This window comes from Bradyrhizobium sp. FW305-F6, from assembly GCF_058782905.1.
Genome location: NZ_JBYSYD010000007.1, coordinates 109,868 through 223,895, shown reverse-complemented (window position 1 = coordinate 223,895; position 114,028 = coordinate 109,868). Strand labels below are relative to the sequence as shown.

Annotated in this window: 99 protein-coding genes, 1 tRNA gene and 1 pseudogene (1 of these 101 only partly in view); 56 read left to right on the top strand and 45 right to left on the bottom strand. The window is 64.5% G+C overall.

Features of this window, described 5'->3' with window-relative positions; translation table 11 throughout:
• Positions 1–192: 192 nt before the first annotated feature.
• The 4 genes from AC3WLX_RS32745 to AC3WLX_RS32730 all read left to right on the top strand — a co-directional run bounded on the left by AC3WLX_RS32745 (position 193) and on the right by AC3WLX_RS32730 (position 5,224).
• Complete coding sequence (locus tag AC3WLX_RS32745; protein ID WP_492339048.1) at positions 193–678, top strand: (2Fe-2S)-binding protein; 486 nt, start codon at positions 193–195, stop codon at positions 676–678.
• An 84-nt stretch (positions 679–762) separates the two neighbouring features.
• The gene (locus tag AC3WLX_RS32740; RefSeq protein WP_492339047.1) at positions 763–3,105 is read left to right on the top strand and encodes a xanthine dehydrogenase family protein molybdopterin-binding subunit; all 2,343 of its coding nucleotides are present in this window, start codon (positions 763–765) and stop codon (positions 3,103–3,105) included.
• Between the two features lie 13 nt (positions 3,106–3,118).
• The gene (locus tag AC3WLX_RS32735; protein ID WP_492339046.1) at positions 3,119–3,922 is read left to right on the top strand and encodes an FAD binding domain-containing protein; all 804 of its coding nucleotides are present in this window, start codon (positions 3,119–3,121) and stop codon (positions 3,920–3,922) included.
• A 195-nt stretch (positions 3,923–4,117) separates the two neighbouring features.
• Positions 4,118–5,224, top strand: a complete 1,107-nt coding sequence (locus AC3WLX_RS32730) for a CaiB/BaiF CoA transferase family protein (protein WP_492339045.1) — start codon at positions 4,118–4,120, stop codon at positions 5,222–5,224.
• 98 nt (positions 5,225–5,322) lie between these two features.
• Here the strand turns inward: AC3WLX_RS32730 and hppD are convergent, their stop codons facing one another.
• Positions 5,323–6,438 carry a 4-hydroxyphenylpyruvate dioxygenase gene (gene hppD / locus AC3WLX_RS32725; protein ID WP_492339044.1) on the bottom strand — a complete coding sequence of 372 codons (1,116 nt, stop codon included), beginning with the start codon at positions 6,436–6,438 and terminating at the stop codon, positions 5,323–5,325.
• 121 nt (positions 6,439–6,559) lie between these two features.
• On the opposite strand from hppD, the gene AC3WLX_RS32720 reads away from it, so the two are divergent.
• Together AC3WLX_RS32720 and AC3WLX_RS32715 are read left to right on the top strand one after the other, a co-directional pair.
• Positions 6,560–7,039 carry an Lrp/AsnC family transcriptional regulator gene (locus AC3WLX_RS32720; protein WP_492339043.1) on the top strand — a complete coding sequence of 160 codons (480 nt, stop codon included), beginning with the start codon at positions 6,560–6,562 and terminating at the stop codon, positions 7,037–7,039.
• A gap of 74 nt (positions 7,040–7,113) precedes the next feature.
• Positions 7,114–7,425: a DUF1272 domain-containing protein gene (locus AC3WLX_RS32715; protein WP_291625588.1), complete on the top strand. Its 312-nt coding sequence runs from the start codon at positions 7,114–7,116 to the stop codon at positions 7,423–7,425.
• 116 nt (positions 7,426–7,541) lie between these two features.
• On the opposite strand, the gene fahA is transcribed toward AC3WLX_RS32715, so the two are convergent.
• The 5 genes from fahA to AC3WLX_RS32690 form a co-directional block, all read right to left on the bottom strand.
• Positions 7,542–8,813 (bottom strand): fumarylacetoacetase, encoded by a 1,272-nt coding sequence (fahA, locus tag AC3WLX_RS32710; protein WP_492339042.1) that lies wholly within the window; start codon positions 8,811–8,813, stop codon positions 7,542–7,544.
• Positions 8,814–9,007: 194 nt separating this feature from the next.
• On the bottom strand, positions 9,008–10,354 hold the full coding sequence (gene hmgA / locus AC3WLX_RS32705; RefSeq protein ID WP_492339041.1) for a homogentisate 1,2-dioxygenase: 1,347 nt from the start codon (positions 10,352–10,354) through the stop codon (positions 9,008–9,010).
• A gap of 2 nt (positions 10,355–10,356) precedes the next feature.
• The gene (locus tag AC3WLX_RS32700) at positions 10,357–11,313 is read right to left on the bottom strand and encodes an MBL fold metallo-hydrolase (RefSeq protein ID WP_492339040.1); all 957 of its coding nucleotides are present in this window, start codon (positions 11,311–11,313) and stop codon (positions 10,357–10,359) included.
• 24 nt (positions 11,314–11,337) lie between these two features.
• Positions 11,338–11,562, bottom strand: a complete 225-nt coding sequence (locus AC3WLX_RS32695; RefSeq protein ID WP_291625579.1) for a DUF2783 domain-containing protein — start codon at positions 11,560–11,562, stop codon at positions 11,338–11,340.
• A gap of 8 nt (positions 11,563–11,570) precedes the next feature.
• Positions 11,571–13,208 carry an FAD-dependent oxidoreductase gene (locus AC3WLX_RS32690; protein ID WP_291625577.1) on the bottom strand — a complete coding sequence of 546 codons (1,638 nt, stop codon included), beginning with the start codon at positions 13,206–13,208 and terminating at the stop codon, positions 11,571–11,573.
• Between the two features lie 111 nt (positions 13,209–13,319).
• On the opposite strand from AC3WLX_RS32690, the gene AC3WLX_RS32685 reads away from it, so the two are divergent.
• Positions 13,320–13,862, top strand: a complete 543-nt coding sequence (locus AC3WLX_RS32685; protein WP_291625575.1) for a MarR family winged helix-turn-helix transcriptional regulator — start codon at positions 13,320–13,322, stop codon at positions 13,860–13,862.
• Between the two features lie 136 nt (positions 13,863–13,998).
• Here the strand turns inward: AC3WLX_RS32685 and AC3WLX_RS32680 are convergent, their stop codons facing one another.
• Positions 13,999–14,805 carry an N-acyl homoserine lactonase family protein gene (locus tag AC3WLX_RS32680; RefSeq protein WP_291625573.1) on the bottom strand — a complete coding sequence of 269 codons (807 nt, stop codon included), beginning with the start codon at positions 14,803–14,805 and terminating at the stop codon, positions 13,999–14,001.
• A gap of 358 nt (positions 14,806–15,163) precedes the next feature.
• Between AC3WLX_RS32680 and AC3WLX_RS32675 the strand changes: the two genes are divergently transcribed.
• From AC3WLX_RS32675 to AC3WLX_RS32660, 4 genes are all read left to right on the top strand, one after another.
• Positions 15,164–16,690, top strand: a complete 1,527-nt coding sequence (locus AC3WLX_RS32675; RefSeq protein WP_492339039.1) for a caspase family protein — start codon at positions 15,164–15,166, stop codon at positions 16,688–16,690.
• 147 nt (positions 16,691–16,837) lie between these two features.
• Complete coding sequence (locus AC3WLX_RS32670) at positions 16,838–17,509, top strand: OmpA family protein (RefSeq protein WP_291628219.1); 672 nt, start codon at positions 16,838–16,840, stop codon at positions 17,507–17,509.
• A 153-nt stretch (positions 17,510–17,662) separates the two neighbouring features.
• Entirely contained in the window at positions 17,663–18,592 is a 930-nt protein-coding gene (locus tag AC3WLX_RS32665; protein ID WP_492339038.1) for an efflux RND transporter periplasmic adaptor subunit, read from the top strand.
• Positions 18,592–21,741 carry an efflux RND transporter permease subunit gene (locus AC3WLX_RS32660; RefSeq protein WP_492339037.1) on the top strand — a complete coding sequence of 1,050 codons (3,150 nt, stop codon included), beginning with the start codon at positions 18,592–18,594 and terminating at the stop codon, positions 21,739–21,741. The genes AC3WLX_RS32665 and AC3WLX_RS32660 overlap by 1 nt, the downstream gene beginning before the upstream one ends.
• Before the next feature lie 96 nt (positions 21,742–21,837).
• Here the strand turns inward: AC3WLX_RS32660 and AC3WLX_RS32655 are convergent, their stop codons facing one another.
• Entirely contained in the window at positions 21,838–22,512 is a 675-nt protein-coding gene (locus AC3WLX_RS32655) for a Crp/Fnr family transcriptional regulator (RefSeq protein ID WP_291628214.1), read from the bottom strand.
• Between the two features lie 236 nt (positions 22,513–22,748).
• Here AC3WLX_RS32655 and AC3WLX_RS32650 point away from each other — a divergent pair, with 236 nt between their 5' ends.
• A complete protein-coding gene (locus AC3WLX_RS32650) occupies positions 22,749–24,815 on the top strand; it encodes an AsmA family protein (protein WP_492339036.1) in 2,067 nt (688 codons plus the stop codon).
• A 212-nt stretch (positions 24,816–25,027) separates the two neighbouring features.
• Complete coding sequence (locus AC3WLX_RS32645) at positions 25,028–27,475, top strand: adenylate/guanylate cyclase domain-containing protein (protein WP_492339035.1); 2,448 nt, start codon at positions 25,028–25,030, stop codon at positions 27,473–27,475.
• A 371-nt stretch (positions 27,476–27,846) separates the two neighbouring features.
• Here the strand turns inward: AC3WLX_RS32645 and AC3WLX_RS32640 are convergent, their stop codons facing one another.
• Genes AC3WLX_RS32640 through AC3WLX_RS32620 form a run of 5 tightly spaced genes read right to left on the bottom strand, consistent with a single transcriptional unit; the run spans position 27,847 to position 34,243 of the window.
• Positions 27,847–29,301: a type I restriction-modification system subunit M gene (locus tag AC3WLX_RS32640; protein ID WP_492339034.1), complete on the bottom strand. Its 1,455-nt coding sequence runs from the start codon at positions 29,299–29,301 to the stop codon at positions 27,847–27,849.
• Positions 29,298–29,702 carry a PIN domain-containing protein gene (locus AC3WLX_RS32635; RefSeq protein WP_492339033.1) on the bottom strand — a complete coding sequence of 135 codons (405 nt, stop codon included), beginning with the start codon at positions 29,700–29,702 and terminating at the stop codon, positions 29,298–29,300. Before AC3WLX_RS32635 ends, AC3WLX_RS32640 begins: the two co-directional genes overlap by 4 nt.
• Entirely contained in the window at positions 29,699–29,932 is a 234-nt protein-coding gene (locus AC3WLX_RS32630; protein ID WP_271501794.1) for an AbrB/MazE/SpoVT family DNA-binding domain-containing protein, read from the bottom strand. Before AC3WLX_RS32630 ends, AC3WLX_RS32635 begins: the two co-directional genes overlap by 4 nt.
• Before the next feature lie 52 nt (positions 29,933–29,984).
• Positions 29,985–31,505 (bottom strand): restriction endonuclease subunit S, encoded by a 1,521-nt coding sequence (locus AC3WLX_RS32625; protein WP_492339032.1) that lies wholly within the window; start codon positions 31,503–31,505, stop codon positions 29,985–29,987.
• Positions 31,505–34,243 (bottom strand): type I restriction endonuclease subunit R, encoded by a 2,739-nt coding sequence (locus AC3WLX_RS32620; RefSeq protein WP_492339031.1) that lies wholly within the window; start codon positions 34,241–34,243, stop codon positions 31,505–31,507. Before AC3WLX_RS32620 ends, AC3WLX_RS32625 begins: the two co-directional genes overlap by 1 nt.
• Positions 34,244–34,402: 159 nt before the next feature.
• Between AC3WLX_RS32620 and AC3WLX_RS32615 the strand changes: the two genes are divergently transcribed.
• The 9 genes from AC3WLX_RS32615 (at position 34,403) to AC3WLX_RS32575 (ending at position 42,118) form a co-directional block, all read left to right on the top strand.
• On the top strand, positions 34,403–35,269 hold the full coding sequence (locus AC3WLX_RS32615; protein WP_492339030.1) for a hypothetical protein: 867 nt from the start codon (positions 34,403–34,405) through the stop codon (positions 35,267–35,269).
• A 110-nt stretch (positions 35,270–35,379) separates the two neighbouring features.
• Complete coding sequence (locus AC3WLX_RS32610; RefSeq protein ID WP_492339029.1) at positions 35,380–36,108, top strand: GntR family transcriptional regulator; 729 nt, start codon at positions 35,380–35,382, stop codon at positions 36,106–36,108.
• Between the two features lie 46 nt (positions 36,109–36,154).
• Positions 36,155–37,117: an ABC transporter substrate-binding protein gene (locus AC3WLX_RS32605; RefSeq protein ID WP_492339028.1), complete on the top strand. Its 963-nt coding sequence runs from the start codon at positions 36,155–36,157 to the stop codon at positions 37,115–37,117.
• Positions 37,118–37,122: 5 nt separating this feature from the next.
• Positions 37,123–37,878, top strand: coding sequence for an ABC transporter permease (locus tag AC3WLX_RS32600; protein ID WP_492339027.1), 756 nt, complete (start codon positions 37,123–37,125; stop codon positions 37,876–37,878).
• Complete coding sequence (locus AC3WLX_RS32595) at positions 37,857–38,663, top strand: ABC transporter ATP-binding protein (RefSeq protein WP_492339026.1); 807 nt, start codon at positions 37,857–37,859, stop codon at positions 38,661–38,663. The genes AC3WLX_RS32600 and AC3WLX_RS32595 overlap by 22 nt, the downstream gene beginning before the upstream one ends.
• Positions 38,664–38,670: 7 nt before the next feature.
• The gene (locus AC3WLX_RS32590; RefSeq protein ID WP_492339025.1) at positions 38,671–39,480 is read left to right on the top strand and encodes an ABC transporter permease; all 810 of its coding nucleotides are present in this window, start codon (positions 38,671–38,673) and stop codon (positions 39,478–39,480) included.
• Positions 39,481–39,489: 9 nt separating this feature from the next.
• Complete coding sequence (locus tag AC3WLX_RS32585) at positions 39,490–40,149, top strand: polysaccharide deacetylase family protein (RefSeq protein WP_492339024.1); 660 nt, start codon at positions 39,490–39,492, stop codon at positions 40,147–40,149.
• A 3-nt stretch (positions 40,150–40,152) separates the two neighbouring features.
• Positions 40,153–41,022 carry a fumarylacetoacetate hydrolase family protein gene (locus AC3WLX_RS32580; protein ID WP_492339023.1) on the top strand — a complete coding sequence of 290 codons (870 nt, stop codon included), beginning with the start codon at positions 40,153–40,155 and terminating at the stop codon, positions 41,020–41,022.
• Positions 41,023–41,074: 52 nt separating this feature from the next.
• Positions 41,075–42,118: a 5-methyltetrahydropteroyltriglutamate--homocysteine methyltransferase gene (locus AC3WLX_RS32575; RefSeq protein WP_492339022.1), complete on the top strand. Its 1,044-nt coding sequence runs from the start codon at positions 41,075–41,077 to the stop codon at positions 42,116–42,118.
• A 132-nt stretch (positions 42,119–42,250) separates the two neighbouring features.
• Here AC3WLX_RS32575 and AC3WLX_RS32570 read toward each other — a convergent pair whose 3' ends face one another.
• The 3 genes from AC3WLX_RS32570 to AC3WLX_RS32560 all read right to left on the bottom strand — a co-directional run bounded on the left by AC3WLX_RS32570 (position 42,251) and on the right by AC3WLX_RS32560 (position 46,158).
• Positions 42,251–43,525 carry a Spy/CpxP family protein refolding chaperone gene (locus AC3WLX_RS32570; protein ID WP_492339053.1) on the bottom strand — a complete coding sequence of 425 codons (1,275 nt, stop codon included), beginning with the start codon at positions 43,523–43,525 and terminating at the stop codon, positions 42,251–42,253.
• A 156-nt stretch (positions 43,526–43,681) separates the two neighbouring features.
• Positions 43,682–44,743 (bottom strand): LysM peptidoglycan-binding domain-containing protein, encoded by a 1,062-nt coding sequence (locus AC3WLX_RS32565; protein ID WP_291625440.1) that lies wholly within the window; start codon positions 44,741–44,743, stop codon positions 43,682–43,684.
• Positions 44,744–45,111: 368 nt separating this feature from the next.
• The gene (locus tag AC3WLX_RS32560) at positions 45,112–46,158 is read right to left on the bottom strand and encodes a class I SAM-dependent methyltransferase (RefSeq protein WP_492339021.1); all 1,047 of its coding nucleotides are present in this window, start codon (positions 46,156–46,158) and stop codon (positions 45,112–45,114) included.
• Positions 46,159–46,298: 140 nt separating this feature from the next.
• On the opposite strand from AC3WLX_RS32560, the gene AC3WLX_RS32555 reads away from it, so the two are divergent.
• Positions 46,299–47,345: a GlxA family transcriptional regulator gene (locus AC3WLX_RS32555; RefSeq protein ID WP_492339020.1), complete on the top strand. Its 1,047-nt coding sequence runs from the start codon at positions 46,299–46,301 to the stop codon at positions 47,343–47,345.
• Between the two features lie 40 nt (positions 47,346–47,385).
• Here the strand turns inward: AC3WLX_RS32555 and AC3WLX_RS32550 are convergent, their stop codons facing one another.
• From AC3WLX_RS32550 to AC3WLX_RS32540, 3 genes are all read right to left on the bottom strand, one after another.
• The gene (locus AC3WLX_RS32550; protein WP_492339019.1) at positions 47,386–47,508 is read right to left on the bottom strand and encodes a hypothetical protein; all 123 of its coding nucleotides are present in this window, start codon (positions 47,506–47,508) and stop codon (positions 47,386–47,388) included.
• 101 nt (positions 47,509–47,609) lie between these two features.
• Complete coding sequence (locus AC3WLX_RS32545) at positions 47,610–47,786, bottom strand: hypothetical protein (protein ID WP_291625446.1); 177 nt, start codon at positions 47,784–47,786, stop codon at positions 47,610–47,612.
• On the bottom strand, positions 47,776–48,051 hold the full coding sequence (locus AC3WLX_RS32540) for a hypothetical protein (RefSeq protein WP_492339018.1): 276 nt from the start codon (positions 48,049–48,051) through the stop codon (positions 47,776–47,778). Before AC3WLX_RS32540 ends, AC3WLX_RS32545 begins: the two co-directional genes overlap by 11 nt.
• Before the next feature lie 290 nt (positions 48,052–48,341).
• Here AC3WLX_RS32540 and AC3WLX_RS32535 point away from each other — a divergent pair, with 290 nt between their 5' ends.
• On the top strand, positions 48,342–49,235 hold the full coding sequence (locus AC3WLX_RS32535; protein WP_492339017.1) for an efflux RND transporter periplasmic adaptor subunit: 894 nt from the start codon (positions 48,342–48,344) through the stop codon (positions 49,233–49,235).
• 187 nt (positions 49,236–49,422) lie between these two features.
• Here AC3WLX_RS32535 and AC3WLX_RS32530 read toward each other — a convergent pair whose 3' ends face one another.
• Positions 49,423–50,271 (bottom strand): caspase family protein, encoded by an 849-nt coding sequence (locus AC3WLX_RS32530; RefSeq protein WP_492339016.1) that lies wholly within the window; start codon positions 50,269–50,271, stop codon positions 49,423–49,425.
• A gap of 419 nt (positions 50,272–50,690) precedes the next feature.
• Here AC3WLX_RS32530 and AC3WLX_RS32525 point away from each other — a divergent pair, with 419 nt between their 5' ends.
• The 3 genes from AC3WLX_RS32525 (at position 50,691) to AC3WLX_RS32515 (ending at position 54,593) form a co-directional block, all read left to right on the top strand.
• Complete coding sequence (locus tag AC3WLX_RS32525; protein ID WP_492339015.1) at positions 50,691–52,418, top strand: hypothetical protein; 1,728 nt, start codon at positions 50,691–50,693, stop codon at positions 52,416–52,418.
• 159 nt (positions 52,419–52,577) lie between these two features.
• Positions 52,578–53,303: a thermonuclease family protein gene (locus AC3WLX_RS32520; protein ID WP_291622884.1), complete on the top strand. Its 726-nt coding sequence runs from the start codon at positions 52,578–52,580 to the stop codon at positions 53,301–53,303.
• 102 nt (positions 53,304–53,405) lie between these two features.
• Positions 53,406–54,593, top strand: coding sequence for a pyridoxal-phosphate-dependent aminotransferase family protein (locus AC3WLX_RS32515; protein ID WP_492339014.1), 1,188 nt, complete (start codon positions 53,406–53,408; stop codon positions 54,591–54,593).
• A 134-nt stretch (positions 54,594–54,727) separates the two neighbouring features.
• Here the strand turns inward: AC3WLX_RS32515 and AC3WLX_RS32510 are convergent, their stop codons facing one another.
• Positions 54,728–55,846 carry a hypothetical protein gene (locus tag AC3WLX_RS32510; RefSeq protein ID WP_492339013.1) on the bottom strand — a complete coding sequence of 373 codons (1,119 nt, stop codon included), beginning with the start codon at positions 55,844–55,846 and terminating at the stop codon, positions 54,728–54,730.
• Complete coding sequence (locus AC3WLX_RS32505; RefSeq protein WP_492339012.1) at positions 55,846–57,282, bottom strand: MBOAT family O-acyltransferase; 1,437 nt, start codon at positions 57,280–57,282, stop codon at positions 55,846–55,848. The genes AC3WLX_RS32510 and AC3WLX_RS32505 overlap by 1 nt, the downstream gene beginning before the upstream one ends.
• Positions 57,283–57,530: 248 nt before the next feature.
• Between AC3WLX_RS32505 and AC3WLX_RS32500 the strand changes: the two genes are divergently transcribed.
• The gene (locus AC3WLX_RS32500) at positions 57,531–59,645 is read left to right on the top strand and encodes a S9 family peptidase (RefSeq protein ID WP_492339052.1); all 2,115 of its coding nucleotides are present in this window, start codon (positions 57,531–57,533) and stop codon (positions 59,643–59,645) included.
• A 209-nt stretch (positions 59,646–59,854) separates the two neighbouring features.
• On the opposite strand, the pseudogene AC3WLX_RS32495 reads toward AC3WLX_RS32500, so the two are convergent.
• Both AC3WLX_RS32495 and araD read right to left on the bottom strand, forming a co-directional pair.
• Positions 59,855–60,574: pseudogene (locus AC3WLX_RS32495) on the bottom strand (ribonuclease activity regulator RraA).
• Between the two features lie 126 nt (positions 60,575–60,700).
• Entirely contained in the window at positions 60,701–62,440 is a 1,740-nt protein-coding gene (araD, locus tag AC3WLX_RS32490; RefSeq protein WP_492339011.1) for an L-arabinonate dehydratase, read from the bottom strand.
• A 262-nt stretch (positions 62,441–62,702) separates the two neighbouring features.
• Here araD and AC3WLX_RS32485 point away from each other — a divergent pair, with 262 nt between their 5' ends.
• On the top strand, positions 62,703–63,122 hold the full coding sequence (locus tag AC3WLX_RS32485; protein ID WP_291622896.1) for a response regulator: 420 nt from the start codon (positions 62,703–62,705) through the stop codon (positions 63,120–63,122).
• Positions 63,100–66,696, top strand: a complete 3,597-nt coding sequence (locus AC3WLX_RS32480; protein ID WP_492339010.1) for a PAS domain S-box protein — start codon at positions 63,100–63,102, stop codon at positions 66,694–66,696. Before AC3WLX_RS32485 ends, AC3WLX_RS32480 begins: the two co-directional genes overlap by 23 nt.
• A 131-nt stretch (positions 66,697–66,827) precedes the next feature.
• On the opposite strand, the gene AC3WLX_RS32475 is transcribed toward AC3WLX_RS32480, so the two are convergent.
• On the bottom strand, positions 66,828–67,463 hold the full coding sequence (locus AC3WLX_RS32475) for a response regulator transcription factor (RefSeq protein ID WP_291631115.1): 636 nt from the start codon (positions 67,461–67,463) through the stop codon (positions 66,828–66,830).
• A gap of 149 nt (positions 67,464–67,612) precedes the next feature.
• Here AC3WLX_RS32475 and AC3WLX_RS32470 point away from each other — a divergent pair, with 149 nt between their 5' ends.
• Positions 67,613–67,912: a hypothetical protein gene (locus tag AC3WLX_RS32470; RefSeq protein WP_291631117.1), complete on the top strand. Its 300-nt coding sequence runs from the start codon at positions 67,613–67,615 to the stop codon at positions 67,910–67,912.
• Positions 67,913–68,031: 119 nt separating this feature from the next.
• On the opposite strand, the gene AC3WLX_RS32465 is transcribed toward AC3WLX_RS32470, so the two are convergent.
• From AC3WLX_RS32465 to AC3WLX_RS32435, 7 genes are all read right to left on the bottom strand, one after another.
• Positions 68,032–68,535 (bottom strand): response regulator, encoded by a 504-nt coding sequence (locus tag AC3WLX_RS32465; RefSeq protein WP_291631119.1) that lies wholly within the window; start codon positions 68,533–68,535, stop codon positions 68,032–68,034.
• A gap of 141 nt (positions 68,536–68,676) precedes the next feature.
• A complete protein-coding gene (locus tag AC3WLX_RS32460; protein WP_011083221.1) occupies positions 68,677–68,994 on the bottom strand; it encodes a hypothetical protein in 318 nt (105 codons plus the stop codon).
• 2 nt (positions 68,995–68,996) lie between these two features.
• Positions 68,997–69,875: a CheR family methyltransferase gene (locus tag AC3WLX_RS32455; RefSeq protein WP_492339009.1), complete on the bottom strand. Its 879-nt coding sequence runs from the start codon at positions 69,873–69,875 to the stop codon at positions 68,997–68,999.
• A 30-nt stretch (positions 69,876–69,905) separates the two neighbouring features.
• Positions 69,906–70,295 carry a response regulator gene (locus AC3WLX_RS32450; RefSeq protein WP_024343010.1) on the bottom strand — a complete coding sequence of 130 codons (390 nt, stop codon included), beginning with the start codon at positions 70,293–70,295 and terminating at the stop codon, positions 69,906–69,908.
• Between the two features lie 34 nt (positions 70,296–70,329).
• Positions 70,330–70,803 (bottom strand): chemotaxis protein CheW, encoded by a 474-nt coding sequence (locus tag AC3WLX_RS32445; protein ID WP_492339008.1) that lies wholly within the window; start codon positions 70,801–70,803, stop codon positions 70,330–70,332.
• Between the two features lie 26 nt (positions 70,804–70,829).
• Positions 70,830–73,607 carry a hybrid sensor histidine kinase/response regulator gene (locus AC3WLX_RS32440; protein ID WP_492339007.1) on the bottom strand — a complete coding sequence of 926 codons (2,778 nt, stop codon included), beginning with the start codon at positions 73,605–73,607 and terminating at the stop codon, positions 70,830–70,832.
• Positions 73,608–74,030: 423 nt separating this feature from the next.
• Positions 74,031–74,468, bottom strand: a complete 438-nt coding sequence (locus AC3WLX_RS32435) for a response regulator (RefSeq protein WP_492339006.1) — start codon at positions 74,466–74,468, stop codon at positions 74,031–74,033.
• Positions 74,469–75,214: 746 nt separating this feature from the next.
• Between AC3WLX_RS32435 and AC3WLX_RS32430 the strand changes: the two genes are divergently transcribed.
• The 3 genes from AC3WLX_RS32430 (at position 75,215) to AC3WLX_RS32420 (ending at position 76,851) form a co-directional block, all read left to right on the top strand.
• Complete coding sequence (locus AC3WLX_RS32430) at positions 75,215–75,922, top strand: Crp/Fnr family transcriptional regulator (RefSeq protein ID WP_492339005.1); 708 nt, start codon at positions 75,215–75,217, stop codon at positions 75,920–75,922.
• Positions 75,923–76,077: 155 nt separating this feature from the next.
• The gene (locus AC3WLX_RS32425; protein WP_291630264.1) at positions 76,078–76,455 is read left to right on the top strand and encodes an Hpt domain-containing protein; all 378 of its coding nucleotides are present in this window, start codon (positions 76,078–76,080) and stop codon (positions 76,453–76,455) included.
• A gap of 147 nt (positions 76,456–76,602) precedes the next feature.
• On the top strand, positions 76,603–76,851 hold the full coding sequence (locus AC3WLX_RS32420) for a hypothetical protein (RefSeq protein ID WP_291630262.1): 249 nt from the start codon (positions 76,603–76,605) through the stop codon (positions 76,849–76,851).
• A gap of 77 nt (positions 76,852–76,928) precedes the next feature.
• Here AC3WLX_RS32420 and AC3WLX_RS32415 read toward each other — a convergent pair whose 3' ends face one another.
• A complete protein-coding gene (locus tag AC3WLX_RS32415) occupies positions 76,929–77,546 on the bottom strand; it encodes a helix-turn-helix transcriptional regulator (RefSeq protein WP_492339004.1) in 618 nt (205 codons plus the stop codon).
• A gap of 321 nt (positions 77,547–77,867) precedes the next feature.
• On the opposite strand from AC3WLX_RS32415, the gene AC3WLX_RS32410 reads away from it, so the two are divergent.
• Both AC3WLX_RS32410 and AC3WLX_RS32405 read left to right on the top strand, forming a co-directional pair.
• Entirely contained in the window at positions 77,868–79,031 is a 1,164-nt protein-coding gene (locus tag AC3WLX_RS32410) for a hypothetical protein (RefSeq protein WP_492339003.1), read from the top strand.
• Between the two features lie 361 nt (positions 79,032–79,392).
• Positions 79,393–80,607 carry an EAL domain-containing protein gene (locus AC3WLX_RS32405; protein WP_492339002.1) on the top strand — a complete coding sequence of 405 codons (1,215 nt, stop codon included), beginning with the start codon at positions 79,393–79,395 and terminating at the stop codon, positions 80,605–80,607.
• Between the two features lie 22 nt (positions 80,608–80,629).
• Here the strand turns inward: AC3WLX_RS32405 and AC3WLX_RS32400 are convergent, their stop codons facing one another.
• A complete protein-coding gene (locus AC3WLX_RS32400; protein WP_492339001.1) occupies positions 80,630–81,490 on the bottom strand; it encodes a DMT family transporter in 861 nt (286 codons plus the stop codon).
• A gap of 821 nt (positions 81,491–82,311) precedes the next feature.
• Here AC3WLX_RS32400 and AC3WLX_RS32395 point away from each other — a divergent pair.
• The 3 genes from AC3WLX_RS32395 to AC3WLX_RS32385 all read left to right on the top strand — a co-directional run bounded on the left by AC3WLX_RS32395 (position 82,312) and on the right by AC3WLX_RS32385 (position 86,065).
• Complete coding sequence (locus AC3WLX_RS32395; protein ID WP_492339000.1) at positions 82,312–82,716, top strand: very short patch repair endonuclease; 405 nt, start codon at positions 82,312–82,314, stop codon at positions 82,714–82,716.
• Between the two features lie 71 nt (positions 82,717–82,787).
• Complete coding sequence (locus tag AC3WLX_RS32390; protein WP_492338999.1) at positions 82,788–85,154, top strand: ATP-binding protein; 2,367 nt, start codon at positions 82,788–82,790, stop codon at positions 85,152–85,154.
• Complete coding sequence (locus AC3WLX_RS32385; protein WP_492338998.1) at positions 85,151–86,065, top strand: hypothetical protein; 915 nt, start codon at positions 85,151–85,153, stop codon at positions 86,063–86,065. Before AC3WLX_RS32390 ends, AC3WLX_RS32385 begins: the two co-directional genes overlap by 4 nt.
• Here the strand turns inward: AC3WLX_RS32385 and AC3WLX_RS32380 are convergent.
• The 5 genes from AC3WLX_RS32380 to AC3WLX_RS32360 all read right to left on the bottom strand — a co-directional run bounded on the left by AC3WLX_RS32380 (position 85,974) and on the right by AC3WLX_RS32360 (position 91,640).
• Complete coding sequence (locus AC3WLX_RS32380) at positions 85,974–87,353, bottom strand: DNA cytosine methyltransferase (protein ID WP_492338997.1); 1,380 nt, start codon at positions 87,351–87,353, stop codon at positions 85,974–85,976. The genes AC3WLX_RS32385 and AC3WLX_RS32380 overlap by 92 nt on opposite strands.
• Positions 87,354–87,542: 189 nt before the next feature.
• Positions 87,543–88,157 (bottom strand): GDYXXLXY domain-containing protein, encoded by a 615-nt coding sequence (locus AC3WLX_RS32375; RefSeq protein ID WP_492338996.1) that lies wholly within the window; start codon positions 88,155–88,157, stop codon positions 87,543–87,545.
• Positions 88,154–89,425 (bottom strand): DUF2157 domain-containing protein, encoded by a 1,272-nt coding sequence (locus AC3WLX_RS32370; RefSeq protein WP_492338995.1) that lies wholly within the window; start codon positions 89,423–89,425, stop codon positions 88,154–88,156. The genes AC3WLX_RS32375 and AC3WLX_RS32370 overlap by 4 nt, the downstream gene beginning before the upstream one ends.
• Before the next feature lie 518 nt (positions 89,426–89,943).
• Positions 89,944–90,459 carry a nuclear transport factor 2 family protein gene (locus AC3WLX_RS32365; RefSeq protein ID WP_492338994.1) on the bottom strand — a complete coding sequence of 172 codons (516 nt, stop codon included), beginning with the start codon at positions 90,457–90,459 and terminating at the stop codon, positions 89,944–89,946.
• Positions 90,460–90,578: 119 nt separating this feature from the next.
• A complete protein-coding gene (locus AC3WLX_RS32360; RefSeq protein WP_492338993.1) occupies positions 90,579–91,640 on the bottom strand; it encodes an aldo/keto reductase in 1,062 nt (353 codons plus the stop codon).
• A 92-nt stretch (positions 91,641–91,732) separates the two neighbouring features.
• Between AC3WLX_RS32360 and AC3WLX_RS32355 the strand changes: the two genes are divergently transcribed.
• Positions 91,733–92,635, top strand: a complete 903-nt coding sequence (locus AC3WLX_RS32355) for a LysR family transcriptional regulator (RefSeq protein WP_492338992.1) — start codon at positions 91,733–91,735, stop codon at positions 92,633–92,635.
• Between the two features lie 7 nt (positions 92,636–92,642).
• Here AC3WLX_RS32355 and AC3WLX_RS32350 read toward each other — a convergent pair.
• Positions 92,643–92,732: transfer RNA gene (locus AC3WLX_RS32350), tRNA-Ser, on the bottom strand.
• A 465-nt stretch (positions 92,733–93,197) separates the two neighbouring features.
• Positions 93,198–94,337 (bottom strand): ROK family protein, encoded by a 1,140-nt coding sequence (locus tag AC3WLX_RS32345; RefSeq protein ID WP_492338991.1) that lies wholly within the window; start codon positions 94,335–94,337, stop codon positions 93,198–93,200.
• 331 nt (positions 94,338–94,668) lie between these two features.
• Here AC3WLX_RS32345 and rplU point away from each other — a divergent pair, with 331 nt between their 5' ends.
• From rplU to AC3WLX_RS32330, 3 genes are all read left to right on the top strand, one after another.
• Positions 94,669–95,055, top strand: coding sequence for a 50S ribosomal protein L21 (rplU, locus tag AC3WLX_RS32340; RefSeq protein ID WP_291626893.1), 387 nt, complete (start codon positions 94,669–94,671; stop codon positions 95,053–95,055).
• Positions 95,056–95,158: 103 nt separating this feature from the next.
• Positions 95,159–95,428 (top strand): 50S ribosomal protein L27, encoded by a 270-nt coding sequence (rpmA, locus tag AC3WLX_RS32335; RefSeq protein ID WP_008538809.1) that lies wholly within the window; start codon positions 95,159–95,161, stop codon positions 95,426–95,428.
• Between the two features lie 163 nt (positions 95,429–95,591).
• On the top strand, positions 95,592–96,185 hold the full coding sequence (locus tag AC3WLX_RS32330) for a GNAT family N-acetyltransferase (RefSeq protein WP_492338990.1): 594 nt from the start codon (positions 95,592–95,594) through the stop codon (positions 96,183–96,185).
• A 173-nt stretch (positions 96,186–96,358) separates the two neighbouring features.
• On the opposite strand, the gene AC3WLX_RS32325 is transcribed toward AC3WLX_RS32330, so the two are convergent.
• Complete coding sequence (locus tag AC3WLX_RS32325; RefSeq protein ID WP_492338989.1) at positions 96,359–97,273, bottom strand: DMT family transporter; 915 nt, start codon at positions 97,271–97,273, stop codon at positions 96,359–96,361.
• A 268-nt stretch (positions 97,274–97,541) separates the two neighbouring features.
• Between AC3WLX_RS32325 and AC3WLX_RS32320 the strand changes: the two genes are divergently transcribed.
• The 3 genes from AC3WLX_RS32320 to AC3WLX_RS32310 all read left to right on the top strand — a co-directional run bounded on the left by AC3WLX_RS32320 (position 97,542) and on the right by AC3WLX_RS32310 (position 101,033).
• Positions 97,542–98,024 carry a MaoC family dehydratase gene (locus tag AC3WLX_RS32320; RefSeq protein WP_492338988.1) on the top strand — a complete coding sequence of 161 codons (483 nt, stop codon included), beginning with the start codon at positions 97,542–97,544 and terminating at the stop codon, positions 98,022–98,024.
• An 84-nt stretch (positions 98,025–98,108) separates the two neighbouring features.
• Positions 98,109–99,149: a GTPase ObgE gene (obgE, locus tag AC3WLX_RS32315; RefSeq protein ID WP_492338987.1), complete on the top strand. Its 1,041-nt coding sequence runs from the start codon at positions 98,109–98,111 to the stop codon at positions 99,147–99,149.
• A 249-nt stretch (positions 99,150–99,398) separates the two neighbouring features.
• The gene (locus tag AC3WLX_RS32310; RefSeq protein ID WP_492338986.1) at positions 99,399–101,033 is read left to right on the top strand and encodes an alkaline phosphatase family protein; all 1,635 of its coding nucleotides are present in this window, start codon (positions 99,399–99,401) and stop codon (positions 101,031–101,033) included.
• Between the two features lie 259 nt (positions 101,034–101,292).
• Here the strand turns inward: AC3WLX_RS32310 and AC3WLX_RS32305 are convergent, their stop codons facing one another.
• Entirely contained in the window at positions 101,293–102,258 is a 966-nt protein-coding gene (locus tag AC3WLX_RS32305; RefSeq protein ID WP_492338985.1) for a Bug family tripartite tricarboxylate transporter substrate binding protein, read from the bottom strand.
• Positions 102,259–102,446: 188 nt separating this feature from the next.
• On the opposite strand from AC3WLX_RS32305, the gene proB reads away from it, so the two are divergent.
• The 10 genes from proB (at position 102,447) to AC3WLX_RS32255 (ending at position 112,232) form a co-directional block, all read left to right on the top strand.
• Entirely contained in the window at positions 102,447–103,568 is a 1,122-nt protein-coding gene (gene proB, locus AC3WLX_RS32300) for a glutamate 5-kinase (protein ID WP_492338984.1), read from the top strand.
• 220 nt (positions 103,569–103,788) lie between these two features.
• Positions 103,789–105,084: a glutamate-5-semialdehyde dehydrogenase gene (locus AC3WLX_RS32295; protein WP_492338983.1), complete on the top strand. Its 1,296-nt coding sequence runs from the start codon at positions 103,789–103,791 to the stop codon at positions 105,082–105,084.
• A gap of 20 nt (positions 105,085–105,104) precedes the next feature.
• Positions 105,105–105,749 (top strand): nicotinate-nucleotide adenylyltransferase, encoded by a 645-nt coding sequence (locus tag AC3WLX_RS32290; RefSeq protein ID WP_291628511.1) that lies wholly within the window; start codon positions 105,105–105,107, stop codon positions 105,747–105,749.
• A gap of 238 nt (positions 105,750–105,987) precedes the next feature.
• On the top strand, positions 105,988–106,359 hold the full coding sequence (gene rsfS / locus AC3WLX_RS32285) for a ribosome silencing factor (RefSeq protein WP_291628508.1): 372 nt from the start codon (positions 105,988–105,990) through the stop codon (positions 106,357–106,359).
• A gap of 110 nt (positions 106,360–106,469) precedes the next feature.
• A complete protein-coding gene (gene rlmH, locus AC3WLX_RS32280) occupies positions 106,470–106,952 on the top strand; it encodes a 23S rRNA (pseudouridine(1915)-N(3))-methyltransferase RlmH (protein WP_291628506.1) in 483 nt (160 codons plus the stop codon).
• A gap of 29 nt (positions 106,953–106,981) precedes the next feature.
• The gene (locus tag AC3WLX_RS32275) at positions 106,982–108,331 is read left to right on the top strand and encodes a murein hydrolase activator EnvC family protein (RefSeq protein WP_492338982.1); all 1,350 of its coding nucleotides are present in this window, start codon (positions 106,982–106,984) and stop codon (positions 108,329–108,331) included.
• Entirely contained in the window at positions 108,328–109,689 is a 1,362-nt protein-coding gene (locus AC3WLX_RS32270; RefSeq protein WP_492338981.1) for a S41 family peptidase, read from the top strand. The genes AC3WLX_RS32275 and AC3WLX_RS32270 overlap by 4 nt, the downstream gene beginning before the upstream one ends.
• A 141-nt stretch (positions 109,690–109,830) precedes the next feature.
• Positions 109,831–111,045, top strand: a complete 1,215-nt coding sequence (locus AC3WLX_RS32265) for a divergent polysaccharide deacetylase family protein (protein ID WP_492338980.1) — start codon at positions 109,831–109,833, stop codon at positions 111,043–111,045.
• A gap of 76 nt (positions 111,046–111,121) precedes the next feature.
• Positions 111,122–111,625 (top strand): RNA pyrophosphohydrolase, encoded by a 504-nt coding sequence (locus tag AC3WLX_RS32260; protein WP_291628912.1) that lies wholly within the window; start codon positions 111,122–111,124, stop codon positions 111,623–111,625.
• A 106-nt stretch (positions 111,626–111,731) separates the two neighbouring features.
• Positions 111,732–112,232 carry an RNA pyrophosphohydrolase gene (locus AC3WLX_RS32255; RefSeq protein WP_492338979.1) on the top strand — a complete coding sequence of 167 codons (501 nt, stop codon included), beginning with the start codon at positions 111,732–111,734 and terminating at the stop codon, positions 112,230–112,232.
• A gap of 170 nt (positions 112,233–112,402) precedes the next feature.
• Here AC3WLX_RS32255 and AC3WLX_RS32250 read toward each other — a convergent pair whose 3' ends face one another.
• Both AC3WLX_RS32250 and atpD read right to left on the bottom strand, forming a co-directional pair.
• Positions 112,403–112,810 carry a F0F1 ATP synthase subunit epsilon gene (locus tag AC3WLX_RS32250; protein ID WP_291628908.1) on the bottom strand — a complete coding sequence of 136 codons (408 nt, stop codon included), beginning with the start codon at positions 112,808–112,810 and terminating at the stop codon, positions 112,403–112,405.
• 115 nt (positions 112,811–112,925) lie between these two features.
• A protein-coding gene (gene atpD / locus AC3WLX_RS32245; RefSeq protein ID WP_291628905.1) for a F0F1 ATP synthase subunit beta crosses the window boundary here: on the bottom strand, positions 112,926–114,028 show its 3' portion. Its footprint extends 331 nt past the window's final position; only the last 1,103 of its 1,434 coding nucleotides appear in the window; its start codon lies off the right edge, out of view; its stop codon occupies positions 112,926–112,928.

The following is a 114,028-nucleotide window of genomic DNA, read 5'->3' as shown; positions in this document are numbered from 1 at the left end:
AGGCCGATCGGCCCGGCACAAGACGCTGGCATCCCACTTTCTCCGGCCCGCACCCCACGGCACGAGCGCAAATCGTCGCGCTGGGGCGATCAATGACTTTTCGATGACGGCGGCGACCAAAATCCTAGTTGCAAAGTTCCGGGTCGCTGTCTCTAATTAGAAACAATCAAAATCATCCCGGGAGGACTTCACGTGTCTACAGTCAAACTGACGGTCAACGGCAAGGCCGTTGCTGTCGACGTCGAGGACCGCACGCTGCTGGTCCAGCTCCTGCGCGATCACCTCAACCTCACGGGAACGCATGTCGGCTGCGACACCAGCCAGTGCGGCGCCTGCGTCGTGCACATGGACGGCAAGGCCGTGAAATCCTGCACCATGCTGGCGGGACAGGCCGATGGGGCCAGCATCACCACGATCGAGGGCATCGCCAAGGGCGACGAGCTGCACCCGATGCAGGCCGCCTTCCGCGACAATCACGGCCTGCAATGCGGCTATTGCACGCCGGGGATGATAATGTCGGCGATCGACATCGTGAACCGTCACGGCGGCCAGCTCGACGAGGCGACCGTCCGCACGGAGCTCGAAGGCAATATCTGCCGCTGCACCGGCTATCACAACATCGTCAAGGCCGTGCTGGATGCGGCCGGCCGCATGAAGGTCTCGCAGGCGGCCGAGTAAGCGGCGCGCCTCGAAGCAAGAACAATCGCCGCAGCCGTCGATGGACGGCGCGGTCAAGGAAATTTCCGGTCGGGAGGACCAGTCATGGGTGTTGAAGGTATCGGCGCACGCGTCGTGCGCAAAGAAGACAAGCGTTTCATTACCGGCAAGGGCCGCTACGTCGACGACATCAAGCTGATGGGCATGACCCATGCCTATTTCATCCGCAGCCCGCACGCGCACGCCAAGGTCAAGAAGATCGATTCGTCCGCCGCTCTGGAGATGCCGGGCGTGGTCGCGGTGCTCACCGGCCAGCAGCTGGTCGACGACAAGGTCGGCAACCTGATCTGCGGCTGGGCCATCACGTCGAAGGACGGCAGCCCGATGAAGATGGGCGCATGGCCGGCGATGGCGCCGGAGACGGTGCGCTTCGTCGGCCAGGCCATCGCGGTCGTGATTGCCGAGAGCAAGAATCTGGCGCGCGACGCGGCGGAAGCCGTCGTCGTCGACTACGAGGAGCTTCCCGCGGTCGCCGACATGAAGGCCGCGATCAAGACCGGCGCACCGCAGCTTCACCCTGAAGCGCCCGGCAACCAGGTCTATGACTGGGTGATCGGCGACGAGGGCGCCACCGATGCCGCCTTCGCCAAGGCCGCCAACGTCGTGAAGCTCGACGTCACCAACAACCGCCTCGCTCCGAACGCGATGGAGCCACGGGCGGCGATCGGCGACTACGACGCCGCCGAGGAGCACTTCACGCTCTATACGACCTCACAGAATCCGCATGTCGCCCGCCTCGTGCTGTCGGCGTTCTACAACATCGCCCCCGAGCACAAGCTGCGTGTGATCGCGCCAGACGTCGGCGGCGGCTTCGGCTCCAAGATCTTCATCTATCCCGAGGAGATGGTGGCGCTGTGGGCCTCCAAAAAGGTCGGCCGTCCCGTCAAATGGACCGGCGACCGCACCGAGGCCTTCCTCACCGACGCGCACGGCCGCGACCACATCACCCATGCCGAGATGGCGTTCGACGCCAACAACAAGATCATCGGGTTGAAGGTGAAGACCTACGCCAATTTCGGCGCCTATATGTCGCTGTTCTCGTCCTCGGTGCCGACCTATCTCTACGCGACGCTGCTGTCGGGCCAGTACAACATCCCGGCGATCCATGCCGAGGTGATCGGCGTCTACACCAACACCACGCCGGTCGACGCCTATCGCGGCGCGGGCCGCCCGGAGGCGAGCTACCTGGTCGAACGTCTGATGGAAACGGCGGCGCGGCAGCTCAACGTCGATCCGGCCCAGCTGCGCCGGACCAACTTCATCACGCAGTTTCCGCACCAGACGCCTGTGATCATGGCCTACGACACCGGCGACTTCAACGCGTCGCTCGACGCCGCGATGAAGGCGATCGACTATGCAGGCTTCCCCGCCCGCAAGGCCAAGGCGAAGGCCGATGGCAAGCTGCGCGGCATCGGCGTGTCCTGCTACATCGAGGCCTGCGGCATCGCGCCGTCGAAGGCGGTCGGCAGCCTCGGCGCTGGCGTCGGCCTGTGGGAATCGGCCGAGGTCCGCGTCAACCCGGTCGGCACCATCGAGATCCTCACGGGATCGCACAGCCACGGCCAGGGTCACGAGACCACATTCTGCCAGCTCGTCGCGGAACGGCTGGGCATTCCGATCAGCCAGGTCTCGATCGTCCATGGCGACACCGACAAGGTGCAGTTCGGCATGGGCACCTACGGCTCGCGCTCGGCGGCCGTCGGCCTCACCGCGATCCTGAAAGCCATGGAGAAGATGGAATCCAAGGCCAAGAAGATCGCGGCGCACGCGCTGGAAGCTTCGGAAGCCGACATCGTCATCGAGAACGGCGAGTTCAAGGTGACAGGCACCGACAAGGCGATCGCCCTGCCGATGGTCGCGCTCGCGGCCTACACCGCGCACAATCTGCCTGACGGGATGGAGCCGGGGTTGAAGGAGAGCGCCTTCTACGACCCGACCAACTTCACCTTCCCGGCCGGCGCCTATATCTGCGAGCTCGAGGTCGATCCCGGCACCGGTAAGACCTCCTTCGTCAACTTCGTCGCGGCGGACGATTTCGGCCGGCTGATCAATCCGATGATCGTCGAGGGCCAGGTCCATGGCGGCCTTGTGCAGGGCATCGGTCAGGCATTGCTCGAGCATGCGATCTACGATGCCAACGGCCAGCCGATCACTGCCTCGTTCATGGATTACGCCATGCCGCGTGCCGACGACGTGCCGTCGTTCAACCTGTCCCACACCACGACGCTGTGCCCGGGCAATCCGCTCGGCATCAAGGGTTGCGGCGAGGCCGGCGCGATCGGGGCGTCGGCGGCCGTGATCAACGCGATCACGGATGCGATCGGCAAGAACAATCTGGAAATGCCCGCAACCCCCGACCGGGTGTGGCGCACGATCCACGCGGCTTGAGGGAGGACCGAAGATGTACCAGACCACTTATCATCGTGCCTCCTCGGTCGACGAGGCCGCCAGCCTGTTCGCAAAAGGTAGCGAGTCGAAGTTCCTGGCAGGCGGTCAGACGCTGCTGCCGGTCATGAAGCAGCGCCTCGCAGGTCCCTCCGACGTCATCGACCTCGGCAGGATCAAGGAGCTGCAGGGCGTCGAGCTGTCGGGCGATACGCTGACCATCAAGGCCGGCACGATCTATTACGACATCATGACGAATGCCGACGTGAAGAAGGCGATCCCTGCGATCTCCTATCTCACCTCCGTGCTCGGCGATCCCGCCGTGCGCTACCGTGGCACGATCGGCGGCTCGATCGCCAACAACGATCCTGCCGCGGATTTCCCGGCCGCGCTGCTCGCGCTCGGCGCCACCGTGAAGACCAACAAGCGGTCGATCGCGGCGGATGATTTCTTCAAGGGCCTGTTCACCACGGCGCTGGAAGACGGCGAGATCATCACCGCCGTGTCATTCCCGGTGCCAGCGAAGGCGGGCTACGAGAAGATGCGGCACCCGGCCTCGCGTTTCGCACTGACCGGCGTGTTCGTCGCGCAGACCAAGTCAGGCGAGGTTCGGGTCGCCGCGACCGGCGCCTCCCAGAATGGAGTGATGCGGGTGCCTGCGATCGAGGCCGCGCTGAAGGCGAACTGGTCGCCGGCGGCGATCGACGGCGTGAGCATCTCGGCGAGCGGATTGCTGGCTGACATCCACGGCACGGCGGAGTACCGCGCCAATCTGATCAAGGTGATGGCGCAGCGCGCGGTGGCAGCTGCACGCGGATAGCGTCTCCACGCAATTTTTCCGCGGCGCGCACTTCGGTGCGCGCCGTTTTATTTTGGCCATGCGGCATGAAAACCGCTTGCCTCGTTGGCGTGAAGGCGGGAAAAGTTAATCGGCCGATTAACTCGCCCCATAGAAGAATGTCGGAGACGATGCCGGGCTACCGGCATGCGCTCGCGCCCCCGAGGAAACAACAACGTGCTCGATAAATCAGCCCCCACCTCATCCGTCCGCACCTCCGGCCCGCTGTCGGGCTTCCGCATCGTCGAATTCGCCGGCATCGGGCCGGGTCCGTTTGCCTGCATGATGCTGGCCGACATGGGCGCCGACGTCGTCACTCTCGACCGCGTCGGCGCGAAGAAGAGCATGAAGTCGGTCGCAGGCCGCGGCCGCAAGGTGATCGAGCTCGACCTCAAGGACAAGGCGGCGATCGCGCAAGTGCTCGACCTGCTCGCCAGCGCCGATGCTCTGGTCGAAGGCTTTCGCCCCGGCGTGATGGAACGGCTCGGCCTCGGGCCGGATGTGGTGCTCGCACGCAATCCAAAACTGGTCTATGGCCGCATGACCGGCTGGGGCCAGGAGGGCCCGCTCGCCAATGCCGCCGGCCATGACATCAACTACATCTCCATCACCGGCGCGCTCGCCGCGATCGGCACGAAGGAGGCGCCGGTGCCGCCGCTCAATCTCGTTGGCGATTTTGGCGGCGGCGCGCTCTATCTCGTCGTCGGCGTGCTCGCAGCGCTCCTGGAGGCGCAGAAATCCGGCAAGGGCCAGGTGGTCGACGCCGCCATGTGCGACGGCGCGGCCTCGCTGATGTCGTTCTTCTTCGACATGGCCACGATGGGTCGCTGGACCGAAGAGCGCAACCAGAACTTCCTCGACGGCGGCGCGCATTTCTACGGCGTCTACGAATGCGCCTGCGGGCACTTCGTCTCGATCGGCTCGATCGAGCCGCAATTCTACGCGCTGCTGCGCGAGCACGCCGGCCTCACCGACGCCGATTTCGACGCCCAGATGGATCGCAAGGCCTGGCCGGCGCTGAAGGAGAAGCTGAAGGCCGTGTTCAAGAGCAAGACGCGCGAGGACTGGTGCAAGATCATGGAAGGCACCGACATCTGCTTCGCACCGGTGCTGACCATGTCGGAGGCGACACAACATCCGCACATGGTCGCCCGCAACGTCTTCATCGAGCGTCACGGCGTGAAGCAGCCTGCACCGGCACCGCGCTTCTCGCGCACGCCGTCGGCGGCACGCGAGCCGGAGGCGGCGGAGATCGGCGCGGTGATGACGGCGTGGAAGGGCTGACGTCATTCCGGGGCGCTCGCGTCGCGAGCGAACCCGGAATCTGGAGATAATCACATCGAGATTCCGGGTTCGCGCTGACGCGCGCCCCGGAATGACGGTCAGGCCGCGTCCACCTTCAGCACCCCGCGCCGGATCTGATCCTCCTCGATCGATTCGAACAGGGCCTTGAAATTGCCCTCGCCGAAACCGTCGTCGCCCTTGCGCTGGATGAACTCGAAGAAGATCGGGCCGATCGCGTTGGCCGAGAAGATCTGCAGCAGCACCTTGGTCTGGCCGCCCTCGACCACGCCCTCGCCGTCGATCAAGATGCCGTTCTTCTTCAGCCGCGCCAGATCCTCGCCATGCTTGGGCAGGCGCGAGTCGACCTTCTCGAAATAGGTGTCGGGCGGCGACGGCATGAACGGCAGGCCGGCCTCACGCAGGTCTTCGATGGTGCGGTAGATGTCGCGGCAACCGCAGGCGATGTGCTGGATGCCTTCGCCGCGATAGGTCTTGAGATATTCCTCGATTTGGCCGGACTCGCCGGCATCCTCGTTGATGGGAATGCGGATCTTGCCGTCGGGGCTGGTCAGCGCGCGCGAGAACAGGCCAGAGGCGCGGCCCTCGATGTCGAAGAAGCGGATCTGGCGGAAGTTGAACAGCTTCTCGTAGAAGCCGGCCCAGACGTTCATGCGGCCGCGATGGACGTTATGGGTGAGATGGTCGAGATAGAACAGGCCGGCGCCAACCGGCTTGGGATCGCGCGCGCCCAGCCATTCGAACTCGCCATCATAGGCCGAGCCTTTGGCGCCGTAGCGGTCGACCAGATAAAGCAGGCTGCCGCCGATGCCCTTGATGGCGGGCACGTCCAGCGTCTTCTGTGCGGATGAGGCATTGGCCGGCTCGGCGCCGAGCGCAATCGCGCGGTCATAGGCCGCCTTGGCATCGACGACGCGGAACGCCATCGACGGCGCGCAGGGGCCGTGGGCGGCGACGAACTCGTAGCCGTGAGTGCCGGGCTCCTCGTTGACGAGATAGTTGATGTCGCCCTGGCGATAGACCGTGATCTTCTTGGTCCTGTGGCGCGCGACCGGCGCATAGCCCATCAGCTTGAACAGCGCGTGCAGCTGTTCGGGGTCGGGGTGCGCATATTCGACGAACTCGAACCCGTCGGTGCCCATCGGATTGTCGGCGCTGATCGTGGCCGGCGGTGCATCGTGCGGAAACGGTCCCATGATATTCTCCCGAATGGCTGCTGACAGGAACTATCCTTCATGGGCCATGCAATGAGCGTGCAAACGAGACGGCGTTTGGCTATCGTATGCACGATCCGTGCATGAAATGGATGAATGACGCATGATATCTGTTGATGCCTTCGACCTCAGGATCCTCAGCGCGCTCCAGGACGACGGCCGCCTCACCAACCAGGAGCTGGCCGAGCTCGCCGGCCTCTCGGCCTCGCAATGCTCACGGCGCCGGATGCGACTGGAGGAGGATAAGGTGATATCAGGCTATCATGCCGACCTCTCCAGCGAGGCGCTGGGCTTCGGCGTGATCGCCTTCATCCAGGTGGGGCTAGCGACCCACTCCCCGGACAATTCCAAGCGTTTTCGCACGCTGGTGAACCGGATCGACGAGATCCAGGAGGCGTATTCGCTGACGGGCGACGCCGACTATGTGCTGAAAGCCGTTCTGCGCGATCTCAAGGGCCTCTCCAACCTCGTCAACGACGTCCTGATGCCGCATCAAAGCGTGGCGCATGTGCGCTCGTCGATCGTGCTGGACCGGCTGAAAGAGAGCTCGAAGCTGCCACTCAAGGAATTAAAGCCCGGCTGAAATCGAGGGAACTACGGCATTCGCGCCGGCTGCGCGATCTGCGATGATCCCAGTCCCATGTCCGGAGATTCAACATGGCGCTCCAGCTGCGACCGAACTGCGAATATTGCGACCGCGACCTGCCGCCCGCCGCAACCGATGCGCGGATCTGCTCCTATGAATGCACGTTCTGTGCGGACTGCGTCGAGACCAGGCTGTTCAATGTCTGCCCGAACTGCGGCGGCGGCTTCGCCCCGCGCCCGATCAGGCCGGCGCAGGAATGGCGGCCGGGCGTGTGCACGACGAAGCAGGCGCCGTCCGACAAGCGGGTGCATCTGAAGTACAGCGTGGAAGACGTTGCGGCGCATTGCGCGCGGATCAAGGACGTACCCCCGGAGAGGCGGTAGGTTCGAGGCCGTCGTTCCGGGGCGCGCAAAGCGCGAACCCGGAACCTCGAGATTCTCAGGTGCGCAATTGCGCACCGTAGTTCGATGCTTCGCATCGCCCCGGAATGACAGTGGCCTTACTTCGCCGGCAGAACCGTCCCCTCGACCTCGCCAAAGCCGACGCGGTAGCCGTTCCCCTGGCACCAGCCGCGCATGACGAGGCTGTCGCCGTCCTCCAGGAACGAGCGCCTAGCGCCGCCGGGCAGCTCGACCGGCTCGGTGCCGTTCCAGCTGATCTCGAGCAGACTGCCGCGCTGGTTCTTCTCCGGGCCGGAGATGGTGCCGGACCCTAAGAGATCGCCGACATTCATGGCGCAGCCGCTGGAAGCGTGGTGCATCAATTGCTGCACCGAGGACCAGTACATGTACTTGAAATTGGTGCGGCTGATGCTGGCGGGCGCATTGGCGCTGGCCGCGCGCAACGAGACGTCGAGTTCGACATCGTAGTTCTGCGGCCTGGTCTGCTTGAGATAGTCGAGCGGTACCGGTTGCTGCTCCGGCCCGTTCAGGCGGAACGGCTCCAGCGCCTCACGCGTCACCACCCAGGGGCTGATCGAGGTCGCGAAGACCTTTGCGAGAAACGGGCCGAGCGGCACATATTCCCATTGCTGGATGTCGCGCGCGCTCCAGTCGTTGAGCAGGACGAAACCGAAGATCATCTCCTCGGCCTGGCTCTCGGTGAGCATGCCGCCCATCGGCGACGGCTGGCCGATCACGACGCCCATCTCCAGCTCGAAATCGAGCCGCTTGCACGGCGCGAAGCTCGGCAGGTCCACGTTCGGCGGCTTCAGCTGCCCACGCGGCCGCTTCACTTGGGTGCCGGAGACCACGACCGTAGAGGCACGGCCGTTATAGGCGATCGGCATGTGCAGCCAGTTCGGCTGCAGCGCGTTGTCCTTGCCGCGGAACATGACGCCGACATTGGTGGCGTGCTCCTTCGACGAATAGAAGTCGGTGTAGCCGGAGACGGCGAACGGCAGATGCAGCTTGGCGTCGCGCATGGGAACGAGCGCGCGCTTGCGCAGCTCCTCGTTGTCGCGCAGCTCCGGATGATCCGCGCGCAGGAGTTCGCTGATGCGCGCGCGGGTCTTGCTCCAGACTTTAGGCCCGAGCGCCATGAACGGATTGAGCGAGGGTCCCGAGAACACGCCGAGCGGGCCGACGTCGAGCCGGCAATCCTGCTCGAGCTCCCAGAGATCGAGCACGTAATCGCCGATCGCGACACCGACGCGCGGGGTCGGATTGGCCGCCGTCGAGAACATGCCATAAGGCAGGTTCTGGATCGGAAAGTCGGAGGAAGTTTCGACCTCGATGAAGGAGCGGAGGCTGGGGTCGTTGGGGTGGGGCATTGGTTTCCCGTGAGCGCAGCGGTGACGGTGTCACCCTCCCCTGGAGGGGGAGGGTCGGTTCGCATGAAGCGAAGCGTAATGCGAAGCGGGGTGGGGTGATCTCTCCACTCGGCACCGCCTCAATGGAGGGACTGTCACCCCACCCCGCTCGCTGACGCGAGTGACCCTCCCCCTCCAGGGGAGGGTAAGAGACCTCACAGCCTATTCGGATCGAAGCGCTTCTCCAACCCCTTCCAACAATCCGCGTAGTCGGCCTGGAGCGTGGCGGCGTTTGCGGCATGCGCGGTGACACGCTGCGGGTAGCGGGTCTCGAACATGAAGGCCATGGTGCCGGTCAGCTTCACCGGCTTCAATTCGCCGTTGCTGGCGTGCTCGAAGGCGTCGCGGTCGGGACCGTGCGGCAGCATGCAATTGTGCAGGCTCATGCCGCCGGGGACGAAGCCCTGCGGCTTGGCGTCGTAGACGCCGTAGATCAGGCCCATGAACTCGCTCATGATGTTCATGTGATACCAGGGCGGTCTGAAGGTGTTGTCGGCCACCATCCAGCGCTCGGGGAAAATCACGAAGTCAATATTCGCCGTGCCAGCCGTCTCCGACGGCGAGGTCAGCACCGTGAAGATCGAGGGATCGGGATGGTCGAAGCCGATCGCGCCGACCGGCGAGAAGGTGCGCAGATCGTATTTGTACGGCGCATAATTGCCGTGCCAGGCGACGACGTCGATCGGCGAATGCGGCAACGTCGTCTTGAACAGGGAGCCGCCCCATTTCACGTAGAGCTCGGTCGGCGTGTCCTTGTCCTCGTAATGCGCAACGGGGGTGAGGAAGTCGCGCGCATTGGCCAGGCAGTTGGCACCGATCGGCCCGCGCTCCGGCAGCGTGAAGGCGCCGCCATAGTTCTCGCAGAGATAGCCGCGCGCCGGACCGTTCGGAATCTCGACGCGGAACTTGACGCCGCGCGGGATCACCACGATCTCGCCGGGCTCGGCATCGATGCGGCCGAATTCGGTGACGAGGCGCAGATTGCCCTGCTGCAGCACGAACATCAGCTCGCCGTCGGCATCGTAGAAATGCTGGTCCACCATGGACTTGGTGATCACGTAGACATGCGCGGCCATGCCCGCTTGCGTGTTCACGTCACCGGCGGTGGTCATGGTCTGCACGCCCTGGACGAAGGTGACCTCCTCCTTCGGCAGCGGCGTCGGATCCCAGCGCAGCTGCGCGATCGGGAGGTCGTATTCATGGCACGGCGCGGAGCGCCACAGCCCGGCCTCGGCCTTCTCGAAACGGCCGGAATGCTTCACCGAAGGGCGGATGCGATAGAGCCAGGAACGCTCATTGCTGCCGCGCGGCGCGGTGAAGGGCGAGCCGGACAATTGCTCGGCATAGAGCCCGTAGGCGCAGCGCTGCGGCGAGTTGCGTCCGATCGGCAGCGCGCCCGGCAGCGCCTCGGTCTCGAAAGAGTTGCCGAAGCCGGACATGTAGCCCGGCGTCACCTGGGCCGAGCTGCGGATGATCTGGTCCGGCGAGGTATTGATGTTCATGACTATCCTCCTCCTTGCAGGGCGGCCCACATTTCCTGGTCGCGCTTGTCGGTCCAGATCACGGGGTCGTCGATCCCGGACGCCTCGTCGTAGGCGCGCGACACGTTGAACGGCAGGCAGTGCTCGTAGATGGCGAAGCTGGAGAACTTCGGATCCATCACCTCGCGCGTCGCCGCCATGGATTCTTTCAGCGTCCGTCCCTTGGCGACCGAAATTTCAGCGGCGCCATAGAGCGAGGTGACGAAGTCGCGCGTCATCGCGATGGCTTCGCGCACCGTCGCCGTTCCCTTCAGCGCGTCACCGCGGCCCGGCGCGATCGCCTTCGGATTGAAGTTGCGTATCTCGTTCAGCGTCATCGGCCATTCCCGCAAATGGGCATCGCCGCAATAGCAGGCGGAGTGATATTCGATCAGGTCGCCGGAGAACATCGCCTCCGCATCCGGCACCCAGGCGACGATGTCGCCGGAGGTATGGCCGGCGCCCAGCTGCATCAGGCGCACCTCGCGCTTGCCGAGATAGATCGTCATCTCACCTTCGAAGGTCAGCGTCGGCCAGGTCAGGCCGGGGATGCTGGCGGCGTCCTGGAACAGCCGCGGGAAGCGGCCGTATTCGGAATCCCAATCCTGCTGGCCGCGCTCGGCGATTAACCGGTGCGTCTCCTGCGAAGCGACGATGCCCTGCGCCTTGTAGGCGGAGGCCCCGAGCACGCGCACGGCGTGATAGTGCGACAGCACGACATATTTGATCGGCTTGTCGGTGACGGCGCGGACGCGCTCGATCACCTTGTTCGCCATCGCCGGCGTTGCCTGCGCGTCGAACACGAGGCAGCCATCGTCACCGACGATGACCGCCGTGTTGGGATCGCCCTCGGCGGTGAAGGCATAGAGATCGGTCCCGATCTCGGAGAAGGTGATCTTTTTCTCGGAGAGATCGCCGGTGGATGCGAAGTTCTTCGCCATCAATTCGTCCTTCAGGTGACAGGGTTATTGCTGTTGTTGTTGCTGCTGCTGGCCGTCGATCATGCGGCGCTTGGCCAGGGCGATCGCCTCGCGCAGCACGTCGATGTCGCCGATATGGTTGGCGAGAATCAGCACCAGCGCCGCGTCGAAATCGGCGCTCTGCTCCTCGGTCAGATCACGATGCGCCTCGACGACGGCGCGGAAGGCATCGTCGGGACGTAAAAAGTTTGAGGTGGTGGAGAGCGGCATGCGAGACCTCAATACAGACCTTCGGCCCGCGCCAGTGCCGCCGAGATCGCCGAACGGGTCGGATGGCGGAAGCGAGCCGCAACATAACCGTCGGGCCTCAGCAGATAGGCGGCACCCTGCTCGGCGCCATAGCGCTTCGCGACCAGACCCAAGGGATCCGCAAATCCACCCTCGGCCCCAATGCGGATACCCTTGATACTGTCGGGCGCATCAATCGGCCCGCCATTGCTGAACGACAGCAAGGTGAAGTCCGTGCCACCCCTGCGGAAGGCATCCGTCAGATAGAACTGTTCACCGCCACGCGTTGCGACAGGCGCGTCGAGCATCGAACAGCCGGGCGAGGGCCCGCCGCGCCACGTCTCCGCATCGAGCGAGGACAGCGGCGAATCGTAGCTGCACGGCACCGACAGCCGGCCACCATTGACCATGCGCTTGCCGAACTCTGTCTCCTTGGCGAGCGACAGCACCGCCTTACGCAGCCGCGCCTCCTGATGCGAGTTCGGCGCCATGAAATCGGTCGAGCGCGTGGATTCGCGGATGTTCTCGTCCGCCGCCATGCTGCGCTCGAGGTGGTAGCTCTCGAGCAGGCTCGCGGGCGATTTGCCGCGCAGCACGCGGTCGAGCTTCCAGGACAAATTCTCCGCATCTTCGAGCCCGGAATTGGCGCCGCGCGCGCCGAAGGGCGAGACCTGGTGCGCGGAATCGCCGGCGAAGATCACCCGGCCGTGGATGAAGCGCTCCATCCGCCGGCACTGGAACTTGTAGAGCGATATCCACTCGAACTCGAACTTGTCGTGGCCGAGCATGCGCGCGATGCGCGGCCGCACGTTCTCCGGTCTCTTCTCGACGACAGGATCGGCATAGCGGTTGAGCTGGAGGTCGATGCGCCAGACGTCGTCGGGCTGCCGATGCAAGAGCGCCGAACGCCCGGCATGGAACGGCGGATCGAACCAGAACCAGCGCTCGGTCGGAAATTCCGCGGTCATCTTGACGTCCGCGATCAGGAACTGATCCTCGAACACCTGGCCGGCGAATTCCGCACCGACCATCTGCCGCAGCGAGGAGCGCGCGCCGTCGCAGGCGATGACGTACTGCGCATTGAGGCGATAGGCACCCTCCGGCGTCTCGATCGTCAGCACGGCGGAATCGTTGCGTTGCTCGAGTGCCGTCACCTTGTTGCGCCAGCGCAGGTCGATCTCAGGCAGTTCGTTGATGCGATCGACCAGATAGGCCTCGGCGTAATATTGCTGGAGGTTGATGAAGGCCGGCCGCTTGTGACCGTCCTCCGGCAGCAGGTTGAATTGGTAGAGCTGTGATTCGCCGTGGAAGATGCGGCCGACGCTCCACACCACGCCCTTCTCGACCATGCGGTCGCCGACGCCGAGCCGGTCCCAATATTCCAGCGAGCGTTTCGAGAAGCAGATCGCGCGCGAGCCTTCGCCGATGCGGTCGGCATCATCCAGCAGCACGACGCGCTGGCCGCGCTGGGCGAGATCGATCGCCAGCGACAGGCCGACAGGGCCGGCGCCGACGATCACGACCGGATGCTCCGCGGGGCTCGGGCGGCCCTGATCCGGGTGACGGCGATAGCCGAACTGGGTCTTGGCTTGAGCGGTCTTGGCGTGAGGGGTATTGGCCGGCGCCATACACGAACCTCGGCTCTGGTCAGAAGAGGACTGATCTGCTAGATAGTCTCACGTGCAACTATTTTGGACCGGAGCCGGCCGGCCGTCAACCGGGAATTCGGAGCGCTCTCCTTGGCGAGGACATCCAGCGACATCGCGTTGAAGACCCGTGAGGCCGACGAGGCTTCAGTTCGGCCAAAGCCGCGACTCGACCTGTTCAAGTTCGTGCCGTTCCGCCTCAACCGGCTTGCAGCGGAGGTCAGTTCCGCGCTTGCGGTCGAATATCAGGAACGGCACGGCCTCGACATTCCGGCCTGGCGGGTGATCGCCACGCTCGGCTTCCGCGTTGATGCCTGTAGCGCGCAGTACATTGCGCAATGCACGCGGACGCACAAATCCACCATCAGCCGCGCGGTGACAATGCTGCTCGACGAGCGCCTGATCGAGCGGGTCGAGAACCGGGCCGACCGCCGCGAATTCCGCCTGCAACTGACCAGGAAGGGCCGCGCGCTGTACGAGGAGCTGTTTCCGCAATTGCTGCGGCGCGAGGACGAAATCCTCGCCTGCCTCTCCGCGCAGGAGCGCAAGCAGCTCTCGACTCTCCTCGACAAGATCGAGCAAAGCCTCGACCTGATCCAGACCAGCGAAGAAGCGGATGCCAAGCAGGCGTATTAGCTCCTCCGTCATTCCGGGGCGCCGCGAAGCGGAGAGCTATGGTGCGCAATTGCGCACCTGAGAATCCATTGCGCCGCAGGTTACGAGGATAGATGGATTCCGGGTTCGCGCTACGCGCGCCCCGGAATGATGGCTGCTATTTCGCAAACGACCGCGACGGCGGCAGATGCAGTGCGAAGGCATCGACCTTGTCGCTGGCGCGCGGATAGATCTCCGTCACGATCGGATCATGACCGGGAATGAACCTGTCGGGATGACCGGCGAGGCGCTCGATCGTCTCCCAGCCCATCGCCATGTCGCCGACATTGTAGACGATCGGAAATGGGCTCCTGCGCTGCAGATTGGCGTAATAATGCGCGGCATCGGAGGCCAGCACCACCGGGCCGCGCGCGGTCTCGACCTTGACCACCTGCAAGCCGTCGGAATGGCCGCCGACGCGGTGCACGGTCACGCCCGGGGCGACCTCGCCGTCGCCGGAATGGAAGGTGACACGCTCGCCATAGACGTGGCGCACCATCTGGGTGACATGCTCCACCGAGAATGGGTGACGCAACAGGCCATTGCACATGCAGCGCCCGGTCGCGTAAGCCATCTCACGCTCCTGGAGATGGAAGCGCGCATTGGGGAAGCGGTCGAGATTGCCGGCGTGGTCGTAATGCAGATGCGTCACGATGACGTCGCGAATTGCTGTTGCTGCGACGCCGAAACGCTCCAGCGCGTCGACGGGATTGAGCGTGAGCTTGCGCGCCCGCGCGCTCGCCTCCTCGGCATTGAAGCCGGTATCGACCAGGATGTCGCGGCCCTGCCCTCGGATCAGCCAGACGAAATAGTCGAGATCCTGCGCCGCACTGTCATGCGGGTCGGGCAGGAGGAAGTTCATATGGGGGGTGCGGGGCGACATTGTCGCATAGCGCAGGGCGTAGATTTCGTAGGCGTTTCCCATGGAGTTGCTTTTCTGAGTTGGATCTTGCGGGACGATCGTCCACACCAAGCCATCGCCGGCAGCAAAGGTCAAACGCCGGGCGTTGCGGCGAAGGCAGGTTGCAATGTGAGACCAATCACATCCTCATTGCCAGGGTTGCCCTAACGTCGCGCCGATAGATCGAGATCACGAGGACTGTCATGACGACCCCTCCGTTCCGCTCACAGCACACCCCTGGGTGGCGGTCCGTCGACACGATAATGCCGAATCTCCAAGCGGTTGACGCCCCCCGTCTCCGGTTTGATAATGAGATAAGCGTAAGTTAAGGTCGCCGCGGCGCAAGCTGGAACGGCGCCTTTTTGGCTGGACCGCGCTGATTATGAAAATTCGCTTCTTTTTCCTTCTGTCCTTGCTCGTCTCGCTTGTCCCGACTGCCCCGTCGCTTGCAGCCGGCGAGCGCTTCGCGCTCGTCATCGGCAACGCCAAATATCCGGATGCGGATGCTCCGCTCAAGGAACCGATCAATGATGCCCGCGCCGTCGCGGATGAACTGAAGCGCGACGGCTTTTCGGTCGAGATCGGCGAGAACCTGACCGGCGACGGCATGCGCCGCGCCTTCGACAAGCTTTACGGCAAGATCAAGCCGGGATCGGTGGCGCTGGTGTTCTTCAGCGGTTTCGGCATCCAGTCGGCGCGCCAGAGTTACCTGCTGCCGGTCGATGCGCAGATCTGGACCGAATCCGACGTGCGCCGCGATGGTTTCAGCCTCGAGACCGTGCTTGGCGAGCTCAACACCCGCGGCGCCGGCGTCAAGATCGCGCTGATCGACGCCTCCCGGCGCAATCCGTTCGAGCGCCGGTTCCGCAGCTTCTCGGCCGGCCTGACTCCGGTCATCGCACCGAACGGCACGCTGGTGATGTACTCGGCGGCGCTGGCCTCGGTGGTCTCGGACGCCGGCGGCGACCGCAGCCTGTTCGTCCAGGAGCTGCTGAAGGAAATCCGCGTCCCCGACCTGATGGCCGAGGAGACTCTGAACCGGACCAAGATGGGCGTCACCCGGGCCTCGCGTGGCGAGCAGGTGCCGTGGATTTCCTCGTCCTTGGCCGAAGATTTCTCGTTCATTCCGGGCCCGGGCGGATCGCGCCCCTCGACGCCGCCGCCTGCGCCTCCCGCTGCGCCGCCCGTCGCCGTCAACAATCCGCCGCCCGCGCCTCCGGCAACGCCGCCTGCGCCGAAGCCGGCCGAGACGGTTGCCGCACCCGCTCCCGCTGCGCCGGCACCTGCCCCCGCGCCGAAGCCGCAGATCGAGGCGGCCCTTCCCCCGCCGCCACCGCCCCCGCCGGTGAAGCCGGCCGATCCTGCTCTTGTCGCACCGAGCACGGACGGCGGGCCCAGCGCCGCCGTCCTGGCCGACGATCCCACGATCAAAGGCCTGACCGCGAAGATTGCCGCCAATCCTGATGACGTGAACGCGCTGTACCGGCGCGGCCAGGTCTATGCCAGCAAGGGCGCCTACAACCTCGCGATCAAGGATTTCGACGACACCCTCCGGATCAACGCGAAGGACGTCGAGGCCCTGAACAACCGCTGCTGGACCCGCACGGTCGTCGGCGACCTCCAGGGCGCCTTGAAGGATTGCAACGAGGCGCTGCGGCTGCGACCGAACTTCGTCGACGCGCTGGACAGCCGCGGCCTCGTCAACCTGAAGTCGGGCGCGGTGAAGAATGCCATCGCCGATTTCGACGCCGCCCTGAAGATCAACCCGCGCCTGACCTCCTCGCTCTATGGACGCGGCCTTGCCAAGCAACGCAACGGCTCGGCCCAGGAAGGCGCGCTGGACATCGCCAATGCCAAGGCGATGGATCCGAACATCGTTCAGGAGTTCGCAAGCTACGGAGTGCGCTAGTATTTCTTTGAATTGAGGCGGTCCAGGGCTCGAACCTTGAACAGCCCTGGAAAGACCAATCTGGCGGATGCCGCAACACGCCTCTTCGGGTGCTTGTTGCCGGAATTTTTAGAAGCACGCGAGCTGGCTGCGCAGGAGGGACTGGCTATGAGATCGGCTGCAAAAGGGCTTACCGCGATTCTGTCCATCATCACCGTCGGCGCCATGCTGTCATTGCCGACCTCGGCCGCCTATGCGGGCGATGACGGCAACAGCAAGAATGTCACCGAGGACGAGATCGTCCGTGCGCTGGCGCCGGCGCCAAAGAAGCCGCTGACCCGCGGCCTCTCGATCGGCCCGCAGACCGAATCCGCGCCGAATGCGGCCGAGACCAAGCTGCTGCAGTCCGTTCGCGGCCGCTCGACGCGCTCGCTGTCGTCGACCGAGCGCGAGGAGATCGCTTCGGTCGCCAAGGACAAGCCGAACATCGACCTCGAAATCACGTTCGACTACAACTCCGCCAATATCAGCACCAAGTCGCTGCCGGCGGTGCAGGCGCTCGGCCGCGCGCTGACCAGTCCCGACCTGAAGGGCTCCACCTTCGTGGTCGCCGGCCACACCGACGCGGCCGGCGGCGAAGCCTACAACCAGGAGCTTTCGGAACGTCGCGCCGATTCGATCAAGCGCTACCTCGTCGACAAGTACAGCATCTCCGCGACCGACCTCGTCACCGTCGGCTACGGCAAGAGCAAGCTCAAGGATCCGGGCCAGCCGCTGGCGGAGGCCAACCGCCGCGTGCAGGTGGTCAATATGGAAAACAAGACCACCGCATCGAAGTGAGCGCGACGCCATCCTTTTGCAGTGACCAGTCGTGATGTGGTGTAAGGTCTCGCTTCCGAAGCGCGTCCCGCAGCCTTGCGGGACGCCGCTTTGTTTCAGGGAAACGCTCCGTTTGAGCCTCGCGGCCGTGAGCCAGGTCAGGATGATCCGGCGATGAATTTGACTGAGTATCTCAAGCCGGCCGGAACAGTGGCGTTCGTCGTCGCGGTCGGCGTCGGCTATTATCTGTTCGAGCATCGCAAGCGCCCCGAGCCGAAGGAGACGCCGAGCGAGGCGCTCGTCATCGTGACGAAGTCAACCAATGCCTGTTTCTCCGATCTGGTGCGCGTGACGGGCTTCTTCGTGCCGCGGCGCGAAGCGGTGGTCGTTGCCGACCAGGAAGGCTCCAGGGTCACCGACCTGCTCGTCAGCGAGGGCACCATCGTCACCGACAACCAGGAACTGGCGCGCCTGACGCCGCCGCCGCAGATCCCGGGCCAGCCTCAGCGCCCCGGCCCGCAGGGCCCGATCTCGCTGAGAGCGCCGGCGCCGGGTCTCATCACCGAGGTCCGCACCATCGTCGGCGCGCCCGCCTCGCCGCAGGCCGGCCCGATGTTCCGCATCGCCGTCAACAACGAGATCGAGCTCGACGCCCAGGTTCCGGCGGTGCACATGTCCAAGCTCACGGCCGGCGCGACCGTGCGCATCGGCCGCGACGACGCGCCGGACTTGATCGGCCGGGTCCGGCTGGTAGCGCCCGAGATCGACCGTGCCACGCAGCTCGGCCGCGTCCGCATCAGCGTCGCCAACAATCCCTCGCTGAAGGTCGGCGTGTTCGCCCGTGCCTCGATCGACGCCAAGCGAAGCTGCGGCGTCTCGATTCCGAAGACCGCGATCGACCATCTCACCATCCAGGTCGTCAAGGGCAACACCATCGAGACACGCAAAGTGCGGGTCGGATTGTCGTCCGACACCGCGACGGAAATCCTGGAAGGTCTCGACGTCGGCGAGATCGTCGTGGCCGACGCCGGCTCGTCGCTCCATGACGGTGACCAGATCAAGACCATGTTCGCCGATGAACTCGATCGCACGCGGGTACGCTGATGGCTCTCAATATTTCGGCTTGGTCGATCCGCAATCCGCTGCCGTCGGTCGTCTTCTCCATCATCCTTCTGGTCCTTGGCTGGGTGTCCTTCACCAAGCTCGCGATCACGCGGCTGCCCTCGGCCGACATTCCCGTGATCTCGGTCGCGGTCTCGCAATTCGGCGCCGCACCGGCCGAGCTGGAATCCCAGGTCACCAAGACGGTTGAAGACGCCGTCTCCGGCGTCGAAGGTGTGCGCCACATCACCTCCTCGATCACCGACGGCCTGTCGGTCACCACGATCCAGTTCGCGCTGGAGACCAACACCGACCGCGCGCTCAACGACGTCAAGGACGCGGTGACGCGCGTGCGTTCCAACCTGCCGCAGAACGTCACAGAGCCGCTGATCCAGCGCGTCGACGTCATCGGCCTGCCGATCGTGACCTATGCCGCGATCTCGCCCGGCAAGACGCCGGAGCAGCTCTCCTATTTCGTCGACGACGTGGTCAAGCGCGCGCTGCAGGGCGTGCGCGGCGTCGCCCAGGTCGAGCGCATCGGCGGCGTCGAGCGCGAGATTCTCGTGTCGCTCGATCCCGACCGCTTGCAGGCGATGGGGCTGACCGCGGTCAATGTCAGCCAGAGTCTGCGCGGCACCAATGTCGACGTCGCCGGCGGCCGCGCCGAGATCGGCAAGAACGACCAGGCGATCCGCACGCTCGCCGGCGCCAAGACGCTGGGCGATCTCGCCGGCACCATGATCCCGCTGTTCGGCGGCGGCGAGGTCCGGCTCGACGATCTCGGCACCGTCACCGACACCATCGCCGACCGCCGCACCTTCGCCCGCTTCAACGGCGAGCCGGTGGTCGCGCTCGGCATCAAGCGTTCCAAAGGCGCCAGCGACGTCAAGGTGGCCGAGGCCGTGCAGAAGCGCATCGACGCGCTGAAGGCCGCCTATCCCGACGTCGACCTGAAGGTGATCGACACCTCGGTCGAATACACCAACGGCAATTACCACGCCGCGATCTCGACCTTGTTCGAAGGCGCCATCCTCGCCGTCGTCATCGTGCTGTTGTTCCTGCGCGACCTGCGCGCCACCATCATCGCCGCGATCTCGCTGCCGCTGTCGATCTTCCCCGCGTTCTGGGCGATGGACCTGCTCGGCTTCTCCCTGAATCTGGTCAGCTTCCTCGCCATCACGCTGTCGACCGGCATTCTCGTCGACGACGCCATTGTCGAGATCGAGAACATCGTCCGGCACATGAACATGGGCAAGTCGCCCTACCGGGCCGCGCTGGAGGCCGCCGACGAGATCGGCCTCGCGGTCATCGCGATCTCGCTGACCATCATCGCAATCTTCGCGCCGGCCAGCTTCATGTCGGGCATCGCCGGACAGTTCTTCAAGCAGTTCGGCATCACCGTCTCGGTGCAGGTGTTCTTCTCGCTACTGGCGGCACGCTTCGTCACGCCGGTGCTGGCCGCCTATTTCCTCAAACACAGCACGCACGAAGAGCCGCCGCCGGGCCGCATCCTGCGATCCTATCACCGCCTCGTAACCTGGTCGGTGAAGCACCATTACATCACGGTGCTGATCGGCCTCGGCGTGTTCGCTGCATCGATCTGGAGCATCACGCTGCTGCCGCAGGGCTTCCTGCCGGCCCAGGACAGCGCCCGCTCTCTGCTTGCGCTGGAGCTGCCGCCGGGCACCCAGCTGGCCTACACCGAAAAGGTCACCGAGGACATCGTCGCGCGGCTGCGCAAACGGCCCGAGGTGAAGAGCATCTTCGTCGACGGCGGGCGCGTCCCGCCGGGCACCCAGGAAGTCCGCCGCGCTGCTTTGATCATCAACTACACGCCCAAGGACAGCCGCGACATCACCCAGCGCGAGCTTGAATTCTCAATCAGCCAGGAGTTGGAGAACGTTCCGGACATCCGCTTCTGGTTCCTCGACGAGAACGGCCTGCGCGCGATCTCGCTGGTGGTGACCGGCGTCGATCCCAACATCGTCAACAACGTCGCGAGCGAGCTTGCGACGCAGATGAAGCGGATTCCCACCATCGCCAACGTCATCTCGGAAACCTCGCTGGAGCGTCCCGAGCTGCGCATCGAACCGCGCGCGGATCTCGCCGCACGGCTCGGCGTCTCCACTGAAAGCCTGTCGCAGACCATCCGGGTCGCCACCATCGGCGACGTCGGACCTGCGCTCGCCAAATTCGACGTCGGCGACCGCCTGGTGCCGATCCGCGTGCAGCTCGAGGATGCCGCCCGCGGCAGTCTGAAGACGCTGGAGCAGCTCCGCGTGCCGCTCGGCGAGCGCGGCGAGAAGGGCGGCGTGCCGCTCTCGGTGATCGCCGACATCAAGTTGGACCAGGGTCCGACCAGCATCAACCGCTACGATCGCGAGCGGCAGGCAACCGTCGCCGCCGACCTCGTCGGCTCGGCCGCGCTCGGCGATGCCACCAAGAAGATCTACGATCTGCCTGTCATGAAGTCCCTGCCGAAAGGCGTGAAGGTCTCGCCCTCCGGCGACGCGGAAAGCCTGAACGAATTGTCGGACGGCTTCGCGACCGCCATCACGGCGGGGCTGATGATGGTCTATGCCGTGCTGGTGCTGCTGTTCGGCACCTTCCTGCAGCCGATCACCATCCTGTTCTCGCTGCCGCTCTCGATCGGCGGCGCCATCGCGGCACTTCTTCTCACCGGCAAGCAGCTCACCACGCCGGTGTGGATCGGCATCCTGATGCTGATGGGCATCGTCACCAAGAACGCGATCATGCTGGTGGAATTCGCCATTGAAGCCATTCGCGCCGGCAAGCCGCGCGAGGAAGCCATGATCGACGCCGGCATGAAACGCGCCCGCCCGATCGTGATGACCACGATCGCGATGGCCGCGGGCATGGTGCCGAGCGCGCTTGCGGTGGGCGCCGGCGGTGAATTCCGCTCGCCGATGGCGCTTGCGGTGATCGGCGGCCTGATCTTCTCGACCATCCTGTCCTTGGTGTTCGTGCCCGCGATGTTCATGGTGATGGACGATTTCGGCGCCCTGATCTGGCGCTTCGCCAAGCGGCTGATCGTGCATAGCGAGGACGCCGAGACGGATGGTCATCACGAAGCGGCGCCGGCGCAAGCGGGGCCAGCTCCGAAGAGCCTCGTGCACCCCGCGGCGGAGTGAGATTGCAAAGGCCGCGGTCGTGCACTGGCAAAAGGCGAGCGCTAACACGATCGACCGCGATCGTGTCCGCAGACGCAGGCTCCCGATTGCTTGACCCTACTCGTTGCGCGCGATCGCGGTCAGCTTGGTCATGTTCCTGAGCAGGATGCGGCCGCGCTGCAGATCGAGGATGGCGTCCTTGCGCCAGGCCTGCAGCTGGCGGTTGACGCTTTCGCGGGCGGCGCCGACGAATATCCCGAGCTGTTCCTGCGAGATGTGCACCTCGGAGCCGAAATCGGCGGCGAGCGCACAGAGCCGCCGGGCCAGGCGCACCGGCAGAGGTTGCAGCATGGACTCTTCCATGCGCTCGCTCTGCCAGCGGATGCGCTGGCACAGCAGGGCGATGATCTTGATCGCGACCTTGGGCTCGCGCTCGAGGAAGCCGAGGAAATCTTCGCGCCGCAGCACGAACAATTCGCTGGGCTCGCCCGCGGTCGCGTCGGCCGTGCGGCTCTGGCCGTCCAGCACCGCGACCTCGCCGAACAGGTCGCCCGGGCCCATGAAATTCAGAGTCAGCCGGCTGCCGTCGGAGGCGCCGGTTTCGATGCGGACCTGGCCGCGGCGGACGCCGAACAGTGCGTCGCCAGGATCGCCCTTCTGGAACAGGACCTCGCCGTTCCCCAGGTGCTGGGTGTGACAGAGATTGGACAGCCGCTGGAGCTCGTCCGCGCCGAGATCGGCGAACATCGGATTCATCTTCAGGATGACCGCAAATTCGGCCTGCTTGCTCATGTCAATGTCCTTATGAACGTTCTGGTCGTTACCCTTGGCAAATCGCTTGAAACCATCAACTTCAGGATCGCGTAAAACCGCGCCGGAGAAGTGTGCCATAAGTCACATAACTTTGCAGCATCCCCTGACTATTTTTACCCGCTTGGAGCCGCTTCCGGTCCGGGGATAAACTTGAGGCGCAAAGGACGGGTGATCTGCCGGGGTCGGCGCCGATTGTCCGTCGCTGGAAAGTCGAGATGAGAGCATTGAAATTCGCCGGCGCAGCATTGGCCGCCGTCATCGTCGCGATCGGGCTTTTGCTCGTGGTCGGGATCCCCTCGGGCTTCCTGACCTCGACGATCGCCTCGCGCGTCGAGACTGCGACCGGCTACCGCCTCACGATCGACGGCACCACGAAGATCAGCCTGTGGCCGACGTTGAACCTCACCCTGAACGACCTCACGCTTGCCGACCCCAAGGATCGCAGCGGCATCACGCGGCTGACGATCGGCAGCGTGCAGGCCGACATGTCGCTTGCCAGCGTGTGGTCGGGCGCTCCGAAAATCAGCGAGCTCGCCGTCACCCGTCCCGTGCTCTACCAGCCGCTGCTGCGCGAGCGGCTGCCGAATGCCGGCGCCCCGTCGAAGCCGCTCGCGCTCGAGACCCATGGCGCCACCGTCGACCGCATCAAGATCACCGACGGCGAAGTCGCCTTCTCGCGTCTGCGCGACCGCGTCGACGGCCGCATCGGCGCCATCAACGCCGACGCGACCGTCGACCGCGACCGCAAGGTCAACATCGCCGGCACAGCGCGTGTCGGCGAGCATCCGACCAAATTCGACATCAAGACGACCGTGCCGGCCGAACGTTCGACGTTTCCCGTGGACTTCGCCATCGACATGCCCAGCGTGCTGAAGTCCCAGCTCACCGGCCGCGCCGAGATGCGGCTGAGCGGCAATGTCGTGATGATCAACGGCGTCAATGGCAGGCTCGGCGACGGCGCATTCAACGGCTGGGCTTCGCTCGACATCGCGAGCAAGCCGCTGGTCAAGCTCGATCTCGATTTCCAGAGGCTCGCCATGCCGCTGGCCAAATCGCCGGAAGGCGTTGCGGGGCAGCCCTGGAGCACTGCGCCGATCGACGTCTCCGGACTCAACTATGTCGACGCGCAGGTGCGGATCTCCGCGAACGAAGCCGTCATCGGCGATGCCCGCATCGCGCCGCTGGCGCTCGACGCCAAGCTCGCCGGCGGCTTGCTGAAGGCCGGCACCGCCAATCTCGGCGCCTATGGCGGCCAGGTCTCGGGCGAGGTGATCCTGGATGCGACCACCGGCGCGCCGAGCTTTGCCATGCATTCCGACCTCGTCGGCGTGCGCGCGCTGCCGCTGCTTCAGGGTCTCGCCGAATTCGACCGCATCGACGGGAAGCTGCAGGCCAAGCTCGCCTTGCGCAGCGCCGGCAACAGCCAGCGCGCGCTGATGGCGAACATGCAGGGCACGGCGTTCGTCAACTTCCAGGACGGTGCCATCCGCGGCATCAATGTCGCGCAGATGATCCGCTCGCTGACCACGAGCACGCTGTCCGGCTGGCAGGACAACCAGAATGCGAGCCAGGAGCAGAGCACGGACCTGTCGCAGCTGTCGGCCTCCTTCCGCATCGACAAGGGCCAGGCGGTGACGACCGACCTCAACCTGATCGGGCCGCTGGTGCGCGTGACCGGCGCCGGCACCATCGCGCTCGACACCAAGATGATGGGCTTTCGCGTCGAGCCGAAGCTGGTGATGACGACCGAAGGCCAGGGACGCACCAACGAGCCGGTCGGCTTCGGCATTCCCGTCATGATCCAGGGCTCCTGGTCGCAGCCGCGAATCTACCCTGACATGGCCGGCATGCTGGACAATCCGGATGCCGCCTATGCCAAGCTGCGCGAGATGGGCAAGGGCCTGTTCGGCCCCGACGGCGCCGGGCTCGGCAATCTTCTGGGCAGCCTCGGCAACCTCGGTCTTGGCGGCACCACCGCGCCGGGCGGCGGCAATCCGCCCGGCAATGCCAATCCGCAAGGCTCGCAGCCGGGGCAGAACAATCTGCTCGGCGGCCCGCTCGGCGAAGCGCTCGGCAATCTGATCCAGCAGGGACTTTCCAGCGGCGCCGGGTCCGGTCCTGCTCCCGCACCGGGCACCGGGCGCAGCCGCAGCATGCCGGCAACGCCGTCGACGCCGGTACCGCGGGCCTCGCCGTCGGCCCCTGATCTGGAGGACCCGCCGGCCGCGCAGCAGGACAGTCAGCCAATGAACGACGTGCTGCGGCAGCTCTTCAATCGATAGGCCGCGCCGACCTTCCCGCATTCGCCTTGCGGCGCTTCCGCCGAACCGTTGAAGCTGCGACAATCCACCCATCCGTAAGGCCAGAGGGAGTAACCACACCGGCCGGTCCGCCGGCCGCGCGGCGGCCCTGCGGCCTGAATTGTGCTAGAACGGCCCGAACGGGCCTACATGGCCCATAGCGCCGGCGTCCGTAGCGGCGCGAGAGGATCGGGATGGCAGGAGCGAACGACAAGACACGATCTCTGCGCGGGGGCCTATTCGCCAAATACGTCGTCTCCCTCGTCGGCCTCGTCGTGTTCGTCCTCGCCGTCAACGGCGCGATGGAGACCTGGATCTCCTACCGCGCCACAAGGGCGCAGCTGACCGACGGGCTGGAGGACAAGGCGCAAGCCGCCGCGCGGCGGATCGAACAGTCGATCTCCGAGCTCGACCGCCAGATCAGCTGGGTGACGCGGGCAAGCCAGGACACGCTGGAGAAGCGCCGCGCCGACTATGCGTCCTTGCTGCACCAGGTCTCAGTCGTCAACCAGCTGTTCCAGCTCAACGGCGACGGCCGCGAGGTGCTGCGCGTCTCCAGGCAGTCGACCACGACTGGCGGCAGCGCCGACCTCTCCCGTGACGTCCGCTTCACCGACGCCGTCACCCGCGGGGTCAGCTATGCGCCAGCCTGGTTCGCCGACCGGACGCCGATGATGTCGATCTCGGTGGCGCATTCCGGATTCAATGCCGGCGTCACCGTCGCCGAGATCGATCTCGGCTTCCTCTCCGACTTCCTCTCGGACGCCCAGGTCGGCAAGGCCGCCTTTGCTTACGTGATCGACCCGCGCGGCCGTGTGCTGGCGACGTCGTCGAAGGGGCCCGAGATCGGCCAAGACCTCTCCAGGCTGCCGCAGGTTGCGGCCGCGATCGCGCCCGACCGCGCGGTCGCGACATCGGGCACCGACCTCAACGGCCAGTCGGTGATGAGTGCAGCCACCATCGTGCCGAAGCTCGGCTGGTACGTGATGTTCGAGCAGCCGAGCACGCAGGCGCTGATGCCGATCCGCGACCAGCTGGTGCGCATCGCGCTTCTGATCGGCATGGGCCTGATGGTCGCGATCCTCGCCGGCACATTGCTGGCCCGCCGCATGATCATCCCGATCACGGCCCTGCGCGACGGCGCCTACAGGCTCGGCGAAGGCGATTTCAGCCACCGCATCGACGTGCACACCTCCGACGAGCTGGAAGACCTCGCCGGGCAGTTCAACCGCATGGCCGACCAGATCCAGGAGACCTATTCGAACCTGGAGAGCAAGGTCGAGGAGCGCACCCGCGACCTCGCGCAATCGATTCACGAGCTCAAGGTGCTGGAGGAGGTCGGCCGTGCGGTCGCCTCCTCGCTCGACCTCAACGCGGTGCTTGCGACCATCGCCGGGCGCGCCATCGAGATCACCCGTGCCGACGCGGTGCTGATCTACGGCTTCGATTCCGAGGCGCGCCGCTTCAACCTGGTCGAGGCTGATGGCATCGACAGATCCGCCGACGGCGCGCATGTCAACATCGCGCAGGGCGACAACATCCTGAGCGATGCCGCCGCGAGCGGCGAGCCGATCGCGCTGGCCGAGCTCGGCGAGGCCGCCGCGCAGCCGCTGCGCGAGGCCGCGCTCGCGGCCGGCTTCAACTCGGTGCTGGTGGTGCCGCTGATCGACCAGCAGGGCACGCTGGGCGCACTCGTGGTGCTGCGCCGCGCCGCGGGCGCGTTCGCGCCCAGCGTCATCGGCTTGATGCGCACCTTCGCCAACCAGGCCGTGCTGGCGATGCGCAACGCGCAGCTGTTTTCCGAGGTCGACCACAAGAGCCAGGCGCTGGAGGCGGCGAACACGACCGTGCGCGCCCAAGCCGACAAGCTCAAGCAGCAAACCGAGCAGCTCAAGGACTGGAACAAGTCGCTGGAGGAACGCGTCAGCACCCAGCTCGGCGAGCTCGAGCGCATCCGCAAGCTCGAACGCTTCCTGGCGCCGCAGGTGGCGCAGCTGATCGCCTCCTCCGACAGCCCTGAAGGGCTGCTCACCAGCCAGCGCCGCGAGGTGACGGTCGTGTTCTGCGATTTGCGCGGCTTCACGGCGTTCACCGAAGCGACCGAGCCGGAAGAGGCGATGAACGTGCTGCGCGAATATCACGCAGCCCTCGGCCAGCTGATCTTCAAGTACGAGGGCACGCTCGACAAATATGCTGGCGACGGCGTGATGATCCTGTTCAACGCCCCGATCCAGTTCGAGGACCACACCAGGCGCGCAGTGAAGATGGCGGTGGAGATGCGCGACACCATCGGCCCCCTGACCGAGCGCTGGCGCAACCGCGGCCATAGCCTGGGGTTCGGCATCGGCATCGCGGTCGGCTATGCCACGCTCGGCCAGGTCGGCTTCGAGCAGCGGCTGGAATATGCCGCGATCGGCAGCGTCACCAACCTCGCCTCCCGCCTCTGCGGCGAAGCCAAGGCGGGCCAGATCGTGGCCAGCCGCCGCGTCTACGGCATCGTCGAGCCCTGGGTGGAGGCGCGCGCGCTCGACGATCTCGTGGTCAAGGGCTTCAATCATCCGGTGCTGGCGATGGAGATTTTGAGCTGGCGCGAGGAGGTGGAGAACGTGGTGGATGCGACGGCGGTGCGGATGCGGGGGTAGCTAAAACAAAAGTGCGAAAACAACCCCATGCACAGTAGGGAAGGCACTGGTCGGCCTTGCGAATTTTCTACATGATGCGGATTTTACGAAATTTACGTTGACCGCCGGGCGAAACAGGGGTAGGATGGCATCATCGGAGCTTGTGTTGAGTTCCCTCTTGAGCATCAGGTGCCTTTGACGCATCCGTCGTTGTTTTCGGCTGATGCAATCTTGCCGCGCGAAAAAACGCATCGCTCGCTTCCGCGATATCGGATGTATCGATCAGGTCGTCTGGCAGACTAGCGAGCTCAGACAGGCGCTGGGCTGAGATTGGCATCGGCTTCAAAGTCGGTTGTTCAGAAGGTCAGATACAGAGTATTGAGATACTGCCTCTAGGCAAGCTTTTCGCCAAGCGCGTTAGCGACGCTGCGGAAGCGCTCCAACGCAGTCTCCAGACTCTCGACGATTTCGGCAGCAGCTTCGTCCGGTGACGGCAGCAGATCGGGATCGTCGAGCGCGTGGTCCTTCAGCCAGAAGATATCGAGATTGACCTTGTCGCGTGCCAGCAGGGTTTGCAGCGGGAAGCGCTTGAACTTCTCGGATTCCTCGCGTTTCGCACGGTTGTCTGATCGATAGCAGGTTACGAAGTCGTCGAGGTCTGCACGGACCATCGGCCGCTCTTTCAGAGTGAAACGCTGGTTGGTTCGGAGGTCGTAGATCCACAATTCCTTGGTTGCGGCCTGTTCCGAAGGCGGCTTCTTGTCGAAGAACAGCACGTTCGCCTTGACGCCCTGCTTGTAGAAGATGCCAGTGGGCAGACGCAGAAGCGTGTGGAAGTCGAAATTTTGCAGCAGGCGGCGCCGGATGGTCTCGCCTGCGCCGCCCTCGAACAGCACGTTGTCCGGCAGCACCACGGCGGCCTCACCGTTCGGCGCCAGCACTGTCATGATGTGCTGAAGGAAGTTGAGCTGCTTGTTGGACGTCGTGACGAAGAAATCCTGACGGTCGTAGTCTTCACGCTCGCTGTCGATCTCGCCGTCGTCGCGGACGATGCGATAGCTCTGCTTCTTGCCGAACGGAGGATTGGTCAGGACGACATCATAGGTTTTGCCGCCCGCGCCAAGAAGCGCATCCTTGGCTTCGACGATGGAATCGACGCCGGTGATGCCGTGCAGGTAGAGATTCATAGCCGCGAGGCGAACGACCTCGGGGACGATATCGACACCGGAGAACTTGTTCTTTAGCGCGGAATAGACGAGGCGATCGCGCGCCTTCTTATGCTGCTTCATGCGCTCCCAGGCGGCGAGCAGAAAGCCCGCCGTGCCGCAGGCGGGATCGTGCACTGTCTGGTGCGGCTCGGGATCTACCACTTCCACCATGGCTTCGATGAGAGGCCGCGGCGTAAAGTATTGCCCGGCGCCGGACTTGACGTCCTCTGCATTACGCGCGAGCAGGCCTTCGTAAATGTTGCCTTTCACGTCGACAGGAAGTCCGAGCCATGTCTCATTGTCGATCAGGCCGACAAGCCGCTTGAGTTTGGCGGGATCCTGAATTTCGCTCTGCGCCTTCAGGAAGATCGCACCGATGATGCCGCCCTGCTTCGACAGCTTCTCCAGCAGCTTCGCGTAGGTCTCGCTGAGGGCCTCTCCCGAGAGGTCCTTGATATCTTCCCAGCGCGCGCCCTGGGGCAGCATCGAGGCTTCGCCGATTTGGGTGACGCGCTCCTCGTCCATCTTGAGGAAAAGCAGATAGGAAATCTGGCTGATGTAAGCCTGATAGGACACGCCCTGATCGCGCAGAACGTGCGCGAAATTCCAGACCTTTGCGACGAGGGATTGGGCGTTCATGGCGTGCTTGCGAGAAACGGATTGACGATGTTGACACCGCCGATGCTGCGGCCGTGCTGCATGTCCTCGGTGTACAGCACGTCGCAGCCGGCTTCGATCGCCGCAGCGATGATCAGCGCGTCGAAGAAGGCAAAGCCGTCACTTCGGGCGAGCGCGAGGGCGCTCACGTGGGTGTTCAGCGTGATCGGCACGATGTCATCGAGAGAAACACGGAACTGCTGAAGCGCAAATTCGATCTGCGGCCAGTCGTGACGGAGCTTTCGACGGGCGACGTGGATGAACTCGTTCAACACCTGAACGCTGACGCAGCCGCCGCGGCTCAGGCACGCGGCCGCCTGCTGCTTTCGTGGGTCGGATGTCACGGTGTAGACGAGGACGTTGGAATCGAGAAACGCCTTCACCGCTCATTCGCCTCATCGCGGTCGAATTTGTAATCGGGAGGAAGCGCCCAATTGAGGGAGGCGAGGTTTTCGATCGCCCGGCGACGCCGCTCTTCTTTGGTCTCGACCTCGATTGTGCCCTTGCGGGCGGCGACGACATCAATTTCGTCGCCTTCCTTGAGGCCAAGTTCATCGACCAGGGCTTTGGGCAAGCGCACCGCGAGGCTGTTGCCCCATTTGGAGACTTGCATTGGAACCTCCATGATATATTTCTTCGACGAGTATATCATATGATGTGTATCATTACGTTGCAAGGTCATTTGCGCGTGCCACCTTGCGCCCGCGCTTGGCTTGAGCTCCGCTTTGTTCCGCGGCAAGGCCCGTCAGCAGGACGCTCGCAGACTCATCCGCGGGATCTTGCGGCACGAGGCGACCTTCGAAGGCGGCCTTGAGGACGGATTGCTTGAGGCGGGCTGCGTCGGAGGCTTCGGCATCAAGGATCGCCAATACGTCGTTTGCAGCGGATTCGCTCTCGCGAAATGCCTCGACGATCGCTTGCTGCTCCGCTTCGGGTGGAAGCGGAAACTCCATCACAACAAAACGCACCTGGGTCAGATGGCCAATATTTGTGGTGATTCGGCTTTCGCGCTTGAAGCGGCCAGAGTGCATGTAGTGTCTAAAAACGATCAAGGCATATTCCGGCAACACGCCCGGCTTTGCTCGAAATCGCAACAGAGTTTTCTGGAAGCAACATCCAGCAATTTCGCCGCGATACATCGCCGGCCGTCCGAGCAAATCTGGAGCTTGCCCCTCGTTCAACAGGATATCACCGGAGCGAAGCTCGAATGTCTTGAACTCCGTCGGAGTGAAGTTCATCGACTTCACGTCGGATAGATCGAGACGATCTTCAAGCACGTTCGCAACGCGCAGATAGGGACGCATATTGTCCCCGCTGTGGTGCTGCGGCGCGCGCTGGCGCCCGAGTTGGACTTCACCAGCCTCTTCGATCGCACACCAAGTCCAGTCCGGTGGCAGCGGCCGCAACCCCTGTTTCGGCCTCCATCCAGCCTTTGTTGGCGATGCATTCGGATAACGGCTGCGAAGATTCGCAAGGATCTCCGATCCAGACTTATCGGACTGAAGCTTGGCACGACAGTCCCTTGTCAATTCCCCAGTGACGGCCGCCTTCAGCAACGCGCGCCGAAAAGTTTCAAGGCCTTTGCGCGCTTCCGCCAGCGCAGCTTCGCCCTCGGCAATCTCGGCGAATAGCGCGTCTATCCGCGCGACGATGCGGCGCTGCTCGGACAGAGGAGCGACCGGAATAGCGAGTCGCTCCAGCGCCGAGACTTCAATGCTGTTGACGGTCGTACCGTCTTTGGAGCATTCGTGAAGCACCTGTTGCGAAGCAAGCGCAAGATAGAGAGCGATGTAGTGTGGGCTAATTCGATTGCTCGGCGACAGAGCACGCAGATCTTGATTCAGCGTTACGACCCGGTCGGTTACGGCTACCGGAAAGGAGTGGCGAAGAATCCCTGATCGCATCACCATCACGACCGATCCTTCGCACACATACTTGGCTGAGGAGGACACGACAGCTTCCGCTGTTATCCTGTCTTCAGTATCTCCAATGATGTCGACCTTCATATCCTTGGGTGAAACCCACGGGACAGTGCCGTTTTGCCAAAAGGATGCATTGGCTTTCGAAGGTGTACCACCACCGGTCCAAGTGCCCAGACTGCCGAGCGACATCCACACCCAACCGTCGGGCAACTTCCATAGCTCTTTCTGGGATGAATGGCTTTGATCGATGATTGACAAGTCCATTAAGCCACCAGGACATCCGTCAGTTCATCCAGCAAGGCCGGCAGCTTCGCCCCGAACAACGCCCGCGCCCGCACGATCCCGCCACGCGCGGAGAACTCCGGCGCGTCCATCATGTCCTCGGCACGGATTTCGATGTTCACCGAAAGATGATCGCGAATGGCCATCAGCCAGTTCCTCTGTTCCTTGCTGTAGCTCCGCCCGGCCTTCTCCTCGCGCCCCAGCCAGAGATTGAAACGCCCCGCGACCAGCGAGGACAGTGGCTCCAGCTGTTCGCTCTCACCGATCGCATAGCGCACCAGCATCACGATATCCGCCAGCGTGCCCGCAGGATTGCTGCGCACCTTGTCGGAGGCCAGCCGCTTGTAGGCGCGCCAGATGTCAGGAGGTTCCAGAAGCCAGGGCGGACGTCTCAGTGCCTCTCTCAAATCATCCACGGCCTCGTAGGTCAATCGGCGCTGTGCATAAGGCAACCGATAGAGAATCTGAAGCGCAGTCAGCTCGTCGCGGCGCTCCTCCAGGAAGCGCTTGAACCGATCGACGGTATCAGTGGCTTTCTTCTCGTCCCAGCCGGAGGACACCACGGCATCAGTCGAGACTGTATCGATGCGGATGTCGGCGGCGGCCTTGACCTCCTTGAGCAGCCGCCGCAGCGAGGGGTCATCGAAAATAGTCGCGGCTTCATCCTTGACCCCGTCACGCGCCTTCTTCTGCTCGGGTTCAGGCGCATCCTTCGGGATGCGCGCTGCCGGCGCGTCCGGGTCGATGGCATTGAGGAGGCGCGCGGCGAGGCCGCCGAGATCGACGCCGCCTGAGGCCTTGGTGATGGCGGCGCGATCCTTGTCGCTGATGCGACGATCAAGCGCGGCCAGACGTCCGGCCAGCGTTGCAAAGGCATCGTCATCGCGCCGCCCGGCGGCGATGTCGTCGATCAGCCGGTCGAACGACACGGCGCGCTGACGTTCCAACGGTTGGGACACCGTCTTGAGGCTTTCGGTGACGCCGACGGCATCGATCAGCACGAAGCGCGTCTTGGCCTCGGCGTCCGGCGTGACCTCGCGCAGTTTTTCGATCGAGATCGTGCGTGCGCCGCGGCCCTTCATCTGCTCGAAATAGAGCTCCGACCTGACGTCACGCAGGAAGATCACGACCTCCAGCGGCTTCACGTCCGTGCCTGTGGCGATCATGTCCACCGTAACGGCGATACGTGGATTGTAGTCATTGCGGAACGCGCGGATCAGGCCTTCGGGATCACCACCATCGGTCTTGTAGGTAATCTTCTTGGCGTAATCGTTGCCCTTGCCGAAGACCTCGCGGACGAGATTGGTGATCTCCTCGGCATGGTGATCGTCCTTGGCAAAGATCAGCGTCTTGGGCACTTCGCTGCGTCCCGGGAAAAGTTCGGTGAATAGCGAGTCCCTGTAGGCCTCCAGCACGGTCCTGATCTGGTTCGGCACCAGCACCGAGCGGTCGATCTGGTCAGGAGTATAGGTGAAATCCGCGTCGAGCTTTTCGTAGCGCTCGGCTCGCGTGCGCTTATCGCGCACCGGCAGGTCATAGCCGGCTTCCACGGTGCTGCCGCGCTCGCCAATCTCGGTGCGGATGCGGAAGATCTCGAAGCCGACGTTCACGCCATCAACGACGGAGCGTTCGTAAGGATACTGCGCGACGAGGTTCTTGCCGAAGAAGCCGAGCGTGTGCAGCGACGGCGTCGCGGTGAGACCAACGATGAAGGCGTCGAAATAGTCGAGCACCTGGCGCCATGTGCCGTAGATCGAGCGGTGACATTCATCGGTAATGATGAGGTCGAAACTCTCGATAGGAATCGAGGGATTGTAGACAACCAGCCGTTCGGCTTCGCTCCGCGAGGCTTCGAAGGACGAGGCTTCCTCCTCGTCTTCTGACAAGTCCCTGCCGGTCAGAACCGAATAGACGCGCTGGATGGTTGCGATAACCACAGCGGCATCCTTGTCGAGGCCGGCCGCGCCGAGCTTCTGCACGTTATAGATTTCGGAGAATGACCTGCCGGTGCCCGACGGCCGATAGGCCAGATATTCGTCGCGGGTCTGGCGCACAAGGTTGGCGCGGTCGGCGAGGAAGAGGATGCGCTTGAAGCCGGCATGCGCCAGCAGACGATAGCTCAGCGTGCAGGCCGTGAAGGTTTTGCCGGCGCCGGTCGCCATCTGCACCAGCGCCCGCGCCTTGTTCTGCTTCAGCGAATTTTCGAGCGCGGAGACGGCATCGACCTGGCAGGTGCGCAGGCCATCCGCGACGACGGCGGGCATGGCCTGAAGCCGGCCGCGCAGCGTGAGCGGTTGCTTCAGCCACAGTTCGAGCGTTTCCGGGCGATGGAAAGAGAAAAGCCGCCGCGATGTCGGATCGGGATCGACGTGGTCGCGGAAGATCGTCTCAGTCCCGGTCGCAACATATTCGAAGCGGACTTGCCCCTCCTCCCGCACGAGGTGCTTTGGGGCACCGGCGATGTAACGGGAGGCCTGCTCCGAAAAGCCTGATAATGTTACCCCTTCGGGCTTGGCTTCGATCACGCCACACAATCTGCGGCCGACGAAAAGGGCATAATCGACGGGGCCGGAATCGGTCTGAAATTCGCGAACGGCCACCCCCACCCCGGCTCCGAGGTTCATGTCCTCTCTGGACTGGGTGACCCACCCTGAAGCGGCCAATTGTCGGTCGATCAGCGACCGCGCCTTGTCCTCGGGGTGGAAGGCGAATTCGTTCATCAGCAACTCTTAGGCGAATCAAGACCCGGCCGGAAGCCCTCCAAAGAGATCGGACTCTCTCCAAATAGGGAGAAGAAGGCCTCCCCCCGAACCAGATCCCTTCTCCCCGCGACCAACCCTCGCCTCGCCGGCGAGGCTAAATCCGGATGGAGACGACCCGTGGCAATTCCGCTGCCTTCGCGTGCCTATGATCTCAAGATGCTTGACCGGCCCGCGGACCGCGTGCGCGACCAGGGCTGGGTGTTTGGCCTGCCGCCGGGCATCGCGAGCGAGGAATGGCCGCTCGATCCCGTCACCGGCTATCCCTTGATGCACGGCTTCACCTTGCTTCTGCCGGAGGACTATCGGGTGCATGGCGACGACATCGTCGCGTTGTCGTTTTTCGCCACCGCGCCCGATCACAATGACGGCGGCGCGCCCGACGACCCGGAAGTCCGCGAGATGGTCATGGCCCGGCCTTCGCACCCGCGCCTGTCGCGCATGACGGACATTCTCGACTACGCCTATGCCGCGCTGCTGTTGACGCAAGCCGAGTATGACGGCGCGTTCGCGACGCCGCCGGCGCCGCTTGCGCTGGCGACGGCCGAGCGGCCGCGCTGGCTCGATGTCGGCGGCGCGCGCGCCTTCTTCGAGGCCGCGCCGGGTTACGCGGAGAAGATGTTTGCGGCACCCCCGCCCGCCGACCTCGGCGCGACGCTTGGGATCGCGCTGGCGGCGCGCGCGAATGATCCCAACGCCGGCAAGGGACCGCAGGACGAATACGTGCGCGAAAATCCGCCGACCGGCTATCAGCCTTACTATTATTACGTCGGCGGCAAACCGAACCCCGACAATTTCCGTCTGCACGACTGGGCCAGGGATCACGCCCACAACCATCTCGGTGGCACCATGCGGCCCTGCCAGGCGGTGCCGGAGATGAGCCCGTTCTACATCGAGTTCGAGGAATATTTCGGCGGCTACAATTTCGGCGGCGGCAACGCGCAGCTGGACTTCAAGAAGATGAAGTTCGACTGGGCGTGCGGGTGAGACAGTCGCGGCCAGCGTGCCGCTGGCACCAACGTTCAACCTGAGCGACCTAGAAAATCGATTTTCGATTTTTGTTGACCCGCCGACGGGGCGCTGCAATCATTTGCCCGATGGGTCCGCTTCAGTTCGACATGTCGGGAAGTCCCGGTGATGGTCCGCGCAGCCTGACGTCGGCGCTGCACGAGCGGCTGCGCGCCGATATCCTGGCGACGCGGCTGCTGCCGGGCCAGAAGCTGCATATCGCCGGCATCGCCAAGCAGTTCTCGGTGAGCCTTGCAGCGGTGCGCGAGGCGCTGTCGCGGCTCGTCGCCGACGGCCTCGTGCAGGCGTCGGACCAGCGCGGCTTCCGGGTCAGCCCGGTGTCGCTCGCCGATCTCGCCGACGTGACCCAGACCCGGATCGACATCGAAGGGCTTGCGCTGCGCCGCTCGATCGAGCGCGGCGACGATTCCTGGCTCGCCTCGGTGCAATCGACCTGGGCAGCCCTGAAGGCCGTCCCCTATCATTACCCCGACGATCCGACCGCGCATTACGAGGAATGGGTGGTCCGCCACCGCATCTTCCACCGCGCGCTGGTCAACGCCTGCGGCTCGCCATGGCTGCTCGGCTTTCGCGACGTGCTGCACGAGCAGAGCGAGAGATATCGGCGGCTGTCGATCCGTCGCGAGCTCGGCGGCAAGCCGCGCGACGTCGAGGCCGAGCACGAGGCGATCGTCGCTGCCCTGGTGGAGCGCGACGCCGACGCCGCCGTTCGCGCCCTGTCGACGCATTTCGGCATCACCAAGGACTTCGTCGAGCTCGCCGCCTCGCGCATCGCGGAGGTGAGCCGCACGAGCTGACGATTCCCAAGAATTCGACACAAAAAAGACAGACCGGGAGGAAACAATGAAGATCAATCGTCGTCACGTAGTCATGTCGCTCGTCGCCGCCGCCATATTCGCCGGCCCGGCGAACGCCGCCGATACCATTCGCGTCGGCCTGCCCACCAAAACATACTGGCCGACGACCATCGCCGAGACCGCGGTGCGTCAGAAGCTGTTCGAGAAGGAAGGCATCAAGGCCGAGCTGACGATCTATCGCAGCGGCGCGGAGACGTTCGAGGGCATGGCTGCAGGCGCCGCCGACATCATCCTCGACCCGCCGTCGCTGGTCTCCGCCGGACGCAAGAAGGGCGTGATGTCGCGCATCGTCGCCAACGCCGCGATGGGCAATTTCGGCTGGCAGCTGATGGTGCCGGTCAAATCGACGCTCGACGTCAAGGACCTCAACGGCAAGAAGGTGGCGATCACCGCGGCCGGCTCTGGCTCGGACCTGCTTGCGCTGTGGACCATCCAGGACAAGAAGATCGATTTCACGCGCGTCCCTGTCGGCGGCGGAGGGCTGGTGCCGAACCTGCTCGCCGGCAATGTCGACGCCGCCGTGGTCTATTCTCCGCTGAGCTTCCAGATCTCGAAGTCGGGCGAAGCCAAGACGATCCTGGATTACGCGACCGCGGTTCCGCCGAACCTCACCGCCGGCTGGATCGTGCTCGACAAGTTCGCCGACGCCAAGCCCGAGCTGGTGCAGAAGGCGGTCAACGCCCTCTACGGCGCGGTCGCGTTCATGCGCGCCAATCGCGACGTCACCGTCAAGCTGATCGCCGAGCTCTACGAGATGCCGCCGGAGATCGCTGCCCTCGAATACGACAACACCATCATGAAGCTCGAGACCAGCGGCGACATGGGCGCGGCCAATGTGAGCGCGGCCGTGCAGCTCTCGCTCGATCTCGCCAAGCTCGGCGGGCTCAAGGACATCGTGCCGGTCGAGGATGTGATCTCGACCAAGTTCAAGCCGGTTCCGACCAAGTAGTCGCGATGCAGGGCAATCTCGCCATCAACCTGGCGCGGATCGCGATCATCGTCGCGATCCTGGCGCTGTGGGAAATGCTGTCACGCACCGGCATCGTCAATCCGCGCCTGCTGCCGTCGGCGTCCGACACGTTCGTGACGCTCGGCGATCTCCTGCAGCGCGCGTCCGTGCAGAAGGACCTGATGGTGACCGCGACCGAGGTGCTGACGGCGTTCGCGCTGGCCGTGCCGGTCGGCGCCTTGATCGGCTTCCTGGTCGCGGAGAACCGCTACTTCGCCGACGTTGCGAAGCCCCTGCTGTTCTTCGCCTTCAGCATCCCGAAATCGATCTTCCTGCCGATGTTCATCCTGGTGTTCGGCGTCGGTTTCGCCCAGAAGGTCGGCTTCGGCTTCTTCTCCACGATCTTCATCGTGATCATGTCGACGACCACGGCGGTGGAGTCGGTCAAGGTCGAGCATCTGACGGTGGCGCGCTCCTATGGCGCCACGCCGATGCAGACCGCGTTCCGAGTCTACCTGCCGAGCATGCTGCCGGTGCTGCTGGAGGCGCTGCGGATCTCCATGATCTTCAATCTCACCGGCGTGATCCTCGCCGAGATGTACGCCTCGCGCGACGGGATCGGCCACCAGATCGCAATCTGGGGCGAGAATTTCCAGATGAAGCAGCTCCTCGCCGGCGTCGTGATGGTCGCCGCGATCGCCATGACCTTCAACGAACTTGTCAGATGGGTGGAAACGCGATGCAGCCATTGGCGAACGTGACCCCGCTCAAGCCCGCCGCGCGCGCCGGCGCGATCGAGGTGAAGAATGTCGGCCAGGTGTTCAAGACCCGGTCGCAGGACGTCGTGGCGCTGGAGGACGTCTCGCTCGAGGTCAAGCCCGGCCGCTTCGTGGTGCTGGTCGGCCCCAGCGGCTGCGGCAAGTCGACCCTACTGATGATGATGGCGGGCCTGCGCCAGCAGACCGCGGGCACGATCACGATCAGCGGCGCGCCGATTCCGCAGCCGGATCCCGACAGGGTCGGCGTGGTGTTCCAGGAGGCGAGCCTGTTTCCCTGGCTGACGGCGGAGGACAATGTCGAGTTTCCGCTGGCGCTGCGCGGCGTTCCCAAGGCCGAGCGGAGGGCCAAGGCGCAGGATGCGCTCAAGCTGGTCGGGCTCGACGGTTTCGGCAAGCGCCATCCGCATGAACTCTCGGGCGGCATGAAGCAGCGGGTCTCGATCGCGCGCGGGCTGGTGCAGGACCCGCCGGTGCTGCTGATGGACGAGCCGTTCGCGGCGCTCGACGAACAGACGCGCATGACCATGGGCGACGAGCTGCTGCGGATCTGGGCCGCCACCGGCAAGACCGTCGTGTTCGTCACGCACAGCCTGACGGAAGCGGTCTATCTCGCCGACGAGGTGATCGTGATGTCGGCCCGGCCCGGCCGCATCGTCGACCATCTCCAGGTCCAGCTGCCGCGGCCGAGGACCTACGAGATGCTGAGCGGGGATGCCTTCGGCAGCCTGCGCGACCGCATCTGGCGGCACATCCGCAAATCGGCATGAGGCGGAGATGAGCGCCAGGATCAGCGCCAAGACGCTGCGACATCTGATCGTGATCGGCTTGATCGCCTTGTGGGAGCTGCTGCCGCGCAGCGGGCTCATTGCCGAATTGTTCCTGCCGTCGCTGTCGTCCACGTTGATGGCCGGCTGGACCGACGCGGGCGAGTACGGCCATGCGCTTGCGGTCACACTCTACGAGGTCGTGGTCTCCATGGCCTTTGCCTGTGGCGGCGGCATCCTGCTCGGCGCGATCGTTGGCAGCCTGCCCGGCCCGCGCGTCCTCATCATGCCGATGGTATCGAGCCTCTACGCGGTGCCGCTGGTGATCCTCTACCCGGTCTTCACCGTCTGGCTCGGTATCGGCTCGGAGTCCAAGATCGCGTTCGCCTCGATCTACGGCTTCCTGCCGACGATGCTGGCGACCGCGGCCGGCATCCAGACCATCGACCCGCAGCTCCTGCTCGCGGCCCGCAGCATGGGCGCGACGCTGAGCCAGCGGCTCGTCCGCGTCATCATCCCTGCGGCAATCCCGACGGTGCTATCGGGTCTGCGCGTCGGCGGTGCGCTGGTCATCGTCGGCGTGGTCGTCTCGGAAATGCTGATCTCCTCGGCCGGCATCGGCTATCTGATCTCGCGCTACCGCACCATTCTCGACAGCGCGCATGTGTTCGCCGGCGTGCTGCTCGTGCTGTTCCTTGCAATCGGCTTCAACGCCATCATCAGGTGGATCGAGCGCAAGGCGGCGATCTGGCAAACCGGCACCCGTGGCGGTCAGGCCAATGACGAGATCGCATCGGGCGCGATGCAGCCGGCGACCTGAGGTACGCGCGTGTACGACCTGACCCTGACATTCGACAACGGCCCCGATCGCAGCGTGACGCCGCGCGTGCTCGACATTCTCGGCCAGCGCGGCATCAAGACCACCTTCTTCGTCATCGGCGAGAAGCTCGCCGATCCCGAGCGGCGCGGCCTTGCGGAGCGCGCGCACCGCGAGGGGCACTGGATCGGCAATCACACCTTTACGCACAGCATTCCGCTTGGCGAGCAATCCGGACGCGATACCGCGGAGAGCGAGATCGGACGCACGCAAGACGCGATCGGCAACCTCGCTCATCCGCAGCGCTGGTTCCGGCCGTTCGGTGGCGGCGGCAATCTCGACCGGCGGCTGCTCAAGCCGTCCGTGGTCGATCATCTCACGCGCGAGAAGCACAGTTGCGTGCTCTGGAATTCCATTCCTCGCGACTGGGATGACCCCGAGGGCTGGACCGAGCGTGCGCTCGACCAGTGCAGCCGGCAGCCTTGGACGCTGATGGTGCTGCACGATCTGCCGACCGGCGCGATGGATCATCTGGAACGCTTTCTCGATCGCGCCGCCGCGGCCGGCGCGCGCTTCCGCCAGGATTTTCCGCCGCCTTGCGTTCCGATCCGCAACGGCGAGATCGCGCTTCCCATCGACGACTATGTTTCCTCCATCGAAGAGAGTGTTTGACCGATGAAAGTTGCAAGCTTCACCATCGCCGGCACGGCGAGCTATGGCATCGTCACCGACAAGGGTGTCATCGACGCCGGCAAGGCCCTGAAGGCCTATCCGACGCTGAAGGCACTGCTTGCGAAGGGCTCGCTCGACGAGTTGAAGAAGCTGGGCGGCGAGAAGCCCGACCACGCGCTCGAGGACGTTACATTGCTGCCGACGGTCCCCGATCCCGACAAGATCTTCTGCATCGGCGTCAACTACGCCACGCATCTTGCCGAGAGCGGCCACCCGACACCGGCGCATCCGATGATCTTCACCCGCTTCGCCAACAGCCAGGTCGGTCATGGCCAGCCGATGATCCGGCCGCTCGAATCCGAGCGTTTCGATTATGAGGGTGAAATGGCCGTCATCATCGGCAAGGCCGGCCGCCGCATCTCGCGTGAAGCCGCGCTCAGCCATGTCGCCGGCTATGCCTGCTACAATGACGGGAGCATCCGCGACTGGCAGCGCCACACCTCGCAATTCGCGCCGGGCAAGAATTTCGCCGGCACCGGCGGCTTCGGACCGTGGATGGTCACGACCGACGAGCTGACCGATATCAGCAAACAGACGCTCATCACCCGGCTCAACGGCGCCGAAGTGCAGAAGGCTCCGATCTCCGATCTCGTCTTCGACGTGCCGGCCCTGATCGCCTATTGCTCGACCTTCACGGAGCTTGCGCCCGGCGACGTGATCGTGACGGGCACGACCGGCGGCGTCGGCGCCTATCGCACGCCACCGCTGTGGATGAAGGGCGGCGACACCGTCGAGATCGAGATCTCCGGCATCGGCATCCTGCGCAATCCCGTCAAGGACGAGGGATCAGTCGCGGCAACGCGCGCGGCCTGAACGGCCGCGCCCAACAACGACAAGCCACAACAACAAGAAGAAAGAGAGCCTCATGCCCATGCCGTCGCACATCCTGCCGACCACCGTGGTCGGCAGCTATCCGCAGCCGGAATGGCTAGTGAACCGCGCCATGCTGTCGAAGGTGGTGCCACGCACGCGCCTGCACGACATGTGGCGGTTGCCGCCGGAGCATCTGGAAGAAGCCCAGGATGATGCCACCATCGTCGCGATCCGCGACATGGAGCGCGCCGGCATCGACATCGTGACCGACGGCGAGATCCGCCGCGAGAGCTACTCCAACCGCTTCGCTACCGCACTCGACGGCATCGACGGGGACAATCCCGCGATGATCGTGGCACGCACCGGCAACACGCAGACGCCGGTGCCACGCGTCGTCGGTCCCGTGCGGCGCAAGGGCCCGGTCGAGCTTCATGACATGCAGTTCCTGCGCAAGAACACGGAGCGTGCGGCCAAGATCACCCTCCCCGGTCCGTTCACCATGAGCCAGCAGGCCAAGAACGAGTTCTACAAGGACGAGGAAGAGCTCGCGATGGCGCTCGCCGAGGCCGTCAACGCCGAGGCGCTCGATCTGCAGAAGGCCGGCGCCGACGTGATCCAGCTCGACGAGCCCTGGGTGCGCAACAATCCGGAGCTCGCCAAGCGCTACGCCGTCAAGGCGATCAATCGCGCGCTGCAAGGGATCACGGTGCCGACCGTGGTGCATCTCTGCTTTGGCTATGCCGCCGTCGTGCCGGGCTCGAACAAGCCCGCCGGCTATTCCTTCCTTGCCGAACTGGACGACACCATTGCCGACCAGATCTCGATCGAGGCGGCGCAGCCGAAGCTCGATCTCGGCGTGCTCAAGGATTTGTCGTCGAAGAAGATCATGCTCGGCGTGCTCGATCTCGCGGACCCCGAGATCGAGAGCGTCGATATCGTCGCCGATCGCATTCGCAACGGTCTGAAATATGTCTCGCCGGATCGTCTCGTCCCGGCGCCGGATTGCGGTATGAAATACATGCCGCGCGCGACCGCGTTCGGAAAGCTGAAGGCGATGTGCGATGCCGCGGCGAAGGTCCGGCGCGAGGTCGGCTAAGCGCGATGAGATTTGGGCGACTCGTCATCGCCCTTCCGGCTTTTGTTCGAGCATGATCTTTTCGGAGAACCGCTACACACTTTTTCGGATCATGCTCTAACGATTTTCGCGCCAAGCGTTTCGGCGAGGGTCTCACGCCCCCCGCTTCGGCCCGATCGCCTCGAACGCGGCCTTCTGCTCGTCGCTCAGGTCGGCTTGGAAATCGTCGAGCGCGTCGGCCACGCCGTTCACCGCCTCGCGCATGGTCTGCAGCCGCGCCTTCACGGCGGCAAGGCGGGCCTGCGCCGTCGCGGCGGGCTCGGTCGGGCAGGCGCTGAGCGTCTGCATGGTGCGGAGCGCGGTGCCCTGCAGCACCTCGAGGCGGGCGCGGGCGACCTCGTCGAGATGGAGGGTCGCGGCGATGTCGGCAGCGGGCCATTGCTGCTGCACCAGCTGCTCGTATTGGCGCTGCGCCTTCACGTCGTAGCGGGGATCGTAGTCTGGCTTGCAGGCTGCGGCCGCCTGCGAGTCCTTGCGCTGAAGCGCGGCTAGCGCGGCGCGGCGCTCATTGACGAGGGCGTTGAGCTTGACCTTCTGCTCCTCATTGAGGAGATCGACGAACTTCGACAGCGGCGCTTCGACGGTTTCGACGGCCTTGATCATGGCCTCGATGCGCTCGCGCATCAGGCCGAGGCGAGCCGCAGCATCCGCGGGCACCTGCGCCGGGCAGGCATCGCCGATGGCCTCGGCCGCCGCCGTCCAGGCCGACGCCAGCTCGTCGAGCGCGGCGCGCTGCAACTCGTTCGGCTGCACGGCGCCCGCGATGCGCTCGACCGGCAGGCCGCCGGTGTCGCTGGCCTCGCAGAGGGTCTCGGCGGACGGCACCCGCGCACGCCGGCCCTGCGACCTGGTATAGGCGGCGAGCTCCTTCGCTGCATAGGGCGTGAACAGCGCGGCATAGATGTCGCCATAGCCGTAGAGCGAGAGGCTGGTCGCATCGCCGAGAATGATCGCGTTGGTGAGATCGTCATGGGCGAAGGGCCAGAACACCGGGCCGGCCCAGCCATAGCTGCCATCGGGGTGGCGCCACCAGCCCTGCGATTTGCGGCCACCCTGCCAACCCGCCAGCGCAGCCTGCGCCGTGAGCGCCGCGCGCATGACGTAGGGGTTCGACAGTTGGCCGCGCTCGGCGCGGGAATCCTGACGAGGGTCTCGCGACCTCAGCGCTGCGGAGCGGTAGCGGCTGCCGCGCACCGCCATGCGCGAGTGGCGCAGGCGCGACATCCCCATCATGTGGCCGACGGCGAAGCGCGCCACGCCGAGCGGACCGCCGCGCAACCCGAACTGCGCCTCGGCCTTGTCTGGCAGCAACACTGCCCCAATCACGAGAGCTGCGCCCGCCAGCGCCAGTCTCATGCGCCCCGACATGATTGCCGACTTGACCGCCGACCTGGCCACGTCCTGGCCCTCCCTCGTGGCATGCGCGCAATGCGCCGCAGTCACAATGACGCGCAAGGGAACCGAACGTTCCGAAGCAGCACAGGGCAAAGCGTCGCAACGCTCGTCGGCAACGCCGGAGCGGCGTCACTCCGCCGTTTGCGGCACCACGAAGGTCTGGCCGGGATAGATCAGGTTCGGGTTCTGGATCTTGTCCCGGTTGGCCTTGAAGATCACCGCGTAGCGGGCGCCGTCGCCATAAGCGAGCCGGCTGAGCGCCCACAGGCTGTCGCCCTTGGAGATGACCCGGCTCCCGCCATCCGCCGGGGGAGCGGTCAGCACGTCCGTCGGCGAGGCCGATGCCAGCGTGGTCGGCGCCGGCGCATGGGCGAGCGCTTTCGGTTTCGGCGCGCCGGTCAAGCGCGGCCGGGCCGCCGGCTTGTCGGGCGCCGACGCCAGGCGCGGCGAGGCGGATGGCAGGGCGGCCACGATATCCGGCTTCTCGTCCGGCTTCTCGGCCTGCTTCGTCTCCTGTCTCGCCTCCTGCTTCGCGGCCGGTGCGGGCCGCGCCGCTTCGGCGATGGTCACGGGCATGGTCCGGCCGGACTCTGCCACCGTGCCGTCCGGCGCCTTGGCCCGGAGCGTCAGCTCATAAGAACCGGCAGGCAATTGCGGCGGCGTCATCACGAACTGGCCCGAAGCGTCCGCGACCGCGGTATCGAGCGGCTTGCCGTCGCGCAGCAGCTCGACCCTCGCGCCCGGCGCGGCGCGGCCGGCAATCACCGCGGCTTCGCCGCGCTCGTCGATGCGGCCGACGTCGAAACGGGGGCCGGCATCTGCGGCCGGAGCCGGCGGCTTGCGAGGCACAAGATCGCCGAGCGCGGCCACCTGCTTCTGCGTCTCGGCCAGCACGCCCGCCTTCGGCTCGGTGCCCTGCGTCGGCGCTGCTGCGGGGGCAGGCGGTGCGGCGGCGGCAAGCTCCGGCTTGGGCTCAGGTTTGGCCTCAGCCTTGGGTTCAGCCCTTGGTTCGATCCTGGGTTCGACCTTGGCCTCGACACTGGGCTCGATCTTTGCCTCCGGCCTGGCGGCGACGACGGTCTTCGCCCCGTCCGGCAGCAGGCGGCGCAACTCGGTCGGGCCGACCACGAGCGCAGTGCCGACAAGGGCGAGCAAACAGAAGGCGATGAAGGCCTTGGATGCGGTGATCATCTGAAGGGACCTTGGGTGGCAAATCAGCCGACGGCGGCAAAGTGCGCCGATTTGGCTGCGGCAGCAAGACGGTCGTAGGGATGATTCCTGCCATCCCCGGGATGAACCGGTGCTGCCCCGCAATACCCTAGGCCTCGACGCAGGTCGGCCTCGGTTACGCCCCCGCCGTGAGCGTCCAGAATTCGCGCCATCTGAGGCGGCCGAGCGCAGCCAGCCGCCTCCAGGACCAGTGGGACCGGCCCGCGACCAGCGAGGCGCGGGCGAGAAGGAGGTGGGAGATGATGTCGATCACGGCAATTCTCGCCTTGCGTCCGCAGCATCCGGCCGGACTGCGACCGGGCTGCTGCGCCTCTTGTTGTGCGCGGCCGTCATGGCCGCGCTTCCAGGATCATGTTGAAGGGCGAACCGGCAGCCTTTGCGATCTGCGAGAAGCCGCCCTGACGCAACACCTGCGCGATACGCTTCTCGCCGGCCTGCGCCCCAAGCCCCAGACCAACGTCCTGGCTCAGCGACGTCGGCAGGCAGATGTGGGTGGAGCCCGCGTAGTAAACGCGCCCGACCGGATTGAGATTGTCGGCGAGACTGTCCCCCGCCGTCGGCTCCACCAGCATCAGCGTGCCGTCGTGCTTCAGAGCACCACGGATGTGTCGGGCGGCGCCGACGGGATCGCCCATGTCATGAAGTGCGTCGAACATCGTCACGAGATCGAAGCCCGATCCGGCGAAATCCTGCGCCCGGGCGACTTCGTACCGGAGATTCCGCACGCCGGAGATTTCGGCCGTTGCGCAACCGATCGAGGCATCGTCGTAGTCGATGCCGATGAACTCCGAGTTCGGGAACGCCTCGGCCATCAGCCGTGTCGAATAGCCATGGCCGCAGCCGACGTCCGCGACCTTCGCACCCCGCTCCAGCTTCTCGACGACGCCGCCGAGCGCAGGCAGCCATTCGGCGATCAGATGCGCACGATAGCCAGGCCGGAAGAAGCGGTCGACGCCGCAGGACATGCAATTGCAGTGATCGCTCCAGCGCAAGCCTTTGCCGGTTCGGAACGCGTCAGCGAGGCGCGGCTCGTCGTGATAGACCGCCGGCAGCAGGCTGAAGCCGCCCACCATCGCGACCGGGCTGTCTTCATCGGCGAAGACCGCGCTCTGCTCCGGCGTCATGCTGAACGTATCGTTGGTCGCAGCGTAACTCACGAAGCCGGAGGCCGCCTGTGCCGACAACCATTCGCGAACGTAGCGCTCGTGAGTCCCGGTCCGATCGGCGAGCTCGGCCGCCGTCATCGGGCGTTCGGCCAGCGCGCGGAATAATCCCAGCCGGTCGCCGAGGACGACCAGCGCCGCATTGGAGGCGGCGCCGAGTTCGTTGACGACGAGGCCAAGCAACTGCTCGAGCTTCTTTTCATCCAGGTTCATGACTTGCTCCTTCGAAGGCGCGCACAATGCGCCCGGTAAGGTGCGACATACGGTGTCTGGACTTGGCGATGCAGAGGCAGAATAGTCAGCTTCGAGCCAATCGAGCCAAAGGCTGCAGAATGTCACGTGGACGTGTACGCGTGAGTATTCCCGTGTTTGCCGAATGCGACCCGTCGATCATCTACGGCGTGTTCGACACGTTGTGGGGCGCAGGACGCATATGGGACGGCGTCAAGGGCGGCACGCCCGACGGCTTGTTCGAGCCGCGGCTGGTCGGCGCCGAGCCCGGCCCGATCACGCTGATCACCGGCGTCAGCATCCTGCCGCAGGACGTGGCCGATCAAATCGCAGCGACCGACATCGTGTTCGTGCCGAACGTGATCGTCACCGCGAAGACCGGCACCGCCGGGCTCGACCGGCGGCTCATCGCGTGGATCAGGAAGATGCACGAGGCGGGCGCGCAGATGTACGGGTCCTGCGGCGGGTCGCTCGTGCTCGCCGAAGCCGGGCTGCTTGACGGATGCGAGGCGACCACACACTGGGTCTACGAGCCGGTGTTTCGAAAGCACTTCCCGGAGGTCAAGCTCCGCATGGAGCGCGTTCTGGTGCAGAACGGCCCCGGACACAATCTGGTCTGCGGCGGCGGCGCCTCGTCATGGCAGGATCTCGCGCTCCTGATCGTCGCCAAATATGGCGGCACGGAAGAGGCGATCCGCATGTCGAAGGTCTTTCTCTACCAGTGGCATCGCGACGGACAATTGCCGTTCGCCTCGATGGTGCAGAACGTCGATCACGGCGACGGCGTGATCACGCGGTGCCAGGACTACATCGCGCAGAATTATCAGCGGCAGGACGTCATCGCGGCGCTGGTGCAACACTCCGGATTGCCGAAGCGCTCATTCGATCGCCGCTTCCGGGCTGCGACGGGCTATTCGCCGCTCGCCTATGTGCAGACGCTGCGCATCGAGGAGGCCAAGCAACTGCTGGAGACGACGGAAGCTGCGATCGAGGACATCTGTCGCGAGGTCGGCTACGAGGACGTAGCGTCCTTCCGCCGCCTGTTTCGAAAGCAGGCCGGCGTGTCGCCGAAGGACTACCGGCGCAAGTTTCAGCTTCCCGATTACGTGGCGGAATCCCGGCCCCCGACCCTCCGCCAGCCGGCCCGGCCCCGGCGGGCGGCAGGCTAAAGCGCGACATCCTTCCGGATCATGCTCTGGAAGCGGGAGCTCACATCGGCCGTCGGGCCGCCTGCACTTCGACGAATTCAGAGTCGGGGTGGCTGACGATCGTGGCGACCATGATGCCGCTGATGATCAGCGACCAGGCGGTGTTCCAACAGATCCAAAACACGAGCCAGCCTCCGTTTCCATCCCTCGCTGCCGCACCAAGCCAACTTCACAGCGATGCCGCCGTTCCCGGCGCACGACCCCGCCCTGACGTCCGGCGAGGCACTATTTTGGTTTGGTCGGTGGCGGCGCGCGATCGGTTTGGCCGGTGTGGCGCTTTGCCACGACGTCGCCGTCGCGCTCACCCTCGCGCGGGCGCGGCGGAGGCTTGGGCTGGCCGGCCTGACCGCCATGCTTGCCGCCCATGTCGGGTTCACCTTCGAGATCGTTTTCACGGGGCATGGCGCTTCAATGCGAAAGGCACGGCATTGGTTCGAAGCGGCACCGGGTATTTCGCCGATGGGGAACATCGCGGCCCTTCGCTGGCGGGAAGGATCAGGAGCTGCGAGGAATTGCGGCCGAGGGACCTACGTAAACATCCGTAATTTGCCGGATTGCCCGTGGGCCTCATATCTTCGTCATGGATCGACCAATTGTCTTCAAATGCCCTCAGACCGGCCTGAATGTGCAGCATCTGCTTACCGATGAGCCGGGCGATCGCACGCACGTGTCCGTGTCTTGTCCGGCCTGCACGCGATTCCATTTGATCGAGCGCTCCTCCGGCAAGCTGCTGGGTGACCGGCGCAGCTGAACGCGAACCGCCGCCGGCCGCCAGGTGGCTTGGGCGACGAGGGTAACCGGACCTGCCAGGACCGAACCTGTTGTTCAATCCTGCGACTCATCAAAGACTTGCCGCGACCGCCTGCGGCCGCGCATCCTGTTTTCGGACCACGCGGCCGTAGTGCGCGCGGCGTCCGTCTGCTATCGATTGAAGCCATAGCCCTCGTGGAATTTCCGATGCGTCATTTGCCCCGTGCCGTCCTTCGAAACCTGTATCCCGCAGCCGTCGCCGGCCTGCTCGTGCTCGGCCCCAATCCGGGGCTTGCCGCCGAGGACGACGCGCCCAAGGGCCCGGCGGTGACGGTTCTGAAGGTTGCGAAATCCTGCTTCTCCGACATCGTCGAGGCCACCGGCACGATGATCGCGCGTGAGGAAACCACGGTGCGGCCCGAGCGGCCCGGCCTGAAGGTCACGGAGGTGCTGGCGGAAGCGGGCGACACCACCACCGCCGGCCAGGTGCTGGCGCGGCTGGCGCTGCCGGAAGGCGGCACGCTCCAGGTCACCGCGCCGGTGGCGGGCGTGATCTCGAACTCGTCCGCGCAGATCGGTAACTTCGCCTCGGCCAAGGGCGAGGCGCTGTTCACGATCGTAGCGCGCAGCGATTACGATCTGGTCGGCCTCGTGGCCACCTCCGATGTGCGCAAGCTCGCGGTCAACCAGCAGGCCACCGTGCATATCCCGGGCGCCCCCGACATCAGCGGCAAGGTGCGCCGCATCGGCGCGACCGTCGAGCCGAACATCCAGCAGGGGCTGGTCTATATCGGCATCTCCTCGCAGAAGCGGCTGCTGCTCAATGCGAGCGGACGCGCGCTGATCAAGACCGGGCAGAGCTGCAACGTGGCGGTGCCGCTGACCGCCGTGCAGTATTCCTCCGCCGGCACCGTGGTGCAGGTGATCCGCCGCAACCGCGTCGAGACCAAGCGTGTCGAGCTAGGGTTGATGTCGGGCGGCAATATCGAGGTTCGCGAAGGCCTCAGCGAAGGCGACGTCGTCGTCGCCCGCGCCGGCGCACTCCTGCGCGAAGGCGATCCGGTGCGTCCGGTCATGGCGAGCGCGGAAGCTGTGAAGTAGGGATTACAGAAGAAGGTTTGCTTACCCTCCCCTGGAGGGGGAGGGTCGGCTCGCATTTGAGCGAAGCGAAAATGGGAGACGGGGTGGGGTGATCTCTCCGCACGGGCACCGCCCAAGAGGAGAGATCACCCCACCCCGCTCGCGCTTACGCGCGATCGACCCTCCCCCTCCAGGGGAGGGTAAGAAACTAGCCGCCGGTTGCGCCGAAATGGACGTCTTCGAGCAGCGAGGAGGACACGGTCGGAACCTGGTCGCCTTCGCTGGCGCGGGAGATGGCGAGGCGGGTCTTGTTGAAGACGCTCTCGGCGCTGCCCGGCTTGCCGAGATTGGCGAGGAATTCGCTGACCAGCACGCTGTGCTCACCCTTGACGTCATCGACGACCTTGCCGGGGGAAGCGGAGGTGAGGATCAGCGCGTTGTCGGACGCGCTGATCGGCGCGAGGCCGTGGCTGTAGGAGCGGAAGCGGCGCTCGTAAGGATTGCGGCGGGAGGCGTCGACCACGACGAGCTTCGCCTTGGCGCCCTGCTCCTTCATCATCTCGAGCACGCCCTCGATCGACACACCTTGGCGGCGGACGTCCCTTTCCTTCCAGATCACGGCATCGACCGGCAACATGTAGCTCTCGCGGCCGGCCTGCACGCCGTAGCCGCCGAAGAACAGCATGACGACGCTGTCGCGCGTGATCCGGGACTTCAGGCGGTTGACGGCGCGGACCATGTCGTCGCGGGTCGCATCTTCCACCATGTCCACGTCGAAGCCGTTCTTGCGCAGCGACGAGGACAGCGCGCGGGCGTCGTTGATCGACTGCGTCAGCGGCGCACTGGCGTCGGGATAATGTCCATTGCCGATGACCAGCGCCAGGCGGGAACTCTGGCCGATCGAACCGGTGATCCGGTCGGTCGAGACCGCCTTGGCCGCATCGATCGCACGCATGTTGAGAGCAGCATGGGCGCCGATCACCAGCGACACCGTGCCGATGAGGGCTGCGGCGAGGGCGATCGTACGTCGGGAAAGGTCGAGCTGCTTCAAATTCATCTCGGTTCGTTTCCTGTGCCAAAGACCAGCCAAGCGCGCGCACACTGTTTGAGTAGCGCGATAGCGGCTTTAGGTTTGAGGGATTGGCCGGGGGTGTGCCCCCGAATTGCGCGCAATTTGCGGCGCCGCACCAAACAAACCCTTAACCGGATATAGGCCCTGGGGCAATAGATTGCTCATTATTTGAGCTAAACCACTGACGATACTAATCAATTCTCCGCTGCGAATTGCTGAATTCCTGGCTTTCCCGTAGCCTTACGGGACGCGATCATGTCGCCCTCGCGCCGGCTTTTCCGTGACTTCCATCACATTTGTATTTCCCGCGAATCCGGGTAGCTTTTTCAACGACTTGCAGGGGGTGGCACGCGGATGGGAGCGTGCCTGATGTCCCCGACCGAGGCCCCGCGACCAGGTATTTCATGAGCTTTCATTATTTTGCCGGCGCCGCCTGCCGGGCGCTGACGGCGCGGAAGGACGGCCCCTCGCTTTACGACGTCTGCGATCCCGTATTGTCGGGCACGGCCAGCGGCGATCCGCATATCGCCAAATTCTACAAGACCGCGCTCGGCAATCCCGCGCTGCGGATCCTGCTGCGACGCGCGGGCGTGCCCGAGCTGCGTGACGAGGCCAAACTGACGCAGCTGCGGCAGGCACTCACCCAGGCCCGCGACGAGGCCGAGCCCGACTGGGCGGCGGTCGGGCAGCCGATCGCCGCTCTTGTCGACAGCATCGCGCTCGACCATCCCAAGCCGCCGCCGGTGTCGTTCGCCGCCGCCGTGCCGCAGAGCGCCGAGATCGACGGCGTGATCCGCGACTGCGCCCAGCACCTGCTCGGCTCCTACCGCCGCAACGGCTTCCTGCCGACCTATGCCGCCTTCAACCTGATCGGCGATCCCGATGTCCGCGGACGCGAACTGATCATGGCGCTGACGGGGCTGAACGCGCGCGGCTACAAGAATTCCTCGCTGCTGTTCAACCTCGCCCGCGTCTTCATCGCGCGCTCGCCCGCGCGCGCCGTGGTCAATCCGCCCTGGAAAGGCATTGCCGAGCCGATGTGGGAGCCGGTGCAGATCCGCCATCGGTCGGCCTATTACGATGCGTTCTTCATCGAGGCGCTGCTGAGCTATGTCGAGACCGGACTCGCCTCGCCGGCCGACAAGAGCGCCGCGGAGCGCGCCATCGCCGACATGGTCGATTTCTGCATCAACATCAGCCGCGAGCAGGTCGAGGGTTTGGGCGGCGCGCGCTTCGACGTCATCACCGCGCTCGCGCCGGCGCCGCACCCGCGCTTCTCCCGCTACTTCGCGCAGATCAAGCAGGATCTCGGTTTCGGAATCTACGTGCCGGATTGCGACACCACGGCCTGCTCGATCTCTGCGGCAACGCAGGCCGGCTGCACCGATCCGATCATCGACCAGCCGCTGCTGGATTTCTACGCCGGCTACCAGGTGCGCGCCGGCGTCAACGAACCGCGCGTGACCGTGCCGCTCAACGACAATATCGATTACGAGGGCGGGGTTGCGACCTGGATCGACAATCTCGCGGGCGAGCGTCCCTACGGCAACGATCTCGATCCGACCCTCAATCTCGACATTCTCGAGGTCAGCTTTCGCAACCTGGCGCGCTGGAAAATCCTGGAGACTCCGGCGCGGCTCGCCACCGTGCATCGCATCATCGGCTTCCAGAAACGGCTGGCGGCGAGCGGCGCCTTCGCCAATCCGCGCTCGCACATCTATTATCTGCCAGAGCTCTACAGCGCCTATTTCGGCCGCTGCTATGCGGCGTTCCTGGCGCTGCCGCTGGCGGCGCAGGCCGCAATCGATCCCGACGGCGATTTCGATTTCATCCGCCATCGCGTGCTGTCCTACGTCAAGGGCGAGCTGATGGCCGCCGAGATGAACGTGTTCGATGCGGCGCTCGCGCTGATCGCGCTCGGCCATCTCGGCGCCGACCCGCGTGCCTTTGCGCCGGCGCTGAACGTGATCGTCGCGGGGCTCGGCGAAGGCGGCCGTCGCGGTCCGTTCCGCGCCTATGAGTGGAACAAGATGAAGACTCCGACGCGGATTTTGGTCGGCGGTCCCGAGGTGACGTCGGCCTTCGTGCTGATGGGACTGGCGCTCGCCAAGCGGGCGATGGCGCGGGGTTGAGGCGATTTCTCTTACCCTCCCCCTCCAGGGGAGGGTAAGCAAGCCATCGCGCAATGACGGGAAGTTGAAAGCCGATCCGTCAGGCCTAAGCTGGCTGACAGGCCAAAAGCCGACCACAATTGCAGCGTCTATCGAGATGTTCATCACACGCGGACCGGCATGTTGCGAAAGATCCTGATTGCGCTGTCTCTCCTTGTCCTGCCTTCGCTCGCGCACGCTGCCGACATCTCCGGCACGGCCAAGGTTCGCGCCGGCGACGCGGTCGTGATCGGCAACACGCGGATCCGGCTCGGCGGCATCGACGCGCCGGCGGTCGACCAGCTCTGCCTCAACACCAAGGCCGAGCGCTGGACCTGCGGCATCGCGGCCCGCGACGAGCTCGCCAGACACGCCGACGGAAAGAACTGGATCTGTCACGCCCGCTCTATCGACCGGCGCGGCCGGACCGTGGCGCGTTGCGAGGTCGGCGGCGAGGACATCCAGAAATGGCTGGTGCGCAGCGGCTGGGCGCTGGCCTATACCCGCATGTCCAAGGACTACGAGGCGGATGAAAAGGCCGCGCGCGAGGCCAAGGCCGGGATGTGGCAGGGCGCCTTCATCGCGCCCTGGGACTGGCGTGTCCGCAACAAGAAGACAACTATTCTGGGCGCGACCAAGCCACCCGACGGGGCGCATGCCGTGCTGCTCGCCTCGGCCTCCGGGCCGGTGGCACCGTCGCCGGACTGCACCATCAAGGGCAACGTGAACAGCGCCGGCGAATGCATCTATCACCGGCCCACCAGCCGCTGGTACACCCAGATCAGGATGAAGGTCAGCAAGGGCACCCGCTGGTTCTGCTCGGTCGAGGAGGCCGAAGCCGCCGGCTGCCGCGAGACCAAACGATAACCCAGACCCGCGTTTTGCGCGCTTTTCCAGGGCTTCGGCGCCGCGTAAAGGTAGGACTTAGCAATCCAGCAGTCCGTTCTCTGGCAACAAGGACCAACAGCAATGACCGTTCGCGCGGGCCGGGAATTTCTGGCCATCCCCGGGCCCACCACGATGCCCGACGAGGTGCTGCAGGCGATGCACCGCCCGGCGATCGACATCTACTCCAAGGAGATGCTCGAGCTGACCGAGAGCCTGCTCGGCGACCTCACGAGGCTGTTTGCGACCAAGGGCAAGTCCTACATCTACATCGCCAATGGTCACGGCGCCTGGGAAGCGGCGCTCAGCAACGTGCTCTCGCGCGGCGACAAGGTCCTGGTGCTGGAGAGCGGCCGGTTTGCGATCGGCTGGGGCAATGCGGCGGCCCTGATGGGCGCCGAGGTCGAGGTGCTCAAGGGCGATTGGCGCCGCGCGGTGCGGCCGCACGAGGTCGAGGAGCGCCTGCGCCGCGACAAGGAGCACAGCATCAAGGCCGTCGTCGTGGTGCAGGTCGACACCGCCTCGGGCGTGCAGAACGACATCGAGGCGATCGGCAAGGCGATCAAGGCGAGCGGCCATCCCGCGCTGTACATGGTCGACACCGTCGCCTCGCTCGGCTGCATGCCCTTCAAGATGGACGAATGGGGCATCGACGTCGCGATGTCCGGCTCACAGAAGGGCCTGATGACGCCGCCCGGCCTCGGCTTCGTCGCCGCCAATGCGCGCGCGCTCGAGGTGCACAAGAAGGCCAACATGTCGACGCCCTATTGGAGCTGGAGCGAGCGCGAGGGCACCGAGAACTATCGCAAATATGCCGGCACCGCGCCGGTGCATCTCCTGTTCGCTTTGCGCAAGGCAATCGACATGCTGCACGAGGAGGGCCTCGAAAATGCCTTCCGCCGCCACAGCCTGCTCGCCGAAGCCGCGCGGCGCGCGGTCGCCGTCTGGTCCGAGGGCCAGGTGCTCGGCTTCAACGTCGCCGAGGCCAGCGAGCGCTCCAACACCGTGACCACGGTGACCATGAGCAACGGCCATGACCCGGCCGTGCTGCAACGCTATTGCAAGGACAAGTGCGGCGTCGTGCTCGGCACCGGCATCGGCGATCTTTCCGGCCAGGCCTTCCGCATCGCCCATATGGGCCACGTCAACGCGCCGATGCTGCTCGGCACGCTGGGCGTGATCGAGGTCGGCCTCAACGCGTTGAAGATCCCGCACGGCAAGGGCGGGCTGGAGGCCGCGGTCGCGTATCTCGGGGACGAGGTGGCGGCGTAGGGAACCGGCGCGCGCTGCGCACCCGCCTTCCTTCTCCCACAAGGGGAGAGGGAAAGATCAGCGCTTGTAGGCCGGGTGAGCGAAGCGACACCCGGGACCTTGCGAACTCCCGCATGTCGCTTCGCTCATGCGGGCTACGGCAGGTTCACTCGTGGCACGCGATACGCATCCACATGCGCCTTCAGCCCATCCAGCGACGCCGTCGGCTGCTTCGGATCAACCCGATACTCTCCGCTCGCCAGCCATTTCAGCACCATCGCGTCCACCACCGGCGAATGGTGGATGACGTCGCTGTAATTGTCGAGATCGTGCGTCACCGGCTTGATCGCGCGGAAATCGTGCAGGCGAACGTTGGGAAGCTGCGTCAGGCGCTCGGCGATCACGGCCGTGAGATCGGTGACGATCTTCAGCGTTTCGGGCGAGGCATCGCGCATGGCGACGAATTGCAGGACTGAATAGGGCGGGAAGTAGATGTCGAAGGTCACGCCTGGATGGCGCGCGATCAGGCCGAGGGCATCGCGCTCGAAATGCCGGACCATGGCCTCGAAGCCGTAGCCTTCGCCCAGGAAGCGGCGGCGCGCGGGATCGGTGATGTAGGTGAAGGCGGCGAGCGTCTTTCTGGCGTTGTAGTCCCGCGCAACGTCGAAATCCCGCGGCAGGGCGTAGATGTCGTCGATGTCTGCCAGCGCGAACTTGACCGGCAGATAAGGCGCCGCCCGGGTCATCGGCTCACGCAGCGGCGGGAGCGACCGCAGCAGCGCGAACAAGGACTCCTTTGCCATCGATGCGCTGAACAGATAGGACGCGATGCCCTTGGCAGTTCGGCGATAGAGATCCACGGAGAGATAGGGATCGGCCTCGATGTCGGCGGCATCGATGAAGATGAAATCGTCCATCTCCCAGATCACCCGCCTGGCGCCGCGGTCGATCGCCTGCTCGAGCACAAAGGCCTGCTGGCGCGAGTTGGACCCGGTCATTGCCAGCTTGAGCGAGCGCACACCAAGCGCACGGTCGATGTCGCTCTGGCGGAAATGGATCGCGAGCGAGGTGCCCATGAAGGCGGTGTCGAACGGCTGGCTGCGGATCAGTCCGGCATTCTGCACGCGCGTGTCGTCGGAATAGAAGGCGGGGATGAGGTACGAGGGTCGGAATAGTTGCAGCGGATCGACTGCGAAGGTCAGCGCCGCCGCGCCGAGCACGCATGCCGTGGCAGCGAGGAGAAGCCGCGCCAGATTGGTGAACGTGCCCCGCATCAGAACCGGAAATAGATGAATTCGCTATGGCTCTGGATACCCAGAAAGCCGAACGCGAGCACCAGCGACGCCGCATAGAGCACCAGCGGCCGCCTCCGTCCGGCCCGCAAGGTTTCGCCGACCCTGCGGTTCGCGTGGTCGTATCCCATGAGGCCTTGCGTGTTCGGCGCCAGCCACACCAGCGCGGCGTAGATGGCGATGAGGACGAGCGCCGCGATCTCCTCGCGGCCGAACACGATATTCGAGGGATCAGCCATGGCTTGGAGCACGCGCAGCGCCCATTCCACGCTCGCGGCGCGGAAAAACACCCAGGCGACCACGACGGCGAGGAACGTCAGCGCGGCGCCCGCGATGCGAGCCGGGCGTGCAAGCCGCGGCGAAACGTTCGGCGCCAAGGCATGGAAGGCATGATTGACGCAGAGATACGCGCCGTGCAGCGCGCCCCAGACGACGAACGTCCAGGCCGCGCCGTGCCAGAGCCCGCCGAGCAGCATGGTGGCCATCAGGTTGACGTAGCGCAGCACGCGGCCCCTGCGGTTGCCGCCGAGCGGGATGTAGAGATAGTCGCGCAAAAACTGCGACAGCGTCATGTGCCAGCGCCGCCAGAACTCCACAATGCTGGTCGCCTTGTAGGGCGAGTTGAAGTTGACCGGCAGGAAGATGCCGAACATCAGCGAGATCCCGATCGCCATGTCGGAATAGCCGGAGAAGTCGAAATAGAGCTGGAACGTGTAGGCGAGCGCGCCAAGCCAGGCCTGGTCGAAGCTCGGCGAGCGGGCCTCGAAGGCGAGCGCGACCAGCGGCTGGATGCCGTCGGCAAGGCAGGTCTTCTTGAACAGGCCGATGGCGAAGATGATGATCCCGCACAGCATCAGATGCGCGTCCGGATGCTTCGATTCCTTGCGCTCGAATTGCGGGATCATGTCCTTGTGGTGAAGGATCGGCCCTGCGATCAAATGCGGAAAGTAAGTCACGAACAGCGCGTAGTGCGGCAAGGCGTAACGTGCGACCTGGCCGCGATACGCGTCCACCAGAAACGCGATCTGGGTGAAAGTGTAAAAAGAAATGCCGACCGGCAGCAGGATATGAACCGCGAGATGGGTGCCGAGCACCGCGTTGATGTTCTCGGCGGCAAAGCCCGCATATTTGAAGATGCCGAGCACGAGGAGATCGCCGGCGAGGCCGAATGCGAGCGCCGCCTTGCGTTGCATCGGCGCGAGCTCAGCCGCGATCAGGAGGTGGCCAACGCCATAATTGAAGGCGATCGAGAGCAGTAAGAGGGCCAGGAACTGCCAGCTGCCGATCGCGTAGAAGGTGATCGAGGCCAGCGCCAGCCAGATCACCGGGGCCAGATTGCTGCGCCGGCCGAGCTGGAAATAGCCGGCCAGCACGACCGGCAGAAACAGCAGGATGAACGGATAGGAATTGAACAGCATCAGGCTGGACCGGCGGCGGGGATATCGTCCCTAAAGCATACAAGGGGCGGGGCAACAACCCGGTGAGGCGGCAGCGGCGCTGGCTATTCAGGGGGTTGTCGCCATATTATAGGCGACCAGCCGCCTTCTACGGCCGTCATTGCCGGGCTTGACCCGGCAAATCCATCGCTAAAGATTCGTCGTTGATGGATGCGCGGGTCAAGCCCGCGCATGACGAGATGAGTTTCGGCAAGACGAACGAGGACCGAGTGACCCAAGCCAAAGCATCTTCCCAGCCCCCCGTCGCCCCGCGCCGGCCGCATTCCTTCACGCGGCACGGCATCATTGTGACCGACGACTATGCCTGGCTGAAGGACGCGAACTGGCAAGAGGTGCTGCGTCATCCCGCGGTGCTAGATCCCGACATCCGCACATATCTGGATGAGGAGAACGTCTACACCGAGAGCCTGCTCGGCCATACTGCGCCGCTCCAGAAGACGCTGGTGCGCGAGATGCGCGGACGCATCAAGGAGGATGATTCCAGCGTGCCGTCGCCGGATGGTCCCTTTGCCTATTTCCGCCGGTTTCGCGAGGGCGGACAGCACGAGCTGTTCGGCCGCATGCCGCGCGACGGCGGCGAGGGCCAGATCGTGCTCGACGGCGACGCGCTCGCCAAGGACCACGAATACTTCAAGTTCGGCGGCAGCCGCCACTCCTACGATCACAAGCTGCAGGCCTGGAGCGCGGACACCAAGGGCTCCGAATATTTCTCGATCCGCGTACGCGACTGGGGATCCGGCAGAGATCTCGACGATGTCGTCGAGGAGACCGATGGCGGCGTGGTCTGGGCCGCGGACTGCAAGAGCTTCTTCTACGTCAAGCTCGACGACAATCACCGGCCGATGCAGGTGTGGCGGCACAGGCTGGGAACGAGGCAGGCCGACGACACGCTGGTCTATGAGGAGCAGGATGCCGGCTGGTTCACCCATCTGCACGAGAGCACCAGCGGCCGCTTCTGCGTGATCGCGGGCGGCGACCATGAGACGAGCGAGCAGCGGCTGATCGATCTCGCCCATCCCGAGGCGCCGCCGCGGCTGGTCGCGGCGCGCGAAGAAGGCGTGCAATATTCACTCGCCGATCGCGGCGACGAGCTCTACATCCTCACCAATGCCGACGATGCCATCGACTTCAAGATCGTCACCGCGCCGCTTGCTTCGCCGGAGCGCAAGAACTGGCGCGACCTGATCCCCTATCGTCCCGGCATCTACATCATCGACCTCGACCTCTATGCCGGCCATCTGGTGCGGCTGGAACGCGCCAATGCGCTGCCGTCGGTCGTGATCCGCGATCTCGCCTCGGGCGAGGAGCACGCCATCGCCTTCGACGAGGCCGCCTATTCGCTGGACACGATGGGCTCCTACGAATTCGACACGACGAATTTGCGCTTCGCCTATTCGTCGATGACGACGCCGTCGGAAGTCTACGACTACGACATGGTCAAGCGCACGCGCGTCTTGCGCAAACGCCAGGAGATTCCCTCCGGCCACGATGCGAGCGACTACGTCACCACGCGCATCATGGCGACATCGCATGACGGTGCCGAGGTGCCGGTCTCGATCCTCCATCGCCGCGGGCTGAAGCTCGACGGCACGGCGCCGCTATTGCTCTATGGCTACGGCTCCTACGGCATGGCGATGCCGGCTTCGTTCAGCGCCAATCGCCTGTCGTTGGTCGACCGCGGCTTCGTCTACGCCATCGCCCATATCCGCGGCGGCGCCGACAAGGGCTGGGGCTGGTATCTCGACGGCAAGCGCGAGAAGAAGACGAACTCGTTCGACGATTTCGCGGCCTGCGCCCGCGCGTTGATCGATGCCAGATACACCAGCGCGAAACGGATTGTCGGCCATGGCGGCTCTGCCGGCGGCATGCTGATGGGCGCGGTCGCCAACCGCGCCGGCGACTTGTTCGCCGGCATCGTCGCCGAGGTGCCGTTCGTCGACGTGCTCAACACCATGCTCGACGACACGCTGCCGCTGACGCCGCCGGAATGGCCGGAATGGGGCAACCCGATCGAGAGCGAGACCGATTTCCGCACCATCCTGTCCTACTCGCCCTACGACAACGTCGCGGCAAAGGACTATCCTGCGATCCTCGCCATGGGCGGCCTGACCGACCCGCGCGTCACCTATTGGGAGCCCGCCAAATGGATCGCGCGCCTGCGCGCCACCATGACGGGCGGCGGCCCGGTCCTGCTCCGCACCAACATGGGCGCCGGCCATGGCGGCGCTTCGGGCCGCTTCGACCGGCTCGACGAAGTCGCGATCGTTTACGCGTTCGCGCTGTGGGCGGCGGGGATGGCGGGGATGGCGGAGGCTGAGGTGTAGCAAGACCTGAAGCAACACGGTCCGCTGTCGTCCCCGCGAAGGCGGGGACCCATACCGCGTGATGTATCGGTGAGGCGCAGGTGATAGTACCGACGACGACTTCTTAACTGCAAGTCTTCGCCAAACTGCTCCCTGGGGTTATGGGTCCCGGATCTGCGCTTCGCTTGTCCGGGACGACAACCGAGAATGTGGCGCGACCTGCAGAAAAGTCAGCGCCCGTTCTTCTTCCGCCATTCCGCGAAATCCGTCAGCGTCTGCGGATCGGTGGCGGGATAGAGGCCGAAGATGCCGCGGCCCTTGCCGACTTCCTCGGTGACAAAGTCCTCGAACGCCGTCATCTCGAAGGTTTCGTTGGCGATCTCGTCCGCGAGATGAGCGGGGATCACGATGACGCCGTCGGCATCGCCGAGGATGACGTCGCCGGGAAACACCGGCGCGTCGCCGCAGCCGATCGGCACGTTGATCTCGATCGCCTGGTGCAGCGTGAGGTTGGTCGGCGCCGAGGGGCGGTGATGAAAGGCGGGAAAACCGAGCCTGGCGATCTAGGCGGAGTCGCGAAACCCGCCGTCGGTGACGACGCCCGCAACGCCGCGCTTCATGAGCCGCGTGACCAGGATGGCGCCGGCGGAGGCTGCCCGCGCGTCCTTGCGGCTGTCCATCACCAGCACGGCGCCGGGCGGACAGTCCTCGACCGCCTTGCGCTGCGGATGGGAGCGGTCCTTGAACACGTCGATGGCGTTGAGATCCTCGCGCGCCGGCATGTAGCGCAGCGTGAAGGCTTCGCCGACCATGGTCGGCTGCTCCGGGCTCAAGGGGCGGACATCCTGGATCATCTGGATGCGCAGGCCGCGCTTGAACAGGGCGGTGGCGACGGTGGCGGTAGAGACGGATTTGAGTTTTGTGCGGGTGGCTTCGGTGAGTTTTGGCATCTCATCCTCTCTCTTTCGTCATTCCGGGGCGCGCGTAGCGCGAGCCCGGAATCCATCGGTCGGTATGTACTGCTGCAAGATGGATTCCGGGCTCATCGCTTCGCGATGCCCCGGAATGACGGGACATCAGTAAATCGACGGCTCGCCGATCGGCGCGCCGAAATCGGTCTCGAGGAAGTCGAAGTCGCAGCCGTCATTGGCCTGCTTGATGTGTTTGGTGAACATCCAGCCATAGCCGCGCTCGAAGCGGCGCTCGGGCTGCTTCCAGGCGGCGCGGCGTTTGGCGAGCTCAGCCTCGCTCACGTCGAGATTGATGGTGCGCGCGGCGACGTCGAGCGTGATGCGGTCGCCGTTCTGCACCAGAGCCAGCGGGCCGCCGATATAGGACTCCGGCGAGACGTGCAGGATGCAGGCGCCGTAGCTGGTGCCGCTCATGCGCGCATCCGAGATGCGGACCATGTCGCGCACGCCCTGCTTCACGAGCTTGGTCGGAATCGGCAGCATGCCCCATTCCGGCATGCCCGGCCCGCCCTGCGGCCCCGCATTGCGCAGGATCAGGATGTGGTCCTCGGTGACGTCGAGGTTGGGATCGTCGACCGCCTTCTTCATCGAGGGGTAATCGTCGAACACCAGCGCCGGGCCGGTATGCTTGAGGAACCGCGGCGCGCAGGCGGAAGGCTTGATGACGCAGCCGTCGGGCGCGAGATTGCCCCTGAGTACGGCGAGCGCGCCTTCCTTGTAGATGGGATTGTTGATGGAGCGGATCACGTCGGCATTGTAGACCTCGGCGCCCTCGATGTTCTCAGCCACCGTCTTGCCGGTGACGGTGATGCAGTCGAGATGCAGATGCGGCCTGATTTGCGCCATCAGCGCCGGCAGGCCGCCGGCATAGAAGAAGTCCTCCATCAGATAGGCATCGCCGCTCGGGCGGACGTTGGCGATGACGGGCACCTTGCGGCTCGCGGTTTCGAAATCGTCGAGGCCGATATCCTGGCCGGCGCGGCGGGCCTGCGCGATCAGATGGATGATCGCGTTGGTCGAGCAGCCCATCGCCATCGCGACCGCAATGCCATTCTCGAACGCCTTGCGGGTCTGGATCAGCTTCGGCGTCAGGTCCTCCCAGACCATCTCGACGATGCGGCGGCCGCATTCGCTGGCCATGCGGATGTGGTTGGCGTCAGCGGCCGGAATCGAGGAGGCGCCGGGCAGCGTCATGCCGATCGCCTCCGCAATCGCGGTCATGGTCGATGCGGTGCCCATGGTCATGCAGGTGCCGTAGCTGCGGGCGATGCCGGCCTCGATGTCGAGCCAGTCCTTGTCCGAGATCTTCCCGGCGCGGCGTTCGTCCCAATATTTCCAGCCGTCCGAGCCTGAACCGAGCGTCTTGCCTTTCCAGTTGCCGCGCAGCATCGGCCCTGCCGGCAGATAGATCGCCGGGATGTTCATGGAGGTCGCACCCAGCAGCAGCGCCGGTGTCGTCTTGTCGCAGCCGCCCATCAGCACGACGCCGTCGACGGGGTGGCTGCGCAAGAGCTCCTCGGCGTCCATGGCCAGCAGGTTGCGATAGAGCATGGTGGTCGGCTTCAGCAACGATTCCGACAGCGACAATGCCGGCAGTTCCAGCGGCAGGCCGCCGGCCATCAGGATACCGCGCTTGACGTCGTCGACGCGCGACTTGAAATGCATGTGACAGGGCTGCGCATCCGACCAGGTGTTGAGGATCGCGATGGCAGGGCGGTCCTTCCACTCCTCCGGAGCGTAACCCATCTGCATGGCCCGGGAGCGGTGGCCGAACGAGCGCAGGTCGTCGGGCGCGAACCAGCGCGCGCTGCGAAGCTGGTCGGGCGTCTTTTTCTTGCCGGTCATGTTATGCCCCTGTCCGTCCTGAGGATTCATCCTGCTCTTCTCACAGGCTATCCACCCCCCGCAAGGCACTGGGCGGGCGAAGGCGAACTTCTGCTATGCATTCGGGCGTGCAAACCCGCGGTGCAGCGCAATAAAGCGGCAGCTCGGGCCGGAGGGCTCGAAGTGCTTGCCGGCAGACGAGAATCCGCGCAACAATTTCATATTGATGGTTTTTGATTGCGGTCGCTGGGGCGCTCCCATCCGACCCCGGAGGATTTCAGACGTGGCCAACATCCTGATCGTGGATGACGAACCGGCCATCCAAATCACCATCCGGCTGCTGCTGGAACGGGCTGGTCATCACGTGACTGTCGCCGGCGATGGCCGCAAGGGACTGGCCTTGTTCGAGGCCGGCCGGTTCGACCTGCTGTTTCTCGACATCTTCATGCCCGGCATGGACGGACTGGAGACGATGCGTCACATTCGGGCCCTGGTCCCGACCATTCCGATCGTCGTCGTCTCCGGCCGTTCGATCACGCCCGATGCCTATGCGGAACCGGACTTCCTGAAGATGGCGACCAAGCTCGGTGCGGTGGCCGCTTTGCAGAAACCGTTCCGGCCCGACGCACTGCTTGCGATGGTCGATCATTGCCTGAAGACCGGCCAGCCGGAGGGGTCCGATGTCCGCTCCGACCGCCGATGACAAGAACACCTCCCCTGCTGCAAGCCAGACATGGCGCGGCGGGACGACGAAAACCTCCATGAGCTTCACAACGACGCTGGCGACGCGTCTGGCCATCGCGATGATCCTGCTGGTGGCGGTCACCGTGGCCGCAGTCGGCTGGCTCGGCTATCGCAACACCACGCAGGCCGTCATTCCGCGGGTCCTGGAGCGGGTCGAAGCCCAGTCGCGCCTGATTGCGGCCAATCTTGAATTCTATGTTGCCGGCGTGCGCGGCGATCTGGCCGGCTATCGCGCCGCTGCGGCTATCAATGGCCTGATCCGCGCCAACACGGGCGGAGGAATTGACCCGTCTGACGGCGTCTCCGAGCAAACCTGGCGCGAGCGCATCGCGGCGCGGCTCGCGGCCGAGATCGAGGCCAAGCCCATCTACGGACAATTCAGGATCATTGGCGCCGACGACCAGCGCGAGCTGGTTCGGGTCGATCGCTCCGGACCGAACGGAGCGGTGCGGATCGTCCCGGACGACGAACTGGAGCGCAAGAGCGGCCGGGCCTACTTTCAGGAGACCATTCGACTGAGGCCGGGCGAGATCTACGTGTCCCCCGTCGAACTCGCCACCCGATATGGGGGAACGACGGCACCTCACGCGCCGACCCTGCGGGTCGCGATGCCGCTGTTTGCACCCGACGACAAGCCGTTCGGCATCATCGTCGCCAATATCGACATGCGCCCGGCTCTCGATCGGATTCGCACGACCATGAGCTCGGGCGGAGAGATCTACGTCGTGAATTCGCGCGGCGACTATCTGGTCCATCCCGATCGGGCGCGAGAGTTCGGGTCTTCGCGAGGCCATCCCACCGATTGGCGCAAGGACCTTCCGTTCTACGCAGCCCTGGCCGGCACGTCGGACGTGGCCACGCGGGTCACAACCGACGAGTCGGGCCGGACGAGCGGCGCGGCGTTCGTGCCGTTATCGCTTGCGGGCAAGGAATGGGTCGCCGTCGTCGCAACCGTGCCCCCGTCCGTCTTCGGCCGCGTGCCGGCCGCCATTCAAAAAACGTCCCTGCTGGTCGGCGTGCTGGCCGTTCTCGCCGCAGCTGCGCTCGCGGTGCTGCTGGCGCGCTCGTTGACCCGTCCGATCGGGCGTCTGACGGAGGCGGTGCAGGCCATCGGCAGCGGACGTCCCGCAGACATCCCCGTCGATGCCAGCGGCGAGACCGGCGTGCTTGCGCGCGCCTTTGCCCGGATGGTCGAGGAGACCCGCGCGAAAACAGCCGCGCTCGAACGCGAAATCGAGGAGCATCGCCGCACCGAGGCCGCGCGAAGCCACCACGCAACGCGCGAGAGTCTGTTCAGCGCGGCGGTGGAATCGTCCGACGACGCGATCGTGATGCAGACGCTCGACGCCGTGATCACCGGCTGGAACCCGGCCGCCGAACGCCTTTACGGCTATACGGCGGAGGAGGCGATCGGCCAGCCCACGTCGATCATCGTCCCGCCCGACCGCCGCGCGGACGGCAAGGACTATCTGGGCCGGATTGCGCGGGGCGAGCCGATCGAACGCTTCGAGACGGTGCGCCTGCGCAAGGACGGCACGCCGGTCGAGATCTCACTGAGCCTGTCGCCGATCCGAGGCCCGTCGGGCGAGATCATCGGCGCCTCCGGCAGCGCGCGCAGCCTGACCGAGGCACGGCGCGCCGAGCGGGCGCTGCAGCAGCAGATCGAGGAGCGGCGGCAGATTTTCGAGACGTCGCAGGACCTGATCATGATCATGGATTCCCATGGTCACATCGCACAGATCAGTCCGAGCAGCGAGATCGTTCTCGGCTACCGGCCGGACGAGATGATCGGCCGCAGCGGCGCCGACTTCATTCATCCCGACCATCTGGAACAGTCCCGTGCCGAGATGCGCGAGATGCGCGCCGGCGCGCGCATCAGGCTCACCGACACCCGCTGCTTCCACCGGAGCGGGCACGAGGTCTGGCTGTCCTGGCTCGGCAGCTGGTCCGAACAGGCGCGCCGCTTCTTCTTCGTCGGACGCGACATGACCGAGGCGCGGCTCGCGCAGGAATCGCTGCGCGAGAGCGAACGGCTCGCCCGCAACATCGTCGAGACCTCGCTCGACGCCTTCGTCCAGACCGACGAAACCGGCCATATCCTCAACTGGAACTCGCAGGCCGAGCAGTTGTTCGGCTGGCGCCGCGACGAAGTGCTGGGCAAGCGCACCATCGACCTGATCATTGCCGAGAGCGACCGCGAGATCGTCAGTGAGAGAATGAAGAACTTCCCGAAGAACAGGGACGACAAGACGCTGAAGCATCGCCGCGAGTTGATCTGCCGCAACCGCGACGGCAAGGAATTCAAGGCCGAGGTCAGCGTGACCGCGCTGAACCGCCGCGAGGGCCTGTTGTTCAACGTCTTCTACCGCGATCTCACCGACAAGATCGCCACGGAGGAGCGCATCCGCCACGTCGAGAAGATGGAGGCCGTCGGCCAGCTCACCGGCGGCGTGGCGCATGACTTCAACAATATTCTCACCGTCATCACCGGAACCATCGAGATTCTCGCGGAGGCGGTCGCCAAGGAGCCGCAGCTCGCGGCGATCACGAAGATGATCGACGAGGCTGCCGCGCGCGGCGCCGATCTGACCCAGCACCTGCTCGCCTTCGCGCGCAAGCAGCCGCTGCAGCCGCGCGAGATCGACATCAACTCGCTGATCGTCGACACCTCGAAATTGTTGCGGCCGACGCTGGGCGAGCATATCCAGATCGAATCGGTGTTCGAGGACGAGAATTGCGTCGGCGTCGTCGATCCCAACCAGCTCACCACCGCGATCCTCAACCTCGCGCTCAATGCCCGCGACGCCATGCCGGGCGGCGGCAAGCTGATCCTGGAGACGGGTGTCGCCTATCTCGACGAAGTCTACGCCAGTGCGAACGACGTGTCGGCGGGTCATTACGTGCTGATCGCTGTGAGCGACACCGGCACCGGAATCCCCGCGAATATGCTGGCCAGGGTGTTCGACCCATTCTTCACCTCGAAGGGTCCGGGCAAGGGCACCGGGCTCGGTCTTTCGATGGTCTACGGCTTCATCAAGCAGTCCGCAGGCCACATCAAGATCTACAGCGAGGAGGGACACGGCACCACGGTCAAGATGTATCTGCCGCCGGGCAAGACGCCGGCGGCCGCCGGCGAGGGCGTGACGCCGGCGACGATCGAGGGCGGACACGAGACGATCCTCGTGGTGGAGGACGACCGGCTGGTGCGGGACTACGTGCTGGCGCAATTGCACGGGCTGGGTTACGTCACCTTGCAGGCCGCCAACGCCGCCGAGGCGCTCGCGATCGTTGCCGCCGGAAAGCCGTTCGATCTGCTGTTCACCGACGTCATCATGCCCGGCAAGATGAACGGACGGCAGCTTGCGGACGAAATGATGAAGACGCGGCCGGATCTCAAGGTGGTCTACACCTCGGGCTATACCGAGAACGCGATCATCCATCACGGCCGGCTGGATTCGGGCGTTCTGCTGCTGCCAAAACCCTATCGCAAGTCGGATCTGGCGCGGATCATCCGCAAGGCGCTGAGCGGGTGAAGTTTGGCAGTCATTCCGGGCGCGCGTAGCGCGATCCGGAATCTCGAGATTCTCGGGAACGCAATCGCGCACCCTAGTTCGATGCTCCGCATCGCCCCGGAATGACGAAGAAATATCCGCAATGCAGCCGCCTACGAGGCGCGCTGTGCCGCGGTCATCACGATTCGGATCAGATCGGCGGCGTTACGCGCGCCGAGCTTCTTCATGATGTTGGCGCGGTGATCCTCGATCGTGCGCGGGCTGATGCCGAGCGTTCGGCCGGCCTCCTTGTTGGAAGCACCCGAGGCGAACTGCTCGAGCACCTCGCGCTCCCTGCGCGTCAACGGCTCGCGGCCGGGAAAATGCAGCGAGCTGAATTTCGGCGATGCGTTCTCCGCCTGCCTGCGGGCATAGGCGCCGATCGCCTCGTCGAGGCGGCCGACGATCTCGCTGCCGCGGAACGGCTTCTCGATGAAGTCGAGCGCGCCACTCTTGATCGCGCCCACCGCCATCGCGATGTCGCCCTGCCCGGAGATCATGAAGATCGGCGCCGGATAGTCCTCGCCTTGCAGTTCCTTCAGAATGTCGAGACCCGACTTCCCGGGAATGTGCACGTCGAGCAGGATGGCAGCCGGTGTTCTGCTTCGCGCCACGGAGAGCAGCGCCGCACCGTCCGCAAAACAGATCACCTCATAGCCGGCCGCCTTCAACACCATCGACAAGGTGTCGCGAACGGCAGGGTCGTCGTCGACCACGAAGATTTCACCGCGAGAGCTTTGTTCGGCCATGTGCCACATCCAGTTGGCATGAAGGACTCGCGTCCGCACCACTCGTTATGGCGCTTGGCGCGGATTCGGCCCACCCGGATTTGTACGGGACATGGACTTAACGCACAAGTAGCGGCATGCCACCTAATTGAGGGGGACGGAGAATATCCATGCCAAATTCCGACACGCCGCGTCCTGTCGCAACGCCCGAACTCGCGAGCCGTGAGCTGATTGCGACGGACCTTCGTTTGCTGATCGCGCAGATCGAGACGAGCATGCGCCGGATCGCCGCAGCCATGGATCAGGAACATTGCGACGATTTCGAGGGTTCCGCGGACGTGGTCCTGCTCGACGACGTCACGCCCCGTTATGCCAGCGCGAGCGCGGCTCTCAGCGCCTGCCGGGCGGGCCTCGGCCACGCCCTGCAATGCCTGTCGGAATCCGGCAACGCGACGGACCACCGCGTTTGATCGCCTGGCGCCTCTTCAGCTCCAAGGCGCGATGAGGTCCGGATGAACGTCATCCCGCTTCAGGTTGTTGTTAAAGCGTCATCTTGCCGGAGAGCGCTTCGCACTTTCCGGATCATGCTTCAGGCGCGGTGCCGTTCAACGATTGCATCGCTCGCGACACCTCCCCAGGTGTGGATCGCGGGCAGGCCCATCGCGGTCTTGCCGAGATTGGCAAGGCTGATGCGCAGAGCCGCGAGATCCAGCGGCTTCGGCAGGCTCTGGAGCTCGATACCGACGGAACGGGCGAAGCTGCGGGCGGCACTGCGGCGCTTGCCGTCCATGCCGCTGACGACGATCACGGCGCCGGCGAATTTCGCCTTTGCCATCTCGCGCAGCACGTCGATGCCGTCGCCGTCCTCCAGCACGAGATCGAGCGTCACGCAGTCAAAGCGCGCAGCCCGAAGCTTCTCGATCGCGTCCGCCACGGAGGGCGCCACGGTGACTTCGTGGCCGGCCTGCTTGGCGGCGACCGTGATCAGGTGGCGCTGCGTGGCGTCGTCGTCGACCACCAGGAGCTGAAGCGCACGCCGCTCGGCGCCGTCGGGCAGGTTTGGCGAGATGGGCGAGAGAGAACTTCTGGGCATTGCCGTATCCTGAGATTGAGACCCTCAATGGATACACGGCACGCGCTTAGGCGACGTAAAACTGCTTTGGCCAATTGACTCAGATATGTTCAGCAAATGTGAAGCAAAGTTCCGGAAGCCGCGGCGCGCGGGGCGTCCAGGTCAGGCCGCGGCGTCATGGCCGCCGGCCGCACCGCGCTTCTTCCTGTTCTTTCCGCGCAGGAACTGGATGTCCATTTCCGCGCCGTTGACGCGGACCAGCTCGCAGCGGCGGTAGGCGAGGCCCGTCGATGACAGCAGCAGGAAGAACTCCTTCAGGTTCAATCCCTGGATCGAACCTTCCACCGTGAGGATGGCGTCGGTGTCGGAGATCGCGTTGAGCTTGCAGTCGCGCCGCCAGGTGCCGTCGATGGCCATGATGCAGACATCATAGCCGCGGCTGAAGGTCACGCGCTCCGCACCCTTGCCATCCTCGGCCATGTCTACCGTCCGGCGATGGCCGCGACGCGCGGCGCCGCGCCCGCGACAACCGGCTTGGCCGCCGCCGCACGCGGGTCGTTCGGCTTGTAGAGGCCGCGGCGCTCAGGAATCGGCCTGAACGTGTCGGTCAGGCCAACCACGGTTTCCGCCGCGCCGAGCACGAGGAAGCCATCGGGCTCGATCTGGCGCGCCAGGCGGTTGAAGATGTTGATCTTGGTGTCCTGGTCGAAATAGATCAGCACGTTGCGGCAGAAGATGACGTCGAAGGTGCCGAGCTGCGCGAAATCGTGCAACAGGTTGAGCTGGCGGTGCTGAATCATCGCCCGCAATTCGGGATTGACCTGCCAGGTCTCGCCCGTCTGCTTGAAATACTTCACCAGCAACTGGATCGGCAGGCCACGCTGCACCTCGAACTGGCTGTAGACGCCGGCCTTGGCCTTCTCCAGCACTTCTTGCGACAGATCGGTCGCGATGATCTCGATGCGCCAGCCGGTCAGGGCCGCACCCATCTCCTTCAGGCACATGGCCAGCGAATAGGGCTCCTGCCCGGTCGAACCGGCGGCGCACCAGATGCGCACGCTGCGTTTGCCGGCGCGCGCCTTGATGATCTCCGGCATGATGTGGTCGCGGAAATGATCGAACGGAACCTTGTCGCGGAAAAAGAAGGTCTCGTTGGTGGTCATGGCTTCGACCACGTCCGTGATCAGCTGGCGCGAGCCGCCTTGCAGCTTCTGCACCAGCTCGGCGATACCGGAGAGGCCGGCCTTGCGAGCGAGCGGCAGCAGGCGGCTTTCGATCAGATATTGCTTGTCTGCGGAAAGGTCGAGACCGGAATTATCCTTCAGGAACTTGCGCAGATACTCATACTCGGTCGGGGTCACGGATGGCCTCTTGCAGTTGTCGAACGCGTTTCAGGCCGCAGTCTCTTCGCCCAGCGGGATCAGCCCGACTTCCTGGAACTTCGCCATGACGATGTCCTTGTCGAACGGCTTCATGATGTACTCATTGGCGCCGCCGCCCATCGCCTTCGTGATGTGATCGATGCCGGTCTCTGTGGTGCAGAACACGACCATGGGTTCTTCGCCGCCGGGCATGCGGCGCAACGTGCTGAGAAACTGGAAGCCGTCCATCACGGGCATGTTCCAGTCCAGCAGGATGGCCTCCGGCATCGCCTTCTTGCAGTGGACCAGCGCCTCGACGCCGTCTTCCGCTTCGATCACCTGAAAGCCCAGCGCTTCGACGATGCGACGGGCAACCTTTCGAACGATGCTGGAATCATCAACGACCAAACAAGTCTTCATTCTTATTCTCCGACTCTATATTTCTGGTGTGAGTTCACGCAGCCATCTGCACTTTGGTTTCGAGATCGAGGACGCGGTCGATGTCGAGGACGACCATGAGCTGGCCGTCGAGGCGATGCACGCCGCCGGCGAGCTTGGCCATGCGGGGATCGAGGTTGACGGGATTCTCCTCCATGCCGGCCTCGGGCAGGCGCAGCACTTCGCCGATCTGGTCGATCAGGAGGCCGTAGGATTCGCCGCGCAGGTCGACACCGACCGCCATCGCGGTCTTGTCGTCCTCGTCCCTGGGCAGGCCGAGACGCGAGCGCATGTCCACCACGGTGACGATGCGGCCGCGCAGGTTGAGGACGCCCGCGATCTCGTGCGAGGACAAGGGCACGCGGGTGACGCGCTCGGGCATGAACACGTCCTGCACGCGCGAGATCGGCAGGCCGAACAGCTGGCCGCCGATCATCGCGGTGACGTATTCGACCATGGCGCCTTCGGCGGACTGGGTCTTGCTGGTCATGTGTCTCTCCTGTTCCCTGTCCTGCTCTATGCCGCGGCCCGGTTCAGCTCGGAGGCGCCGGCGGCGCCCGCGGTCTGCTCCTTCAGCGCCGCGATCAGACCGGGACGGTCGAACTTGGCGACGTAGTCGTGGAAGCCGGCCTGGCGGCCGCGCTCGATCGCCGCCGGCGACACCAGCGCCGAGAGGCCGATGATCGGCATCGAACCGAGATTGTTGTCGGATCGAATGACTTCCGCGAACTCGAACCCGTTCATGTCGGGCATCTCGATGTCGGTCAGCACCACGTCGAAGCTCTGGGCGCGCAGCGCGGCCAGGCCCTCCTGCGCGGTCGGCGCGGTGCGGACGCGATAGCCGGCCGCCTTCAGCACCGGGGCCAGCATGTTGCGGAAGAAGGCGCTGTCGTCGACCAGCAGCACCGACTGCGAGTGCAGCGACGGCTTCATCTCCTTGCGGGTGAACCAGTCGGAGAACGCCATCGGCAGGAAGTGGCCGACGTCGATCACCTCGGTGGCCTGGCCCTTGATCACGGCCGAGCCCAGAATGCCGGAGGAGGAGCCGCCGACCTCGATGTTGAGCCGTTCATCGACGATGTCGATGATCTCGTCGACGACGAGGCCCATGGAGCGGCCGTCGTCGGCGAACACCAGGATCGGCTGGGCGCCCTGGCTTGCAACGGTGACGCTCTCCATGGCGACCAGCGGCATCAGCTGCTCGCGGTACTGCACCATGTAGCGGCCGTTGGAGAACTCGATCTTGTCGGCGGGCAGCTCCTCCAGGCGCGTGACGAGGCCGAGCGGAACCGCCTTGGGCTGCGAGGAGCCGGCGCGGAACACCAGGAGCGAGGTGGTCTGCTCGCCGGAGCCGACGTGATGGGCGCCGTTCTCGTCACCCATGCCGTGGGCCGAGGAGCCGGCGGCGCCGAGCGCCTTGGCAATGCCGTTGGGATCGATGATCATGATGACCGCGCCATCGCCCAGAATGGTGTTGCCAGAGAACATGTCGATGTGACGCAGCTTCGTCGACATCGGCTTCACGACGATTTCTTCGGTGTGGAACACGCCATCGACCACGATGCCGAAGGTCTGGCTGCCGACCTGGGTCACCACGATGAAGCCGTTCTCGGGATCGGAAGCCGCGCCGTCGTCGATCTTGAGCAGCTTCTTCAGGTGGATCAGCGGCAGCAGCTTGTTGCGGAGCCTGAGGACGGCAGTGTCCTTGATCCGCTCGATGCGGTGCTCGCTGTTGGCGCGGGCGCGCACCAGCTCGACCACCGAGAGCTGCGGGATGGCGAAGCGGTCGCCGGCAGCTTCCACGATCAGGGCGGAGACGATGGCGAGCGTCAGCGGGATCTTGATGGTGACGGACGAGCCTTCGCCGGCGACCGACTTGATGTCGATGGTGCCGCCGATCTGGTCGATATTGGTGCGGACCACGTCCATGCCGACGCCGCGGCCCGAGACCGAGGTGATGGCAGCGGCGGTCGAGAAGCCCGGCGCGAAGATGAACTTGTGGATCTGGGCTTCGCTCATCTTCTCGAGCTCGGCCTCGGTGACGAGGCCTGACGAGATCGCCTTGGCCTTGATCTTCTCGGTGTTGAGGCCGCGGCCGTTGTCGGCGATGCAGATGATGATGTGGCCGCCCTCGTGATAGGCGGACAGGCGAATGGTGCCCTGCTCGCCCTTGCCGCTGGCGAGGCGCTCGGCGGGGGTCTCCAGGCCATGATCGGCGGAGTTGCGCACCATGTGGGTGAGCGGGTCCTTGATCAGGTCGAGCACCTGGCGGTCGAGCTCGGTGTCGGCGCCGTGCATCTCCAGTTCGATCTGCTTGCCGAGTTCGCTCGACAGATCGCGGACGATGCGGGGCAGCTTCTGCCAGGCATTGCCGATCGGCTGCATGCGCGTCTTCATGACGCCTTCCTGCAGCTCGGCGGTGACGTTGGAGAGGCGCTGCAGCGGCACCTTGAACTCGGTGTCCTCGTTGCGGCGGGAGATCTCCAGGAGTTGGTTGCGGGTCAGCACCAGCTCGGAGACCATCGTCATCAGGTGCTCCAGCGTATCCACGTTGACGCGGATCGACTGGTTGGCGATGCGGTCGCCTTCGCCCGCCATCTCCTCGCTCATCGCCCTCTTCGGCGCGGCCTTCTCCCGGGCGGGTTTTGCGTCCTTGGCAATTTGGGCTTCAGCAGCCGGCGCGGGCTCGGCCTTTGCTTCGGCAACCGGCGCGGGCTGTTCGATCGCGGTCTCGCGGAAGGCGCGCTCGAGCTCGTCGAGCGAGACTTCGCCCGGACGCAATGGACGCTCCAGCGTCTGATCGATCAGCGTGCCCGTGGTCATCTCCTTGGCGGGCTCCGGTGCAGCGGCCGGGGCTTCCGGCACCAGCGGCGGCGCTTCGGCGACAGGCGCCGAGCTACCGGCAGCCATTGCGGCCATGCCCTGCTCGACCATCGCCTCCAGCTTGTCGATGAGGTCGCGGTCGTTGCCTTCGGGCTCGGCTTCGGTCGCCTCCAGCCCTGCGAGGATCTCCTTGATGCGGTCGATCGAGGACAGGATCACCGTCACCGCCTCGGCGGTCACGGGCATGCCGTCGCGGAATTTGCCCATCAGGGTCTCGCCGGCATGCGCCAGCGCTTCCAGCCGCGGCAGCCCGAGAAAGCCGCAGGTGCCCTTGATGGTGTGGACCAGGCGGAAGATGTTATCCAGAATCTTGGCGTTGTTCGGCTCCTGCTCGAACTTCACCAGCTGATTGTCCACGGTGTCCAGGCTCTCGCTGGTCTCCGTCAGAAACTCCCGCAACAGATCATCCATGAGCTACGCCTTACTGACCTGGGCCCAAACGCGAGTCTGAACCACCGTTGACACGGACGGACGTCCTATTCTCGATCGTTAGACATCCCCTTTCACAGTCCCGTTAATTTCATCCTCCGTGCTACTACGGATATTGAGGCGAAGTTTGCGGTTTGGCTGCCGCTGCAGCGCTTTTCGGCAAAGTCGGCTGCGCGCCGCAACGAGGAGGACCGACAAGGTAAACGGGCAGATAACCGCGCTGCACGGCGCGCGGAAAGATCCTGCTCGTCGAGTAAGATCGAAATGCTCTGCAGGACGTTGGACCGGGTCGCCTTGCCGCCGACGCGCCCTCGTCGCCCGCGCTCTTGGGGTTGCCGCGACCTGCGCCGTCTGCGCTGGAAGTAAACGAGCGGTTACCCAGCCGCCAAAGTGACTCCTACCGCGCTAACCGAGGCGTGCGCCCGCGGCAATGTCGTGAGCGGGACGGTGCTCTGCCAGGCAATCATTGATGGCGGCGAGCAGCGCGTGGGGCGTGAACGGCTTGCGCAGACAGCGTGCGGCGCCGAGCTCCAGCGCCATGCGGAGAAAATCGGGAGCGGGCGAATTCAGATTTGCGAATGCATAACCAGACATCGCGATCAGCGGAATGACCGGCGCGCGCTCGTGGAAGATCCGGATCGATTCGAACCCGCGCATGTGCGGCATGAAGATGTCGATGACGATGAGGTCGAACTGTTCATGTTCGAGCGCGCGAAGTCCCGCTTCACCGCCCTCGGCGATCGTCACCCGGAAATTGCTGCGCTGGAGACAGAGCTCGATGGCCAGGCACACCATCGGATCATCGTCGACGACGAGAATATGACGCAGATTTTCTGACCCCATTTGAGCTTCAAGTTTCGGCAGTTCAGCAATTGAACCGTGGGGCACGCCTTTCTCCTTTGCTTCGATCGAGACATGAACCGAACGCGGTTTGCGCAGACGGTCGGGCTACGCGGACTGCGCCCGCCCAATGGCGAGCGCGGATGCCATGCTTTTCGGCTATGGAAGGCCCCTTACCGTTTCTTCCTGCAGCGTCAGGCAGGACTGCCGCTTCCTTCAGGACGAATCAGTGTGCGCTTCTCAATTCCGCCGCAAATGCGACACGCTGTCTGCCCTCCAGCGGGTATATGGACAGCATCACAACCATTAGATTAGGATCTGTTCATCGCGCAACTGAATGACGAACGAGCGCCGCTCCATGCATCGAGCCCGCCGGACTGACTCGCATGACCGCGACCGCCACACGCCCGTTCAAGAACCGCTGCTGTTGCCGCGGATTTCGCTCTGCTGCGTTCGCATCTTTCTCGAAATGGTCAGCAACTCTGTCCTGCGCATTGCGGGATGACCCTGAGATACTTCGCTGTCCGCATGGCGGATCCGTTTCGGCCGGAATGGCTGGGCAGCCTGCGACGGGAGCCCGGCGCACTCCTGGCCGCCTACATGCGCAGCACCGCGCAGCCGCGACGCCGCGGCAGGACAACTTGTCTCAATTGCCAAGTTATCCCGATGCGAAAATGATGGAGATTACCCAGTCCAGGCACGACTTCGCGCAACGTGAGTCGCAACTGTAGAGAACGGTGGAGGCAGCTATGGAAACCCTTGTGCGTCCACCCAACGGCTTCCTCTCCGCGCTCGCGGCAGACGATTATGAGTTGATCCGTCCACATCTGCGAACGATAGACCTGCCCCATGACGCGGTGCTGGTCGAGACCGGCGAGACGCTCAAGCGCGCCTATTTTCCCCACCGCGGCGTTATCTCGCTGGTAGTGGAGCTGGCCAAGGGCGAACATGTGCAAGTCGCCATGATCGGTCGCGACAGCCTGCTCGGGACGCTCTCCATCATGGGCGATGCGTGTGCGTTGAACACCGCTATTGTGCTGGTGCCCGGGGCCGCCTCGGTGGTGGATCTCGACCGGCTGCGCATCGCGGCCGACCAGAGCAGCACGATGCGCACGCAGCTCACCCGCCACGGACTGGCGGTCTATGCCCAGATGCAGCAGACCGCCGGCTGCAACGCCGCACATCCGGTGGAGTCCCGGCTGTCGCGGTGCCTGTTGCACACTCATGACCTGTCGGGCGACTCCCGCCTGCTGCTGACACAGGAGACCATGGCCCAGATGATCGGGGCGCGGCGCAACAGCGTCTCGCTGGTCGCAAACTCCCTGCAGCAGGCCAATTTCATCCACTACAGCCGCGGACACATCCAGCTCACCAACCTGGACGGCCTGCGCCAGACGGCGTGCGAATGCTACGCCACCGTGAAGGCCCAGTATGACCGGCTGCTCGCTCCACGCTGAACGCCACGCCGGCTTGGTAAACCGCGGGCTAATGCCGGCCCGCAAACACTGGCCACCCTGCTACCGAAAGTGAAATTGGAATGCCGTAGACACCGGACATGCCTCGCGCCGGCAGCTGCCGTGCGACGAGAACGAATATCCGGGCAGACTAGGCCATGTTTGACGCAACCATCGCACCTACGCAGAAGGAGCTCGATGCCGAGCCTGCGCGCGAACCCCGCGCCTACGAAGCGCTGGTGCGCGAGATCGGCGAGGACGGTGCCTGTGAAGTGCGCGAGGTGTTCTGGAGCGAGACCTGCGCCCGCCTGCAACTGTTCCGCACGCTCCCGCTCGCGCAGCACCACGCCAGGATCACGCGCGAGGCGCATTCGCTGAAGAGCGCGGCCGGAACGTTCGGCTATGTCAGGCTCGCGGCGCTGGCGCTGCAGCTGGAGAAGACCGCGGAGAGCCTCGGCGAGGCCGGATTCCACGCGCACCTCGACGCGATGGATGCCGCCTACGCAGCCGCGCGCGCGCAGGAGGCGGACTGCTAGATTCTCGACGCGTCTGTTCACGCAAGTCCGCCTAAAAGCGCTCCGAACCATCGGTGCGTATATTCCCGCCGTACTTCTACGGTTTGCGATTTTCACAGATGACTAATGATAGCTGGCGATAGTCCGGGAAAACCAGGAGGGTTTTCCATGTTCACCTACGAGACCGCAGACCAGAAGGAGGTTCGTCGCTTCCGCATCGCCCAGTTCAACGGCCGGATGGCAACGGTGAAGTCTGGCGAGTCGACCGTGACCGGCTTCGTGCGTTCGGTGCTGGAGCAGGAATCGAGCATGCCGCCCCGCTGGACCATCACGATCATTCCGAACGCGCCGAAGGAAGCAATCAAGCCGCTGCGTCCCGCCTCGCGCGCACGTCCGTTCGCCGAAGACTATCTCTGAGCGCAACGGATTTCCCAGACGTCCCCAGCGACGTCTCGCGCCTCGTCCGCCCACCCGCCGGCGGCGCAACCGACGCCTCAATCGATCGAATGCAGCAGCGCCGCACGGACGAGGTCCGCCGTGTTGCGCGCACCGAGCTTGCGCATCGCCTCGGCGCGATGGCTCTCGAAGGTGCGCGGGCTGATCTGCATGCGCAGCGCGCCCTGCTTGTTCGAGTAGCCTTCGCTGATCAGCCTCAGCACCTCGCGCTCGCGCTTGGTCAGCCGCTTCTGGCCGGACGGGCCGGGCAGATCGGCGCTCGGCGCGCGCTGCGGCATGCGGGCTACCTTCGATTCGGCCTGCTCGGTGCCGGACGCGGTCGGCGCGCCGGCCTTGTGAGGGCCGGCAAGCTGCTTGACCAGACCGCAAACGCGCTCGGTCTGTGCCAGTGCGTTCTCCACCACCCGCTGCAGATAGGCACGATCGCCCGTGGCGGGCGCCAGCTGGTCGCTGTGATGCTTGATCTCGCCCATGTAGAGCAGGAGCGCGGTCAGGGGGCCGTTGAGCTCGCGGGCAATGGCCGCGGCCATTTCGTCGGCCGCCGTGGCGCGGACGGCGCTCAGGTGGACGAAATCGGGCTGTTCAGCGGAAGCAGCGCTGCTTTCGTGCCATTCCGACGGCCGCGAATCGATGGCCGTATCATTCTGGGAACCCATGTCGTTGGTTTAGCGGAACCGGGGCCGGTCTGTGGTTAACTTTTTGCTCCGTAAGACTACGGTGATTTAGACGATTTTGCGCAAAAAGGGCGGCCTAGGCACAATTTGTGCTTGCGAGGCGCCGCGACCGACCATGCAAGGGTTGAGTTTCTGGCGAAGCGACGGAAACCGCCCGGGGCCGGCCGCCTTGCTCCGGTTCCCGACTCCCGTTTTTTACGGATTAATTAACGGCGACTTGCTTCTCTAGGGAGGTTGAGAGCGCGCAAATGCCTCCACGCGTTGGGCCCGCAAGCCCGCGGGCGCTGCGAAAGATTGCGTGCCATGGACGAGATCGATCGGCTGTCGGAATTCCTGCGGAGGCTGACGCCGCTGTCGCGCAGCTGTCTGCTCAGCGAGCTCGAACGGCTCGAGCTGTGCGGCATCGACATGCCCGGGTCGGCCGACCTTCAGTCCCGCCTGCGTGCCGAGTTCCGCAAGGACGGATCGACCCAGGCGCGCGCCACCTCGCCTTCGCGCTATTTCTTCGCGCCGCTCGAACTGGTGCTGATCGACGGCGCGCCCGACCATGCCAATATGGGGCGAATCTCGCGCAATACGCTGACGCCGATCTGGGAGTGGATCTGCCGCGACCTGCTGCCGACCATGGCGCGCGACTATATCCAGGCGATCACCGACCAGGTCGCGGCCAACAAGCCGAAGGAAGTGCAGAAGATCGCGTCGACCTTCCAGACCAAAGTCGTCAAGGTCCTCGAGAACACCCTCACCTCGGCCGAGAACACCGAGACCGCGCGCGCCAAGCTCGGGCAATACACGGCCTCGCGCACCGCCTTTGACGACGTCGTGAAGATGCTGCATGTGTTGCGCTCCGGCGATGCGCTGCCGAAGTTCAACGAGAAGCTGCCTGACACGATCGCGAAGTTCGACGACGGCCAGGTCGCCCAGATCACGCTGCAGCTCGACGCCTTCAAGAAGGCCCATCCCCAGGCGCTGCCCTTTGCGCTGGCGCTGGTGGCGCGCCGGCTGAAGACGTCCTGGCAATTGGTGCGGCTTGCCACCAAGGCCGCGGCCAGCAAGGCCGCCGCGGACATTGCCGCCACGCCCTATGCCAGCGTCGTTCACATGGTGCTCGACCGGCTCGACGACAAGCGCCTCGCGCTGCGGGTCGCGCTTCGCAACAACCGGGTGCTGATTGCCCGCGACCTGCTCGCCGAGATCTACGACACCGAATATGCGCTCAAGGTCCGCATCGACGGCATCGAGCATTGCGAATGGGGCGTCCGGCTCCAGCAATTGATGGACGCGATCGCAACATTGGTGTCCGCCGAAGTGAGCCGCTTCCCCGACAATGTCGGCCACATTCTCGGCTCGCGCCGGCTGCGCAGCCACGACACGATCGGCGGCAAGCTGACTTATCTCGCCTGGAAGGGACGCGACGCGATCGAGGACGGTGCGGCAGCGTTCCGCAAATTGATCGGGCAGACATAGGCGCGCTCAAGCATGATCCGACCGGATCATGCTCTAGTTGGGCGTGCGCGGCAGGCAGAGGAAGCGGTCGAGAAACCGCCCTGACAGCACGAACCTGAACCACCAAACCATCATTCGCCGCGTCGTCATAGCTGTTCATCCTCGACAGCCCTCCACCCGCTATGGCGGTCCTTTAGCGCGACTGCGGCAACGCGCGTGTGATCCATTTCACATGGAGGCAGCGCGGCCTGAACTGTCGACAAGTTAGCTCGAATTGGAGAGCTTAACGTTACTCAGATAATTCAAGAACGTTCTGAACCTCTCCTTATTTGAACCCACGCTCGGCGTTTATGACACCGTCACGGAACGGGAGTGGTATCAGATGAACGATGGGACGACTGAAGTCGTCGGACGGAGGCCTGTGACCTTCGGACGGCGAAAGGTGACGCCGCGCGCCTGCGTGGCCGACAGCAAGCGCCACTTGCGGGCCTTCCTCAGCGAGGTGCTGGAAGACCTCGGCTTCGTCACGAGCGAATGCGCCAGCGCCGACGAGTTGCAGAACGTGCTCACCACTGAACTGCCCGACCTGATCCTGCTCGGCGTCGCCGCCGACGGCATCGAGCCGGGACGATTTCTCGAGATCCTGGTGCGCGAGGGATTTGCCGGCAAGGTGCTCGCCGTCGGCGCCCGCGATTCGATCATCGTCAAGGCGGTGCGGCAGGTCGGCGAGGAATATGGCCTCAGCATGCTGCCGCCGCTCACCACGCCCTTTGGCGCGGACATGCTGCGCGAGCGCATTGCGATGCTGCTGCCGGAGGAGCCGGCGCCGAGCCCGGCGGTGCATGTCGGCGAGGCCCTGCATGCCGGCTGGCTCGAGCTGTGGTACCAGCCCAAGATCGACGCCCGCACGCTGGTGCGCAGCGGCGCCGAGGCCTTGGTGCGGATGCGGCATCCGACCTGGGGCGTGGTGCCGCCGGCCTATTTCATCCCGGAGCCGCACGACCCGCATTTCCGCGCGCTGTCGGAGTTCGTGGTCGATCGCGCCGTGCAGGACTGGCACTATCTTCTTGAGCACCAGAGCCCGGTCAACCTGTCGATCAACCTGCCCGCCTCCTATCTCAGCGAGCCGCAGTCGGTGCGCGATCTCTGCCGCCGCGTGCCGACGCATCCGGCCTTCGGCGGGCTGACGGTCGAGATCGACAGCGAGGAGGCGATCCGCGACCTCGACCTGCTGGCCGAGGTCGCGCGCGAGGTCGGCCTGCACAATATCGGCCTGTCGATCGACAATCTCGGCGCCAACTGGCCACAGCTGATGGAGCTGACCACGATCCCCTTCGTCAAGCTGAAGGCTGACAGGCAATTCGTCACCGGCAGCGGCGGCGACCGGCTGAAGCGCACGGTGTGCCGTCACATCGTCGAGCTGGCGCAGGCCTTCGGCGCAAGCACCGTGGCCCAAGGCGTCGAGAGCCGCGCCGACCTCGTCGCGGCGAACGAGCTCGGCTTCGACCTCGTGCAGGGCTTCCTGTTCGGCAAGCCGATGCCGCTGAAGAAGTTTGCGAAGGCCACGCTGACGCGGACGGTGATGGGGCAGGCCTAAGGGAGAGCGTGAGCCGGAAGCCTCAGGCATACCGCCGCGCGAAGAAGACGCAGACGACCACGAGCGCGGTCGCCAGGATCATGCTTGCTGCGACCGGCTCGTGCAGCAGGAGGCCTGCGAGCGCCAGGCCAAAGAACGGCTGCAGCTGCTGCAGCTGGCCGACGCGGGCGATGCCGCCGACGGCGAGCCCGCGGTACCAGAAGATGAAGCCGACGAACATGCTGAAGACCGAGACGTAGGCGAGCCCGATCCAGGCGGGCACGCTGACGCCGCTCAGGGTGGGCGGCCATGTCAGGATCGCGAGCGCCAGCATCAAGGGCAGCGAGAGCAGCAGCGCCCAGGAGATCACCTGCCAGCCGCCGAGCCGGCGCGACAGCGCGGCGCCCTCGGCATAGCCGAGGCCGCACAGCACGATCGCCGCGACCATCAGCAGATCGCCTTCGAGCGAGGCGGAGCCGTCACCGGAGAGCGCGAAGCCGACCACGGTGGCGCTGCCGAGCACGGCGAACAGCCAGAACAGCGGCCGCGGCCGCTCGCCGCCGCGCAGCACGCCGAAGATCGCGGTCGACAGCGGCAACAGGCCGATGAAGACGATCGAATGCGCCGAGGTGATGTGCTGGAGCGCGAGCGCCGTCAAAAGCGGAAAGCCGACCACGACGCCGATGGCGACGATGGCGAGCGAGGCGAGATCACGCCGCTGCGGCCGCGCCTGCCGCAGCACGGCGAGCACCACGGCCCCGATCAGCGCCGCGATGACGGCGCGCGCGGACGTCAGGAACAGCGCCGAGAAGCCCCCGACCGCCACCCGCGTCGCCGGCAGCGAGCCGCTGAAGATGATGACGCCGAGAAGCCCGTTGCCCCAGCCGCTGGCCGAAGAGTGCATGTTGGTCTCACTTGGGGTGGGGGCGGCGGATCGGGTGCCGCGGCGGTGGAACGCTTCGCGTGATGGCATGGAATAACAAAGTAGCGAAAACAACCCCATGCACAGTAGACGGGGGTTGCAAGATCAATGGGTTAGGTGGGGGGCTGGGTTGAGTGCGAGTCGGACGGGGTTTCGGGAGCCAGAAAGCCGAGGGATGGTGGTTTGACGCGCCTCTCCGGCGCACTTATGCGGGCCGACGAGAAGTGGCGGCGATCGCTGCTGCCCATTGCCAATGACGTCTCCCGTGATTTGCTTCGTCGGGCAAAACAGGGGCATGGTTCCATCATTGCAAGATCTAATTGGCTCGGCTCTGGCTGAACCTTTGGAAGCACCAGTTGCGCGATCGACGCAGGTTCTACTTTTTGCCGCTGAACACTGCCGGTCTTAATGGACCTCACCCTAACTCTGATGATCGAATAATGTCAGCGAAGCTGGAGCTCGGGGCTTGAGCTTACTTTTGCGGGGGTTAGCCGACGCGACTGCTGGAGTTGAGCGACAATCAGCTCAAGCCGATCGACGCATTGCGCTCGAACGCTTGCGCACATCGGATGCGATGAGATTGTCCCAGAATGGCAACGACTGGTGCTCAGAAAAGATTGCGGTTAAAGCTCTTCAAGAGATTGATTCTTAAAAGGTATTTTTTACCCGAGACCTAGTTGTTACACACCTGCAGTTCGCCTATCTGTCTGGCTCCGGAAACTTGTAGTGTAAAGAGCCGCTGCAATTGCCGGTTGCTCTTATTGTTCCCACGCCCTACCGTCAGAGCCCAGGAGTCTAAGTAGATGGATACAATGTCCACTGCAGAACGCAGCGCCCGCATGGCGTTGATTCGCAGCAAGGACACAAAGCCAGAAGTTGCAGTCCGGAAGGCCGCTCACGCCCTGGGTTATCGGTTCAGATTGCACAAGCGTAGTCTTCCAGGCCGTCCGGACATAGTCTTCGCAAGCCGGCAGAAGGTGATTTTTGTGCACGGGTGCTTTTGGCACTCGCACAGCGGATGCAAAGTGGCGAATAAACCAAAGAGCCGCTCAGAGTATTGGGCAGACAAATTTGAGCGGAATAAGACGCGCGATGCAACCAACGTGAGCAAGCTTGAAAAGCAAGGATGGAGCGTCCTCGTGATTTGGGAATGTGAAACAAAAGATATCGAGAAGCTAAAGGGCCGGCTACGAGCATTTTTGAAATGAGAGCGGACGCCCGATGACGACGCCGATCATCGCTACGAAGCCAGACCCTGCCCGCCACTGAAATTAACAGAATGACATCCGCAAACAGTCTCGAATTGAACTTCGACGTTAGTAGCGGCTTGAAGAGCGTTCTCGGTAGCGAGCTCATCACGAATGACGAAGTCGCAATCTTTGAACTTGTAAAAAATTCTTTCGACGCAAACGCGTCTCGCGTCGACCTGCACTTTTCTGACGGTCAAATCGTAGTCGCCGACAATGGCGACGGCATGACCTACGACGACATAACAACGAAATGGCTGTTCGTCGCATACTCGTCCAAAAGAGCTTCGAATCGTTCGCAGGGCTTTCGAGACGATATTGCAGAGAGACAGCATTACGCTGGCAGCAAGGGGATAGGCCGCTTTTCGTCGGATAGACTCGGGAGAGCCGTGCGCCTGCAAACTCGCCCAAAGGCAGATGCAACGGGTCCCGTTCACTCGATCATTGTCGATTGGACTGCGTACGACGCGAACCATCTTCAGCACTTTGATCACATCAAACTTCCATATAGCCACCTAGCTACTCAGTTCGACCTTCCTTCGGAACTTCCGCGACTCACGCACGGGACGGTAATTACCGTGGATGGCACGCGACGTGTCTGGGATCGCGACGCCATACTGAGGCTCAGGGCTGCCTTATCAAAGCTTATCAATCCGTTCGGGGCATCCACCGACGGCTTTCAAATCTTTGTACATGCGCCTAGCGAAGCGGAGCGCGACGAAATGCGCTTGCAGCAGGCGAAAGGTGAAGAACTGCCGTCTAACGCGCTTGTAAATGGAGAGGTCGGCAATTTTATCTTCTCCACCCTGCAAGAGAAGACTACCTTCATTGAAGTCAACCTATCGTCGGATGGTCGGTTTATTGAAAGCAAGCTGATCGATAGAGGCGAGTTGATCTATAGAATTCGAGAACCAAACGAATACGCCTTGCTAGCGCACTCCTCCTTCCGATGTCAGATTTTCTTTCTGAACACTTCGGCAAAGATGACTTTTGCCCGAAGAATGGGCGTGCAGTCAGTTCGATTCGGTTCGGTTTTTTTGTTCCGTAACGGATTTCGCGTCTTTCCTATCGGCGAGGACGGCGACGACTGGTTCAAGATCGATGCACGGAAGCAACAAGGTTTCCGGCGCTTTCTAGGCTCCCGCGACATCATCGGCCGCATAGACGTGTCCGGATCAGACGAGCATTTCCAGGAGGCGTCTAGCAGAAACACCGGTCTGATCGAGACTGACGCCGTCCTCCAGCTCAGGGAGTTTTTTGTCGAGCAATGCTTGAAGCGGCTAGAACGTTACGTCGTCCCAGTTACATTTCCCGATAAAGAGGATCGCAATACCAGCGACCTGACACGCCTTTCCACTGACCCTGGGAGAGCCCGTATCGCTACTGCGGTGGCCAAACTGGTGGACAGCGATTCCATCGAGTTGCTCGACTACAGCAAGCGGTTGATCGGGATAATCAGCGAACGTTCTTCCGAATTCGAGAGCTCATTAGTCAGCTTGCGAGCAATTGCGGAGAAGACAAACGATCGAGCTCTTTTTGGGTCGATTGAGGAGGCCTCAAAACGCTACATTGAAATGCGCGAGGCCCAGGAGATCGCCAAGACGCAAGCTGACGCTGAGCGCAAGGCGAAGGAGGAGGCTCAAGCGCGGGCAGCGCATGCCGAAAGGGCTGCGGCTCAATTCTCCGAACAGCTAACCGAAGAGAAGAAGCGGAATCTGTTCCTAGCTTCAATCGCAACCCTCGATGCAGAGAACCTGCAAGCACTGCACCATCAGGTTACGCAGTATGCTGTAGCGATCCAGACAAGCATTGAGAACTTTATCGTGAAGATTTCGGGAAGGCCTTCGGTCTCGCCCGAAGAAATTCTGACGGCGTTTGATCGAATCTCTTTGCTCAACAAGAAAGTTCTCGGTGTCGCAAAATTCGCAACAAAGGCGAACTTCCGCATCGAGTCCGAAATGATTGAGGCAGACCTATCCGCCTACATAGAGCAGTACGTCAATGACATAGCAAAAGACTTTTTGCATGGACCGATGACCATCACCGTTCACAACGATGGGAAGGGGCTAGTTCGACGCTTCAAGCCGATTGATGTTTCAGTCGTTATTGACAACCTGATAGCTAACGCCAAGAAGGCCGGCGCTCACGCAGTTTCAATTACGATATCACATCCACACAAGGGCTCCATTTACATCGATGTAGTCGATAATGGCCGTGGCTTCGATAGCAAGATTGACGACCTTGAACGCATTTTCGAAAAGGGATTTTCCACTACTGACGGCTCCGGGCTCGGACTTTTCCATGTGAGGCATGTGCTTGGTGAAATGAACGGGACTATAAAGGCCGAGCACAATTCGAACGGGCGCGGTAGCCGCTTCTCTATCAGGATCGCGAAATGAGGTTGGATTTTAACGTTCTTTGGGTCGAGGACTCTCAAGATTTGGTCGTGGACCAGAAAGAGAAGCTGGAGAGGCTAATCCGAAAGGAAGGGTTCAGACTGCGTGTGAAATTCGCTTCTTCGGTTCAGCAAGCAACAGCCTCTATCGCTGAAGACGTCTACGGCGACCACGTTGACCTGGTGCTGATGGATTACAATCTGGGTGCGGGCCCGAACGGCGATCAAGGCTTGATAGAGGTCCGCCAACTTCTTCCTTTCAAAGACATCGTATTTTATTCGGCCCAGGCCAACAACTTGAGAGAAATTCTCGCGAGAACAAAGGTTCAGGGGATTTACTTATCCAACAGGGAAGAGCTGCCTGAAACTGCAGAAGGCCTTTTCCATACATTGGTGAAGAAGGTGCTCGATATCGATCATTCCCGTGGCCTAGTCATGGGAGCGACAAGTGACATTGATCATTTCGTCAATGATTGCTTGGAGATGCTTTTCGCTAGCAGTGATCAAGACATGCAAGCCCAGGTTATCGCGCTTGTTGGCTCACGCATGAAGGAGATCAGGAAACGCTTCGAAACATCAGCTGCTGAAGTAGAGGCAATCAAAGAAATCGCGGAACTCGCGGATAAGCATGCCGTCTACACGAGTGTGGATCGGCTCAATTTGCTGCGGAAGGTCTTGAAGCTGCGCAAGCTGGATGAGAAAATACGCGATGATTTAAAGAAGTACGCGTCAGAGACCGTTCCACGTCGAAACGATCTGGCCCATGTACGCGTACAGATTGACGGCTTCTCACGTAAACTCCTCAATCGGAAGGGTGAAGAGCTTACGAGCGATGAAATGCGGGCGCTTCGATTGGGGTTGCTGGAAAGCCAGGAGTTGTTCGAGGCCCTGCATCTTTCTTTAAGGAATTCGTAGGGTAGGCCGGCTTGCCTCGCAATCCCCGCATGAGCGCCAAACCAATAGCTTCAGCGGCCAGAGGCGGCACAGCATTCGCCACCTGAGTGTATCTCGGCACTTCATGTTTGCGACGCAGGCCGCCGGTCGTGTATTTCCCCTTGAATTTGAACCAATCGGGAAAGCTTTGGAGTCTGGCGTTTTCCCGGACGGTCAACGTTCTAGGCTCTTTATAATGAATGAGGTCATCCGGCATACTCGTAATGGTCGGAGACGGGCCATCTGGATCAAGAACCCGAATAGCGCATTTGCGCAAACCGAAGCTTGCTCTTAGCTCTGGCGAGAGTGACGTATTCAACCGTCCCTCCGCGTGACAGGCCCTGATGATCTGACTGAATCGATCAACGATCTCCGCCCCGTGTCGAGCAAGGCGAGTGTCGGTTGGAGGCAAGATCGTCCCCGCACTCATCAGCTTTTGGTATGATGTACGCGCAGAAGAGGCGACGATCTCTAGGAAGCCCTCCGTGTCCTGACTAGATCTCAGTTCGCCCTTGCTCACCTCGAAATCGGAGATCGCACTCTTTGCTGAAACTGGGATCGAAAATAGTCCCTTGGAGCGGAGGAAAGAATTTCTTTCGCTTTCGATCCATTCAAATGGGGCGGTCAGTTCGACTTGGTTACGGGCCACATCGTTACGGACGGCGATGACAAAGAATCGGTGCCGCTTCTGCGGAACACCAAATGACGAAAGGTCAAGCAACTGAGCATTGACCCGATAGTCGCGAGATAGACTTTCGATGATCCATCTAGCGTAATTGCGGGTACCGTCCAGCGCGTCTTGATCAGCGAAGTCGGCTGTGATGCCCCGAACGTTCTCGATGAGAACTAATTTCGGCCTCACGATCCGGACGAGCTTCAAATAAGTCCGCACGAGATCGTTACGAGGGTCACTTGGATCGCGGCGGCCGGCGCTTGAAAAGCCCTGACATGGCGGCCCACCGACTACCATATCGACATGGCCTGATAGCGCCTCCAGATGCGAGCGATATTTTCTGATGAGCCATCCAACCGTTAAGGGTTTCTTTGGCAGCCAACATGGCCAATCAAACCTCCGGTCTTGACTTCCTTCAATGAGGTTCTCGCTTAAGGTCAAAAATGCATCAGCATTTTTCTCGACCGCAAAAAGGCCTTTCCAGCCGGCGCTCATCAAGCCCAGGCTCAGGCCTCCGCAACCAGCGAAGACGTCAATGAATGTTAATGGCGTGGAGGTTCCTAAAGCCGGAGATTGCTGCTTTCTACCGGTCACCATGCCCGCCCCGCCATTCGAACCCATTCAGACCTAAATATGCTGACGATCTATAAACGAACTGTTTACTTTAATCAGAACGAAAGCGGCAGATCGCACTTGGAAGGGGCCATTGAGAGGCTGCCGCCCTCTCGCAAGCGGAATAGGTGCACGAGCGCCGCGGCAACCGATCTATCCCAGCGCCACCCCGCCCTAATACAGCGGCTCCTCATACACCTTCTCCCCATCCAGCAGCAGCCGCTTGATCGCGGCGCGGCCCGAGGGCAGCACGGCGGCGACGATGCGGAGCTTCTGCTGGTTGCGGGCGTCCTCGAGCTTTTTGCCCTCGCCTTCGGGGACGAAATAGCTTTCGAGGCCGTATTTGATCGGCAGCTTGTCGCAGAACCTGCGGCGGTCGTCGCCGCAGGAGCCGGCGTAATTGGCGACGCGGCCGCGGATCAGCACTTCGGGCGCGGTGACCGTGACAGGCTCGGCATGCACCGAGACCGCCTGATAGACGCCGTCGGCCTTTGGCGCGAGCTTGACGAAGACATCGGGGTGGCGCGCGTCGGCGACCTTGCCTTTGAGCGCGCCGGAAGCGACCAGAGAGATGTCGTAATTGAGCACGACATAGTCGCCGCGCAGGAGATCGCGGGGATCGACCGGCTGCGTCTGCAAGGTGACCTCGGCGCCGTCGCGCAGGATCTGCATGCGGTCGGCCACCATCAGCACGAGCAACGCCGATTGCAGCAGGACGGCGAGGCCGAACAGCACGGGTTTCGGGATGCGCCGCCCGAACGCGGTGAGCGAAGCGATCAGCCCTTTCATCGCGCGGCCCTCGGCAGCAGGCGGCCCAGCGCGGTGGCGAAGGCGACGGTGGCGACGCCCGCCACGGCCAGGAAGACCGAGCGGTGCAGCAGCGAGCCTTTCACGGCCCAGGTGATGCCGGCGACCACGCCGGCGATGCCGAGCCAGCCGGCGACGATGCGCGGGCGCACGTCGTCGAGCATGCCTGAGACGACGAGGCACAGCATGGCTGAGAGCAGCGCGGCATAGGCGAGCCAGGGCTCGCCGGAAGCAGGCGCCGGCCACAGCGGCGCGGCGAGCAGCACGAGGCCGATCGCACCCGCCGCCAGGACTTCACCGGCGCGCCGGGTGACCGTGGCGGACACCAGCGCAAGGATCACGCCGGCGGCGCCGCACAGGATCGCCCAGGGGGGCTGGGCTGATGCCTTCGCGGTGCGCAAGCGGATGATGTCGTCGACCGTCGTCACCTCGAGGAAGGCGACGGCCGCCAGCGACAGCGCGCCATAGGCGGACAGCACGCTGCCGAGGCGGAGCGCCCGCGGTGACGGCACTGCCGCGATCGCGAGCCCTGCGCCGAACAGCAGCGCCGCGCCGCCCGCGAGCAGGAAGGACGGCTGGGCGCCGTCGAGCTCGAAGCGAAGCGAGGTCGCGATCCACCACGGCAGCAGCGCCAGCGCGACGAGATGGGCGGCGACGCGGGAATTCCAGGCGAAGGCGAGCGCAGCGGCGGCGAGCCAGACCGCCACGAAGGGGAGATGCAGGATCTCGGGCGCATCATAGGTCCGCATGCAGGTCCAGATCGAGGCGGCGACGAGGCCGACCGCGAGCGCACCGCGCGAGCTGGTCAGTAGCGCCGCGGCGAGCGCGCCGATCGACCACAGCAGCATGCCGCCGGCAAAATCCTCGCCGAGATGATACATCTGGCCGACCAGCGCGATGCCGGCGCCGAAGATGATGGCACCTAAGCTGGCGCAGAGATCGGCGAGAATGGTGCGGCCCTTCGTGGCAAACCAGGCGCCGAGGCCGCCGGTGACGACCAGGCCGGCGAGCAGGATCGCGAAGCGCGCGAGGCGCGCGATCTCGGTCCAGTGCGCCGCCACGAAGGCGAGGAACGCAGCCGCGATCAACAGGCCGCCGACGATGCCGACGACGATGGCGATGTTGATGCCGGCCGGCAGCGGCGGCAGCGCATGGCGGATGCTGGCGGCCGCCGCCGGCGCAATCACGCCGTCGGCCTCCCATCGCGCCAGATCGGCTTCGAGGCGTTGCCGGTAGGTTTTGTCGAACATGGTCCTGGGATCACCTGGCGCCCGCCGGATGGCGGCGCCTTGCTAGGTCGGATCGTGCAGGCGATGGGTTCAAGCTCCCGCGCGGCGGGGTGGTCGCATATGGCTCCTTGCGGCAGCTGAGCGCGCGCCTCGTCCTTCGAGACGGCGCTGACGCGCCTCCTCAGGATGAGGCTGAGCGGCATCGGAGTTCGCTGAAACCAACGCCACGCATTCGGTCCTCATCCTGAGGGCCCGCCAAAGGCGGGCGTCTCGAAGGATGGCCACAAGCGATATCACTCTCGCTTGCCGATGCCGCTGCTCCTCACATGGCTCCTTGCGCGAGCTGAGTGCGCGCCTCGTCCTTCGAGACGGCGCTGACGCACCTCCTCAGGATGAGGCTGAGCGGCATCGGAGCCCGCTGAAATCAGCGCCGCACACTCCGTCCTCATCCTGAGGGCCCGCCAAAGGCGGGCGTCTCGAAGGATGGCCACAAGCGATACCACTCTCTTCTACGATCCGCCTGCGCCTCGTATCGCGGGCTATCGCGCCGGCGCAGGAATGCGCCGCAGGACGTCGTCATAGGGGGCGAGGTCGAGATAGGCCGTCACCTCCGCGGCCTTGCCGTCCTGCATGCGCATGATCCAAGCGTAGCTGTTCGCGTAGGGCTTGCCGTCGCGCGCCACGCCGCTGCCTTCCCAATGCGCGATGACGTGGTCGCCGTCGGCGAAGATCCGCACACTGGTCGGGCGGACCGGCGTCGACAACCGGCTCGCGAACGGGCGGACCGCGCGATCCACGAACACGTCGCGGCCGCGGAATTCGCCGGCGCTCGGGCCGGAGCCCTTGATGCGCCAGACCACGTCGTCATGCAGCAGGTCGGTGAAGAAGGAGGTGCCGCCTTGCGCCCAGCGATCGAACGCATCGGTGACGATCCGCTTGTTGTCGTCCTGTGTCGAGCTGACCTGTCCGCAAGGCGCGGCCGTCGTCAGGCTGGATGCGGTGAAAACGACCGCGGTGACGCAGGCCGCGAGTGCGCGATTGAGCATGGTTGCCATTGGTGTCTCCCTTTCTGGTGCAACATGTCGTCTGCCCCGAAGTGATGCACGCGTGCTCGGCCGAGTCGTTTGAGCATGATCTTTTCGGAAAACCGCTTCACACTTTTCCGGATCATGCTCTAGCCGCGCCGCGCGACATTGGCGCCGCCGAAGATGAGCTGCTCGACCATCGGGCGGCGCAGGAAGCGGCCTGGAAAGATGGGATCGGGCGCGGTCGCCTGGTCGAGGCGCGCCATCTGGTCGGGCGACAGCGTGATCCCGGCCGCGCCAAAATTGTCTTGCGCCTGCTCCAGCGTGCGGGCTCCGATCACCGGTGCGGTGACCGCGGGATTGGCCAGCGTCCATGCGATCGCGACCTGCGAGGATGTCGCGCCGAGCTCCCAGGCGATGGCTCGCACCGCCTCGGCCGCCTCCAGCGATCGCTCGTTGAGAAGGCCTGATGACGCGATGATCGAGGCGCGGGTGGTGCCGACGGCGCTCTCCCGGGAATCCCGGAGATCGGCCCTCGTGTACTTGCCGGTAAGCACGCCGCCGCCGAGCGGCGACCAGGGCAGCACGCCGAGGCCAAGGCTCGCCGCCAGCGGAATGAGCTCATGCTCGACGGTGCGCTCGACCAGGTTGTATTCGATCTGCAGCGCGACGAAGGGCGACCAGCCGCGCAAATCCGCGATCGTCTGCAGCTGGGCAATGCGCCAGGCCGGCGTGTTGCAGATGCCGACATACTGGACCTTGCCGCCGCGCACGAGGTCATCGAGGGCGCGCAGCACTTCCTCCGGCGGCGTGGTCGCATCCCAGGCGTGGAGGTAGAGCAGATCGATGCGGTCGGTGGCGAGCTGGCGCAGGCTCTGCTCCACCGAACGAACCATGTTGCGCCGGTGGTTGCCGCCGGAATTGGGATTGCCGGGGTCGCGCGCCATGGTGAATTTGGTGGCGAGCACGAGACGGTCGCGCTTGTCGCGGGCGAACTCGCCGACCATGCGCTCGGACGCGCCGTTGGTGTAGTTCACCGCCGTGTCGATGAAATTGCCGCCGCGGTCGACATAGAGGTCGAAGATCCGCCGGGCCTCGCCGGCGTCCGCGCCCCATCCCCACTCGGTTCCGAAGGTCATCGTGCCCAGCGCGAGCGGAGAGACGCGCAGGCCGGAGCGGCCGAGCAGGCGGTAGTGATCGAGTGATGTCATCGGTGCCTCCTTCGTATGGCGGAAACCTAATTTCCGGCCATAGGTGAGACAAGTTGGCCAATGATGACCGAGGTGGTAAGCTGCGCTAACCAATGACCACCGATCTGAATCTCGTCGCCGTTTTCATCGCGGTCGCGGAAGCCAGGAGTTTTCGCGGCGCCGCCGAGCGGCTGGGCGTGACGCGATCCGCCGTCAGCCAGGCCATCCGGCGCATGGAAGACCGCCTCGGCGTGGCTCTGGTGCAGCGAACGACACGCAGCGTCAGCCTCACCGAGGCGGGAATGCGCCTGCACGAACGCGTGGCGCCGGCGGTTGCCGAAGTCGAACAGGCGATCGACGGCGCGCGCGATCGCGACGCGCAGCCGACCGGGCAGCTGCGACTTGCCGTGTCGTCAATCGCCGAGCGCTTCATCCGCGGCCCGCTGCTGGCCGATTTCGCGCAGGCCAATCCCGGCGTGCAGGTCGACGTGACCGTGACCGACGAGGAATTCGACATCGTGGCCGAGGGCTTTGACGCCGGCGTCCGGCTCGGCGAGGTGATCGAGCAGGACATGATCGCCGTGCCTGTGTCAGGCGATCAGCGTCAGCTGGTGGTGGCCGCGCCTAGCTATCTGGAGCGCTTCGGCGCCCCCTCTCACCCGCGCGAGCTCTCGCAGCATTGCTGCATCGGCTGGCGGCCGGCGCCGCACGTCGCGCCCTATCGCTGGGAATTTGCGGAAGGAGGGCGCGAGTTCGACGTCGCGGTGGAGCCGAGGATCACGACCAACGACATGTGGGTCATGGTGCGCACGGCTAGCGCGGGCGGCGGCCTGACATTCGGCATGGAGGAGACGTTCCGGCCCTATATCGAGCGAGGGGAGCTGGTGCCCGTGCTGGAGGACTACTGCCCGTCCTTCCCAGGCTTCTTCCTCTACTTCCCGGACCGGCGCAATCTCCCGCCGAAGCTGCGCGCGCTGATCGACCACGTGCGCTATCGGCCGGGCGAGAAGAATTAGAGACTGCTGGCGGAGAGGGAGGGATTCGAACCCCCGATAGGCTTGCACCTATGCCGCATTTCGAGTGCGGTGCATTCAACCACTCTGCCACCTCTCCTGAAGGCGCCATGTAGGAGCAGCGGCCCCTGTGGTTGGGGGCGTTAATAGGCGAGGATGGCGGGCCAGACAAGGCGCGCGGGACGAAAATCGGACCGGTTTTTCTTGGAACGCGGCCTAATCACATGGGGGCGAAAACGGGGTGGGACCGCCAGACGCGGTAAACACTGGCGGTCCCGGTGCCGCTCATTGAAATACTGGCCGTGAAGGGCGGCTTCGCCGGCCAGTGGAGGCGACGATTCGACCGTAGCGTGCAGACCGCTTGGTGCAACGCAATCCGGTCCTTAACCTAACCGGTCAAGGTTACTCCGCAGGCCAGGTCGGACGCCCGCGCCGACAAGACCGGACGGAGCATCCCTGGATCCCGCGGCGACCGAAACCCCTCACCCGAATGGCATCTCTCGATGCCATTCCACCTCTCCCTTCGGGAGAGGTGGACACCGGCGGCCGAGCGAGCTTGGACGGTTCAGTCGTCCTTCTTGCTGTCCTTGCCCTTTTTCTTGCCGTTCTCCTGGGAATCCCGGTCCTTCTCCTTGCCGTTCTCCTTGCGGCGGTTGGTGAAGCGGGCATTGCCGAGGCCGGTGCCGATGGTGAGCACGCCCCAGCGATCGACGTCCTGCATGAACGGCACTTCCGACAGGCCCTGAACCACGCCGTCATTGTGCATCAGGATCGCGGTGTCGTGCTCGCCGATGGACGGGATGCCCTCGATCAGGCTCGCCGGCAGGTTGAACTTGCTGCTCTCCCAATTGCCGGGCAGGTTCTGCGCACCCTTCTCGATCGAGCCGTCGGCGTTGATCACGCCGGGACAGGCGATGCCGATGAAGGGCGCGAGCTTGTAGCCTTCCTTGTCGGCTTCCGTGATCAGCCCCTTCAGCATCTTGGTGAGCCGCTTCACCGCACCTTCACGAGTCGGCTCGTCATCGGCGTGGCGCCACAAATCGGATGTCACGACCTTGGCCTTGGACAGATCCTTGGCCTTCTTCCAGCCGGTTTCCACGAGGCCGCAGCGGATATTGGTGCCGCCGATGTCGACGGCGAGGATGCTGTCATGCGCCTCGAAGATCCAGGACGGCGCCAGATGCAGCGCGCCGACCAGGCCGGCCTCGTCGGGGTGGTGGCGGATCGGCACCATGTCGATCTCGAAGTCCTCGGATTTCAGGATGATCTCGGTCCGGGCGATCGCGAGCTCGCCGAGCCGGGAATCGCGAAAGCCGCCGCCGACCACAATGCGTTCGGTCTTGGCCCAGGCCTTGGTCTTGAGGAAGCGGCGGGTGACATAGGCGAGCTCCTGGGCGAACTCCTCGATCGCGCTGTGCACGACGGCGGAGGCTTCGACGTCGTCGCCCACCATGATGTCGTCCAGCGTCTTCTTGCTGATGTTCTCCGTCTGCTCCTTGCCGAACGGATCCTCACCGGTCTTGCGCAATGGCTTGCGCCAGTGCTCGAGAATCTCTCGGAACGCGCGCCTGCTGGCGCGGTCGCCGAGAAAACCGTCCTCGTCCTTGATCTCGATATTGAAACTGTCCACGTCCACCGACGGCAGCCGCTCCGCCCCGTGATGGGCAATGCCCGTCGTCGTCTTGACCAGTTCGTCTGTTGCCATGGGAAGCCCCTTGCCCGCGTGTCGAATTGCGAGGACAACGGCGAGGGAACCCGTTGGTTGCAGCGCCACCCGAGATTCGGCTGGAAGCGGAAAGCACCGCCAACTGCTTCAAATCCGGGCCGTTTTCGCCCGCTTTTCCTTGACTTGCGGCTGTTGGTCGCTATAAGTCCGACAGCCGGCGCGGGGCGTTTCTCGCGCCGCTTGCTTTTTTGTGGGTTTTCAAAGGGATAACTCCCGCCCGCACAAAGCTCATAAACCCGTAGCGACTGACAAAAAGCCGGCCCCGACATGCTCGTCGCGAGGCCGGGATTGAACACGAAGGAAAAAAACGATGTTCGCAGTCATCAAAACCGGCGGCAAGCAATACCGCGTCGTGCCGGATGATGTCCTGGAAGTAGGCAAGATCGAAGGCGAAGTCGGCTCGATCGTGCAGCTGAATGAAGTCCTGGTTGTCGGCGGCGACACGCCGGTGCTGGGCATTCCGACGGTGGCGGGCGCGTCCGTCGCGGTCGAGGTGCTCGACCACAAGCGCGGCCCCAAGGTCATCGCGTTCAAGAAGCGCCGCCGCAAGAATTCGCGCCGCAAGCGCGGCTACCGCGACGAGATCACCGTGCTGCGCGTCAGCGAGATCCTGACCGACGGCGCCAAGCCCTCCAAGGGCCCGCGTCCGAAGAAGGAGAAGGTGGCGAAGGAGCCGGCAGCGGAAGCCGCCGAATAACCAGAATTGATCACGCCCAATTCACGAATTGATGCGTGAGACGTTTTGAAATGATTCCGTCAAGGAATTGACCTAGACATACGCAGGATTTCGGAGACGAGCCATGGCTCACAAAAAAGCAGGCGGTTCATCGCGCAACGGACGCGATTCGAAGGGCAAGCGCCTCGGCATCAAGGCGTTCGGCGGCGAGATCGTCACGCCCGGCAACATCATTGCGCGTCAGCGCGGCACGACCTGGCACCCCGGCCTTAATGTCGGCATGGGCACGGACCACACTTTGTTCGCCAAGATCGAAGGTCGTGTTGCGTTCCAGGCCAAAGCCAACGGCCGCACCTTCGTATCGGTGCTCCCGATCGCCGAGGCGGCTGAATAGACGGTGGACAAAAACGGAGTCCGCCGGTCCCACTGAACCGGCGGAGTCCTGGAGATCGCAAGAGATCGAAGGCTCCAAAGGGGAGGCGGGAAACCGGCCTCCCCTTTTCGTTGCTCACTTTGACTTAGACCACTTTGACTTAGTGACTTTTACGGAGCCGGACATGTTGCAGGATTTCTCGAGCGTGACCTTGGCCGAGGCGAGACCCAGCGTCGTCGCCACCGAGCGGTTGACCTTGCGGCGGCCGACACTGGCCGACGTCAGGGCCATCGCCCGGCTCGCCAACGACCGCCGTGTCGCCGAGAACACGCGCCGCCTGCCGCATCCCTATTCGCAGGACGACGCCGCCGACTTCATCCGCGCCACCGCCGAGCTCGGCGGCGAGACGGTATTTTTGATCGAGCACGACAGCGGGCCGGTCGGCATGGTCGGGATCGACTGTTCGACGGCAGGCCATGCCGAGCTCGGCTATTGGCTCGGCGTCGAGCATTGGGGCCGCGGCTTTGCCACCGAGGCTGCGCGCGGCGCGATCGATTTCTTCTTCGAGGAGTTCGCGGACGAGCACCTCTATGCCGGCGCGCGCGTCACCAATCCCGCATCGCGCAAGGTGCTGGAGAAGTGCGGCTTCCAGTGGAGCGGCGTGCAGCTGCACCGCTTCCTGGCGCTGGGCTCCTCGACACCCGTCGATTGCTTCCGCCTCTCGCGCGGTGTGTGGTCGTCGCTGAAGAGCTGGAGCAGTGCGCGGCGGGTGAGGTAGGGCGGAGGGCGCCGCTCCAAACGCAATCGTCGTCCCCGCGAAGGCGGGGACCCATAACCACAAGCAGGAGTGCGGGGCGACGTCCCCACTCCGAGTCCTCGCAAAACCACTCCCTGTGGGTATGGATCCCGGGCTCGCGCTGCGCGCGCCCCGGGATGACAGCCTCGTTGTGGCTACGCCGGTGGATTCACCTCGGGCGCCTCCCGTCCGAGATCCCGCTCGCGCAAGAAAATGTAGAACCCGGCGCCGATGATGATGGCGGCGCCGACGAGCGTCGCGATCGACGGCACGTCGCCGAACACGACAAAGCCGAAGATCACGGCCCACACGATCATCGAATATTGATAGGGCACGACGACGCTGGCCGGCGCGAGCTTGAGCGAACGGTTGACGCAGAACAGCGCCGTCACCGAGATCAGGCCGGCGGCCGCGAAGATCACGAGGCTGCCCGGCGTCGGCGGCACCCAGTTGAACGCCGACAGCACCGCGCCGAGCGAGAACGTGCCGATGAATTGCGATGATGCCATCACAATGTCGGGCGTCTTGCGCAGGCTGCGCGTGATCAGCATCAGGGTCGCAAACGACAGGCTGCCGCCGAGTGCGATCAGCGCCGGCAGGCTGACGGTCTGCGCGGAGGGGCGCAGCGCGATCAAGACGCCGCAGAAGCCGACCAGGATCGCGGTCCAGCGCCGCCAGCCGACCTTTTCGCCCAGGAAGATCGCGGACATCGCGGTGACGAAAATGGGGCCGGCGAGATAATAGGTGATGACGTCGGCGAGCGGCAGATAGACGGTGGCGAGGAAGAAGGCCGCGACTTCCAGCGTCGACAGCACGACGCGAACCAGTTGCAGGCCCGGCCGCTCCATATGCAGGAACTGGTGACGCTGCGTCCATATCAGCGGCGACAGCAGAAGCAGCGCCGCGCAGGCGCGCAGGAACAGGAGCTGTCCCACCGAATAGGTGCCGACCAGGAACTTGCCCATGGCGTCGCCGAACGAGAACATGAAGATCGACAACACCATCAAGGCGATCCCCGCCAGGCGCGCCGAGCGGTCGTCATAGGCGGAGAGGTTCTTGAACAGGGACATTGCGGTCGTTCGCGGGGAAGCCGTCATTGCGAGGAGCTCTTGCGACGAAGCAATCCGGTCTGCTTCCGCGGAGACAGACTGGATTGCTTCGCTTCGCTCGCAATGACGAGCGGAGAGAGAGCGGGATATTGGCGAATAGAGTCGCCAGCCGTCGTTTTAATGGCGGGAGCCGTCGCGGCAAGCCCGCGCAGGCCGAATTGAACGGATTGTCGCACTGCGCGCAGCGCGATACGGATCGTTTTCCAATCCGTTCCGAATGGTGCAGTGCATGACCGATTTCGACCCCGCCCAGCATCGCATGATCCCCGCGCAACGCTGGTTCGAGGATTTCGTCGTCGGCGAACGTTTCGTGCTCCCGAGCCGGACCCAGACCTCGGCTGTGTTCGCGGCGTTCCAGACCGCGAGCGGCGACACCCATCCCGTGCATTACGACGTGGAATACTGCCGCGCCCGCGGCATGCCGCATCTGCTGGCGCACGGCTTCCAGACCCTGATCCACACCGCGCCCGGCGCCGGCCTGTTTCCGTTCATGGTTGAGGATTCTCTGGTCGGCTTCCTCGAGCAGTCCAGCCGGTTCCTCAAGCCGGTGTTCGCCGACGACACCCTCTATCCGGCGCTAGAGGTCACGGAGCTGGCGCCGGGACGCACCACCGGTGCGGTGACGCTTCGCAGCACCGTCTTCAACCAGCGCAAGGAGCTGGTGCTGGAGGGCATGCAGAAGTTTTTGATCCGGCGGCGACCGGCCGGTTAAGCAAGGGGTCCAATTCGCGGAATATCGGCCGATTTGCGGACCAATCGGGTTGCCGCAGGGGGCCGGCTGGCCTACCTATGAGCCATGAAATTCCTCGACGAAGCAAAGGTCTATATCCGCTCCGGTGACGGCGGGAACGGCTGCGTGGCGTTCCGCCGCGAGAAGTTCATCGAATTCGGCGGCCCCTCCGGGGGCAATGGCGGCCGCGGCGGCAACGTCATCATCGAGGTGGCCGATGGCCTCAACACGCTGATCGATTACCGCTACCAGCAGCATTTCAAGGCGCAGAAGGGCGAGAACGGCTCGGGCTCGGACCGCCACGGCGCCAACGGCAAGAACATCGTGCTGAAGGTGCCGGTCGGCACGCAGATCTTCGACGAGGATCGCGAGACCTTGATCCACGACTTCACCCAGGTCGGCGAAAAGTTCGTGCTGGCCGAAGGCGGCAATGGCGGCTTCGGCAACGCGCATTTCAAGTCGTCGACCAACCGCGCGCCGCGCAACGCCAATCCCGGCCAGCCCGGCGAGGAGCGCTGGATCTGGCTGCGGTTGAAGCTGATCGCGGACGCCGGCCTCGTCGGCATGCCCAATGCCGGCAAGTCGACGTTCCTGTCCAAGGTCAGCGCCGCGAAGCCGAAGATCGCCGACTATCCCTTCACCACGCTGCATCCGCAGCTCGGCGTGGTGAACGCCGACGGCCGCGAGTTCGTACTGGCCGACATTCCCGGCCTGATCGAGGGCGCACATGAAGGCACCGGCCTCGGCGACCGCTTCCTCGGCCATGTCGAGCGCTGCCGCGTGCTCTTGCATCTGGTCGACGCGACCTGCGAGCACGCCGGCAAGGCCTACAAGACCGTGCGCAAGGAGCTCGACGCCTATGGCGGCCAGCTCACCGACAAGATCGAGATCGTCGCGCTGAACAAGATCGACGCGGTCGAGCCGGACGAGCTCAAGAAGCAGAAGGACCGTCTGAAGCGCGCCGCGAAGAAGACGCCGCTGCTGCTCTCCGGCATCACCGGCCAGGGCGTCAAGGAAGCGCTGCGTGCGCTCGCGGAGGTGATCGGCGAGAGCCCGGTATCCGCCAAGGCCAAGAGCGCGGCTGAAGCGGAGCCGTGGTCGGCGTGAGAACGCGGCCACGATCTCGATCACCTCTCCCGGAGGGAGAGGTCGATTTGCGCAGCAAATCGGGTGAGGGCCTTAGGTCCCACGAGAGAGCGTAACCCCTCACCCGGCGCCGTAGCCGAAGCTTTGCTTCGGCGTTCTGCTAAGTACGGCCGCCAAAGGCGGCCTATGCCGACCTCTCCCTACGGGAGAGGTTTTCTTTGCGGCATCGATAGCGCAATATCCGGCAGAAGAAGTGTTGGAGCGAGAAGCATGGCGCGCGCGAAGAACGTTCTCTGGATCATGTGCGACCAGCTTCGCTACGACTATCTCGGCTGCACCGGCCATCCCACGCTGAAGACGCCGAACATCGACGCCATGGCCAAGCGCGGCGTGCTGTTCGCCAAGGCCTATGTGCAATCGCCGATCTGCGGACCGTCGCGGATGTCATTCTATACCGGCCGCTACATGCGCTCGCACGGCTCGCACTGGAACGGCTGGCCGCTGCGCGTCGGCGAGCCCACGCTCGGCGATCACCTCAAGAAGATCGGCGTGCGCAACGTGCTGGTCGGCAAGACCCACATGGCCCCTGATATCGAAGGCATGAAAGCGCTCGGCATTCCCCCGGAATCGGTCATCGGCGTCCACGTGGCCGAATGCGGCTTCGAGCCTTACGAACGCGACGACGGCCTGCATCCGACCGGGCGGCCGCGGCCGAAATACGACGAATATCTGCGAAAGCAGGGCTTTGACGCGCCCAATCCCTGGGAGCATTGGGCCAATTCAGGCGCGGCCGACGATGGCTCGCTGCAGAACGGCTGGCTGCTGGTGCATGCCGACAAGGCCGCGCGCGTGCCGGACGAGCATTCCGAGACGCCCTACATGACGCGGCGCGCGATGGATTTCATCAGCGAGGCCGAAACCGACGGCCGCCCGTGGTGCCTGCATCTGTCCTACATCAAGCCGCACTGGCCCTATATCGCGCCTGAGCCTTACGCCAGCATGTATTCGACCGACGACATGATGCCGGTGATCCGCTCGGAACGCGAGCGGCAGAATCCGCATCCGGTGTTCGGCGCCTACATGGACATGCGCTACTCCCGCAACATGGCGCGCGACGATGCCCGCGAAAAGGTGATCCCGACCTATATGGGCCTGATCACCCAGATCGACGACCAGATGGGCGTGCTGATGAAATTCCTGGAGGAACGCGATCTCCTGGACACCACGATGATCGTGTTCACCAGCGATCACGGCGATTATCTCGGCGATCACTGGATGGGCGAAAAGGATCTGTTCCACGAACAGTCAGCGAAGATCCCGCTGATCGTCATCGACCCTTCGCAGGAGGCCGACGCCACGCGCGGCACCCGCAGCGATGCGCTGGTCGAGGCGATCGATCTCGCGCCGACCTTCGTCGACTATTTCGGCGGCAAGGTGCCTGACCATGTCCTCGAAGGACGTTCGCTGTTGCCATTGCTGCGCGGCGAGACGCCGAGCGATTGGCGCAAGGTGGCGTTCTCCGAATACGACTACGCCATGCAGGACGTGCGGCTCAAGCTGAACCAGCCGATCGAGCGCTGTCGCCTGTTTATGGTGTTCGACGGTCGCTGGAAATACATCCACGCCTCCGGCTTCCGTCCGATGCTGTACGACCTCGAAACCGACCCGGAGGAATATCTGGATCGCGGCGACGACCCTGATTGCGCCGGCATCATCGCACGATTGCAGGCCGAGCTGTTCGATTGGGCGCTGCACCCGAACGGCCACATCACGACGCCGCGCGAGAAGATCGCCGCCTATGCGGACAACCAGCTCCAGGTGAAGGGCGGCATCCTGATCGGCATCTGGGACGAGAAAGAGCTCGCGGCGATCAAGGACGGCATCGCACAACGCGCGAAGATGTAACAGTTGCTCCTCATGGTGAGGAGACGCGCAGCGCCGTCTCGAATCATGCAGGCCCAGCTGCGTCAGCCGGGCCTTTCATCGTTCGAGACGCGCGCAAAAGCGCGCTCCTCAGGATGAGGTGATGGAGAGCGCGCGTCTCTCTCAACTCATCATGCCCGGGCTTAACCCGGGCATCCACGTCTTCCCGCGATTGCTGGCGCACGTGGATGGCCGGGACAAGCCCGGCCATGACGACGGAGCATTTGGCGCGAGCGGGGCTCTAATTCTCGATCTTGTATCCCGTCGCCTTCACGATGGGCTGCCACAGCGCGATATTCGCGGCGAGCTCCTTCGTCAATCCTTCCGACGTCGACCCGACAGGGATCATCCCGATCGCCGTCAACTTCTCCTTCACTTCGGGCTTGGCGAGCGCCGCGCTCGCGGCGGCGGCGAGCTTGCTGGCGAAGTCCGGCGGGCTGCCGGCGGGAAGCCACATGCCGTACCAGGCGTCCGCGACGAGGTCGATGCCGCTCTCCTTCAGCGTGGGTACCTCGGGCGCAAACGGCGAGCGCTCGGCGCTCGCCACCGCGATGATCTTGACGCCCTTGGCGCGATGCTGCGGCAGCGCGTCGGCCAGCGTGGTGATCCCGAAAGAAATGTGGCCGCCGACGAGGTCGTTGAGGATGGGCGCGCTGCCGCGATAGGGCACGCGGGTCAGGGGGATGCCGAGATCCTTTTCGAGCCTGGAGCCCGTGAAATGAGGGATGGTGCCGTTGCTTGGCACCCCGAACGACGTCTTGCCGGGATTCGCCTTCAGCCAGGCGACGAAGCTCTTGAAATCCGCGGCGTCGATCTCGGGACCGATCACGACGGCGAACTCGAACCGCGCCAACAGAGACACCGGTACGAAATCCCTGGCGGTGTCGAAGCTCGGCGTCGTCTCCACCATCGGCAGCAGGTACATGGTCGGCCCCGTCGTCACCAGCACCATACTGCCGTCGGGGCTTGCGCCCTTCACCGCCTTGATGCCGATCAGGCCGTCGCCGCCGGTGCGGTTCTCGACCACGACAGTGCGTTGCAACAGCGGCGCCATCTCCTGCGCGAGCAGCCGGCACAGCGTGTCGCCGCCGGCGCCGGCTGCGAAGGGAAAGATGATCTTTGTGAGTCCGGCCTGGGCTTGCCCCCCGCCCGCCTGCGCCAGCAGGGGCAGGCCGAAACATCCGGCCATGAATTTGCGGCGATCCATTCGTTTCCTCTTTCGGCCCGTTTATCGTTGCCGCCATTAGAGCCGGACAGACGGCCGACACAAGGCCGACATGCGCCGTTTACCATCCCGGCTGCCTTGCGCAGGTCATCGTCCTGCTGCAAAAGCAGGGCTCGTCGGCGCCGCCTGTCGCTTCGCCGTCTTCGCATCCAGCGCCCCCACGTAGAGACATGGCCAGCCCCGAACTCAGCCAATTCCGCCGCATCGTCGTCAAGGTCGGCTCCGCACTGCTGGTGGATTCCGACAAAGGCGAGGTGCGTGCATCCTGGCTGGCTGCGCTGGCCGACGACATGGCCAAGCTGCACAAGGAAGGACGCGACGTCCTCGTCGTCTCCTCCGGCTCGATCGCGCTCGGCCGCAGCCGGCTCAAGCTGCCGCGCGGCCCGCTCAAGCTGGAAGAGAGCCAGGCCGCCGCCGCCGTCGGCCAGATCGCGCTGGCGCGGATCTGGTCGGAGGTGCTGGGCGCGCACGGCATCGGGGCCGGCCAGATCCTGGTGACGCTGCAGGACACCGAGGAGCGCCGCCGCTATCTCAATGCGCGCTCCACCATCGGCAAGCTGCTGGAGTGGCGCGCCATCCCGGTGATCAACGAGAACGACACGGTGGCAACCAACGAGATCCGCTACGGCGACAACGACCGCCTCGCCGCGCGCGTCGCGACCATGGCGAGTGCGGATTTGCTGGTGCTGCTGTCCGACATCGACGGCCTCTACGACGCTCCGCCGAAGAACAATCCGAACGCAAAACTGATTCCGGTGGTCGACAGCATCTCCTCGGAGATCGAGGCGGTGGCCGGCGATGCCGAGTCCGAGCTGTCGCGCGGCGGCATGCGCACCAAGGTCGAGGCGGCCAAGATCGCGACGACGGGCGGCACCCACATGCTGATCGCCTCCGGCAAGATCGAGCATCCCCTGCAGGCGGTCGCCGACGGTGGCCGCTGCACCTGGTTCCTGACGCCCGCCAACCCCATCACCTCGCGCAAACGCTGGATCGCTGGCACGCTGGAGCCGAAGGGCACGCTGACCATCGACGCCGGGGCGGTGACGGCGCTGCGCGCCGGCGCCAGCCTGCTGCCGGCCGGCGTGGTCAAGGTCGAGGGCCAGTTCGCCCGCGGCGATGCCGTGATCGTACGCGGCCCCGACAGCAGCGAGGTCGGCCGTGGCCTGATCGCCTACGACGCCGATGTCGCCGAGCGGATCAAGGGCCGCTCCTCGCCTGACGTGATGGCCATCCTCGGCATCAGCGGGCGCTCGGAGATGATCCACCGCGACGATCTGGTGGTGGGCGGGTGAGGCCTTCCGTCATTCCGGGGTGGTTCGGAGGACCAGTCCCCAGGTGTGCAATTGCGCACCGGGAGTCTCGAGATTCCGGGTTCGATGCTCCGCATCGCCCCGGAATGACGAGAGACTGACCAGCAGCCGGCGCAGGCGGGCCCCTGCCATTCCTCCCCGCCCCTTCGCAAAAGCGGGATTTCCGTGCTAGGACACCGCCTTAGCAGAAGGTTGAACCCCCATGGCCGCCCCCCTCAAAGCCGTCGACGGCAATGCCGATCTTCAGGCGCTGATGTCCGATCTCGGAGCCCGTGCCCGCGCTGCCGCGCGCGTGCTGGCGCTGGCGCCGCCGGAGCAGAAGAACCGGGCGCTGGAGGCCATGGAGCGGGCGATTCGCTCCCATGCGGCCGCGATTCTCGCCGCCAATGCCGAGGACGTCGCGGAAGCCCGCGCCTCCGGCAACGCAACCTCCTCCTTCATCGACCGCCTGACGCTGACGCCGGCGCGGATCGAAGGCATGGCCGAGGGCATCGCCACCGTGCGCGGCATCGCCGATCCGATCGGCATCGTCACCGAGAGCTGGCAGCGGCCGAACGGCATGACCATCGAGCGCGTGCGCGTGCCACTCGGCGTGGTCGGCGTGATCTTCGAGAGCCGGCCGAACGTCGCCGCCGACGCCGGCGTGCTGTGCCTGAAGTCGGGCAATGCCGTGATCCTGCGCGGCGGCTCGGACAGTTTTCGCTCCTGTCGCGCCATTCACGAGTGCCTGGTGCAGGGCCTGCGCGAAGCGGGCCTGCCCGAGGCTGCGATCACGCTGGTCCCGACGCGCGACCGCGCCGCGGTCGGCATGATGCTGTCCGGCCTGAACGGCGCCATCGACGTGATCGTGCCGCGCGGGGGAAAAAGCCTGGTCGCGCGCGTCGAGCAGGAAGCGCGCGTGCCCGTGTTCGCGCATCTCGAAGGCGTCAACCACGTCTATGTCGATGCCAGCGCCGATCTCGCCATGGCGAAATCGATCGTGCTCAACGCCAAGATGCGCCGCACCGGCGTCTGCGGTGCCGCCGAGACGCTGCTGGTCGATCGTGCTGCCGCCGGCAAGAACCTGAAGCCGCTGGTCGAGATGCTGCTCGACGCCGGCTGCGAGGTGCGCGGCGACGAGGCGGTCCAGAAGACGGACGCGCGCGTAAAACCCGCCAGCGAGGAAGATTGGGACACCGAATATCTCGACGCGATCATCGCGGCGAAGGTGGTGGACGGCGTCGACGGCGCGATCGCGCACATCCAGAACCACGGCTCGCATCACACCGACGCGATCGTCAGCGCGGACGAACGTGCGGCGAACAAGTTCCTGAGCGAGGTCGATTCGGCGATCGTCCTGCACAACGCCTCGACGCAGTTCGCCGACGGCGGCGAATTCGGTTTCGGCGCCGAGATCGGGATTGCCACCGGCCGGTTTCATGCCCGCGGCCCGGTCGGCGCCGAACAGTTGACGAGCTTCAAATATCGCGTCCGCGGCACCGGGCAGACTCGGCCGTAGACGTCGCGAGGCGCGGGGCATTGAGCAACAATTTCGTCGTGCCGCGTTTCGTGGCGCAAGCGGTTCCGCCCTCGACGCCGGGCATGCGCATCGGCTTGCTCGGCGGCTCGTTCAATCCGCCGCATCAGGCGCATCGTGCCATCAGCCGCTTCGCGATCGAGCGATTGCAGCTCGATCGCGTCTGGTGGCTGGTAACCCCCGGCAATCCGCTCAAGGAAAACGGGACGCTGCAAGACCTCGGCGCGCGCATGCAGGCCGCGCGCGAGGTCGCCGACGATCCGCGCATCGAGGTGAGCTGTCTCGAATCCGTCATTCGCACCCGCTACACTATCGACACGATCAACATCCTGCGCCGCCGCTTCCACGGCTTGCGCTTTGTCTGGATCATGGGCGCCGACAATCTCGCTCAATTCCACCGGTGGCAGGACTGGCGGCGCATCGCCGCCCAGGTTCCGATGGCCGTGATCGATCGGCCGCCGCAGAGCTTTCGCGCCCTCGCCTCCCCAGCCGCCCAGGCGCTATCGCGCTACCGTCTGCCCGAGAACAAGGCTGCCCTGCTCGCGGAGCGGCCGGCACCCGCCTGGGTGTTCCTGACCGGATTGAAGCTGAACCTCTCCTCGACGGGTTTACGGAACCCGGACGGGAGCTGGAAAGGTACGAAGTGAGACGACCTGTGCGGACATGGTGGGGATTTCGGGCTCTCTGGCATATTGAAACCCTTAACCCCACATGATGTAGTGTAACCAGCGAGCGCCGGATTCGGCGTGCGCGATACAGTGAAAGGAATGGTCCCTGACCGCATCTGTATTGTCCAAGTCAACTTCGACGAAGTCAGCTTCGCCGAAGCCTGTTTTACCCAAGGTTGCCAAGCCGGCGCGTAAAACATCGACCAAAGCTGCGGCCTTGGAGGCGCAACCCGACGCCGACAAGACGCTGAGCCTGATCCTCTCCCGCCTCGAGGATATGAAGGCGGAAGAGACGGTCACCATCGACCTTCGCGGCAAATCGGCGTACTCCGACTACATGATCGTCACCACCGGCCGGGTGAACCGGCACGTCGGCGCGATCGCGGAAAACGTCACGAAAAGCCTCAAGGAAAACGGCATCAAGAACATCCATGTCGAGGGCTTGCCCAATTGCGACTGGGTGCTGATCGATTCCGGCGACGTGATCGTGCACGTGTTCAGACCCGAGGTCCGCGAGTTCTACAATCTCGAGCGATTGTACACGCAGGGCCCAGGGGCTGCGAAGGCGGTCGCGGCGAAGGCGATCTAGGCCAGGAAAGCCGATTTCGAATCGGCTGACGCGCATGCTAGCGTCGCGCGCCCTCTCGTCGCGCGCGGTCTTGAAAGGGCAACCCTGAAGATATCAGACCTGAAGATATCATGCGTGTTGCCGTCATTGCGGTGGGCCGGTTAAAGCAGGGCCCCGAACGGGAGCTTGCCGACCGCTATTTCGAGCGGTTTGCCGAAGCCGCCGGCAAACTTGGATTCCGCGGGCTCAGTGTCCACGAAGTTGCCGAAAGCCGCGCGCGCGACACCGCAACGCGAATGGCCGAAGAGGCCGCGGCGATCGCGGCGCATATTTCCGACAAGGCGATCCTGGTGGCGCTGGACGAGCGCGGCCAGAACCTGGAATCCACCGTATTCGCACGGCATCTGGCGCGCTGGCGCGACGAGGGTGCCGGACATACTATCTTCGTGATCGGAGGGGCGGACGGACTTTCGCCCGAATTGCGCCGTAAGGCCAAGCTCGCGATCGCGTTCGGCTCTGCGACCTGGCCGCACCAAATGGTCCGCGTCATGCTTCTGGAACAGCTTTACCGGGCCGCCACCATTCTGGCCGGCCACCCCTATCACCGCGCGTGATGCGCGCAACGAGCAATTTTGCCGACACGATGCGAGCGCCGCTCCTCAACCTGTTGCTGATCGCAAGCTTTGCAGGCGCAAGCCTCTTCGCCGAAGAAAGCCTCGCGCAAGCTCAGACGGCATCGCCGCAGGCGGCAGCGGTCTCGCCCGAGGCGATCAAGCAACGCGAGCAGGAGCTCGAAGCCGCGCGCGCGAGGCAGAAAAGCGCGGAAGAAGCGCAGGCCAAGCTCAAGGCCGAGATCACCGCACTCGGCCAGGACCGCACCCAGCTCAACCAGCAGCTGATCGAGACAGCGGCCAATGTCCGCAATGTGGAGACCAAGATCGAGGAGGCCGAAGCGCGGCTCCGCGCGCTGAACGGCCGCGAGCAGCAGGTGCGCGCCTCGCTCGATTCGCGCCGTGCCGACATCGTCGAGGTGCTGGCGGCTTTGCAGCGCGCCGGACGGCGCACGCCGCCGGCGCTGCTGGTGCGGCCCGAAGACGCGCTGCAATCGCTCCGCACCGCGATGCTGCTCGGCGCCGTGGTGCCGGAATTGCGCGGCCGCGCTGAGAAGATCGCAGGCGAGCTCGGCGAGCTCGTGGCGCTGCGCAAGACCATCGCAACCGAGCGAGACCAGCTCGCCTCCGACCGCGACAAGGTCAGGAGCGACCAGACCCGGCTCACCGCCCTGGTCGACGAGCGGCAGCGCCAGCAGGCGTCCCGCGAAAAGGACCTCGACGCCGAGAGATCGCGCGCCATCGCGCTGTCAAAGCAGGTCGGCGATCTCCAGGGGCTGATCGCCAAGATGGAGCAGGACCTGCAAAGCGCCGCCAAGGCCGCTGAGAAGGCCGCCGAGGCCGCGAGGCAGGCCGAGGCCAAGGCGGCCGCCAGCGCCAACGTCAACGCCAAGTCGGGCCCGGGCGCCTTCAGGGACAAGTCCCGCACCACCCCGGCGATCGCCTTCGCCTCGGCCAAGGGGCTCCTGCCGCTCCCGGTTAACGGTAACAAGATCAGGGATTTCGGTGGTTCCGACGGGGCCGGCGGGGTCCAGAAGGGCATCTCGCTGGCGACCAAGCCCGGCTCCCAGGTCACAACGCCGTGTGACGGCTGGGTGGTCTATGCCGGCCCCTTCCGCAGCTATGGACAACTCTTGATCCTCAATGCCGGTGGCGGGTATCATGTCCTGATCGCCGGGATGGAGCGCATTTCGGTCAACATCGGACAGTTTGTGCTCACGGGTGAACCGGTCGCGACCATGGGGTCGACCTCTCAAGTCGCCTCCATTCTCGCCACGAACGCGAGTCAACCTGTGCTGTATGTCGAGTTCCGCAAAGACGGCACTCCAATCGATCCAGGCCCATGGTGGGCCGCAAATGAAGGCGAGAAGGTTCGCGGATGATGCGCAAGACTTCAGTAATCCTCCTCAGCGCCGCCACCGGTGCAGCGCTGACGCTGTTCGTGACCCAGCCGCGCGCGGTGTTCATGGGCTCCAGCGCGCGAGCCGCCACCGCGGACACCTATCGCCAGCTCAATCTGTTCGGCGACGTGTTCGAGCGCGTGCGCTCCGACTATGTCGAGAAGCCCGACGACACCAAGCTGATCGAATCCGCGATCAGCGGCATGCTCACCGGCCTCGATCCGCATTCGAGCTACATGGACGCAAAAAGCTTCCGTGACATGCAGGTGCAGACCCGCGGCGAGTTCGGCGGGCTCGGCATCGAGGTCACGATGGAGGACGGCCTGATCAAGGTGGTCTCGCCGATCGACGACACGCCCGCTTCGCGCGCCGGCATCATGGCCAACGACATCATCACCAATCTCGACGACGAAGCCGTGCAGGGCCTGACCCTGAACCAGGCGGTCGAGAAGATGCGCGGTCCGGTCAACACCAAGATCAAGCTCAAGATCATCCGCAAGGGCCAGGACAATCCGCTCGACGTGACGCTCGTGCGCGACAACATCCGCGTCCGCTCGGTGCGCGCGCGTGTCGAGCAGGACGACATCGGCTATATCCGCATCACCACCTTCAACGAACAGACCACCGAAGGCCTGAAGCGCGAGGTCGGCAACCTCACCAACCAGATCGGCAGCGACAAGCTCAAGGGCTTCATCATCGACCTGCGCAACAACCCGGGCGGCCTGCTCGAGGAAGCGGTCACCGTCTCCGACTCCTTCCTGGAGAAGGGCGAGATCGTCTCAACCCGCGGCCGTAATGCCGAGGAAACCCAGCGCCGCACCGCGCATGCGGGCGACCTCACCAAGGGCAAGCCGGTCATCGTGCTGGTCAACGGCGGCTCGGCCTCGGCGTCGGAAATCGTCGCCGGCGCGCTGCAGGACCACAAGCGCGCGACCATCGTCGGCACGCGATCGTTCGGCAAGGGCTCGGTCCAGACCATCATCCCGCTCGGCAGCGGCAACGGCGCGCTGCGGCTGACCACGGCGCGCTATTACACGCCGTCGGGCAAGTCGATCCAGGCCAAGGGCATCGTGCCCGACATCGAGGTGCTCCAGGACGTGCCGGACGAATTGAAGTCGCGCACCGACACCAAGGGCGAGGCCTCGCTGCGTGGCCACCTCAAGAACGACGGCGACGAGAAGACCGGCTCGCAGTCCTACGTCCCGCCGGACGCCAAGGACGACAAGGCGCTCAAGCTCGCCGGCGACCTGCTCCATGGCATCAAGAACAGCGCCTCCGCGGCGCCGACGCCGGGCAACGACAACAAGGCGACGACCGACAAGCCCAAAGCGGCGAACTGAGTCCTCGGTTTCTGCGATCGAACGAAAAGGGCGGCTCCTGGAGCCGCCCTTTTGCTTGCAAGTCCGATCCCCGGCCTATCCCGGCCTGCCGCCGCTTGACCCCGGCATGGTATCGTCGGCTGGAGTGATTCGGGATCGCGCATGACTGAAACGGCCGATGATCTGAGCGCCCCGCTCGGACAGGACAAGCCGCGCCGCAAACGCCGGCTGCGGCTGCCGTTCACGGCCATGCAGCTGCTGGCCGCTGTGCTCGGCCTGTTCCTGGCGACCTTTGCCGGCTTCGCCATCTTCAACAAGGACCCGCTCGGTGGCGAGCCGATGAGCCGACTCGCGATCAATGAGCCCAAGCCGACGGACAAGGACGACAAGCCTGCCAGCGGCCCCGGCAAGGAGACCCAGCAGGAGACGAAGGAGGCGCCGAAGCCGGCCGCCCCCGGCGAGCAGAAGACCATCACGATGATCGACGGCTCGACCGGCGCCCGCCGCGACGTGGTGATCGGCGGCGGCGATACCGCCGACAAGGGCGAGGCTGCATCCGCCCCGCCGTCCGTCATGGCCGGGATCAATCCGAAGCTGCTGGAGAAATCGCGCTACGGCATGATCCCGGTGGTTGCCGACGGGCTGAAGCCGTTCAACGTCTATGCGGCGGACGCCGACCGGGCCAAGGCCACCAAGATGCCGGTGGTCGCGATCGTGATCGGCGGCCTCGGCGTCGGCGCTGCCAAGACCGTTGATGCCATCATGAAGCTGCCGCCGGCGGTGACGCTGGCCTTCACGCCCTATGGCACTGACCCCGGCAAGCTCGCCGAGCGCGCCCGCGCGCAGCGCCACGAGATCTTCCTCCAGATCCCGATGGAGCCCTACGACTTCCCCGACAACGATCCGGGGCCGCAGACGCTGCTGACGTCGCTCAGCCCCGACCAGAACATGGACCGCCTGCACTGGCACCTCAGCCGCATGCAGGGCTATGCCGGCCTCACCAATTTCATGGGTGCCCGCTTCATTGCGACCGAGCCGGCGATGCAACCGATCATCCGCGAGGCGTCCAAACGCGGCCTCGGCTTCTTCGACGACGGCTCCTCGCCCCGCAGCATCGCGCCCCAGGCCGCCGCCAACCAGGCGATGCCGTTCGGCAAGGGCGACATCGCGATCGACGTGGTTCCGACCCCGACCGAGATCGACCGCGCCCTGAACAAGCTGGAATCGACGGCGCGCGAGCGCGGCGTCGCGGTCGGCACCGCCTCCGCCCTGCCAGTCTCGATCGAGCGCATCAGTGCCTGGACCAAGACCTTGGCAGACCGGGGTATCCTTCTGGTGCCATTGACAACCGCGATGCTGAAATCAAAATCGAGCTAAATCAACGAATTGGTACGGCACGGCTCCCGCGGAGCCGCTCAAGCCGGACCTGAGTGCATGCGAGAGGTCTGGCGGGATGGCGCGTTACGAGGATCTGCCCTACCGGACCTGTGTCGGTGTGATGCTGATCAATTCAAAGGGGCTGGTGTTCATCGGCCGCCGCGCCGGCGGCATCGAGCATGTCGACGACACCCATGTCTGGCAGATGCCGCAAGGCGGCGTCGATCCCGGCGAGGACACCTGGGAAGCGGCCAAGCGCGAGCTCTATGAGGAGACCAGCGTGCGCTCGGTCGAACGGCTCGGCGAGGTCCCGGACTGGCTCACCTACGACATCCCGCGCACGGTGGCCGGGCGCGCCTGGAAGGGCCGCTATCGCGGCCAACGGCAGAAATGGTACGCGGTGCGCTTCACCGGCAAGGACAGCGAGATCAACGTCCAGCATCCCGGCGGCGGCCACAAGGCCGAGTTCCTGAGCTGGCGCTGGGAGCCGATGAAGAACCTCCCCGAGCTGATCATTCCGTTCAAGCGCCCGGTCTACGAGCGCGTGGTGCAGGAATTTTCCGCGCTGGTGGACCAATAATCTCTATTGTCGTCCCGGGGCAATGCGCAGCATCGAACCCGGGACCTCCAGATTCCGGGTTCGATGCTGCGCATCGCCCCGGAATGACGACGAGAGACATTTGTAAGTGACCAGCGACAAACCCTACCGCCCCAACGTCGGCATCGCGCTGTTCAATGCCGAGGGCCGCGTGCTGATCGGCCATCGCTTCAAGGGCGATGGGCCCGAGATCATCCTCCCCGGCCTCGACTGGCAGATGCCGCAGGGCGGCGTCGACGAGGGCGAGAACCTGCGCGATGCGGCGATGCGCGAGCTCTGGGAGGAGACCAGCGTCGTCAGCGCCGACTATCTCGGCGAGACCGACTGGTTGACCTATGAATTCCCGCCTTACGACGGCCCGCAAGCGCATCGGCTGGCGAAGTTTCGCGGCCAGCGGCAAAAGTGGTTCGCGCTGCGCTTCACCGGCAGGGATGACGAGATCGATCCGCTGACGCCGCGCAACGGCCAGCCTGCCGAATTCGACGCTTGGCGCTGGGAACGGCTCGACCGCGTCGCAGAACTCGTGGTGCCGTTCCGGCGTGAGGTCTATCAGGCGGTGGCGCGCGCCTTTGCGGCCTTCTCCGGCTGAACTCTCGAAAACAACCCCATGCACAGTAGCCAAGTGTTTGACGCTTCGCGATAAAATGCGCGGCAGCGCCAGCGACGGCCCAACAAGATTTCAGCGCCCGCCACTTTCGTGACGAGCGCTGATTCTGTTCAGGAATTTGGAGATCGAGCCCCGGAGCGGCGCCCCGGGGCTTAGTGCATAGCCGTGGAGTTGAGCTGCTGCTGGATGCTCTTGAAGTGGTCGAGCCGCTCGATGGCCTGATCGAGCTCGCCGCCTTCATGCTCCTTCAGTCCCTCTTCCATCTCTGCGATCGTCTCGGCGAACTGGGCACGGTCGAGCTCGGCCAGCGACGTCGCGACGTCGGCGAGCACCGTCAGGCCATTCTCGGAGACCTCGGCGATGCCGCCGAGCACGATGATCTTCTCGTGCCTGCCGCCGGTGGTCACCGTGAGAATGCCTGGCCGGATCGCAGCCACGACCGGGGCATGCCCGGCCAGCACGCCGAAATCGCCCTCGACGCCGGGGATGTCGACCTGGTCGACCTCACCCGAGAAGGCGAGCTTTTCCGGAGAGACGAGATCGAAATGGAAGGTGGCCATGGGCTATCCGTTGTTTTCCGCTTGTCACCCGCGGGCTTGACCCGCGGGTCCATCCATCAAAATTCTCTTTTGATGGATCGCCGGGTCAAGCCCGGCGATGACGAGATGAGAAAGCTTAGGCCGCTTCCGCCGCCAGCTTCTTGCCCTTCTCGACGGCTTCTTCGATCGTGCCGACCATGTAGAAGGCGGCTTCCGGCAGGTGGTCATACTTGCCTTCGACCAGGCCCTTGAAGCCCTTGATGGTGTCGGCGAGGTCGACGAACTTGCCGGGCGATCCCGTGAAGATTTCGGCGACGTGGAACGGCTGCGACATGAAGCGCTCGATCTTGCGGGCGCGGGCCACCGCCAGCTTGTCTTCTTCCGAAAGCTCGTCCATGCCCAGAATGGCGATGATGTCCTGGAGCGCCTTGTAGCGCTGCAGCACCTGCTGGACCTGACGGGCGACCGCGTAGTGCTCCTCGCCGACGACCAGCGGAGAGAGCATGCGCGAGGTCGAGTCGAGCGGGTCCACCGCCGGGTAGATGCCCTTTTCGGCGATCGAGCGCGACAGGGTGGTGGTCGCGTCAAGATGCGCGAACGAGGTCGCCGGCGCCGGGTCGGTCAAGTCGTCGGCCGGAACGTAGATGGCCTGCACCGAAGTGATCGAGCCCTTCTGCGTGGTGGTGATGCGCTCCTGCAGCGCGCCCATGTCGGTCGCGAGCGTCGGCTGATAACCCACCGCCGAAGGAATACGGCCCAGGAGCGCCGACACTTCCGAGCCGGCCTGGGTGAAGCGGAAGATGTTGTCGACGAAGAACAGCACGTCCTGGCCCTTGTCGCGGAAGTCTTCCGCGATGGTCAGGCCCGTGAGCGCGACGCGGGCGCGGGCGCCCGGGGGCTCGTTCATCTGGCCGAACACCAGCGCGCATTTCGACTTCACGCTCGGATCCGGATTGTGCGGGTCGGCATTGACCTTGGATTCGATGAACTCGTGATAGAGGTCGTTGCCCTCGCGGGTCCGCTCGCCGACGCCCGCGAACACGGAATAACCGCCGTGCGCCTTCGCGACGTTGTTGATCAGCTCCTGAATCAGCACGGTCTTGCCGACGCCGGCGCCGCCGAACAGGCCGATCTTGCCACCCTTGGCATAGGGCGCGAGCAGGTCGACGACCTTGATGCCGGTGACGAGAATTTCAGCTTCGGTCGACTGGTCGGTGTAGCTCGGCGCCTCCTGGTGGA

What these genes read in the sequence shown, in the direction of transcription:
- AC3WLX_RS32735 (WP_492339046.1), top strand. Translation starts at nt 3,119, where the DNA reads ATGTACCAGACCACTTATCATCGTGCCTCCTCGGTCGACGAGGCCGCC.
- AC3WLX_RS32650 (WP_492339036.1), top strand. Translation starts at nt 22,749, where the DNA reads ATGAGAGCATTGAAATTCGCCGGCGCAGCATTGGCCGCCGTCATCGTC.
- AC3WLX_RS32430 (WP_492339005.1), top strand. Translation starts at nt 75,215, where the DNA reads ATGGAAACCCTTGTGCGTCCACCCAACGGCTTCCTCTCCGCGCTCGCG.
- AC3WLX_RS32560 (WP_492339021.1), bottom strand. Translation starts at nt 46,158, where the DNA reads ATGAACCTGGATGAAAAGAAGCTCGAGCAGTTGCTTGGCCTCGTCGTC.
- hppD (WP_492339044.1), bottom strand. Translation starts at nt 6,438, where the DNA reads ATGGGACCGTTTCCGCACGATGCACCGCCGGCCACGATCAGCGCCGAC.
- AC3WLX_RS32295 (WP_492338983.1), top strand. Translation starts at nt 103,789, where the DNA reads ATGGCCGCCCCCCTCAAAGCCGTCGACGGCAATGCCGATCTTCAGGCG.
- AC3WLX_RS32625 (WP_492339032.1), bottom strand. Translation starts at nt 31,505, where the DNA reads ATGGACTTGTCAATCATCGATCAAAGCCATTCATCCCAGAAAGAGCTA.
- AC3WLX_RS32385 (WP_492338998.1), top strand. Translation starts at nt 85,151, where the DNA reads ATGAGGTTGGATTTTAACGTTCTTTGGGTCGAGGACTCTCAAGATTTG.
- AC3WLX_RS32655 (WP_291628214.1), bottom strand. Translation starts at nt 22,512, where the DNA reads ATGAGCAAGCAGGCCGAATTTGCGGTCATCCTGAAGATGAATCCGATG.
- AC3WLX_RS32510 (WP_492339013.1), bottom strand. Translation starts at nt 55,846, where the DNA reads ATGCGGGGCACGTTCACCAATCTGGCGCGGCTTCTCCTCGCTGCCACG.
- AC3WLX_RS32520 (WP_291622884.1), top strand. Translation starts at nt 52,578, where the DNA reads ATGTTGCGAAAGATCCTGATTGCGCTGTCTCTCCTTGTCCTGCCTTCG.
- AC3WLX_RS32475 (WP_291631115.1), bottom strand. Translation starts at nt 67,463, where the DNA reads ATGGCCGAACAAAGCTCTCGCGGTGAAATCTTCGTGGTCGACGACGAC.
- AC3WLX_RS32600 (WP_492339027.1), top strand. Translation starts at nt 37,123, where the DNA reads ATGCAGGGCAATCTCGCCATCAACCTGGCGCGGATCGCGATCATCGTC.
- AC3WLX_RS32260 (WP_291628912.1), top strand. Translation starts at nt 111,122, where the DNA reads ATGGCGCGTTACGAGGATCTGCCCTACCGGACCTGTGTCGGTGTGATG.
- AC3WLX_RS32250 (WP_291628908.1), bottom strand. Translation starts at nt 112,810, where the DNA reads ATGGCCACCTTCCATTTCGATCTCGTCTCTCCGGAAAAGCTCGCCTTC.
- AC3WLX_RS32530 (WP_492339016.1), bottom strand. Translation starts at nt 50,271, where the DNA reads ATGAATTTGAAGCAGCTCGACCTTTCCCGACGTACGATCGCCCTCGCC.
- AC3WLX_RS32460 (WP_011083221.1), bottom strand. Translation starts at nt 68,994, where the DNA reads ATGGCCGAGGATGGCAAGGGTGCGGAGCGCGTGACCTTCAGCCGCGGC.
- AC3WLX_RS32715 (WP_291625588.1), top strand. Translation starts at nt 7,114, where the DNA reads ATGGCGCTCCAGCTGCGACCGAACTGCGAATATTGCGACCGCGACCTG.
- AC3WLX_RS32675 (WP_492339039.1), top strand. Translation starts at nt 15,164, where the DNA reads ATGAAAATTCGCTTCTTTTTCCTTCTGTCCTTGCTCGTCTCGCTTGTC.
- AC3WLX_RS32375 (WP_492338996.1), bottom strand. Translation starts at nt 88,157, where the DNA reads ATGAAAGGGCTGATCGCTTCGCTCACCGCGTTCGGGCGGCGCATCCCG.
- AC3WLX_RS32450 (WP_024343010.1), bottom strand. Translation starts at nt 70,295, where the DNA reads ATGAAGACTTGTTTGGTCGTTGATGATTCCAGCATCGTTCGAAAGGTT.
- AC3WLX_RS32620 (WP_492339031.1), bottom strand. Translation starts at nt 34,243, where the DNA reads ATGAACGAATTCGCCTTCCACCCCGAGGACAAGGCGCGGTCGCTGATC.
- AC3WLX_RS32670 (WP_291628219.1), top strand. Translation starts at nt 16,838, where the DNA reads ATGAGATCGGCTGCAAAAGGGCTTACCGCGATTCTGTCCATCATCACC.
- AC3WLX_RS32400 (WP_492339001.1), bottom strand. Translation starts at nt 81,490, where the DNA reads ATGCACTCTTCGGCCAGCGGCTGGGGCAACGGGCTTCTCGGCGTCATC.
- AC3WLX_RS32345 (WP_492338991.1), bottom strand. Translation starts at nt 94,337, where the DNA reads ATGGCAACAGACGAACTGGTCAAGACGACGACGGGCATTGCCCATCAC.
- AC3WLX_RS32310 (WP_492338986.1), top strand. Translation starts at nt 99,399, where the DNA reads ATGGCGCGCGCGAAGAACGTTCTCTGGATCATGTGCGACCAGCTTCGC.
- AC3WLX_RS32415 (WP_492339004.1), bottom strand. Translation starts at nt 77,546, where the DNA reads ATGGGTTCCCAGAATGATACGGCCATCGATTCGCGGCCGTCGGAATGG.
- obgE (WP_492338987.1), top strand. Translation starts at nt 98,109, where the DNA reads ATGAAATTCCTCGACGAAGCAAAGGTCTATATCCGCTCCGGTGACGGC.
- AC3WLX_RS32330 (WP_492338990.1), top strand. Translation starts at nt 95,592, where the DNA reads ATGTTGCAGGATTTCTCGAGCGTGACCTTGGCCGAGGCGAGACCCAGC.
- AC3WLX_RS32580 (WP_492339023.1), top strand. Translation starts at nt 40,153, where the DNA reads ATGAAAGTTGCAAGCTTCACCATCGCCGGCACGGCGAGCTATGGCATC.
- hmgA (WP_492339041.1), bottom strand. Translation starts at nt 10,354, where the DNA reads ATGAACATCAATACCTCGCCGGACCAGATCATCCGCAGCTCGGCCCAG.
- fahA (WP_492339042.1), bottom strand. Translation starts at nt 8,813, where the DNA reads ATGCCCCACCCCAACGACCCCAGCCTCCGCTCCTTCATCGAGGTCGAA.
- AC3WLX_RS32360 (WP_492338993.1), bottom strand. Translation starts at nt 91,640, where the DNA reads ATGACATCACTCGATCACTACCGCCTGCTCGGCCGCTCCGGCCTGCGC.
- AC3WLX_RS32505 (WP_492339012.1), bottom strand. Translation starts at nt 57,282, where the DNA reads ATGCTGTTCAATTCCTATCCGTTCATCCTGCTGTTTCTGCCGGTCGTG.
- AC3WLX_RS32660 (WP_492339037.1), top strand. Translation starts at nt 18,592, where the DNA reads ATGGCTCTCAATATTTCGGCTTGGTCGATCCGCAATCCGCTGCCGTCG.
- rpmA (WP_008538809.1), top strand. Translation starts at nt 95,159, where the DNA reads ATGGCTCACAAAAAAGCAGGCGGTTCATCGCGCAACGGACGCGATTCG.
- AC3WLX_RS32565 (WP_291625440.1), bottom strand. Translation starts at nt 44,743, where the DNA reads ATGATCACCGCATCCAAGGCCTTCATCGCCTTCTGTTTGCTCGCCCTT.
- AC3WLX_RS32425 (WP_291630264.1), top strand. Translation starts at nt 76,078, where the DNA reads ATGTTTGACGCAACCATCGCACCTACGCAGAAGGAGCTCGATGCCGAG.
- AC3WLX_RS32570 (WP_492339053.1), bottom strand. Translation starts at nt 43,525, where the DNA reads ATGTCGGGGCGCATGAGACTGGCGCTGGCGGGCGCAGCTCTCGTGATT.
- AC3WLX_RS32405 (WP_492339002.1), top strand. Translation starts at nt 79,393, where the DNA reads ATGAACGATGGGACGACTGAAGTCGTCGGACGGAGGCCTGTGACCTTC.
- AC3WLX_RS32470 (WP_291631117.1), top strand. Translation starts at nt 67,613, where the DNA reads ATGCCAAATTCCGACACGCCGCGTCCTGTCGCAACGCCCGAACTCGCG.
- AC3WLX_RS32270 (WP_492338981.1), top strand. Translation starts at nt 108,328, where the DNA reads ATGATGCGCAAGACTTCAGTAATCCTCCTCAGCGCCGCCACCGGTGCA.
- AC3WLX_RS32275 (WP_492338982.1), top strand. Translation starts at nt 106,982, where the DNA reads ATGCGAGCGCCGCTCCTCAACCTGTTGCTGATCGCAAGCTTTGCAGGC.
- AC3WLX_RS32480 (WP_492339010.1), top strand. Translation starts at nt 63,100, where the DNA reads ATGTCCGCTCCGACCGCCGATGACAAGAACACCTCCCCTGCTGCAAGC.
- AC3WLX_RS32610 (WP_492339029.1), top strand. Translation starts at nt 35,380, where the DNA reads ATGGGTCCGCTTCAGTTCGACATGTCGGGAAGTCCCGGTGATGGTCCG.
- AC3WLX_RS32640 (WP_492339034.1), bottom strand. Translation starts at nt 29,301, where the DNA reads ATGAACGCCCAATCCCTCGTCGCAAAGGTCTGGAATTTCGCGCACGTT.
- AC3WLX_RS32365 (WP_492338994.1), bottom strand. Translation starts at nt 90,459, where the DNA reads ATGGCAACCATGCTCAATCGCGCACTCGCGGCCTGCGTCACCGCGGTC.
- AC3WLX_RS32645 (WP_492339035.1), top strand. Translation starts at nt 25,028, where the DNA reads ATGGCAGGAGCGAACGACAAGACACGATCTCTGCGCGGGGGCCTATTC.
- araD (WP_492339011.1), bottom strand. Translation starts at nt 62,440, where the DNA reads ATGACCGGCAAGAAAAAGACGCCCGACCAGCTTCGCAGCGCGCGCTGG.
- AC3WLX_RS32440 (WP_492339007.1), bottom strand. Translation starts at nt 73,607, where the DNA reads ATGGATGATCTGTTGCGGGAGTTTCTGACGGAGACCAGCGAGAGCCTG.
- AC3WLX_RS32545 (WP_291625446.1), bottom strand. Translation starts at nt 47,786, where the DNA reads ATGCCCCGTGAAAACGATCTCGAAGGTGAACCCGACATGGGCGGCAAG.
- AC3WLX_RS32320 (WP_492338988.1), top strand. Translation starts at nt 97,542, where the DNA reads ATGACCGATTTCGACCCCGCCCAGCATCGCATGATCCCCGCGCAACGC.
- AC3WLX_RS32595 (WP_492339026.1), top strand. Translation starts at nt 37,857, where the DNA reads ATGCAGCCATTGGCGAACGTGACCCCGCTCAAGCCCGCCGCGCGCGCC.
- AC3WLX_RS32445 (WP_492339008.1), bottom strand. Translation starts at nt 70,803, where the DNA reads ATGACCAGCAAGACCCAGTCCGCCGAAGGCGCCATGGTCGAATACGTC.
- AC3WLX_RS32410 (WP_492339003.1), top strand. Translation starts at nt 77,868, where the DNA reads ATGGACGAGATCGATCGGCTGTCGGAATTCCTGCGGAGGCTGACGCCG.
- AC3WLX_RS32525 (WP_492339015.1), top strand. Translation starts at nt 50,691, where the DNA reads ATGAGCTTTCATTATTTTGCCGGCGCCGCCTGCCGGGCGCTGACGGCG.
- AC3WLX_RS32515 (WP_492339014.1), top strand. Translation starts at nt 53,406, where the DNA reads ATGACCGTTCGCGCGGGCCGGGAATTTCTGGCCATCCCCGGGCCCACC.
- AC3WLX_RS32665 (WP_492339038.1), top strand. Translation starts at nt 17,663, where the DNA reads ATGAATTTGACTGAGTATCTCAAGCCGGCCGGAACAGTGGCGTTCGTC.
- AC3WLX_RS32605 (WP_492339028.1), top strand. Translation starts at nt 36,155, where the DNA reads ATGAAGATCAATCGTCGTCACGTAGTCATGTCGCTCGTCGCCGCCGCC.
- AC3WLX_RS32325 (WP_492338989.1), bottom strand. Translation starts at nt 97,273, where the DNA reads ATGTCCCTGTTCAAGAACCTCTCCGCCTATGACGACCGCTCGGCGCGC.
- AC3WLX_RS32395 (WP_492339000.1), top strand. Translation starts at nt 82,312, where the DNA reads ATGGATACAATGTCCACTGCAGAACGCAGCGCCCGCATGGCGTTGATT.
- AC3WLX_RS32370 (WP_492338995.1), bottom strand. Translation starts at nt 89,425, where the DNA reads ATGTTCGACAAAACCTACCGGCAACGCCTCGAAGCCGATCTGGCGCGA.
- AC3WLX_RS32380 (WP_492338997.1), bottom strand. Translation starts at nt 87,353, where the DNA reads ATGGTGACCGGTAGAAAGCAGCAATCTCCGGCTTTAGGAACCTCCACG.
- AC3WLX_RS32590 (WP_492339025.1), top strand. Translation starts at nt 38,671, where the DNA reads ATGAGCGCCAGGATCAGCGCCAAGACGCTGCGACATCTGATCGTGATC.
- AC3WLX_RS32390 (WP_492338999.1), top strand. Translation starts at nt 82,788, where the DNA reads ATGACATCCGCAAACAGTCTCGAATTGAACTTCGACGTTAGTAGCGGC.
- AC3WLX_RS32265 (WP_492338980.1), top strand. Translation starts at nt 109,831, where the DNA reads ATGACTGAAACGGCCGATGATCTGAGCGCCCCGCTCGGACAGGACAAG.
- proB (WP_492338984.1), top strand. Translation starts at nt 102,447, where the DNA reads ATGGCCAGCCCCGAACTCAGCCAATTCCGCCGCATCGTCGTCAAGGTC.
- rplU (WP_291626893.1), top strand. Translation starts at nt 94,669, where the DNA reads ATGTTCGCAGTCATCAAAACCGGCGGCAAGCAATACCGCGTCGTGCCG.
- AC3WLX_RS32740 (WP_492339047.1), top strand. Translation starts at nt 763, where the DNA reads ATGGGTGTTGAAGGTATCGGCGCACGCGTCGTGCGCAAAGAAGACAAG.
- AC3WLX_RS32700 (WP_492339040.1), bottom strand. Translation starts at nt 11,313, where the DNA reads ATGGCGAAGAACTTCGCATCCACCGGCGATCTCTCCGAGAAAAAGATC.
- AC3WLX_RS32720 (WP_492339043.1), top strand. Translation starts at nt 6,560, where the DNA reads ATGATATCTGTTGATGCCTTCGACCTCAGGATCCTCAGCGCGCTCCAG.
- AC3WLX_RS32690 (WP_291625577.1), bottom strand. Translation starts at nt 13,208, where the DNA reads ATGGCGCCGGCCAATACCCCTCACGCCAAGACCGCTCAAGCCAAGACC.
- AC3WLX_RS32575 (WP_492339022.1), top strand. Translation starts at nt 41,075, where the DNA reads ATGCCCATGCCGTCGCACATCCTGCCGACCACCGTGGTCGGCAGCTAT.
- AC3WLX_RS32630 (WP_271501794.1), bottom strand. Translation starts at nt 29,932, where the DNA reads ATGCAAGTCTCCAAATGGGGCAACAGCCTCGCGGTGCGCTTGCCCAAA.
- AC3WLX_RS32355 (WP_492338992.1), top strand. Translation starts at nt 91,733, where the DNA reads ATGACCACCGATCTGAATCTCGTCGCCGTTTTCATCGCGGTCGCGGAA.
- rlmH (WP_291628506.1), top strand. Translation starts at nt 106,470, where the DNA reads ATGCGTGTTGCCGTCATTGCGGTGGGCCGGTTAAAGCAGGGCCCCGAA.
- AC3WLX_RS32420 (WP_291630262.1), top strand. Translation starts at nt 76,603, where the DNA reads ATGTTCACCTACGAGACCGCAGACCAGAAGGAGGTTCGTCGCTTCCGC.
- AC3WLX_RS32695 (WP_291625579.1), bottom strand. Translation starts at nt 11,562, where the DNA reads ATGCCGCTCTCCACCACCTCAAACTTTTTACGTCCCGACGATGCCTTC.
- AC3WLX_RS32435 (WP_492339006.1), bottom strand. Translation starts at nt 74,468, where the DNA reads ATGGGGTCAGAAAATCTGCGTCATATTCTCGTCGTCGACGATGATCCG.
- AC3WLX_RS32465 (WP_291631119.1), bottom strand. Translation starts at nt 68,535, where the DNA reads ATGCCCAGAAGTTCTCTCTCGCCCATCTCGCCAAACCTGCCCGACGGC.
- AC3WLX_RS32305 (WP_492338985.1), bottom strand. Translation starts at nt 102,258, where the DNA reads ATGGATCGCCGCAAATTCATGGCCGGATGTTTCGGCCTGCCCCTGCTG.
- AC3WLX_RS32535 (WP_492339017.1), top strand. Translation starts at nt 48,342, where the DNA reads ATGCGTCATTTGCCCCGTGCCGTCCTTCGAAACCTGTATCCCGCAGCC.
- AC3WLX_RS32680 (WP_291625573.1), bottom strand. Translation starts at nt 14,805, where the DNA reads ATGGGAAACGCCTACGAAATCTACGCCCTGCGCTATGCGACAATGTCG.